Raw genomic sequence first — 92914 nt, 5'->3', positions numbered from 1 at the left:
CACCGCTCTTCACCACCCCCCGGGGGCCCGCCGCTCCGGGGGTCCCGGCCCGGGGCTGCGGGCCCCGCCCCGGCCCCCCCGGGGGGGCCCCCCCGCTTCGCGCCGTTCCTCCCCCGGCTGCCGCCGGGGGCTACGCCGGCGGTCGCATGCGGAAGTCGTACGACGGCGGCAGCGGGGCCGCCGAGACGGTCTCCCACACCTCCGACAGCGTCTCCTCCCCCTCCCGGAGGTCGGCCGGCTCGAAGCCGTCCTCGAACACCCGCCGGGCCGCCCCCACGTGCCCCTCCGCCGCGAGCAGCCGCGCGGCGAGCAGCCGGAAGCGCCCCTGCTCCCGCAGCGCGGGCCGCAGCCGGTCCCAGACCGCCCGCGCCCCGGCCGGCCGGCCCGCCGCCAGCAGGGCCGTCATCGCCTCCCGGCCCAGCGCCGACTCCGCCGCCGTCCACGCGTCACCGCCCCGGCTCTCGGCCGCCAGGTCCTCGAACGCCTCCGCGTACCGGTCGGCCGCCCGCTCCGGGTCCCCGGCCAGCGCGTCCGCCACCGCCAGGCACCGCAGCAGGGGCCAGCGCGACGGGGCCAGCGACAGCCCGCGCTCCCAGCTGCGTACGGCCTGGGCGGTGTCTCCCGCGTGCCACTGGGCCACGCCCAGGTGGTACTCGGTCAGCGGGTCCGCCGGGGCGGTCTCCAGCATGTCCCGCCAGTGCGCGGCGACCAGGCTCGGCCCCGGCGGCAGGACCCGGCGCGGCGCCGGGTGGACGCCGGTCTTCCACAGCGCCACCCAGGGTTCCTGGGCCTCCTCCAGGGTGTCCTCCGGAAAGGGGGTGCCGGGCAGGTCGAAGCCCGCGCGCAGCACCTCCAGGGCGCCCCAGCCCGACCCCCGCGCCAGCCACTCCCCCGGTGCGCCCTCCGGTTCGGCGTCGGCGTACCCGGCCCGCCACGCCGCGTGGGCCTCGTCCAGCGTGCCGGGCGGCAGGGCCGCGTCCAGCGCCGCCCCGGCCGCCGCGCGCGCCGCCGCCCAGTCGGCGCCGTGCACCGCCGCCGGCTCGGCGGACAGCGGCCCGTACGCCTCCAGCCAGCTGAACTCCGCCCCCGCGTCGAGCCGTACGTGCTCCAGCTGGGTGCGGGCCAGCCCGGCCTGGATCTCGGCGTACCCGCCGGTGCCCGGCTCCGTGAGCCACTCCTGCCAGCGCCGGCCGCCCGGGCCCGCTCCCCACACGAACAGCTTCCGCCCGCGCAGCAGCCCCGTGGAGGCCTGCGCCAGCCCGTGCCCGCCGGCGTCGAGTGCGGCGATCCACGGCCGGGCGGCGGCCCCGGGCTCGACCTCGTAGAAGAAGTCGGCGGGGTAGGCGCTCTCCAGCGGGTAGGTCCGGTCGGCCTCCTCCCACCTGGGCACGGGGATCCGCCGCAGCGCCCGCTCGTACCCGAAGTGCCAGGCCTCCTCGGCGGGGGCGAGGACCCGCGTGCCGGAGTTCTCGGGGACGGCGGTGTTGGACCACCAGTAGACGGCGGCGGGCCGTTCGTGCGGGTTGCGCACGCGGACGGCGACGTACAGGAAGTCCGAGTCCTCCGGCAGCCACAGGTCCACCTGGAACGGCAGGTCGCGCAGCCGCTCCCACTCCCACAGCCGCACCATCACCCCGCCGTCGGGCGCCGGTACGAGGGCGGCGTGCAACGGGGCGCAGGACAGGGCGGTGTGGCCGGTCGCACCGATGTTCCACTCGATACCGCCGGAGAACCAGGCGCCGTTGAGGGCGAAGTTCGCCGGCTGGAACACCGGGTTGCGGTAGAGGAGTTCGCGGCCGGTGGGGAGGTGGACGAGGGAGTGGACGCGGCCGCCGAGCCCGGGCAGGACGGTGGCGCGCAGCCGGCCGTTGTCGATGACGACGGCCTCGAACTCCCGCTCCGCGCGCTGCCGTCCGTAGCCGTCGCGGATCCGGACGGGCAGCAGGGAGCGCAGCGGCTCGTACCCGATCTGGCGGGCCATGTCGCGCGGCAGCCCTTCGCGCGAGCGCTCGTCCAGGTCGTGCACGCCGTCGGGGGCGCGCAGTGCGGGCAGCGGGTTGTCGGGGCCCAGGGGGGCGGCGGGGAGGGTCAGTGGGACACGTCGGACGGTGGTGGCCATGGGGGAATGGAACACGCCGCCACGGCCGGTGCACAGGGGTTCCGCACATCACCACCGGTCAGGATTACGCAAAGCGCCGCCCGGCCGCACGCGTGTCCGCCGCCCGGGGCGGGGCCCGCCCTCAGGCCGCCGGCGCCGTGCGGGCCCACCGTTCGTGGTCCCGCCAGGCACCGGCTACGTGGAGGAAGTCCGGGGAGAGTCCCTCCAGCCGGAACCCCCTCCCCCGCACCAGGGCGATCGACGCGGTGTTCCCCGGCTGCACGTTCGCCTCCAGCCGGTGCAGCCCCAGGCCCGGTCCGAAGGCGTGGGCCAGGAGGAGGTCCAGGCCCTCGCCCAGCAGCCCCCGCCCGGCCGCGTGCGCGAACGCCCCGTACCCCAGGGCCCCGCACTGGAAGCCGCCCCGGACGATGTTGTTGACGTTGATGAACCCGGCGATCGCCCCGCCGTCCAGTTCGCAGACCAGGAAGCCGGCCCGCTGCTCCCCCTCGGCCAGGGCGGCCGCGTACGGCGCGTACTCCTCAAGTGTGTCCGGCGGGAACAGCCACGGCCGGTGCAGCGCCCTGCTCTCGCGGACCCGTGCGATGAACTCCGGTCCGTCGTCGGGCCGGAAGGGGCGCAGGCCGACCCGCCGGCCTTCCGCCACGTACGTGGAATATGACATCGCCCCAGGCTACGGCCCTGTGGCAGCATCCCGGGGTGACCACCGCCCCGCCCGGCCCCGGGCTCCTGCGTGCCGCCGCCCGTAACAACGCCGAGTGGTGTGCCGCCGTGTGCGGCGGCGGCCGCTTCTCCGCCTCCCTCTGGAGCAGCCGGCGGCGCACTCCGCCGCTGTACCCCGACGCCGTGACCCTGACGCCGCGGGCCTCGGCCGCCGAGGTGCTCGCCGGGGTCGACACCGCCGCCCCCGGCTGCTCGGTGAAGGACAGCTTCGCCTCGCTCGACCTGGGTCCGGCCGGGTTCGAGGTGCTGTTCGAGGCCGGGTGGATCCACCGCCCTGCGGGGGCCGCCGCGCCGGCGGGCGGGGGTGGGCGGCTGGAGTGGGACGAGGTCGAGGGCCCCGGGGAACTGGCGGCCTGGGAGGCGGCGTGGGGTGACGGGGAGAGCCGGGGGCTCTTCCACGCCGGGCTGCTGCGGGAGGGGATCGTCTTCCTGGCGGGCCGCGACGGGGGCCGGATCACGGCCGGGGCCGTCCTCGGCACGGGCGGCGGCGTGGTGGGCGTGTCGAACGTGTTCGCCGCCACCCCGGACGACGCCGACGAGGCCTGGGCGGCCGCCCTCGACGCGTCCGCACGCCACTGGCCGCGGCTCCCGCTGGTCGGCTACGAGCACGGCGAGGACCTGGCGGCCCCCCTCCGCGCCGGCTTCACCCCGATCGGCCCGCTCCGCGTCTGGCTGCACACGGCTTAGTCACTCCGCAGCTCCAGCGTCGGTACGTCCGTCCGGTCCAGGCCGAAGACCTGGACGTACAGGGAGAGTTCCGCCTCCAGCGCCCGTACCATCGTCTCCGCCCGCCGGAAGCCGTGGCCCTCGCCCTCGAACGTGAGGTACGCGTGCGGGACCACCGGCGTGCGGGCGCGCAGGGCGGTGAGGAGGCGTTCCGCCTGGGCCGGCGGGCAGACGGGGTCGTCCAGGCCCTGGAGCAGCACGAACGGGGCGGTGATCCGGTCGGCGCGGGCCACGGGCGAGCGTTCGCGGCAGCGCAGTTCCAGGGTCTGCGGCGGGCCGGCGAGGCCGTGGAGGTAGTGGGACTCCAGGTCGTGGGTCTCGGCGGCGAAGCCGCGCAGGTCCAGGACCGGGTAGATGACCGCCGCGCAGGCGTACAGGCCGGTGGCGGCCAGGGAGGCGGCCGCCGTCCAGCCGCCCGCGCTGCCGCCCCGGATGGCGAGCCGCGCGGGGTCGGCGGTGCCCTCGTCGGCCAGGGCGCGGGCGACGGCCGCGCAGTCCTCGACGTCCACCACGCCCCACTGCTCGCGCAGCCGTTCGCGGTAGGCGCGGCCGTAGCCGGTGGAGCCGCCGTAGTTGACCTCGACGACCCCGATGCCGCGCGAGGTGAAGTAGGCGATGTGCAGGTCCAGTACGGGCGGTACGTGGTCGGTCGGCCCGCCGTGGGCCCACACCACGTACGGGGGCAGCTCCTCGGCGGGGGCCCGCAGGGCGGGGTGGTGGGGCGGGTAGACGTGGGCGTGGATCTCGCGGCCGCCGGGGCCCGGGAAGGTGCGGCTCTGCGGCTCGGGGTAGTACGCGGGGTCCACGGGGTCCGCGGCCCGGGCCCCGACCACCCGGGCGTGCCCGGTGGCGGTGTCCAGCTCGACGACCTCGTACGCGCTGCGCGGGCTGGCGGCGGCCCCGTAGACGCGGGTGCCGCTGACGGCCAGGCCCGGCTGCCAGGACGTCCAGGGCCCGGCGGCGTCCACCAGGTCGCCGCTGTCGGGGTCCAGGACGCCGAGGACGCAGGAGCCCCGGCCGTGCAGGACGGCCAGCACTCCGTCCGGCAGCGGCGCCAGCCAGCTCAGCCCCGGCTTCCACAGGGGTCCGCCGAACTCCTCCTCGCGCGGGCACAGGTTGACCGGCGCGGCGCCGTCGGGGTCCACCCGGTACGGGTTCCACCAGCCGCTGCGGTCGCTCACCGCGAGGAGGCTCCCGTCGGCGGCCCACGCCACCTGGGCCACCGCCTCGTCCGGCCCGCCGAGGACCGTACGGGGCGGCCCCAGCGTGCCGTCGGGGTGGACGTCGGCCAGCTGGAGCTCGGTGCCGTCCCAGGGCATCCGGGGGTGGTCCCACACCAGCCAGGCGGCGCTGCGCCCGTCGGGGGAGGGCTTCGGCCCGGTGCGGAAGCGGTGCCGGTCGCCGGTGAGTTCGCGTACGGCGGTCCGGTCGGCGGCGGCGGACCCGTCCAGCGGGACGGCGGCCGCGACGCGCCGTACGTCGCCCGGGGCGGGGCCGGTGAACTCCTCCAGCACGCACCAGACTTCGCCGCCGCGCAGCACCGGGTCGGCCCAGCGCAGCCCGCCGCCGACCGGGGAGACCGGGGTGAGCGGGCGGGGCGGGGCGCCGGGGGCGTCGGGCTCGTAGGCGTACAGCCGCTGGTCGGCGTGGTGGACGAACACCACCAGCGGCCCCCCGTCAACCCGTTCGGCGCCCGCCCAGGGCAGGCCCCCGTACTCGGTGAGCCGGCTGCGCACGTTCCAGGGGGCGGGCAGCACCGACCGGGCGGGGCCCCCGCCGGCGGGCAGCCGCACCAGGGTGCGGCGGCCGCCCTCCCCGGGGCGGGGCTCGGTCCACCACACCTCGGGGCCGATGGTGCCGAGGTACTCGGGCCGCCCGTCGTGGGCGGCCGCGTGGGCGGCGGCGAGCGGTGAGGGCCAGCTGCCGTAGGGGGCGCACGCGGCGGCGGCCGCCGCCATCACCGGGCCCCCATCACAGGTTCCGCAGGGCGCGGTCCAGGACGCGGACGCCGAAGTGGAGGGCGTCGACGGGGACCCGTTCGTCCACGCCGTGGAAGAGGGCCCAGTAGTCGAAGCCCGGGGGGAGCCGGAGCGGGGAGTAGCCGTAGCCGGTGATGCCGAGCCGGGAGAACTGCTTGGCGTCGGTGCCGCCCGCCATGCAGAAGGGGACGGCGCGCCCGGCGGGGTCGAAGTGCTCGACGGCCTCGCGCAGGACCGCGTACGTCCGCCCGTCCACGGGGGCTTCGAGGGCGACTTCGCGGTGGTGGAACTCCCAGTCCACGTCGGGGCCGGTGAGTTCGTCGAGGACGGCGGCGAACTCGGCCTCGCCGCCGGGCAGGGTGCGGCCGTCGACGTGGGCGGTGGCCCGGCCGGGGATCACGTTGAGCTTGTAACCGGCGCTGAGCATCGTGGGGTTGGCGCTGTTGCGCAGGGTGGCTTCGACCAGGGCCGCGGCCGGGCCGAGTTCGCCGAGGACGGCGTCGAGGTCGCAGCCGGGGGCGCGGGGGTCGACGGACAGGCCCTGGAGGGCGGCGAGTTCGGTGATGCAGGCGGCGACGGTGTCGGTGAGGCGGAGCGGCCACTCGTACGCGCCGATGCGGGCGACGGCGGCCGCGAGCCGGGTGACGGCGTTGGCGCGGTTGGGCTTGGAGCCGTGCCCGGTGGTGCCGTGGGCGGTCAGCCTCAGCCAGGCGGTGCCGCGCTCGCCGGCGGCGATGGGGTAGAGGGGCCGGCCGGATCCGGTGTGCAGGGTGAAGGCGCCGGATTCGCTGAGGCCCTCGGTACAGCCCTCGAAGAGGTGCGGGTGGTGGTCGGCGAGGAAACCCGAGCCGTCGACCGCGCTGTCCTCCTCGTCGGCGGTGAAGGCGATGACGAGGTCGCGGCGCGGGCGGGCGCCGGTGCGCGCCCAGGACCGTACGACGGCCAGGACCATCGCGTCCATGTTCTTCATGTCGACGGCCCCCCGGCCCCAGACCACCCCGTCGCGGACCTCGCCGGAGAAGGGGTCCACGCTCCAGTCGGCGGCCTCGGCGGGGACCACGTCGAGGTGGCCGTGGACGAGGAGGGCGGGCGCGCCGCGGTCGGTGCCCGCGACGCGGGCCACCACGTTGGTGCGGCCGGGGGTGCGTTCGAGGAGGACGGGTTCCAGCCCGGCGGCGGCGAGGCGCTCGGCGGCGTACTCGGCGGCGGGCCGCTCCCGGCAGTCGCCGCCACCCCGGTTGCTCGTGTCGATGCGGATCAGCCCGGAGGTGAACGCGACGACCTCGTCGAAGGCGGCCGCGTCGAGCGCCGCCGTGCCCGGGGCCGCCGTGCTGCGGTCCGCCGTGCCGACGGCCGCCGTGCCGACGGCCGCCGTATCGGGGGCCGCTTCGGCGGTGAGCGTGGCGACGGCGCCGCCGTCCAGCCGTTCCATGTCAGCCATACTGCTCCTCCAGAGCCGCCGAGACGACCGTGGTGACCGCTTTGAACGTACGGATCGCCTCGTACATGGTCGCGCTGGTGTACGCGATCCGGCGCTCGCCGGTCCGTTCGACGCCGGGGACGACGGTGGCGGCCATCGACAGGTGTTCCGCGTCGAACTCCACCTCCATCGTGTGCGGCCCGCCCCGCACCGGCTCGTGCCGGACGGCGAGTTTGACGGCCTCCGTGGCGGCGGCCCGGATGTCGGCGGCGGTACGGGCCGGGGTGCGGCACAGGGCCGCGTAGCGCGAGACGTGGTCCTTGACGGCGACGGTCCGCGCGTCCGGGGCGTAGCCGGCGGCGTCGGCGCAGGTCAGGTCGTCGCCGGTGACGAGGATGACGGGGACCCCGTACTCGGCGACCACGTGGGCGTTGAGCACGCCCTCGCTGGCGCGCAGGCCGTCGAGCCAGACCCCGGTGAGGGAGTTGGCGAGGTAGGTGTGGGCGAGGACGCCCTCGGCGCCGGCGCCGGTGTGGTAGCCGACGAAGGCGACGCCGTCGACGTCGCCGTGCTGGACCCCCTCGACCATGGAGAGGGACTTGTGCCGGCCGGTGATCATCTCGGCGCGGGCGTCGAGCTTCTCCAGCAGCAGGTTGCGCATGGTCCAGTGGGCCTCGTTGATGAGGACCCGGTCGGCGCCGCCGTCGTGGAAGCCGAGTACGGCGGCGTTCACGTCGGAGGTGAACATGCCCCGGCAGCGCTCCCACTGCGGGGTCCCCGGCAGCACGTCGGCGGGCCAGGTGACGCCGGTGGCGCCTTCCATGTCGGCTGAGATGAGGATCTTCATCGGGCCCCCGGTGGGTCGGGTCGACAGGGGCCCCACCCTAGCGGCCCGGCCGCGCCCCGGCCCGGGGACCACGCCCGGACCGCGCGGGCGCGGGTGCGGGGCTTGACGCGCGTGCCGCCGGAGGCCCCGGACACGTCCCGCCCGGGGCCGGGAAATCCACCCGAACCGGTGAGCCGCGCCGGGGAGTTGCCGTGACGGCGGCCGGCGGCCGGCGGCTGCGGTCAGGCCTCGACTTCGCGGGCCAGGTTGTCGAGGACGGTGTCGTAGATGCGGCCGAGGCCCTTGGGCGCGAAGGTGCGCTCGAAGAAGCCGCCGATGCCGCCCGCGCCGTTCCAGACGGTGCTGACGACGGCCTTGGACTTGCCCTCGCCGGCCGGGGTCACCGTCCAGGTGGTGACCATGGAGGAGTTGCGGTCCTTCTCCACGAGCTGGCCGTCCGTGGGCTCGGTGACCTCCAGCAGGCAGTCACGGACGCGCTTGCTGGTGGCCTGGAGCTTCCAGTGGACCAGGGTGCCCTCGCCGTCGCCGCCCTCGCGCACCTCGTACTCGCTGAAGTGCTCGGGGAGCAGCTTGCCCCGGGTGCCGGTGTAGTCGGCCAGCGCGTCGAAGACGGTCTCCGCGTCGGCCCCGATGATGCGCTCCGTGATGGCCTCGACCTGCGCCATGCCTGTTCCTCCAGCGGTTGTGTCCACGTTTCGCGGCAAGCCAACCACCTCCGGGGCGACCGCCCAAATCCGGGGTGCGGGCCGCCGCCCGGGCCGGAGGGGGCGGTCCGCCCGGCCGGGCGGTGTCCGTGTGACACCTCCGGTACTCCATCTGCGGCCCGGGAGCGGGGGTGGTGGGGCGGTCGCCGCCCCCGGGCGGGGCCGCCCGTGACCCGGACGCCGCCCGAGGGGTCATCACATCGGGCCAATAGACGGCCCAATCCCGCTTTCCGGGCGCGGTTTCCGGGACGATTCCGCCCAGAACCCTCGGCTGGGAGGCCCCATGATCCGTCCCTCGAAGAAGCGCGCGGCCCTGCTGCTGGCGATCTCCACCGTCGCCGCCGCTCTCGCGAGCCCCGTCACCGCCGCCGCCCCGGCGCCCGCCCCGGCCGCGGCCGGACTGCGCTGGACCGGCTGCGCGACCCCCCGCTACCCGACGCTGCAGTGCGCCTCCCTCCAGGTCCCCCTCGACCACGAGCGGCCCGCCGGGCGGCGGATCTCGCTGGCCCTGACCCGGGTTCCGCACACCGCCTCCGCCTCCCAGGGCCCGCTGCTGGTCAACCCCGGCGGTCCGGGCGGCAGCGGCCGGGCGCTGGCCGGGTTCGTCGCCGCGTCCCTGCCCAAGGACGTGGCGGCCCAGTACGACGTGATCGGCTTCGACCCCCGGGGCGTGGGCAAGAGCGAGCCCGCGCTGGACTGCGGGGCCGGGCACTTCAAGCCCGTGCGGCCGGACTCGGTGCCCCTGGACGCGGCGACCGAGCAGGCCAACCTGGACCGGGTGCGCTCCTTCGCCGAGTCCTGCCGGGACAAGCACGCGGACGTGCTCCCGTACATCGGCACGGTCTCGGCCGCCCGCGACATGGAGGTGCTGCGGACGGCGCTGGGGGCGCCGAAGCTCAGCTACTTCGGTTACTCCTACGGCACCTACCTGGGCGCGGTGTACGCGAAGCTGCACCCGGACCGGGTGCACCGCCTCGTCCTGGACTCCGTGGTCGACCCGGGCGGCGTCTGGTACGAGGACAACCTGGCCCAGGACCAGGCCTTCGACGCCCGCCACAAGGCGTTCCTGGCCTGGGTGGCGCGGTACGACTCCACGTACCACCTGGGCACCGACCCGGCCGCCGTGGAGCGGCGCTGGTACGGGATGCGCGAGGCGCTGCGCGGGACGCCGGCCGGGGGGAAGGTGGGCCCGGCCGAACTGGAGGACACGTACATGCCGGGCGGCTACTACAACGGCTACTGGCCGCACCTGGCCGAGGCGTTCGCGGCGTACGCGGCGAAGGGGGACCCTAAGCCGCTGGTGGCGGCGTACGAGCGGTTCGGGGCGGTGGAGCCGTCGGCGGGCAACTCGTACAGCGTGTACACGGCGGTGCAGTGCCGGGACTCGGCGTGGCCGAAGGACTGGAACACGTGGCGGGCCGACATGTGGCGCACGCACGCGAAGGCGCCGTTCATGACCTGGAACAACGCCTGGTACAACGCGCCGTGCGCGTTCTGGCCGGCGGAGCCGCTCCGGGCCCCGGACGTGACGAACACGGCGCTGCCGGGGGCGCTGCTGTTCCAGGCGACGGAGGACGCGGCGACCCCGTACGAGGGCGCGGTGAGCATGCGGCACCGGCTGGCGGGCTCGGCGCTGGTGGTGGAGGAGGGCGGGGGCAACCACGGGATCGCCCTGGCGGGCAACAAGTGCCTCGACGAGAAGCTGGCGGCGTACCTGAGGACGGGTCAGGCCTCGGACGCCACCTGCCCCGCCCAGCCCGCCCCGAAGCCGACGACGCAGACCCGGGCGGTCCCGTCCTCGGCGGGCGGCGCGGCCCTGCACGGCCTGCTGGGCTTCCGGGGCTGACCGCCGGCGGGCATGATCGTCCGCATGACCTCATCCGCGCACAGCAGCAGTGACGGCAGCAATATCGCTGACGGCAGCCACCTCACCCGGATCGCCGCGCCGGAGGGTGTCAGCCCCGGCACCGGATACAGCCACGTCGTCTGGGGCACCGGGCGGTTCGTGGCCGTGTCGGGGCAGTGCGCCTTCGACGAGAAGGGGGAGGTGGTGGGCGAGGGCGATCCCGCCGCGCAGGCCCGCCAGGTGTTCGAGAACCTGCGGCGGTGCCTGGCGGCGGCCGGGGCGGGGTTCGAGGACGTGGTGAAGCTGACGTACTTCGTCACGGATGTGGCCCATCTGCCGGCGGTTCGGGCGGCGCGCGACGAGGTGATCGCGCCGCACCTGTTGCCGGCGTCCTCGGCGGTCCAGGTCGCGGCGCTGTTCCGGCCGGAACTCCTGGTGGAGGTCGAGGCCTTCGCCGTCGTCCCCGCGGCGGGCTGAGGGGGCCGCTGCGCGGAGCCGTCTCCCCGCCCCGCCCTTTCTCCGTTTCCTGGGGGCTCCGCCCCCAGACCCCCGCGCCTCAAACGCCGGCGGGGCTATCTATAGCCCCGCCGGCGTTTGAGGCGACGGGCGCGCAGCGCCCGTACGGGGTCCGGGGCGGAGCCCCGGGGAACGGGGGAAGGGCGGGTAGGGGACCAGCCCCGCGCAGCGGCCCCGCCCGGCCGGGGCCTACGCGTCGGGGTGGTGGGCCATCAGGCGGTTCAGGGCGTCGGTGGCGGCCACCGCCAGCCGGGGGTGGGCCTGGGCGCGGACCAGGACGTCGCGGGCGCGGGCGTCGGCCAGGGCGCCCAGGCCCTCGACGCAGGCCAGGGCCACCCGCCAGTAGGGGTCGTGCGGGGCCAGCAGCCGCGACAGGGTCGAGATCAGGGCCGGGGCCGACTCGGGCGCCCGCAGCGCGGCCAGCAGCCGGACCGGGTGGAGGGCGTAGGCGGTGCGCAGGGTGTTGGTGGCGAGGGCGGCGGCCGCGCGGGCGGTGCGCGGGTCGCCGAGCACGCCGAGGGCCTGCGCGGCGGCCTCGCAGCGGGCCGGGTCGCGGTGGTTGAGCAGCAGGACCAGGGGCTCGAAGGCCCGCCGGTCCCGCGCCATGCCCAGCCGGTAGGCGGCCAGTTCGCGGGCCCACAGGGGCTGCCCGGCCGAAGTCAGCGAGTCGGCCAGCCCGTCGGGCCCGGCCGCCAGCAGCGCCTCGTACCCGGGCGAGCCGGCCGCCTCCGCCCGCAGGCGCTCCAGTACCTGGTTCACGCGGCCACCCTAGGGCTCCCGGGGGCCCGCCACGTCCGGTTCGGCCGAGTTCCGCCCCCTCGGTTGATCGATCATCGATGATCGGTACATTTGGGCGGTACAGGTCACATCTCCGCGCTCTGGCGCGCGAGTTACCGCGGAGTTACTGTCTCTTCCACACGCACGGGACCGGCCTGGTGACGCAGCCGCCCCGTGCCAGTCGGTTCACCGCACCACCCGTACGCACGGCAGGACCCCGGGACAGGGTCGTGCCGCCAGGCCCGCCGCGCCCGTCTTCCGGGCGCGCCCGCCGGGTCCTTCCCGCACGGCACTCCCGTACGGCTCCTCACGCACCGCGCCGGCGCCCGGCCATCGCCCACGGCGTCGCGCACCGCGTTCCCGCACCCTCCCGCACCGCCCGGCCGTACCGCCCCTCCGTACGGCACCCCGCGCGCACCGTGCGCCGCGCGCGCTTCCCAGTCGTCACCCTCATTCCACTGGAGTCCCGCGATGGACCTTCCGTCCACGTCCAGTCCCTCCCCCTTCCGCACCGTCGCCGTCGTCGGCCTCGGCACCATGGGCACCGGCATCGCCGAGGTCCTCGCCCGGGCCGGCCGCGAGGTCGTCGGCATCGACGTCAGCGAGGCGGCCGCCCGCCGGGCCACCGGGGCCCTCGCGGCCGCCACGGCCCGCTCGGTGGCCAAGGAGCGGCTCACCGAGCAGGAGCGCGAGGGGGTCCTCGCCCGCTTCCGCACCTCCGCCGAGCTCTCCGCCGCCGCCGACGCCGACCTGGTCATCGAGGTGGTCCCGGAGGACTACGACCTCAAGCACCGGGTGTTCGAGGAGCTGGACGCGATCGTCCGGCCCGACGCCGTCCTGGCCACCGGCACCAACGCGCTGTCCGTGACCCGGCTCGCCGCCGAGTCCCTGCGCCCCGAGCGCGTCCTCGGCCTGCACTTCTTCAACCCGGCCCCCGCGATGAAGCTCGTCGAGATCGTCTCCAGCGTGCTGACCTCGCCCGCCGCCGTCGAGGCGGTCACCGCCCTGGCCCGGGAGCTCGGCAAGGAGCCCGTCGCGGTCGGCGACCGGCCCGGCTTCGTCGCCGACGGCCTGCTGTTCGGCTACCTCAACCAGGCCGCCGCGATGTACGAGGCCAAGTACGCCTCCCGCGAGGACATCGACGCGGCCATGCGGCTGGGCTGCGGCCTGCCGATGGGCCCGCTCGCCCTGCTGGACCTGGTCGGCGTGGACACCGCGCGGACGGTGCTGGAGGCCATGTACGCCTCCTCCGGCGACCGGCTGCACGCCCCGGCCCCGATCCTGGGCCAGCTCGTGGAGGCGGGCCTGACCGGGCAGAAGGCCGGCCGCGGCTTCTACACGTACGAGGCCCCGGGCAGCCCGGTGGTGGTCCGCGACCTCCAGACCCCGCTGGACGGCTCCCTGCTGGGCGCGGGCCGCCCGGTCCACTCGGTCGGCGTGGCCGGCTCGGGGACCATGGCGAGCGGGATCGCGCAGGTCTTCGCGCAGGCCGGCTACCCGGTGGTGCTGGCCGCCCGCAGCCAGGAGAAGGCGGAGGCCGCGAAGGCCGCGATCGGGAAGTCCCTGGACCGTGCGGTGTCCAGGGGCCGCCTGAGCGAGGAGGCCGCCGCGCAGACCCTCGACCTGATCACCCCGGCCGGCTCGCTGGAGGCCTTCTCCGAGGTGGACCTGGCCGTGGAGGCCGTCGCCGAGGACCTGGCCGTCAAGCAGGAGCTCTTCGCCGGCCTGGACAAGGTCTGCAAGCCGGGCGCGGTGCTGGCCACCACCACCTCCTCGCTGCCGGTGATCGCCGTGGCTCGGGCGACCGAGCGTCCCCAGGACGTGATCGGCATGCACTTCTTCAACCCGGCGCCGGCCATGAAGCTGGTCGAGGTGGTCCGGACCGTCCTGACCGCCGACGACGTGCACGCCACGGTCCGCGAGGTCTGCGGGAAGGTCCGCAAGCACGCGGTGGACTGCGGGGACCGGGCCGGGTTCATCGTGAACGCGCTGCTGTTCCCGTACCTGAACAACGCGGTCAAGATGGTCGAGCAGCACTACGCCAGCCTGGACGACATCGACGCCGCGATGAAGCTGGGCGGCGGCTACCCGATGGGGCCCTTCGAGCTCCTCGACGTGGTCGGCCTGGACGTGTCGCTGGCCATCGAGAAGGTGCTCCACCAGGAGTTCCGCGACCCGGGCCTGGCCCCGTCGCCGCTGCTGGAGCACCTGGTCGCCGCGGGCTGCCTGGGCCGCAAGACCGGCCGCGGTTTCCGTGAGTACGCCGCCCGCCGGTAACCCCCGGCCGGGCCCTGAGCAGGATGCGTGGGGAGGGCTGCTCGGGTCCGCCGGTCCCTCACGGCGGACACACCCTCCCGAGCCCAGTGCGGGCCCTCCCCCGCATCCACCCCCCTCCCACCCCCCTCCGGCGCGCACGCCCGCCCGGATGAAGTACTTTCGCTCTATGTCCCAGCCCGCCAAGACCTCACCCCGCGCCTCCTCGGCCTCCGACGCCCCGGAGGGCACGGCGGGCACCCGGGCGGCCGCCCAGCGCCTGAAGATGCGCCGCGAGCTCGCCGCAGCGGCCATGGAGCTGTTCGCGACGAAGGGGTACGAGGCCACGACGGTCGACGAGATCGCCGCGGCCGCGGGGGTGGCGCGCCGGACCTTCTTCCGGCACTTCCGGTCCAAGGAGGAGGCGATCTTCCCGGACCACGACGACACCCTGATCCGCGCCGAGGCGGTCCTGGACGTGGCCCCCGCGCACGAGCACCCGCTCGACACGGTGTGCCGGGGGATCAAGGAAGTCATGAAGATGTACGCCGCCTCGCCGGCGGTGTCGGTGGAGCGCTACCGGCTGACCCGCGAGGTACCGGCGCTGCGGGAGCGGGAGATCGCCTCGGTGGCCCGCTACGAGAGGCTGTTCACCCGCTATCTGCTGGCCCATTTCGACGAGACCGACCACCACGACGGCAACGACGACCCGCTGCTGGCGGAGGTGGCCGCCTCGGCGGTGGTGACCGCGCACAACCACGTGCTGCGGCGCTGGCTGCGGGCCGGCGGCCAGGGGGACGTGGAGGCGCAGCTGGACCACGCCTTCGGCATCGTCCGCAAGACCTTCGGCTCGGGCATCGGCGCGGGCCGCACCCTGGCCGGTGCCGGCGCGGCCCCGCAGACGGCGGTGCGCACCGAGGGCGAGGTGCTCGTGGCGGTGGCCCGGACCGATGCCCCGCTGGACGAGGTCATGCGGACCATCGAAGAAGCACTCAAGAACAAGTAAGTCGCTCTCGTCACAGCGGCCGCTCCCGTTCCGGGGGCGGCCGTTTGCGTTTGTCCGAGTTGCCCCTACTCGCAGGTAACTCTGATCGATCATCGCTCATATGCGCAGGTCAATCGGCAAGTGAGAGAAATTTTTGGCACGCAGTGCCTTGCCGAGTGACACGGGGTGCCATACGTTGAGTCTCGTCCGGACGTCCCCGCGGTCCACGCCCACTCGGCACGGAACGCGCCCCGGATGCCTGCGTCACCAGGCCCCCGCCCGCCCCACCACAGGCGCGGCCGCTCCACACGCTCTGCCGGACCGACGGCACCCCGCAGCACCACCACACGCTCCCACGCACGTACCGCGTACCCCTCAGCGCACCCTCAGACAGCGCTCAGCCGGAGGCAACACCGTGAAGGACATCCTGGACGCGATTCAGTCGCAGTCCGCCACCGCCGCAGACTTCGCGGCGCTGCCGCTGCCCGACTCGTACCGCGCGATCACCGTGCACAAGGACGAGACCGCGATGTTCGACGGTCTCGCCAGCCGCGACAAGGACCCCCGCCAGTCCCTCCACCTGGACCAGGTCCCGGTGCCGGAGCTCGGCCCGGGCGAGGCCCTGGTCGCCGTCATGGCCTCCTCGGTCAACTACAACTCCGTGTGGACCTCGATCTTCGAGCCGGTCTCCACCTTCGGCTTCCTGGAGCGCTACGGCCGCCTCTCGGAGCTCACCAAGCGCCACGACCTCCCGTACCACGTCATCGGCTCCGACCTCGCGGGCGTCGTGCTGCGCACCGGCCCCGGCGTCAACTCCTGGAAGCCCGGCGACGAGGTCGTCGCGCACTGCCTGTCGGTCGAGCTGGAGTCCTCCGACGGCCACAACGACACGATGCTCGACCCCGAGCAGCGCATCTGGGGCTTCGAGACCAACTTCGGCGGCCTGGCGGAGATCGCCCTCGTCAAGTCCAACCAGCTGATGCCCAAGCCCGGCCACCTCAGCTGGGAGGAGGCCGCCTCCCCCGGCCTGGTCAACTCCACCGCCTACCGCCAGCTGGTCTCCCGCAACGGCGCCGGCATGAAGCAGGGCGACAACGTCCTGATCTGGGGCGCCAGCGGCGGCCTCGGCTCCTACGCCACCCAGTTCGCCCTGGCCGGCGGCGCCAACCCGATCTGCGTCGTCTCCTCCCCCGAGAAGGCCGACATCTGCCGGTCCATGGGCGCCACGGCCGTCATCGACCGCAACGCCGAGGGCTACAGGTTCTGGAAGGACGAGCACACCCAGGACCCCAAGGAGTGGAAGCGCTTCGGCTCGAAGATCCGCGAGCTGACCGGCGGCGAGGACATCGACATCGTCTTCGAGCACCCCGGCCGCGAGACCTTCGGCGCCTCGGTCTACGTCACCCGCAAGGGCGGCACCATCACCACCTGCGCCTCGACCTCCGGCTACATGCACCAGTACGACAACCGCTACCTGTGGATGTCGCTCAAGCGCATCGTCGGCTCGCACTTCGCGAACTACCGCGAGGCCTGGGAGGCCAACCGCCTCATCGCGAAGGGCAAGATCCACCCCACCCTCTCGAAGGTCTACTCCCTGGAGGAGACCGGCCAGGCCGCCTACGACGTCCACCGCAACCTCCACCAGGGCAAGGTCGGCGTCCTCGCCCTGGCCCCCGAGGAGGGGCTGGGCATCCGCGACCACGAGATGCGCGCCCGGCACCTCGACGCGATCAACCGCTTCCGCAACGTCTGAGTTCGCTCAAAGGCCATAAGGATCGCCTGAGATGACAGAGCGCCAGAAGGACCGTCCGTGGCTCATGCGGACGTACGCCGGCCACTCCACGGCCGAGGCGTCCAACGAGCTGTACCGCCGCAACCTCGCCAAGGGCCAGACCGGCCTGTCGGTCGCGTTCGACCTCCCGACGCAGACCGGCTACGACCCCGACCACGTCCTCGCCCGCGGCGAGGTGGGCCGGGTCGGGGTCCCGGTCTCCCATCTGGGCGACATGCGGCGGCTGTTCCAGGACATACCCCTGGAGCAGATGAACACCTCGATGACGATCAACGCCACCGCCATGTGGCTGCTGGCGCTCTACCAGGTGGCCGCCGAGGAGCAGGGGGCGGACATCTCCCAGCTCCAGGGCACCACCCAGAACGACATCGTCAAGGAGTACCTCTCGCGCGGGACGCACGTCTTCCCGCCCGGGCCCTCCCTCCGCCTGACGACGGACATGATCGCGTACACGGTCAGCCACATCCCGAAGTGGAACCCGATCAACATCTGCTCGTACCACCTCCAGGAGGCCGGGGCCACTCCGGTCCAGGAGATCTCGTACGCGATGTCCACCGCGATCGCCGTCCTGGACTCGGTGCGCGACTCGGGCCAGGTGCCCGAGGAGCGCTTCGGCGAGGTGGTCGCCCGGATCTCCTTCTTCGTGAACGCGGGCGTCCGCTTCATCGAGGAGATGTGCAAGATGCGCGCCTTCGGCCGCATCTGGGACCAGGTCACCCGTGAGCGCTACGGCATCGAGAACGCCAAGCAGCGCCGCTTCCGCTACGGCGTCCAGGTCAACTCCCTCGGCCTGACCGAGGCGCAGCCGGAGAACAACGTCCAGCGCATCGTCCTGGAGATGCTGGCCGTCACCCTCTCCAAGGACGCCCGGGCCCGCGCCGTGCAGCTGCCCGCCTGGAACGAGGCCCTGGGCCTGCCCCGGCCCTGGGACCAGCAGTGGTCGCTGCGCATCCAGCAGGTCCTCGCCCACGAGAGCGACCTGCTGGAGTACGAGGACATCTTCGCCGGCTCCCACGTCATCGAGGCCAAGGTCGACTCCCTGGTCGCCGACTGCCTGGCCGAGATCGACCGGATCCAGGAGATGGGCGGCGCCATGGCCGCCGTCGAGTCCGGTTACCTGAAGTCCCAGCTGGTCTCCTCGCACGCCGAGCGGCGCGCCCGGATCGAGGCCGGCGAGGACAAGATCGTCGGCGTCAACTGCTTCGAGCAGACCGAGCCGAACCCGCTCACCGCCGACCTGGACGGCGCGATCATGACCGTGGACGGGGCCGTGGAGGCCCTGACCGTCGAGCGGATCGCCCGCTGGCGCGCCGAGCGGCAGGAGTCCTCGGAGCGGCAGGGCGGCGGCGACCCGTTCGTCTTCCCGACCGTCGGGCAGGCCCTGGACCGGCTGAAGGAGGCCGCCGCCGGGACCGAGAACCTGATGGAGGCCACCCTGGAGTGCGCCCGGGCCGGCGTCACCACCGGCGAGTGGGCCAACGCCCTGCGCGAGGTGTTCGGCGAGTTCCGCGCCCCGACCGGGGTCTCCTCCGCGCCGGTGGCCGTCACCGCCGAGGAGGGCACCCCGATGGCCCTCGTCCGCGAGAAGGTCACCCGCACCGCCGAGGACCTGGGCTCCGGCCGGCTGCGCCTGCTGGTCGGCAAGCCGGGCCTGGACGGGCACTCCAACGGCGCCGAGCAGATCGCCGTGCGGGCCCGCGACGCCGGCTTCGAGGTGGTCTACCAGGGCATCCGGCTGACGCCGGAGGAGATCTCCACGGCGGCGCTGGCCGAGGACGTCCACTGCGTGGGACTGTCCATCCTGTCCGGTTCGCACAGCGCGCTCGTCCCGGACGTCCTGGAACGCCTGCGCACCGCGGGGGCGGGGGACATCCCCGTCATCGTCGGGGGCATCATTCCGAACGCCGACGCCGTCGCCCTCAAGGCGGCCGGAGTCGCCGCCGTCTTCACACCCAAGGACTTCGGTATCACGGAGATCATCGGCCGTATCGTCGACGAGATCCGGAAAGCGAACAAGCTCGACCCTCTGGAGGTCTCCGCATGACCACGCCCACCTCTCCCGTGAACCGGCTGCGGCCGCGCCGTTCCTGCCTCGCGGTGCCGGGCTCCAACCCCCGGTTCCTGGAGAAGGCCCAGGGCCTGCCGGCCGACCAGGTCTTCCTGGACCTGGAGGACGCCTGCGCGCCGCTCGCCAAGGAGGGCGCCCGCCACACCATCGTGGACGCGCTGAACAACGGCGACTGGACCGGCAAGACCCGCGTGGTGCGCGTCAACGACTGGACCACCCACTGGACGTACCGGGACGTGATCACGGTCGTCGAGGGCGCCGGGCAGAACCTCGACTGCATCATGCTGCCGAAGGTCCAGGACGCCCAGCAGGTCGTGGCGCTCGACCTCCTGCTGACGCAGATCGAGAAGACGATGGGCTTCGAGGTCGGCAAGATCGGCATCGAGGCGCAGATCGAGAACGCCAAGGGCCTGGTCAACGTCGACGCGATCGCCGGCGCCTCGCCGCGCCTGGAGACGATCATCTTCGGCCCGGCCGACTTCATGGCCTCGATCAACATGAAGTCCCTGGTCGTGGGCATGCAGCCGCCCGGCTACCCGGCGGACGCCTACCACTACATCCTGATGCGGATCCTGATGGCGGCCCGTACGCACGACCTCCAGGCGATCGACGGCCCCTTCCTCCAGATCCGCGACGTGGACGCCTACCGCGAGGTGGCCGGCCGCGCCGCCGCCCTCGGCTTCGACGGCAAGTGGGTGCTGCACCCCGGCCAGGTCGACGCGGCCAACGAGGTCTTCTCCCCCTCGCAGGAGGACTACGACCACGCCGAGATGATCCTCGACGCCTACGACTGGTGCACCTCCGAGGCGGGCGGCAAGAAGGGCTCCGCGATGCTCGGCGACGAGATGATCGACGAGGCCAGCCGCAAGATGGCCCTGGTCATCGCCGGCAAGGGCCGCGCCGCGGGCATGGAGCGCACCACCAAGTTCGAGATCCCGGAGGCCTGAGCGAGATGCAGTTCGGACGCACGTACGAAGAGTTCGAGGTCGGCGCGGTCTACAAGCACTGGCCCGGGAAGACGGTCACCGAGTACGACGACCACCTCTTCTGTCTGCTGACCATGAACCACCACCCGCTGCACATGGACAGCAACTACGCCGAGAACACGACCGACTTCGGCAAGAACGTCGTCGTGGGCAACTACATCTACTCCCTGCTGCTCGGCATGTCCGTGCCGGACGTCTCCGGCAAGGCCATCGCCAACCTGGAGATCGAGTCCCTGCGGCACGTGGCGCCGACCTTCCACGGCGACACGATCTACGGCGAGACCACGGTCCTCGACAAGACCCCGTCGAAGTCCAAGGACGACCGCGGGATCGTGTACGTGGAGACCAAGGGCTACAAGCAGGACGGCACCCTCGTCTGCGTCTTCCGGCGCAAGGTGATGGTCCCGACCGAGACGTACATCAAGGCGCGCGGCGGCGAGCAGCCCGGCCGGCCTCAGCTGAAGGAACAGGGGAAGTAGCCATGGCACGACTCGCCCAGACCGCCGGGCTCACCGACGTCCAGCAGGAGATCCTGAAGACCGTCCGGGAGTTCGTCGACAAGGAGATCATCCCGGTCGCGACCGAGCTGGAGCACCGCGACGAGTACCCGCAGCAGATCGTCGACGGCCTCAAGGAGCTGGGCCTCTTCGGCCTGATGATCCCCGAGGAGTACGGCGGTCTCGGTGAGTCGCTGCTCACCTACGCGCTGTGCGTCGAGGAGATAGCCCGCGGCTGGATGTCCGTCTCGGGCATCATCAACACGCACTTCATCGTGGCGTACATGCTCAAGCAGCACGGCACGCAGGAGCAGAAGGAGTACTTCCTCCCGCGCATGGCGCTGGGCGAGGTGCGCGGCGCGTTCTCGATGTCCGAGCCGGGGCTGGGCTCCGATGTGTCGGCCATCACGTCCAAGGCGGTCAAGGACGGCGACGAGTACGTCCTGAACGGCCAGAAGATGTGGCTGACGAACGGCGGCTCGTCGACCCTGGTGGCCGTCCTCGTGCGGAGTGACGAAGGACACCCCGAGGGCACGGCCCCGCACAAGTCGATGACCACCTTCCTCGTCGAGAAGGAGCCGGGCTTCGGGGAGGTCCGTCCGGGCCTGACCATCCCGGGCAAGATCGACAAGATGGGCTACAAGGGCGTCGACACCACCGAGCTGATCATGGACGGACTGCGCATTCCGGCCAATCGGGTCCTCGGAGGCCAGACGGGCCGAGGGTTTTACCAAATGATGGACGGGGTCGAGGTCGGCCGCGTCAACGTGGCGGCCCGTGGCTGTGGTGTCGCACAGCGTGCGTTCGAGCTGGGTGTCTCTTATGCCCAGCAACGTCACACTTTCGGCAAGGCGATCGCCCAGCACCAGGCCATCCAGTTCAAGCTGGCCGAGATGGCTACCAAGGTCGAAGCCGCCCATGCCATGATGGTGAACGCGGCGCGCAAAAAGGACTCCGGGGAACGAAACGACCTCGAAGCCGGTATGGCGAAGTACCTCGCGTCCGAATACTGCAAGGAGGTCGTCGAAGATGCCTTCCGCATCCACGGCGGCTACGGGTTCTCGAAGGAGTATGAGATCGAGCGCCTCTACCGGGAGGCCCCGATGCTTCTGATCGGTGAAGGTACCGCCGAGATCCAGAAAATGATCATCGGACGCCGCCTGCTCGAGGAGTACCGAGTCCAGGGCTGAAAGTCCCTTTCGTGGTGATTCTTCCCACGGTTTTCCGTGGGAGGATCACTGCCAGTCACTGGCTGGGGGCCATCGACTCGGCTTCTGGCTTGCCCAGTTGTTGCGCGCAACCGATAGCATTCCAGTAAAGCCGCCGTCCCGTCCCCCCGTTTGCGGCGCGGCAATCACCCGCTACGAAGGTCATCCATGCCCCACAGCCAAACCTCTGCACCTCGCGACAGCCGACTCGGCGTACGCCTCGCGCGCGGAGCATCGCCGTGGCTTCTGCCGACCGTTGCCACCGCGGCCCTCAGCCTGACCCGGGCCCGCAAGTCCGGGCGCTGGGCCGCTGTGGCCGTGCCCACCACCGCGCTCGCGGCGGGCATGCTGTGGTTCTTCCGCGACCCCGAGCGCGAGATCGCCCAGGGCCGCGTCATCTCGCCCGCCGACGGTGTGGTGCAGAGCATCATGCCGTGGAAGGACGGGCGCACCCGCGTCGCGATCTTCATGAGCCCGCTGAACGTCCACGTCAACCGCGCGCCCCTGGCGGGCACGGTGACGTCCGTGGAGCACATCCCCGGCGGGTTCGTCCCGGCGTTCAACAAGGAGAGCGAGAACAACGAGCGCGTCGTCTGGCACTTCGACACCGAGCTCGGCGACATCGAGATGGTGCAGATCGCCGGCGCCGTCGCCCGTCGCATCGTCCCGTACCTGCCGGCCGGCACCAAGGTGGAGCAGGGCGAACGCATCGGTCTGATCCGCTTCGGCTCCCGCGTCGACATCTACCTCCCGGAGGGCGTCGAGGTCGCGGTCGAGGTCGGTCAGGCCACCACCGCGGGGGTGACCCGAATTGACCGTGACTGACCCCGAGACTCCTGCCACCGGCTGGGTGCCCGAGTCCGCCCCGGAGGAGTCCGCCGAGGACGACATGCCGCTCTCGCTGCGGCTGTCGATAGCGGACACCCTCACCCTGGGGAACGCGACCTGCGGATTCATGGCGGTGTACTTCACCACCACCGGGATCCTCATCCCGCACCTCACCGGCAGCGGCGAGTCGGGCATGGCCCGGCACAGCGCGGCGACCGCGGTGATACTGATGCTGCTCGCGGCGGTCTTCGACCTCTTCGACGGCATCGTGGCCCGCAAGCTGCGCAGCTCGCCGATGGGCGCCGAGCTGGACAACCTGTCCGACCTGATCAGCTTCGGCCTCGCGCCGGCGTACTTCGTGCTGGTCTACGGCATGGTCGCCGACGACGCGCACCAGAAGGTGTCGGCGCTCGCGGCGATCGTGGTGCTGCTCGCGGTGGTCCTGCGCCTGGCGAGATTCAGCTGCGTGACGATGAAGGACGGCATGTTCCAGGGCATGCCGAGCCCCTTCGGCGCGCTGACGGTCGTCTCGATCGTGCTGCTGGAGCTGCCGTTCGTGCCGACCCTGCTGGCGATCGTGGGCGTGGCCTGGCTGATGGTGAGCCGGGTCGAGTACCCCAAGCCGCGGGGCGCCCTCGCGGCGGCCATGCTGAGCTGGATCGTGGGGGCCATGGGGCTCCTCGCCGCCTGGGCGTTCGACGCGCCGGGCGGTCAGCTGCTGCTCCAGACGGGCTGCGCGCTGCAGATCGCTCTGGCGGCGACGATTCCGCTGTTCGCGACGACGCGGCGGGCGAACACGTTCCGCCACAACCGGCGCGAGGCCCGCGCCGCGCAGCTTCCGTAGCGCGGCCGCTCGTACGTCTCGAAGGCCCCGGGGTGCCACTGGCCCCCGGGGCCTTCGCCGTTCCCTGGGGCTCCGCCCCAGACCCCGCGCCTCAATCGCCGGCGGGGCTGATTTCAGGGCTAGGCTTGATGTCGGAAAACCGCCAGCCCGACGCCCGGGGCACCGGGATGCTGGAGCCATGTACACCGACACCGACCGCTGCGTGCGGGCCGTGCAGTCGAAGGACGCCCGTTTCGACGGGTGGTTCTTCACCGCGGTCCGGACGACCGGCATCTACTGCCGGCCCAGCTGCCCGGCCGTGCCGCCCAAGGTCGAGAACATGCGCTTCCTGCCCAGCGCCGCCGCCTGCCAGCAGGCCGGCTTCCGGGCCTGCAAGCGGTGCCGCCCCGACACCAGCCCCGGGTCTCCCGAGTGGAACGCCCGCGCCGACGCCGTCGCCCGCGCGATGCGGCTGATCCAGGACGGGGTCGTCGACCGCGAGGGGGTCCCCGGGCTCGCCGCGCGGCTCGGGTACTCCGCCCGGCAGGTCGAGCGGCAGCTGAACGCCGAGCTCGGCGCCGGACCCCTCGCCCTGGCCCGCGCCCAGCGCGCGCAGACCGCCCGGCTGCTCATCGAGACCTCCGAGCTGCCGATGGGCGACGTGGCCTTCGCCTCGGGGTTCTCCTCCATCCGGAACTTCAACGAGACGGTCCGCGAGGTCTTCGCCCTGACCCCCGGCGAGCTGCGGACCCGGGCGGGCCGCCGGGGTGCCGGGCGGAACGCGCCGCGGATCCCGGGGACGATCGCCCTGCGGCTGCCCTACCGGGCCCCGCTGAACCCCGACAACCTCTTCGGGCACCTCGTCGCCACCGCCGTCCCCGGCGTGGAGGAATGGCGCGACGGGGCCTACCGGCGGACGCTGCGGCTCCCCCACGGCTCCGGGATCGTCGCCCTCACCCCCGGCCCCGACCACATCGGCTGCCGGCTCGCGCTGACCGATCTGCGGGACCTGACCATCGCCATCAGCCGCTGCCGGTGGATGCTCGACCTGGACGCCGACCCCGAGGCCGTGGACGAGCAGCTGCGCACCGACCCGCTGCTGGCCCCGCTGGTGGACAAGGCCCCCGGGCGCCGGGTGCCCCGTACCGTCGACGCGGCGGAGTTCGCCGTACGGGCGGTCCTGGGCCAGCAGGTGTCCACGGCCGCCGCGCGGACCCACGCGGCCCGCCTGGTGACCGCGTACGGGGAGACCGTCGAGGACCCGCAGGGCGGGCTGACCCACCTGTTCCCCTCGCCGGAGGCCCTGGCGGGCCTCGACCCCGAGGCGCTGTCCATGCCCCGCAGCCGCCGCACGACGCTCACCACCCTGATCACCGCCCTCGCGGACGGCTCACTGCCGCTGGGCATCGACAGCGACTGGGAGGCGGCCCGTGCCCGGCTGAACGCGCTGCCCGGCTTCGGACCGTGGACCACCGAGGTCATCGCGATGCGGGCGCTGGGCGACCCGGACGCCTTCCTCCCCTCCGACCTGGGAGTCCGCAAGGCCGCCGGGGCGCTGGGGCTGCCCTCGACGCCCGCCGCGCTCACCGCCCGCGCGGCCGGCTGGCGGCCCTGGCGCGCGTACGCCGTCCAGTACCTCTGGGCCACCGACGACCACCCGATCAACCGCATGCCCGCAGAAGGAGCACCGTCGTGACCAGCACCAAGCAGCACACCGTCGTCGACAGCCCGTACGGGGAGCTCACCCTCGTCGCCACCGACGGGGTCCTCAGCGGGCTGTACATGACCGGCCAGCGCCACCGCCCCGACGAGGAGTCCTTCGGGGAGCGGGTCGCGGCGGCCGAGGAGCCGTTCCCGGAGGTGGTGCGTCAGCTCACCGCCTACTTCGCCGGCGAGCTGAGGGAGTTCACGGTCCCGCTGCGGCTGGAGGGGACGGCCTTCCAGCGCGGCGTCTGGGAGCAGCTGGTCCGGATCCCGTACGGGCAGACCTGGTCCTACGGGCGGCTGGCGGCGGAGCTGGGCAAGCCGGGCGCCTCCCGGGCGGTGGGCCTGGCCAACGGGAAGAACCCGGTCGGGATCATCGTGCCCTGCCACCGCGTGATCGGCGCCTCGGGTTCGATGACGGGGTATGGCGGCGGGATCGAGCGCAAGGTGCGGCTGCTGGAGTTCGAGAGCGGCGGTGCCTGACCGGGGTCAGACCACCGCCAGGGGGACCAGGAGCGCGAAGCCGGCGCCCGCCTCCACGGCGTAGGCGTAGAGCGACGGGTGCTGGACCGGGGCGGCGAGCAGGACCACGCTCTGCTGGGTCGCGGCGGCCTTCACCCAGTCGTCGTCGGCGCCCAGCCGGCCCTGGTACCAGCCCTCGCAGGGGCCGGGGCCGGTGACGGCGAGGACGTCGTCCTCCCGGCGGTAGAAGGCCTGCCAGCCCTCGGCGGGAGCGGCCCAGGCCTCGAAGTCCTCGAAGTTGGCCCAGCCGCCCTCGCGTATCGCGGTGTCGAACAGCCAGACGGGCATCCCTTCGGGAGAGAGCTCGCCGCCCGACTGCTCTTCGGTGGTGAAGTGGACCATGGGAAGGGCGTCGGGGCCGTCGGCCGTGCTCGGCCAGGCGTACATCGTGATCATCTGTTGATTCTGCCCTGGGTCGAGGCGTTCGGGACAGGCCGGATCGTGGGGCGGTTCAGGCGTTCTCGGGGCGGCGGCCGTTCTCCAGTTCCACGGTCCCCTCCCCCGACTCCAGTACCCGGCAGGCCTCTTGGGTGCGCCGGCCGAGCGACCCGAGGAGGTAGGCGGGGAGCTCGGCGGGCTCGACGAGCTTCCAGGAGAGCAGTTCCTCCTCCTGGAGGGTGATGGACGCCAGCTGTGCCGCGTCGAGCACGCCGCCGTCGTAGAGGTAGGCGACCAGCGGGGGGCGGCCCTCGCCCAGGCTCCAGTCGACGGCGAGGAGCCGGCCGAGGGGGAGGTCGAGGCCGATCTCCTCGGCGCTCTCGCGGCGCGCGGCGGTGCGGGGCGACTCGCCGGTGTCCGATTCGATCGTGCCGCCCGGCAGGGCCCAGCCCTCGCGGTAGTTGGGCTCGACGAGCAGGACCCGGCCGCGCTCGTCACGGAAGAGGGCGGCGGCGCCGGCCAGCACCCGGGGCAGGCTCGCGATGTAGGTGGCGAAGTCATCCGTGGTGGTCACGCCGCCACCCTAACGGGCCCGCCCGGGCCCCGTCCCGGGTGGTTCACCCCTGCGGGTCCGGGCCGTCCTGGCGGTCGCGGCCCCGGCTCTCGGCGACGCGGCGCAGCCGGGGGTGGCGGGCGGGGTTCGCCTCGGTGACGGCCTCGCCGACCATGGCCCGGACGGCGTCGCGCAGCCCGTGCAGGGCGGGGTGGCGGGCGGGTCCGGCACCGGGGTCCTCGCGCAGTTCGCGCAGCAGCGCCCAGCACAGCAGCAGCATGACGATCACGAAGGGCAGGGCGACGAGGATGGTCGCGGTCTGGAGGGACTTCAGGCCGCCAGCGACGAGCAGGACGGCGGCGACGGCGGCCATCAGGACGCCCCAGGTGACGACGAGCCAGGTGGGCGGGTGCAGGGAGCCGCGGCTGGTGAGGGAGCCCATGACCAGGGAGGCGGAGTCGGCGCTGGTGATGAAGTAGGTCATGACCAGGGCCATGGCCACCCATGAGGTGAGGGTGCCGAGCGGAAGGGCGTCGAGCATCGCGAAGAGCGAGGCCTCGGCGCCCTCCTTGGCCTTGGCGGCCAGGTCGGCGGCGCCGGTGGAGTCCAGGCGGATGGCGGTGCCGCCCATCACGCAGAACCAGACGACGGTGGCGCCGGAGGGGACGAGGAGCACCCCGACGAGGAACTCGCGGATGGTGCGGCCACGGGAGATCCGGGCGATGAAGGTGCCGACGAAGGGGGCCCAGGAGAGCCACCACGCCCAGTAGAAGATCGTCCACGCGCCCAGCCAGGCGCGGTCGGTGAACGCGCCGGTGCGGCTGGCCATGGGCAGCAGCTCGTGCAGGTAGCTGCCGACGCCGGCGGGGATCACGTCGAGGATGTAGACGGTCGGGCCGAGCAGGAAGACGAAGAGCATCAGGGCGGCGGCGAGCACGACGTTGAGGGTGCTGAGCCATTTGACGCCCTTGTGCAGGCCGGAGAAGGCGGACAGGACGAAGGCGGCCGAGAGGGATCCGATGATGACCAGCTCGACGGTGGTCGAGTCCTCGACGCCGGTGGTGATGTTCAGGCCCTTGGCGACCTGGATCGCGCCGAGTCCGAGGCTGGTGGCGGTGCCGAACACGGTGGCGAAGACGGCGAGCAGGTCGATGGCCCTGCCGGGCCATCCGGCGGCGCGGCGCGCGCCCATGAGGGGGACGAAGGCGGAGCTGAGGCGGTTGCCCCGGCCCTTGCGGAAGGTGGCGTAGGCGAGGGCGAGGCCGGCGATGCCGTAGATGGCCCAGGGGGTGAGCGTCCAGTGGAAGAAGGAGTAGTCCAGGGCCGCGCGGGCCGCGTCGCCGGTCCGGGGGGCGGCGCCGCTGGCGGGCGGCGGGGCGAGGTAGTGGGTGAGGGGCTCCCCCACCCCGTAGAACATCAGGCCGATGCCCATGCCGGCGCTGAACATCATCGCGATCCACGCGAGGTTGCCGAACTCGGGCTCGGAGTCGTCGGCGCCCAGGCGGATGCGGCCGAAGCGGCTGACGGCGAGGACCACGCACAGGACGAGGAAGACGTCGGCGGCGATCACGAAGAGCCAGGCGAAGTCGTCCAGCACCCAGGACAGGGCGGAGCCGGAGGCGCTGTCGAAGGAGCCCTTGCCCAGGGCGGCCCAGGCGACGACGGCCAGCACGGCGACCACCCCGACGATGACGACCGTGCGGTCGGGGCTGTCGTCCGGCGGGCCGCCGCCGGGCCCCGCGCCGGGGGCGTCCGGACGTGCCTGTTCCAGTGATTCCGAGCTCATGCGGCCACACTATGCAGGCGTATATCCGTATTTAGGCGCATGGCGCGCCGCATGTGGCCCAGGCCACTCATGGGCATAGGAGGATCCTCCGGATAAGCTCATGGTGGCGCGACTGCACTGTTCGATAGCAAGGGATTAGCAAGGTGACGGACGGAGCAGTAACTGAGGCCGCGCGCGTGCTCATCGCCGCGGACAAATTCAAGGGCTCGCTCACGGCCGTTCAGGTCGCTGAGCGGGTGACGGCCGGCCTTCGCAGGGCCGTACCCGGCGTGGAGGTCGAGACCCTCCCCGTCGCGGACGGCGGCGACGGCACGGTCGCGGCCGCCGTGGCGGCCGGGTTCGAACGCCGGGAGGTCCGGGTCACCGGTCCCGTCGGCGAGCAGGTCACGGCCGCTTTCGCGTTCCGTGACGGCACCGCCGTGGTCGAGATGGCCGAGGCCTCCGGGCTCCAGCTGCTCCCCGCGGGCACCTTCGCCGCGCTGACGGCGACCACGTACGGCTCGGGCGAGCTGCTGAAGGCCGCGCTGGACGCGGGCGCGCGCTCGATCGTCTTCGGCGTGGGCGGCAGCGCCACCACCGACGGCGGCGCGGGCATGCTCGCCGCGCTGGGCGCGGTGTTCCTGGACGCGAACGGCGAACCGGTGGGCCCGGGCGGCGGCGCGCTGGCCTCGCTGGCGTCCGCGGACCTCTCCGGGGTCGACCCGCGCTTCGCGGAGGTGGACTTCGTCCTGGCCAGCGACGTGGACAACCCGCTGACGGGCCCCAAGGGCTGCGCGGCGGTGTACGGGCCGCAGAAGGGGGCCTCGCCGCAGGACGTGGCGACCCTGGACGCGGCGCTGGGCCACTACGCGCAGGTGCTGGAGAAGGCGATCGGCCCCAAGGCCACCGAGCTCGCCGCCTCCCCCGGCGCGGGCGGCGCGGGCGGCATCGGCTACGGCGCGCTGCTGCTGGGCGCGAGCTTCCGCCCGGGCATCGAGCTGATGCTGGAGGTGCTCGGTTTCGCCCCGGCGCTGGAGCGGGCCACGCTGGTGATCACCGGTGAGGGCTCCCTGGACGAGCAGACCCTGCACGGCAAGGCCCCGGCCGGCGTCGCCGCGGCGGCGCGCGCGGCGGGCAAGCCGGTGGTGGCGGTGTGCGGGCGGCTGCTGCTGGGCCAGGAGGCCCTTCAGTCGGCCGGCATCCGGAAGGCGTACCCGCTGACGGACCTGGAGCCGGACCCGGCGAAGTCCATCCCGAACGCCGGGCCCCTGCTGGAGCGCGTCGCGGAGAACATCGCCGCCGAGGTGCTCTGAGTCCGGCCGCCTGTCGCTCCCGAGGCCCGGCACCCGCTACGGGGTGCCGGGCCTCGGCCGTACGGGTACGCGGGGCTGCCGCTGCGCGGGGCTTGCTCCCCGCCCCGCCCTTCCTCCGTTCCCGCCTCAAGCGCCGGCGCGGCTACAGGATTCGCCTCAATCGCCGGCGGGGCTGAACGTGCGCAGCACATTCCAGCCCCGCTACGCCGCCGCCAGGACCTCGGCCGTCGTGAGTACGCGGGCGAAGCCGCCGCCGTGGAGGTTGACGGCGGTGGCCGCCGCCAGCCGGTCGGCGGTGAGGGTCAGACCCCCGGGACCCGTGAGGTCGAACGTGTGGGTCGCGTCCAGCGGGACGATGACCTCGTAGCCCAGGTTCCCGCCCATCCGGGCCGTGGTCTCCACGCACATGTTGGTCTGGATGCCGACGACCACCAGCTGACGGATCCCCCGCGCGGTCAGCCACTCCCCGAGGTCCGGGGTGCCGTAGAAGGAGGAGTTCACGGTCTTCGTGACGTGCAGGGCCTCCCGTCCGGCCCGGTCGGCGACGAAGTCCTTGAAGGCGTAACCGGGCTGGTCCGGGGCGAGGACGGACCCGGGCCGCCGCGAGGCGTGCTGGACCAGCACCACCGGGCGGCCGGACTCCTCCCAGGCGTCCATCAGCGCGGCGATGTTCCCCTCGGCCGCCGGGTTGTCGCGCGGGCCCCAGAAGGCGGCGTCGTCGAAGCCCTTCTGCACGTCGATGACGATCAGGGCACTGTCGGGGGCGATCTCGATCGCGTTCTCGGTCATGGATCGATCATGTCCGGCGCGGACCGGGCGCCCCAGGGCCACCGGGGACGCGAAACGATGGGATCCCGCCAGACTGGCAGGATCGCCTGGCCGGGCTCTGGCAGAGTGGCCGCATGCACCGCGTCGCGATCGTCGCCCAGCCCGGGATCCGCGCCTTCGACCTCGCCGTCATCACCGAGGTCTGGGGGCCCGACCGCAGCCGCACCGGGGTGCCCCCGTTCGAACTGCGCCGCTGCGCGCTGGAGCCCGGGACGGCCATCTCCCTGCCCGGCGGGCTCACCCTCGCCCCCGACCGGGGGCTGGACTGGCTCGACGAGGCCGACCTGGTCGTCGTGCCCGCGCTGGCCGAGCCCTGTGACCCGACGCCCGAGCCGGTGCTGGCCGCCCTGCGGCGGGCGCACGCCCGGGGGGTGCCGGTGGCCGCGCTGTGCGCGGGGGCGTTCGTCCTCGCGGAGGCGGGGCTGCTCGACGGGCGGCGGGCGGTGACGCACTGGTGGCTGGTCCCGCAGCTGGCCGCCCGCCACCCGGCGGTCCTGGTGGAGGAGGCCCCTCTGTTCGTCGAGGACGACGGGCTGTGGACCTCCGCGGGGGTGGCCTCCGGCATCGATCTGTGCCTGCACCTGGTGCGCGAGGCACACGGCGCGGAGGCCGCCGCCGCGATCGCCCGCTCGATGGTGACGGGCCCCTTCCGCTCCGGGGACCACGCCCAGTACCTGGACCGGCCGGTCCCGGCCGCGGACCGGACGGCGGAAGCGCTGGCCGCCGTACGGCAGCAGGCGCTGCGCCGCCTGCACGAGCCGCTGGACGTGGCCACCCTGGCCCGCTGGGCGGGGATGTCCCCGCGCTCCTTCGCCCGGCACTTCACCGCCTCCACCGGCACCACCCCCCACAGATGGCTGCTGAGCCGCCGGCTGGACGAGGCCCGCAGACTGCTGGAGCGCACCGACCATCCGGTGCCCGAGGTGGCCCGCCGGGCGGGGTTCGCCAGCGAGGTCACCTTCCGCCAGCACTTCGGGTCGGCCTTCGGTCTCAGCCCGCGCGCGTACCGCACGGCGGCGGCCAACGCTCCCATAACCGGTGACAGTGTTAGAAATGGCTCATGACCGGACGTTCGGGTCGGCACAGGGAGACGCGGCCGGAGAGCCTGCTCGCGCGCCTCTCCCTGGCCCGGAGCAGTCTCGCCGGTCAGGTGTTCTCCCTCCAGGCCCTCATCGTGCTGCTGCTGATCACGGCGGCCGCCCTGGCCCTGGTCTTCCAGGCCCGCTACGACGGCGAGAAGGACGCCCGCAACCGCTCCCTGGCCGCCGCCGAGGCCTTCGCCCACGCCCCCGGCCTGCCCGCGGCCCTGGCGTCCCCGAACCCCACCGCCGAGCTCCAGCCCCTGGCCGACGGCGCCCGCAAGGCCTCCGGGGTGGACTTCATCGCGGTCATGACGAAGGACGGGATCCGCTACACCGACGCCCGCCCCGACCTGATCGGCAAGCGCGCCACCGGCGACCTGGGGCGGGCCGCCGCAGGGGAGGCCTTCACGGAGGTGTTCCGGGGCGCCCCGAGTGACGCGGTCCGCGCCGTGGTCCCCGTCCGGGACGCGCGGGGCGAGGTGGTCGGGCTCGTCGCCACCGGCATAGAGATCGAGAACGTCGGCCAGCTGGTCGAGGGGCAGCTCACGCTGCTGATCTGGGCCGCCGTCGGCGCGCTGCTGCTCGGCACCGCCGGGGCGGCCCTGGTCAGCCGGCGGCTGCGGCGCCAGACCCGCGGCCTGGGCGCCGCCGAGCTGGCCCGGATGAACGAGCACCACGAGGCGGTGCTGCACGCCGTGCGCGAGGGCGTCCTGATCGTCGGCGCCGACGACCGGCTGCTGCTCGCCAACGACGAGGCCCGCCGGCTCCTGGACCTGCCGGCCGACGCAGAACAGCGGCACGTCGGCGAGCTGGGCCTGGACCCGCGCACCGCCGGGCTGCTGCTGTCCGGACGGGTCGCCACGGACGAGGTCCACCTCGCGGGCGACCGGCTGCTGGCCGTCAACGTGCGGCCGACCGCGCCCTTCGGCGGGCGGCCGTCGGGCAGCGTCATGACCCTGCGCGACACCACCGAGCTCGCCGCGCTCTCCGGCCGCGCCGAGGTGGCCCGGGAGCGGCTCCAGCTGCTGTACGACGCGGGCGTGCGGATCGGCACCACCCTGGACGTGGTGCGCACGGCGGAGGAGCTGTCGGAGGTGGCCGTCCCGCGGTTCGCGGACTTCGTCACCGTCGAGCTGCTGGAGCCGGTGCTGCGCGGGGACGAGCCCGCCCCCGTGGCGGGGATGCACACGCGGATGCGCCGGGCGGCGATGAGCGGGGTGCGCGGCGACCAGCCGCTCCAGCCGGTCGGGGACACCATCTTCTTCGCGGTGCCGGACGCCCCGATGGCGGAGGCCCTGGACGCGGGGCAGGCGGTGCTGGCCGCCGACCTGCGCGCCGCGATGGGCTGGCGGGCGGCCGACGCCGCCGGGACGCGGGTGGCGCTGGAGTACGGGTTCCACTCGCTGATCTCCGTACCGCTCCAGGCCCGGGGCGTGGTGCTGGGCATGGCGAACTTCTGGCGGGCGGCGGACACCCCGGAGGCCTTCGACGAGGAGGACCTGTCCTTCGCCGAGGAGCTGGGGGCGCGGGCGGCCGTCTCCATCGACAACGCCCGCCGCTTCACCCGCGAGCACGCCACCGCCGTGACCCTCCAGCGCAGCCTGCTGCCCCGGGTGCTGCCCGACCTGAGCGCGGTGCGGACCGCCTTCCGGTACCTGCCGGCGAAGGCCGGGGTCGGCGGGGACTGGTTCGACGTGATCCCGCTGCCGGGGGCGCGGGTGGCGCTGGTGGTGGGCGACGTGGTCGGGCACGGGGTGCACGCGGCGGCGACGATGGGCCGGCTGCGCACGGCCGTGCACAACTTCTCGACGCTGGACATGCCGCCCGACGAGCTGCTGGGGCACCTGGACGAGCTCATCGACCGGATCGACCAGCTGGAGAGCGGCGAGCCGGGCGCCGGCGCGGAGCCGGACGGCGGGGACGGCGAGGGGGCGGAGGAGCCGGCCGGAATCACCGGCGCCACCTGCCTGTACGCCGTCTACGACCCGGTGTCGGGGCACTGTGTGATGGCCAGCGCCGGCCATCCGGGGCCCGCCCTGGTCCACCCGGACGGGCGGGTGGAGTTCCCCGAGCTGCCGACCGGGCTGCCGCTCGGGGTCGGCGGGATGCCCTTCGAGACGGCGGGGCTGGCGCTGCCGGAGGGCAGCCGGCTGGTGCTGTTCACGGACGGGCTGCTGGAGGACCGCGACCGGGACTTCGACGCCGGGCTGGAGCTGCTGGGCCGGACCCTGGCCCGGCCGGGCCGGACCCCCGAACAGGCTTGCGCGGACGTGCTGGCGGCGATGCTGTTCCCGGCGCCGAGCGACGACATCGCGCTGCTGATCGCGGAGACCCGGCGGCTGGATCCGCGGCGGATCGCGGAGTGGGAGGTGCCCGACGACCCGGCGGCCGTCTCCCTCGTGCGCCGCGCGGCGGCCGGGCAGCTGGAGGAGTGGGGGCTGGAGGGGCTCTCGTTCACCGCGGAGCTGATCCTCAGCGAGCTGATCACCAACGCCATCCGGTACGGGAACGAGCCGATCCGGGTGCGCCTGCTGCATGACCGGAACCTGATCTGCGAGGTCTCCGACGCCAGCAGCACCTCCCCCCACCTGCGGTACGCGGCCACCACCGACGAGGGCGGCCGCGGGCTGTTCCTCGTCGCGCAGTACGCGGAGCGCTGGGGCACCCGCTACACGCAGCGCGGCAAGGTCATCTGGGCGGAGCTGTCGCCCGCTTCGGGCGCCGAGCCGCAGCTCCTGCCCGGCCTGGACCTGGACGCCCTGGGGGACCCGGCCTGGTGACCGGGAGCGCTTAGGGTTCGGCTTGTGGATGTACTGCTGGTGGAAGACGACGAGCCGGTCGCGGAGTCCCTGCGGCGCGGTCTGCTGCGCTACGGCTTCGGGGTGGAGTGGGTCACCACCGGGGCGGCGGCGCTGGCCGTCACGTCCCCCTACGACCTGGTCCTGCTGGACCTGGGGCTTCCCGACACCGACGGGCTGGACGTCTGCCGGGAGCTGCGGGGGCGCGGGGACGTGCCGATCATCGTGATCAGCGCGCGCAGCGACGAGACCGACCGGGTCGTCGGGCTGGAGATCGGGGCGGACGACTACGTCTCCAAGCCGTTCGGGGTGCGCGAGGTGATCGCCCGGATCCGGGCCGTGATGCGGCGGGTCCGGCCCCAGGGCGAGGCGCAGGGGCCGCAGCGGTACGGCTCCCGGCTGACCCTCGACCGGAAGTCGGCCCGGGTGCGGCTGGACGGCGCGGAGGTGGCGCTGACCCCCAAGGAGTACGACCTGCTGGCCTTCCTCACGGAGGAGCCGGGGGCGCTGATGTCCCGGGAGCAGATCATGGAGGCGGTCTGGGACGCCAACTGGTTCGGGCCGACCAAGACGCTGGACGTGCACGTGGCGGCGCTGCGGCGCAAGCTCGCCGGGGCGGTGGTCATCGAGGCGGTGCGCGGGGTGGGGTTCCGGCTGGTGCCTGCCGGGGACCCGGCGTGATCAAGCGGCTGATCATCAGCTACGTGCTGCTGGTCGGGGTGGCGCTCGCCGCCTTCACCGTCCCCGTCGCGTTCACCCTGACGGCCCAGCTGCGCGGGGACACCGAGGAGTCCGTGCGGCGCGAGGCGACCACGATGGCCCTGCTGCTGGGCAACGGCGACGGGCCCTCGCGGCAGGCGCTGGCCCGGGTGTCGGCGGCCTACGCGGACGAGACACCGGGGATGGTGGAGGTGGTGGCGGCCGGCGGGGGCACGGTGGCCCCGCTGCCGCCGGCGGCACATCCCGGGGACCGGGCGTTCACGGCGGCGCTGCGGGAGGGGCGGACCACCGTGGACTGGGGGTCGCGGTGGGTGTGGGGGCCCCAGCTGGTGGTGACCGTGCCCGCGCGGGCGCGGCAGGGGCCGGGGGACGCGTCGCAGCGGGTGGTCGGGGCGGTGCGCGTGCGGTACGCGACGGCGGCGCTGACCGACCGGCTCTGGCGGATCTGGGGTTTCCGGGCGGTCCTGGCGGTCGGGGTGCTGGCGATCGCGGCGGCGATCGGCGCGGTGGTCGCGCGGCTGCTGACGAAGCCGCTGCGCCAGCTCAACGACATGGCCAGCCGGTTCGGCGACGGCGACCTGACGGCCCGCTCCCCCGTGACCGGCCCGCAGGAGACGCAGACCCTGGCACGGACCCTGAACCAGGGCGCGGAGCGGCTCGACACGCTGGTGGCCTCACAGCGGATCTTCGTCGCGGACGCCTCGCACCAGCTGCGCACGCCGCTGACGGCGCTGCGGCTGTCGCTGGACAACATCGCGGACGGGGTGGACGACCCGTTCGTACGCGAGGACGTGGAGCAGGCCACGGCGGAGGTCGTGCGGATGAGCCGGCTGGTCAGCGGGCTGCTGGTGCTGGCCCGGGCGGAGGCCAAGGCGTCCGCGGCCGAGCCGCTGGCGCTGCGGGAGCTGGTGGAGGAGCGGCTCGGCGTGTGGCGGCCGGCGGCCGACGAGCGCGGGGTGACGATCGTGCTGGCCGGGGACGCGGACGACCGGCTGCGGGTGCTGGCCGGTCCGGGCAACCTCGACCAGGTGCTGGACAACGTCCTGTCCAACGCGCTGGAGGTGTCCCCGGACGGGGGGACCATCACCGTGCGGCTGGAGGCGGGTGCGGCGGCCGGGGCGGAGGAGACGGTGCTGGAGGTCCTCGACCAGGGGCCCGGTATGTCCGCCGCCGAGCAGTCCCGCGCGTTCGACCGGTTCTGGCGTGGTCAGGGCCTGACCGGCCGTTCGGGTTCGGGCCTGGGGCTGGCCATCGTCAAGCAGCTGGTGACGGACGACGGCGGGAGCGTGGCCCTGCGGGACGCGCCGGGCGGCGGACTGTGCGTGCGGATCAGCCTGCGGACGGGGGCCGAGGCCGCGCCGCGGTGGATCAGCCCTCGGCCGGGAGCACCGAGGAGTGGTGGTTGACGATCAGCCACTTGCCGCCGCGCTTCTCGTACTCGTACGTGTAACGGGCGTCCACGGCCAAGGCGTCGCCGGTCTTCGGGTCGGTGAGGTGGAAGCGGTAGAGGCCGGCGTCGATGGCGGAGTTCGCGTCGAGGACGTTGATCACCGAGCGGATCTTCTCGCCCTTCGGCTTCTTCTGCAGGAAGTGCTCGAAGTAGTCGGTGATCTCGGCCCGGTTGGTGCGGATCTTCGGGGAGGCGGTCGGCAGCAGCACCGCGTCGCGGGCGTAGCGGTCGGCGACCTTGCCGGCGTCGCCGGTGCCGAGGGCCGCGTTCCACTGGTCGAAGAGGGCGGCGATCTCGCGCTCGGTGGGCTTGCCGGGCTGCCGGTCCCCGGCCTGGGCGACTCCGGCGCCGATCCCGGCGGTCAGGGCGGCGGCCGCCGCCACGGCGGTGGCGGTGCGGGTGGCGCGCGTGCGGAATATACGGTTCATGGGGCTCCTGCTTCGAGTGAACGTGCCCCGGACGGCCTCGCGTTCGGGTGGTTTCACTCTCGCGGGGGAACGGTTAGCCCCCGTACAGCAGGGGTGAAGCGGCCGGACAAGGATCGGCCAAGCCGTCCCCGTCCTACGCGGTGGTCCGGGCCAGGAGGACCGCCACGTCGTCCTGCGGGGCGGCCGGGAGGAGCCGGGCCAGGATGCCGTCGCAGAGTTCCTCCAGCGGCCGGGCGGGGCCGCGCAGGGCGCGGGCGAGCCGGTCCATGCCCTCGTCGAGGTCGCGGTCGCGGGCCTCGATCAGCCCGTCGGTGTAGAGGGCGAGGAGGCTGCCGGGGGGCAGGGGGACGGTCTCGGTGCGGAAGGAGCGGCCGCCGGTGCCCAGGGGGGTGCCGGTCGGCCCCCGGAGGAAGGCCACCGTACCGTCGGCGCCGACCACGGCGGGCGGCGGGTGTCCGGCGCGGGCGATGACGCAGCCGCCGGCGGCCGCGTCGTGGACGGCGTAGACGCAGGTGGCCATCTCGTCCTCGCCGAGGTCGGAGACGACGGCGTCCAGTGAGCGGAGCATCCGCGCGGGCGGCACGTCGTGGCGGGCGAGGGTGCGTACGGCGGTGCGCAGCTGTCCCATGACGGCGGCGGCGTGGATGCCGTGGCCCATGACGTCGCCGATGACGAGGCCGGTGCGGCCGCGGGGCAGCTGGATGACGTCGTACCAGTCGCCGCCGACGTCGTGGTCGCTGGCGGGCAGGTAGCGGCCGGTGAGCTCCAGGCCGGGGACGGCGGGCAGGGCGCTGTTGGTGAGACTGCGCTGGAGGGTGAGGGCGGCGTGCCGCTGGGTGGTGTACATGCGGGCGTTGTCGATGTTGAGGGCGGCCCGGGCGACGAGTTCGTCGATGAGGACGCAGTCCTCGGCGTCGAAGGGCTCGCGGTCGCGCAGCCGGGTCACGGCGACGGCGCCGAGCACCTTGCCGCGGGCGACGAGCGGCACCATGCGGGCCGAGCCGAGGCCGGCGAGGTAGGCGCGCAGGGCGCCGGCGCGGGGGTCGGTGATCAGGGCGGGGACGTCAGCGGCGTACAGGTTCATGGGCACGCCGTCGGCGATGACGCGTTCGTAGACGGAGCCGGCGGGGATCTGGAGGGTCTGGCCGGGGGCCAGGCGGGCGGTGGGGGCGGCGGGGTCGGGGAAGGTGGCGGCGAGGCGGCGCATGACGTTGTGGGTGGCGGCCGCGGCGTGCGTCTCGTCGGGGTCGAGGACGGCTTCGAGGAGCTGTACGTCGGCGGAGTCCGCGAGCTGCGGGACCAGCAGGTCGACGATCTCCTGGGCGGTCCGGCCCAGGTCGAGGGTGGTGCCGATGCGGGTGCCGGCCTCGGCGAGGAGGGCGAAGCGGGTCCGGGCCCGTTCGGCCTCCAGCTGGGCGCGCTGGCCCTCGGTGATGTCGATGAGGGAGGCGATCAGGCCGAGGGTGCGGCCGGAGCCGTCGAGGAGCGGGGCGTAGGAGCAGGACCAGGTGTGGTCGTGGCCGGGGTCGGCGGGGGTGCGGCCGGTACGGCGGACGTCGAGGACGGCGGTACCCCGTTCCAGCACCTGGCGCATGGTGGCCTCCAGGGCGGTGGCGTTGACCCCGGGCACCACTTCGGTGAGGCGCCGGCCCAGGTGGTCGGCGGCGGGGACGCCGTTCATCCGGGCGAGGGCGTCGTTGACACGCAGGAAGCGCAGGTCGGGGCCGAGGGTGGCGAGGCCGATCGGGGACTGGGTGAAGAGGCTCTGGAGGGCGGCGAGGGAGTCCCGCATGCGCAGGACCTCGGAGGTCTCGACGGCGATGAGCATGGCGCCCCTGCGGCCCCGGGGGTCGGCGGCGGGCACGATCCACATCTCCATCGCGACGCGGTGGCCGTCGCGGTGGCGGACGGGCAGGGTGCCGACGACGGTCTCGCCCGCCTGGACGCGGCGGGTCAGGTCGTCGGCGAGCCCGTGGTTGGCCTCGGGGACGAGGACGGCGGTGCCGGGGCGGCCGAGGATGTCCTCCGGGCGGTGGCCCAGGAGCTCCTGGGCGGCCAGGGACCACTCGACGACGATCCCGTCCGCGTCCTCCCGCCACAGGGCGATCGGCAGCAGCTCGCGCAGGACGCCCGCGTACCCGACGGCCGCCTCCGGCGGGTCGGGCACCCTGCTCGCCGACTGGTACGTGTCCAATGCACCGACCTCACCCCGGGGGGTCCGATTCGTACCGATTCACCCTATCCGAGGGCCCGGCCCGGGGCGCTGTGGCGGGAGCGGGGCACCGGGGGCGCGGCGGCGCGGGGGGGGCTCCCCCGGCGCCGGGCGCCGTCCGGTCCCGTCAGAACGTCCGGTCCCGCCGGAACGCCCGGTCCCGTCAGAAGTCGACCTGGGCGCGCACGTCGGCCCGGCCCACGGACTCCAGCTCCCAGGTCTTGCAGTACAGCCGCCGGATGTACTCGATGTCCGCGTTGCGGGCGGCGGCCTCGCGCACCGGGTACATCACGGTCAGCTCGTAGGACTTCTCGCGGTTGATGTCGCCGTCCTTGTCGCGCCACTGGCCGCGCCCCTCCTGGAGGGTCAGCCCGGACGGGAAGCGGGGGGTGACGACCTCGGCGACGAACTTGTTGAACTCCTCCTCGGTGATGGGCGGGTTGCCGTTGTGCCGGCCCGTGCCGAAGTAGAGGTGGGTGGAGACGTACGGGCTGCCCTGCTCGGCGGCGGGCTGGGCGGCCGGGGCGGCGGCGGAGGCGGTGGGCGTGCCGAAGGCGGCCTGCGACACCGGACCGCCGAAGGCGAACAGGAGGGCCGCCGCGGCCAGCAGGCCGGCCGCGGGCGTGGAGATTCTCGGGGAGCGCATGGTCGTCTTCCTGTCTGTGGAGTGGGGTCGAGCGGTGTGGCGTGGGGGGTGTGTCCGTGTCGCACGTCGTGGTGCCGTCCAGGGGCGGCCGGGCCGGTCAGGCCGGCAGGGATTCCCGCAGGAAGGCGGCCGCGTCCCGCAGGCGGGCCGGGACGCCGGGGCGGCGGCGCAGTCCGGCGGCCGTGGCGGCGAGCGTCTCGGTGGTGCGGACCGAGCCGATGGCGGGGGCGCGGGGGGCGACCCGCGCGATGAGCTCCTCCGCCTCCCGCCAGGCCCCGGCCCCGGCGAGGGCCGCGAGGAGTTCCGCCGTGAACAGGTGCCGGTAGGAGGGGCCGGGCGCCGTGGCCGCCTCGTACAGCAGGGGGATGGCCCGGTCCCAGCGGCGCAGCCGGGCGTGGACCCAGCCCCGGTGGCCGAGCAGCTCGGTCTGGTCGATCCACCAGGCCCAGTGGGGGTCCCGGTACGAGATCCCGTCCAGGAAGCGGCTCTGGGCGCGGCCGATCAGTTCCAGGGGCTCGCGCCGGCCGCCGAGCAGGGCCGTCGCGTGCGCCCGCCGGATCAGGACGAGGCTGGCGACCCGGGCGGGCAGCGGGCGCGCCCCGGCCACGCGGGAGGCGGCGTCGAGGGCGGCCCGGGGCCGGCCGGTGTGGGTGGTGAGCATGCTGTGGTTGAGCAGGGTCAGCCGGGCCGTCCAGCGGTCCCCGCAGAGCCCGGCCAGGGCGAGGGCCCGCTCGTTCATCCGGTGGGCGCGGCGGTATCGGCCCGCGTCGAAGAGGATCCAGCCGATGACCTCGGCCAGCTCGGCGAGGGCGGCGAGCCGGTCGGACCCGAGGCCGCGCAGGCTCTGCGGGTCGGCCGACAGCTGCGGGAGCGCGCGCAGGGCCTCCCGTACGGCGGGCACGGCCGCGGTCGCGCCCCGCTCGGCGTCCAGGGCGACCAGGCGTGCGACGGCCGCCCTGGCCGGCGGGGCCGGGTCCGCCTCCGGGCCGGGCTCCCGCTCCGGAGCCGTCATGACAGCAGGCCGGCGTCGACCGGCCCGGGGCGGCCCCGGCTGAGCGCGTTGAAGGACGAGGCGACCTGGCTCAGCCACTCCACCTCGTCGCGGAAGTCCTCGTACGGGGGCCGGGCGGGGATCTCGGAGGCGTCGGCGCGCTCGGCGCGCTCCTCGGCCGGGCGGCTGAGCACGGCGCGGACCTGGAGGGCCTCGCCCAGGGGGGAGGTCGGGTCCTCGGGGAGGTCCAGCGAGCGGGCCACCCGGGAGAAGTCCTCCAGGGAGAGGGAGGTGCGCAGCATCAGCTGGCCGTCGCGGATCTCGATGACGCGACGGTAGAGGCTGTAGTGGGGGTCCCGGGGCGGCACCAGGTCGCGCAGCCAGGACCGGGGCGGGTCCAGGGCGATGTCGGGCGAGGCCTGGTACAGCGCCCACCACAGGGGCCGCAGCCGGCGGTAGGAGCGGTAGGAGCGGGTCCAGCCGCGGGCGCGGGTGATGCGGATGCCCCAGGAGGGGATGGTCCACCCGGCGATCTGGAGGAGGGCGCCGACGCTGCCGGCGGTCCACTGGATGGGGTCGAGGTCGCTGCCGTCGAAGTCCAGGCGGGTCCCGGCGATCTGGACGCCCCGGGTGACGCAGTAGACCAGGATCATGCTGGCGCCGACGGTGACGGTGCGCATGCCGACCTTGAGCCACTGGCGGTTGGCCATGGTGGTGAAGCGCAGCGACAGGCGTACGGTCTCGAACTGCCCGACGGCGCAGATCAGCAGGTAGAACGACATGTAGAGGGCGTATCCGCCGTGCTGGATGCTGAGCAGGATCGTGGAGGTCGCCGTCTCGGAGTGCGCCACCGGGCCGACGGCGAAGGAGGAGGTCACCAGCACGGCGAGGGCGCCGCCGAAGACGAGCACGCGGTCGCGGGCCATCCGCCGGGCCTCGGCGGGCGGCGAGGACCAGTAGACGAGCACGACCTGCTGTGCGGCGGTGAGCACCACGACCGCGGCCTGGGTGATCAGCGAGGTGATGTTGGGCAGCCCGAAGAAGGCGGAGATGTGCAGCCGCAGCAGGTCCAGGTCGACCAGGAAGCTGATCCCGGAGCAGAGGAAGTAGGTGCACAGCGCCCACAGGGCGACGTCGTGCCGTCGGCGCAGCAGGTCCGGGAGCCGGTAGGCGAAGGCCGCCAGGCCGACGAAGGCGCAGACCCACGCGAGGATCGCGTAGATCACGCCGGCCCCTGCTCGGGCCTGCCCAGGCCGCTCTCGATCCGGGCCACTATCTCCGCGGCCGCGTCGGGGACCCCCCAGGCGGGCTCGGTCCAGCGCTTGTTGGCGCGGGCCAGGATCAGGGAGGCCATCGTCTCGGCCTCCTGCTCCTCGTCGTCGCTGTAGCGCGAACGCATCAGCACGCTCCGGACGGCCTCGGGGTCCACGTCGGAGAAGAGCAGACCCGCCTCCGCCGCCCCGCCCGCACCCTCCGGCTCCCGCGCACCGGAATCGGTGCGGTCCAGTTGCAGGGAGCCTTTGTGATCGAAGGCGATATGGGCGAGTTCGTGGGCGATGATGTGTTCCTTGTGGGACGCCGAAGCCGCCTTCTCGAAGGCGATGATGTCGAAGTCATCCGTTTTCAGCCATATCCCGAACAGGTGCCGTTCCGGGAAGGCCGTCGGAATCAAATGGATCGGACGCCCGCGCTGCTCGCTGAGATATGCGTGGAGTTCGTCGATGCCGCAGCCGTGCTCCATGCCCCATTCCGAGAGCAGCCCCTCGCAGGTCCGGCGTACCTTCTTCAGCCGGCGCCTGAGCGTCCGGTCCTCCGACGCCGGTAACGCGGAGCCAGGTAACTTCATCCCTCAGTCCTCCGGCGAACCCAGCGGTCGACAACGCGGCCATGATGCCATACGGCCAACTGACCACCGCGTGCGGTGAGTTCTATCCGGCCATTCTCCAGAGGCCTTCGACCGGTGATACTCCGCCGCCCGCTCCCCCCGGCACGGGGAAACGGGCGGCGGAATGCGAAGTGCGCCGGAACACCTCCCGGCGTGCGGCCGGTTCAGCGTCCGGCGAGCACTCCGGCCACTCCCCGGGCCAGGCAGGGGATCCGCCCGGCCTCTATGCCCGCGATGTTGATCCGCCCGGCGGTGGTCCCGTAGATCGCGTACTGACGGCGCAGCCGGAGCATCTCCTCGGGGGTCAGGGGCAGCATCGAGAACATCCCCCGCTGGCGGGCGAGCGAGGCCGCCTGCGCGGCCCATCCGTACTCGGCCAGGTGTGCGGCGAGGCTTGAGCGGTTGGCCTCGATGCGGCCGCGCATGAGGTCGAGCTCCTCGCGCCACAGGGCGCGCAGGCCCTCGTCCTCCAGGACGGCCGTCACGACGGCGGCCCCGTGCTCGGGCGGCATCGAGTAGAGCGTCCGGGCGGCGTTCTGCAGGGCGGTCTCGGCGTGCCGCACGGCCCGCTCCGAGGCGCCCAGGACGATCGCGCAGCCGGTGCGGTCGCTGTACAGGCCGAAGTTCTTCGAGCAGCTCACGGCGATGAGCATCTCCGGCACCCGCTCCGCGAGCAGGCGGGTGGCCGCCAGGTCGGCCTCCAGTCCGTCACCGAGCCCGTGGTAGGCCAGGTCGACGAAGGGCACCCAGCCGGCCCGGGCCGCCAGGTCGGCCAGCGCGGCCCAGTCCCCGGGCTCGGGGTCGACGCCGGTGGGGTTGTGGCAGCAGCCCTGGAGCAGCACGACGTCGTCGCGGCCCGCCGCCGCGAGGTCGCGGAGCACGCCCGCCGCGTCGAAGCCGCCCTCGGCGTCGCGCCAGCCGTACGTGCGGACGTCCAGCCCGGCCGCCTCCAGGATGGGGCGGTGGTTGACGTACGCCGGGTCGCTGATCCACACCGTGGCGCCCGGGCGGGTGCGGCAGATCAGGTCGGCCAGCAGCCGCAGCGCGCCGGAGCCGGCGACGGTCTGGACGGCCGCGGCCCGGCCCTGCGGGCCGCCGTCTCCGAGGATCAGGGTGAGCAGGGCGCGGTTGAAGGCCGTGTTCCCGGACAGGCCCCGGTACTCCTTGGACTCGGAGCGCTCCGCCAGCCGTATCTCGGCCTCGCGGACGGCGGCCATCACGGGGGTCCGGCCGGTGTGGTCGCGGTAGACGCCGAGCACCAGGTTCAGCCGCTCGGCCCGCTCGTCGGAGCCGAACTCGTACGTCAGGTCCCACAGCGGGTCGGTGGGCGGCGGGGGGAGGAGCTCAAGCATCTGCGGGGACCTCGGGACGGGGGCGGACGGAGGGGCGGTTGCGGGGGCGCCGGTTGGCGAGGACGACGCCGACGGTGATGAGGGGGACGCCGACCAGTACGGCGGCGGTCGGGGACTCCCCGAGGACGGGGACGGCGAGCAGGACGACGGCCACGGGGCTCAGGCTGCCCACGACGGAGCTGCGCTCGGCGCCCAGCCGGCGGATGGCGAAGGCGTACAGCAGGCCCGCGCACAGCCCGACGCCGAGCCCCTGCACCACGAGGAACAGGGCGATGTCGCCGCCGGCCGCGTGCGCCAGGCCCGTCGGGAGGACCCCGGTGAGGACCAGCAGCGCGATCACCGCGAAGGAGGGCAGGCACAGCAGCCCGATCGACCCGACGGGGTCGAGGTCCACGTCGCGCAGCCCGACGGTGTACAGGGCCCACAGGCCGCTGGCCACCAGGAGGGTGCCGGCCCCCTCCAGCACGTCGGCGTCGACGGGGACCACGTAGCGCCACACGAGGGCGGCCACCCCGGCCGCGATCAGGACCAGTCCGGCCACCTGGGCGCCCCGGGGGAGCCCCCGGCCGCGGGCGGCCATCAGGGCGGCGACGAAGAGCGGGACCATCCCGGGGACGATCGAGCCGACGAAGGCCGCCGAGGTCAGGGAGCCGCCGTGCATCGCGGCGAGGAAGAAGGGCACCCCGGCCCCGCAGACGATCATCAGCGCGGCGCCCGGGCGGACGGCGGCGATCCGGCGCCTGCGCCGCCACAGGGCGGGCGCCAGGACGAGCACCGGCACGCCGAACCGCAGCAGGGCGGCGTCGGCGGGCAGCAGGGTGGAGGCGCCGAGGGCGCGGGCGCTGAGCGCGAAGGCGGCCCAGATGGCCACGGTGACGGCGAGGGCCGCCATGCCCTCGGCGTGCGGGGAGAGCCCGAACCGGCCGGTGTTTCCGGCCGGCGGGCCCGCCGTGTCGACAGGCGCGGACGCGCCGGTGGTGTGGGTCGCGACCAAGGAAATGCACTCCAGCCTGTGAGAGCGGGCCGGTCCGGCCCGTTCACCGGCAACGTTAGGGCTTGGGCCGGGGCAGCCGATTGCCAGTTCTGCCTCTCGGACATACGTTTGGGGCAGGATCTGCCAAGAATCGCCGAGAAGGCACCGAGGAACCCCGGGAGTGGCCGTGGACGCCGTCGACCTCCAGATCATCCGGGAGCTGCAGGCCGACGGGCGGCTCTCCAACCAGGACCTCGCCGACCGCGTCCGGCTGTCCCCCTCGCCCTGCCTGCGCCGGGTCCGCCGGCTGGAGGAGGCGGGCCTGATCCGGGGCTACACGGCGGTGGTGGACCAGGTCGCCTTCGGGCTGCCGATCACCGTCTTCGTCCGGATCCGCCTGGAGCGGCACACGAAGGAGGCGGTGGCCGAGTTCGAGCAGCACGTGGCGGTGATCGAGCACATCCAGGACTGCTACCTGATGGCGGGCAGCAGCGACTACCTGCTGCGCGTGGTCATCGAGGACCTGGAGGCGTACGAGGCCCTGGTGCGGCACCGGATCCACGCCATTCCCGGGATCGCCTCGATCGAGTCGAGCTTCGCGTTCGGCAGCGTCAAGCGGTCCCTCACCTACCCCCGGCCCGCGCCGGGGACCGCCGCCCGGACCGTCTGACGGCTCCCGGCGCCGGGCACTCCCTTGAAGTGGGCGACGGTGAAGCCGGCGAAGTCCCGGACGGCGGCGGGCACGAAGGCCTCGCGGTCGCGGACGAGCCACAGCACCCGCCGGCTCCCGTCGTCCGCCAGCCGCGCCCAGGCCACGCCCGCGCGCAGGCCGGCGTCCCGCGCCATCGCCGGGAGCAGGGCGACCCCGAGGCCCGCGCCGACCAGGTCCAGGAGCGCGCCGGGCTCGTTGCCCTCGCAGACGACGGCGGGCCGCAGCCCGGCCCGGGCGAACAGCCGGTCGGCGAGTTCCCGCTGCCAGTGGCCCGGCCCGGGGGTGAGGAACGGCTCCCCCTCCAGTTCGGCGACCTCGACGCCCTCCCGGCCGGCCAGCCGGTGCCCGGCGGGCACGGCGAGCAGCACCTCCTCCCGGAGCAGCTCCACCGACTCCAGCCCCGGCCCGGCGAGCGGCTCCGAGGCCAGGCAGAGGTCCGCCGCGCGGGTACGGAGCAGGTGCGCCATGGCGTCGGCGGGGCACTGGCGCAGCCGGACGTCCACCCCGGGGTGCGCGGCGCGGTGGCCGGGGAGCAGGGCGGCCACGGTCATCAGGGTCTCGGTGGCCACCGTCACCGCGCCGGCCCCGGTACCGGCCGCCTCCGCCAGTTCGCGGCGGCCGTCCTCCAGTTCGCCCAGCGCCCGGTCGACCCGGCGCAGGAAGGCGGCGCCGTGCCGGTTCAGCCGGATGCGGCGGCCCCGGCGTTCGAAGAGCTCCACGCCGAGCTCCGCCTCCAGGCGGGCGACGGTGCGGCTCACCGAGGGCTGGGCCACACGCAGTTCGGCGGCCGCCCGGCTGATGTGCTCGTGGCGTGCGACGACCTGGAAGCAGCGCAGCGCGAGCAGGTCCATTCCCCGTCCCCTCATAACCCTGGAAGCATCCTTTCATGGCCGAACCGGTCTTGGACCGCATGAACGGAGCACGCCTAGCCTGCGGGGCATGACGGAGAACAGCCACAACCCCAGTGCCCCGTACCGGAGTTACGTCGAAGCGGCCCTGGAGGTGCTCGCCCGCTCCCCCGGCCGCCCGGCGGTGGTCCCGGCGGGGGGACCCGCCGTCACGGCCGGGGAGTTCCGGGACGGGGTGCTGCGGACGGCGGCGGAGCTGGCGGAGCGGGGCATCGGCCGTGGCTCCACCGTCACCTTCCTGACGGGCAACCGGCCCGAGGCGCTCATCGCCCGGTACGCGGCGAACCTGGCCGGGGCCCGGGTGGTCTTCCTCGGCGAGGGCACGGCCGCCGGGGCCCGGGCCCGGATCGCCGAGGGCGTCGGCACGGAGCTGCTGCTCGTGGAGCCCGGGGCGGAGGAGGCCGCCGGGGAGCTGCTCGCGCGGGCCCCCGTACCGGCCGTCCTGTCGCTGGGGCCGTCCCCCCTCGCCGAGGACCTGACGGCGGCCGCCGCGCCGCGGGCGCCGCGCCCGGTGGCGGGTGCGGCGCGCCCGGGGGACGACTGGTGCGTCCGCTTCACCGGCGGCACCACCGGGCTCCCCAAGGGCGTCCGAATGGCGCACGGCCCCTACGCCCGGACCCTCGCGCTCTACGCCGGCCGGCTCCCGGCCGGGAGCCCGCCCCGGACCCTGGCCTGCACCCCGCTCGCGCACATGGCGGGCGTCCTCGCGGACATCACCCTGCTCGCCGGGGGCACCGTCGTCCTGCGGCCCTCGTTCGACGCGGGTGACGCCCTGGCCGCCCTCGCCCGCGAGCGCGTCACCGACGTCTGGCTCCTGCCGCCGCTGCTGTACGAGCTGCTGGACCACCCGGACCGGCCGGCGACCGACCTGTCCGCCCTGCGCCGGGTCTTCTACGGGGGCACCCCCGCCTCGGCGCGGCGGCTGCGGGAGGCGGCGCGGGCGCTCGGGCCGGTGCTGCACGGCTGGTACGGGCAGACGGAGGCGGGCAACATCGCCGAGGTGCCGCCGCACGAGCACGGGGTGACGGGGCCCGGCGGCCGGCCGACGGCGGGGCGGGCGGCGCCCGGCGTCACCATCGAGATCCGCGGCGCCGACGGCCGGCCGCTGCCCGCCGGGGAGAGCGGGGAGATCGTCGTCCGCTCCCCCATGGCGATGAGCGGGTACTGGCGGCGGCCCGCCGAGACCGCCGAGGTGCTGCGCGACGGCTGGATCCGCACCGGGGACGTCGGCTGCGTGGACGCCGGCGGCCGGCTGTACGTGCTGGACCGGCTCGGCGACGAGATCGTGGTGGTGGGCGGGCACGTCCGTCCGGCGGAGGTGGAGGAGCTGCTCCTCGGCCATCCCGCCGTCGCCCGGTGCGCGGTGTTCGGGGTGCGGCGGGCGGACGGGACCGAGGAGGTCCACGCCGCGGTCGTCCCCGCGCCGGGGCCGGGCGCGGGGCCGGAGGCGATCCGGGAGTACGTCACCCGGCACATGGGGGCGATGTACGCGCCCCGCGCCGTGCACACCGTGGACCGGATCCCGCTCACCGGGGTGGGCAAGCCGGACAAGCGGCTGCTGGCCGCCACGCTGGACGCGCCCGGTGCCGGGGGCGCGGGCGCGGCCCACGCCCCGGCCCCGGCCCAAGCCCCGGCCTCAGGTCAGGCGTAGCGGGCGAAGAGGGCCTCGACGTAGCGCTCCAGCCGGTCCGTCAGTACGGCGGGGGTGAGGTCGGTCCGTCCCAGAGTGCGCCAGGGGACGGCGACCTTCTCGGCCTCCGGGGCGAAGGCCAGGGCGTCGAGCAGGCGCCAGTAGAGGTGGTCGGGGCCGTCCGTCAGGCTTCCGCCCGCCGCCGTGTACCGGTCGGCGAAGTCCATGCCCGCCGGGACCCCGTACAGCAGGGCCAGGGCGGTCGAGCAGTGGGCGACGTCCAGGTCGGCCGGGCCCCAGGAGGTCTCCACCCAGTCGACGACCCCGCTGATCCGCAGGTCCGCCCCGGAGCCCTCGAAGAGCACGTTGCCGGGGTGGAAGTCGCGGTGCAGGAAGCGGGCCCGGTGCCGAGGGGGCTCGCGCCGGATGACGTCGGCGGCCCGGCGCCACAGCTCCGGCCGCCCGGTGTGCTCCGGCGGGGTGACCCGGTCGGCGGAGGTCCACGCCTGGTAGGCACGGGGGCGGTGCCCGGCGGGCACCTCCAGCCGGTGGACGGCCAGCAGCTGCCGGGCCAGCAGTCCGGCGCGGCGGTCCTCCTCCTCGGTGTCGATGCGGACGGTGCCGGGGAGCAGGGACATCAGCAGGGAGGGGTGGTCGCAGTGGCGCGCCGTCGGGTCCACGGCCACGAGGGAGGCGGCGGGCACGCCGGTGCCGCCGAGCAGGTTCAGGATCGCCGCCTCGCGCGTCAGCAGGCCCTCCGCGTGCCTCAGGTAGAAGGGCTCGACGAAGGACCGCAGCACCAGCGACCGGGGCCCGGCCGCCCCGCCGGCCAGCTCCAGGCGGCGCATCCGCGAGGTCCAGCCGCCCTGGAGGGCGGTCGCGGTCTCGACGCGCTCACCGTCGGGCAGTAAGTCCTCCACCCATGCCCTCGTCGCGGCCCAGTCCTCTTCCACCCCTGCACGCGTCGTCATGGCCGCAGCCTAGTTGTACGCAGCACGGAACGGAGGAAAAACCGGCGGCGATCACGGTGCCCGCCCGCCTAGGCTCGCCCCATGGCCGGCCCGGAACTCCAGCAGATCAACACCTTCCTCGCGACCTTCGCGCGCCGCAGGGCCGCGCGGACCGTCGAGCTCCCCGGCGGATTCGCCGCGCTCGACGACGAGTTCGCGCTCTCCTACTCCAACAACCAGCTCGTCATCGACGGAGCGCCCGATCCCGGGGCCCTGCCCGCGCTGGCGGACGAGGCGCTGGGGCACATGACGCACCGCCTGATCACGGTCCTCGACGAAGAGGCCGGGGAGGCCTGCACGCAGCCCCTGCTCCGGGCCGGCTACACGAGGTCCACCTACCTGGTCATGCTGCACGGGGGCCCGGTGCCGGCGGGCGACGGGGCGCAGGAGGTGGACTTGGAGGCACTGCGGCTCCCGCTCGCCCGGCGCTGGCGCGGCTACCTGCCGGACGCCGGCGAGGAGGTGATCCGCCAGCTCGTCGACCGCCGCGAGACGGGACGGCGCGGGGCGGACGCGGTGCGGTTCATCGGCGCCCGCACCCCGGAGGGCGAGGTCGCCTCCTGGGCCGACCTCTACATGGACCCGGCCTCGGGCACGGCGCAGATCGAGGACCTGATCACCTCCGAGCTCCACCTCGGCCGCGGCTACGGCGACGCGGTCCTCGCGGCCGCCCTGCGCCACGCCGCGGACGCCCGCTGCGGCACCCGCTTCCTGATCGCCGACGCGGACGACTGGCCGCGCCACTGGTACGAACGCCGCGGCTTCACCGTGATCGGCCGCCACCTCGGCTTCGAGCGTACGGAAGGGACGGCCTAGGCCAGGGCCGCCTCGAAGGCGGCGTAGGCCGGCGCGTCGAAGAGGACGAAGCGGACCTCCTCCACCCGGGTGGGGGTGGTGCGCACGGTCTCGATCGCGATGCGGGCGCCGTCGTCCATCGGCCAGCCGTAGACGCCGGTGGAGATGGCGGGGAAGGCCACCGTCCGGGCACCCAGTTCGTCCGCGACGCGCAGGGACTCGCGGTAGCAGGAGGCCAGGAGTGCGGAGCGGTCCTCCTGCCGGGACCAGACCGGGCCGACGGTGTGGATGACGTGCTCCGCCGGGAGGCGGCCGGCCGTGGTGGCGACCGCCCGGCCCGTCGGGAGGCCCTTGCCGTAGTGGGAGCGGCGCAGGTCCTCGCAGGCGGCGAGGATCTCGGGGCCGCCGCGCCGGTGGATGGCGCCGTCCACGCCCCCGCCGCCGAGCAGCGAGGAGTTGGCGGCGTTGACCACCGCGTCCGCCTCCTCGGTGGTGATGTCGCCCTGGACGAGGGTGATCCGGACCATCAGCGTGCCTTTCGCAGGTGGCGCCAGACCGCCTTGGCCGCGTTGTGCCCGGACATGCCGTGCACCCCGGGGCCGGGCGGGGTGGCGGAGGAGCAGAGGAAGACCGCCGGGTGGGCGGTGGTGTACGGGGACAGGGTGATCTTGGGCCGCAGCAGCAGCTGGAGTCCGGCGGCGGCGCCGCAGGCGATGTCCCCGCCGACGTAGTTGGGGTTGCGGGCGGCGAGCTGCGGGGGTCCGGCGGTGGCGCGGGCGAGCACCAGGTCGCGGAAGCCGGGGGCGAAGCGCTCCAGTTGGCGTTCCACGGCGTCGGTGAGGTCGCCTTCCCAGCCCGCCGGGACGTGCCCGTACGCCCAGAAGACGTGCTTGCCCTCCGGTGCCCGGCCGGGGTCGGCCAGGCTGGGCTGGGCGGTGATGAGGAAGGGGTTGCGGGGGGCGCGGCCGCCCGTGGCCAGTTGGAGGGCGGCGTCGATGTCGCGGCTGCCGGGGCCGATCTGGACGGTGCCGGCCCGGCGGGGGGCCTCGGCGGTCCAGGGGACCGGGCCCGACAGGGCGTAGTCGAGCTTGAAGGCGGCGGCCCCGTAGCGGTAGTTGTCGTACGCGCGGCCCAGGCGGGCGATCCGGGCCAGTGCGGTCGGGGAGGTGTCGAAGACGTAGGCGCGGGCCGGGGGCAGGTCGTCGAGCCGCTTGACCTCGAAGCCGGTGTGGACGGCGCCGCCGAGGTCGGCGAGGTAGCCGGCGAGGGCGTCGGAGATGGACTGCGAGCCGCCGCGCGGCACGGGCCAGCCGCCCGCGTGCGCGGCGAGCGCGAAGACCAGGCCGACGGCACCGGTGCCGATCCCGCTCAGCGGGGCGATGACGTGCGCGGCGAGCCCGGCGAAGAGGGCCCGCACGCGGTCGTCGTGGAAGCGGCGCAGCAGCCAGGTGGAGGGCGGCAGGCCGGTGAGGCCGAAGCGGGCCAGGAGGAGCGGGTCGCGGGGCAGGGCGGTGTTGGGCAGGGACATGAAGTCCCGGGCGAGGGTGTCCCACCGGCCGAGGTAGGGCTCCACCAGGCGCCGGTAGGCGCCCGCGTCCCGGGGCCCGAAGGAGGCCGCCGTCTCCGCGACGGAGCGGGAGAGCACGGCGGCCGTCCCGTCGTCGAAGGGGTGCGCCATGGGCAGCGGGGCGTGCAGCCACTCCAGTCCGTACCGCTTCAGCGGCATCGTCTTGAACACCGGGGAGCCGATGCCCAGGGGGTGCACGGCCGAGCAGGGGTCGTGGCGGAAGCCGGGGAGGGTGAGCTCCTCGGTGCGGGCCCCGCCGCCGATCGAGCCGGCGGCCTCGAAGACGGCCACGGAGTGGCCCCGGCGGGCGAGTTCGACCGCGGCCGTCAGGCCGTTGGGCCCCGCCCCCACCACGACTGCGTCGAGAATCGACGGCACTGACAGCTCCTTCGTCCGGCGGCGGCCACTGCTCCCAGCCTAGGGGGTGTTGCGAAAGTCCCGCACGGCGCCCACGGCGCCCGGCACGCCCCCTAGTCCGCCCCTCCCCGCGCCCTCAGCCCTCGCCGCGCAGCAGCTCGCGGACGCGGATCGCGGTGGCCTCGTCGCGGCCCACCGCGAAGGGCAGCGCGTTGTCCCGGTCGACCCGGAAGGGGACGCGGTCCACGGTGCTCTGCGCGCCGCCCGCCTCGCCGACCAGCAGCAGGCCGGCCGCGTGGTCCCAGGCCGAGGGCCAGGTGAAGGCCAGCGCGTCCATCTCGCCCCGGGCCACCCTCAGGTACTCCAGGCCGGCCGAGCCGCAGGGCCGGGCGGCGACGCCGGGTACGTCGAGGCGGGCCAGGTACCGGCGGTCCTCCTCGGAGGTGTACAGCGGGTGGGCCGTCGCCACCCGCAGGTCGGCGCCGGGCTCCGGCGAACCGCTGTGGATCCGCTCTCCGTTGACGTGGGCGCCCTGCCCGCGCACGGCGGTGGCCAGTACGTCCAGGGCCGGGGCGTAGGTCCAGGAGGCGAGGATCTCGCCGCGCACCGCCAGGGCGACGAGGGTGCAGAAGTGCGGGTCGCCCTCCACGAACTGCCGGGTGCCGTCGACCGGGTCGACGATCCACACGGGCACGTCCCCGCGCAGCGCCGCGTAGACCGAGGGGTCGGCGTGGACCGCCTCCTCGCCGACCACGGCGGAGCCGGGCAGGAGCCGCGTCAGCGAGGCCGTGAGGTGCTGCTCGGCCAGCCGGTCGGCATCGGTGACCAGGTCGTGCGGGCCGCTTTTCTGGTCCACCTCGTGGTCGGCGAGCTGCCGGAACCGCGGCGTGATCTCGGCCGCCGCCGCCTTGCGGACGGCCTCTTCGACGGCGGACAGGTCACGGGCGAGGAATTCATCGATCATGCCCCCATCAGATCACGGTGTGCCGTCGAACCCCACCGGGTTCCCCGGCGCCCGGGCGGACACCGGATGACGGCCCGGTGAACCCGGGCCGCCGCGCGGTACGGGCCTCCCGGCGCCAGCAGGACACGTGCCGGGGGCGGGGCTAGCCTGGAAAGGGGTCGTCCGTGCGTGAAGAAAGGCGGCGGGCTCATGAGGGGACGACGCACCGGAAACGCCCTGGCGATCGCCACGGCGGTGGTTCTCGGAACCGGCGCGGGGTTCGCGGCGGGCGGAGGGGTCGCCTTCGCCGACGACCTCTCGCCCAAGGAGATCTACGAGCGCGCCGCGCCGGCCACGGTGAAGATCTCGGGACCCAAGGGGGACGGCAGCGGGATCATCTACGACGCCCAGAAGGGGCTCATCGTCACCAACGCGCATGTGGTGCAGGGGGAGCCGTCCTTGCGGGTCACGGTGGAGGACCGGGCGCCCGCGGCGGCCCGCGTGCTCGGGATCGATCCCTGCGAGGACCTCGCCGTGCTGGAATTCTCCTCTCCCCAACCGGATCTGAAACAGCTGAAGTTCGGAAAGAGCGCGGACGTCGGGGTCGCCGACACCGTCACCTCGCTGGGCTATCCCGCCACGTTCGAGAAAGAGGGAACGTCACAGAAGCCCGTGTTCACCACGGGCGCCGTGCAGAATCCGGACGTCAAGGACGCCGTTCCCGACCCGTCCCTGCCGCGCTACCCCGCCACGCTCCAGCACTCCGCCACCGTCAATCCGGGTAATTCCGGCGGACCGTTGCTCAACGGGAAGGGGCAGGTGGTCGGGATCAACACGCTCGGCAACGGGAACGCGGGAGTGGAGGGGCAGTTCTACGCCATCAGCAGTGACCACGTCCGGCCGCTGCTCGACACGCTGGCCTCCGGCGAGAAGAGGAACGACCCGGGATGGGAGCTGGCGTACCTGCACGACCCCACGCTGCCGGACACCTTCACGGCCGAGGACGCCCCCACGATCGAGAAGATCCAGAAGCAGTTCAAGGACGTCGAAGGGATGCTCGTCACCGATGTGCACCGCAATTCCCCGGCCGAGAAGGCGAAGCTGCAGCAACTTGACGTCATCACCGACGTCAAGGGCTCTCCCGCCGCCTCCTTCGCGGACGTCTGCGACGTCCTTCAGTCCGCCTCTCCGGGTGAAACGGTGCCGCTGAGCGGGATCTACACCCAGTCGTTCACCGACGAGGCCGGCAAGCCGGTCAAGGCGGGCGAGGCCTGGGACGCGAACATCGTCCTGGACAAGAGCGGCAAGTAGCTCCAGCGGGTTCTACGCGACGTGCCCGGAGCCTGGTGAGGCTCCGGGCACGCGCGGCACGCTGCGGAACGGTCGATCAGAAGGTGAGCTTGAAGTCGGTGATCGTGCCGGTGTCGGCGGCTCCCTTGTCCTGGACCTTCAGCTTCCAGGTGCCGTTCGCCGCCACGGCCGAGGCGTTGACCGTGTAGGTCTTGTCCAGGTTGGCCGTGGAGTCGGACGAGGAGTTCTGCAGGCGGAACGAGGTCCCGTTCGGGGCCACGAGGTCGATCTGCAGGTCACCGATGTAGGTGTGGGTGATCTTCACGCCGACCTTGAGGGTGCTCGGCGCGTTGCCGGTGATCCCGGTGACGTTGACCGACGAGGTGACGGCCGGGCCGGGCGAGTCCGGGATGGCCACACGGGTCGTGCTCTCGAAGACGTTCCCCGGGGTGGGGGTGCCGCCGCCGGAGCGGGCGCCCACGTTCACGGCGGCCCAGGCGTCGGTGACCCCCTTGACCTCGGCGCTGCCGGCACCGTAGAGCTCGGTCGCGGCGGCGATCGTGCCCTCACGGGCACCCGCGTAGTCCGTGCTGGAGTTGAACTTGCTGGTGAGGGCCTTGTACCAGATGAGCTGGGCCTTGTCCCGGCCGATGCCGGTGACGGGCAGGCCGTCGGAGGTCGGCGAGTCGTAGTTCACGCCGTTGATCGTCTTGGCGCCGGAGCCCTCGGAGGCCAGGTAGAACCAGTGGTTGGCCGGCCCCGAGGAGTAGTGGACGTCGAGGTTGCCGACGCCGGAGTACCAGGCGTCGGCGGAGCCGCCGTCCTTGCTCGGCTTGTCCATGTAGCGCAGCGGGGTGCCGTCGCCGTTGATGTCGATCTTCTCGCCGATGAGGTAGTCGCCCGGGTCACTGGGGTTGTTCGCGTAGAACTCGACCGACGTGCCCATGATGTCGGAGGTGGCCTCGTTCAGGCCGCCCGACTCGGCGCTGTACTCGAGGCCGGCGGTGGCGGCGGTGACGCCGTGCGTCATCTCGTGGCCGGCGACGTCCAGCGAGGTCAGCGGGTCGTTGTTGCCCGTTCCGTCGCCGTAGGTCATGCAGAAGCAGCTGTCGTCCCAGAACGCGTTGACGTAGGCGTTCCCGTAGTGGACCCGGGAGTAGGCGGCGACGCCGTCGCCGCGGATGCCGGAACGGCCGAAGACGTTCTTGTAGAAGTCCCAGGTGACCCCGGCGCCGTAGGCGGCGTCGGCGCCCGCGGTGGCGGCGTTGGAGTTGGCGCCGTTGCCCCAGGTGTCGGTGGTCTGGGAGAAGAGCGAACCGGTGCCGGACGTACCGTGGTTCAGGTTGTACGTCTTGTGGCCGCCGCGGCCGGCGTCGTTCAGGGTGAAGTTCGAGCCGGACTTCGAGGAGCCGAGGGTGACCTGGCCGCTGTAGTGGGTGTTGCCGACACCGGTCTCGATGCCCTGCCACTGGTGCAGCTTGGCGCCGGTCTTGGCGTCGGTGATGACGTGGAGCTGGTTGGGGGTGCCGTCGTCCTGGAGGCCGCCGACGACGGTCTCGTAGGCCAGGGTGGGCACGCCCTTCGCCATCCACACGATCTTGCGGGGCGCGAAGTCGGCCTTGTCGGCCTTGGAGCCGACGGCCTTCGCGGCGTCGAGGGCCTTGGCGGAGGCGGCCGCCGGGGCGTCGGCCGGGGCGTCGGTGGCGACGCCCGTCAGCTGGGCGGTGTTCGCCTTGCTCACGCTCTGGGTCTTGTCGGCCGCGGTGCGGTTGACGACCAGGTCGCCGCCGAGGACGGGGAGGCCCTCGTACGTGCGCTCGTAGCGGGTGTGGGTGGTACCGTCCTGGTCCTTGACGACGTCGCGGACGACGAGCTTCTCCTGGGCGCCGAGGCCGAGTTCCTTGGCCGTGGCGGCCGTGGTGCTCTGGGCCTTGGCTATGAGCTCGGCGCGCTGGGACGGGGTGAGCTGCGCGGGCAGCGCGCCCGGGTTGCGCGGCTGGCCCTTGGCGGCGGCCTGGTTGGCGGAATCGCCGGGCTGCGCGCTGGCGTTGCCGGCCTGGACGCCGACGGTGAGCAGGGCGGCTGCGGCGAGCAGGGCGCCGGTGGCGGTGGCGTTCCGCCGGTGCGTGGACTTCACGCGGACTCCTTCTGCGTGTGGGGGGTGGAACCGGGCAGCCGGGATTCCGGCCGCTCGGGCAGAGCGGTGCGGAGCTTTTGGGTGTTGGGGATGGGGAGAGGTTGCCAGCGTTCTCCAAGATCGCCATGGACACATCAACTATTGGCCGAAAGCAGTCCGAATTTCGATGCAACGCGTTCGCTGAGCGGACACACCCGGGCGGGATGAACGGGTGGATACGCGGTGATTTCCCGGCGACTCGGACATGGCTCGTCTCGGAACTCGGATCGCGATGGCGTATTTCGCATTCAGGTAAAGCGTTCGACATCAAGCGTCAAACATCCTTGTCCTGCACATGACTTGGCGGGTGTGATCACGGGAGCCGCTGCGAGCGGCGCCACCCCCCAAGGGAGTCTCCGATGCACCCGATCCGTCGTACGTGGCCGCGCGCCGGGGTCACCACGGCCGCCGCCCTGGGCCTCGCGCTCACCGCCGCGGCCGCCGCCCCGGCGGCCGGCACCGCGACCGCCGCGCACACCTCGGCCGTCCCGCGGACGGCGGCCCGCCCGGCCGCCGCCGGCCACCAGCTGGTCCGCGCCGTGGGCAGCCCCCTCTCCATCGAGGAGTGCCGGGCCAAGTGGAAGATCGCCTGCTACAACCCGCTCCAGTACCGCGAGGCATACGGTCTGAACCCGCTCTACAAGGCGGGCATCACGGGCAAGGGCCGCACGATCGTCATCGTGGACTCCTTCGGCTCGCCGACCGTCCAGCACGATCTGGACGTCTACAGCGAGCAGTTCGGGATACCCAGCACCAAGGTGCAGGTGGTCAAGTGGGGGAACGTCCCGAAGTGGGACCCCCGGAACGCCGACATGCTGGGCTGGGCCGGCGAGACCACCCTCGACGTGGAGATGGCACACGCGGTCGCACCGGACGCGAAGATCGTCCTGGTGGAGACCGCCGTCGCCGAGACCGAAGGCACCACCGGGCTCCCGGAGATGATGGACGCCGAGAAGTTCCTGATCGACCACGGCATCGGCGACGTGATCACGCAGAGCTTCGGCGCGACCGAGAACACCTTCCCCGGCTTCGGCCGGGGCGACTTCTCCAGCATCCGCAAGCTGCGCTACGCCTTCGAGGCCGCCGCCCGCAACCACGTCACCGTGCTCGCCTCCTCCGGGGACGGCGGCGCCACCGACAACACCGCCGACGGCACGGGCTACTACCACGAGCGGGTCAACTCCTGGCCCTCGTCGGACCCCCTCGTCACCTCCGTCGGCGGCACCCGGCTGCACCTGGACGACAAGGGCGTGCGGACCGCGCCCGAGAGCGTCTACAACGACAACGGCGCGGGCGGCGGCGGCCAGTCCCACGTCTTCACCCGCCCCGCCTTCCAGAACGGCGTCAAGAACGTCGTCGGCGACCGGCGCGGCACCCCGGACATCTCGATGGCCGCGGCGGTCGACGGCGGAGCCTGGATCTACTCCAGCTTCGACCCCACGGCCACCGGCTGGGACGTCTCGGGCGGCACCAGCGAGTCCAGCCCCCTGTTCTCCGGCATCGTGGCCCTGGCCGACCAGGCCGCGGGCAAGCGGCTGGGCGACATCCACGAGGCGCTGTACCGCCTGTACGGGCGCTCCGGCCACGACCGCTCCACCGGCATCGTCGACGTCAACGACGGCACGGACAACAGCTACCAGGGCGTCACCGGCTACACCGCGGTGAACGGCTACGACATGGCGACCGGCGTGGGCACCCTGGACGCGTCCCGCTTCGTCCCGGCCCTGGCCCGCGAGGGCCGGCGCGGCTGACGCTCCCCCGCCCCGCCGCGCGTCAGTCGGCGGCGGGGCCCGCCAGGTTCCTGGTGAGCCACTGCAGGACGTCCGGGATCATCTTCTTGAAGTCCGAGGTCAGGTGCTTGCCGCCGGGCTGCTCGTAGTACTCGACGGAGACCGGCGGGACGGCCTTGGCCACCCAGCCCTTGACCACGCCCTTCTCGTACGGGTCGGCGCCGCCGGCCGTGACCAGCACCCGCACGTCGGCCTTGCCCTGGGTGACGAGCTGGTCGGGGTCGTTGGCCGCCTTCTCGGCGCTGTGGCCCCTCCACAGGAGGGAGTCCGGGACGAAGTAGCCGTCGATCGGCACCGCGGCCTTGTAGACGTCCGGGTGCTGGAGGGCGAGCTTGGCGCTGCAGAACCCGCCGGTGGAGGCACCCATGACGCCCCAGCCGTCACGGCCCTTCAGGGTCCGGAAGTTCGCGCGGACCCAGTCCGGTATGTCCTGGGCCATCCAGGTCCCCATCTTGGGCTGGCCCGGGATGTCGGAGCAGTCCAGCGCGTTCTTCTCGTCAGCGGTGAAGTTCTGCACCGGCATGATCATGATGAACGGATGGGCCTTGCCCTCCTTCACCAGCCGCGCGTCCTCCTCCTGGACGGGCAGCTGGCCGCCCGCCCAGGTGTTGTAGCCGTTGCTCTGGCCGCCCGCGTACAGGGTCAGCACGGGGAAGCCGGTCCTGGCGTACTTGGGGTCGTTGTACTCGGGCGGCAGCCAGACCCACACCTGGCCGGTCACACCGGACTTCGGGCCGGCCAGCCGGGTCATGAAGACCGGGCCCGCGGCGGTGTCCCGGACCTTGGTCATGGCCGGGGCGGGGCCCGTCGGCATCTGCACCTTCCGCTCGGCGGGGGCGGACTGAGCCGCCGACGGTGCGGCGGCCGGGGCGGGCGTCTTCTTCGCCTTTTCGGGGCTGCCGCAGCCCGCGAGCGAGACGGCCAGGGCCAGGGCGGCGCCGGTCAGGACGGCGCGGGAACGGGACAGCTGTCTGTGCACGGTGAGACTCTCCGACCGGTGAAGCGCCCGGCCGGGTCTGACGGGGCGGCGGCCCCCCGCGGGGCCGGGCATACCCGGGGTACGACGCCGGTGCGGCCCCCCGGGGTGCTGGGCGCCGGGTTCCCGGGGGAACCCCACCGCCCGGCGGCTCCTGCGGTGGCATCGGCCGGAACGGACGGGTTGCGCCTGCTGCGGCAGCTTAGCCCGAACCGGCCGGCCCGGCGGCAGCGGCCCCGTGCCGCTACCGGGCGGCGTCCTGCGGGAGGAGGACGCGGAGATCGTCCAGTGTCGCCTCCCGGCCGCCGCGTTCCAGGGCGGCGATGCGGCCGGCATGGGCGCTCTTGACCTCGTCGAAGAGCTTCCTGATCTCGCGGGCGTTGCCCTGGGCGAACCGCTCGGGGTCGGCGGCGATCTGGGCGCGGACCGCCTGGAGCGTGGCGTCCGGGGTCTCGAACCCGGACCGCTCCGCGTGGTGGGCCAGGATGGTGAGCAGCTCCTCGGGGCTGTAGGCGGGGAAGCCGATGGTGGCCGAGAACCGGGAGGCCAGGCCGGGGTTGGCGTCGAGGAAGGACGTCATCTCGTCGGTGTAGCCGGCGGCGATCACGACGACCTCCTCCCGGTGGTCCTCCATCAGCTTCACCAGGGTGTCGATCGCCTCCTGCCCGAAGTCGTGTCCCGTTCCGCCCCGGCGGGCCAGCGTGTACGCCTCGTCGATGAACAGGACGCCGCCACGGGCGCGTTCGAAGTGCTCGGCGGTCCGGATGGCCGTGCTCCCGACGAACTGCCCGACCAGGTCGCTGCGGGACACCTCGACCACCTGGCCACGGGCCAGGACGCCGAGGGCGGCGAGCAGGGAGCCGTACAGGCGGGCGACGGTGGTCTTGCCGGTGCCGGGGGGACCGGAGAAGATCAGGTGGCTCGGCATCGGTTCGGCGGGGAGTCCGGCCTCCCGGCGCCGCCGGGTGGTGATGATCAGGTCGGTCAGGCCGCGGATCTCCGCCTTGATGCCCTCCAGCCCGACCATGGCCGAGAGCTCCGCGAGGATCGTGTCCAGTTGCCCGGAGTCCCTGGCCTCCGTGAACCGTGCGCCCAGTCCGCGGTCGACGACGCCGTCCAGGTCGTCGGGCAGGAGCAGGACCAGTTCCCCGGGCGACGGCGTGTCCTCGCGGTCGGCCAGCCTGAGCGCCTGCTGTTCGAGGGCGGCCTCGAAGATCCGCCGGGCCTCCCGTCCGTTGCCGAAGGTCTCGGTGCGCCGGGCCTGCTGGAAGTGGGCCGCCAGCGCGGCCCGGGTCGGCCGGGCCAGCTGGAAGCCGTACTGCCCGGCCAGCCGTTCGAAGATGGCGACCAGCTCGTCCGGGCTGTAGTCCTCGAACTCGATGGTCCGGGAGACCCGGGATTGCAGGCCCGGGTTGGCAGAGAGGAACTCGCGCATCTCGGCCGAGTAGCCAGCGAAGACGACGACGACCTCGTCCCGGTGGTCCTCCATCAGCTTGACCAGGGTGTCGATCGCCTCCTGCCCGAAGTCGGCACCGGTGCCGAACCGCCGGGAGAGGGCGTAGGCCTCGTCGATGAACAGCACGCCGCCGCGGGCCCTGTTGAAGGCGGCGGTGGTCATCGCGGTCGTCTCGCCGAGGTGTGACCCGACCAGATCGGCGCGGGAGACCTCGGTGAACCGGCCGCCGACGACCACGCCCAGTGCGGCCAGCAGCCGTCCGTAGACGCGTGCGACGGTGGTCTTCCCGGTACCGGGCGATCCGGAGAACACCATGTGCCGGCCGATCACGGGCCCCTCGGGCAGCCCCGCCGCCCGGCGCTGTTCGGCGACCCGCAGGAACATGACCAGCTTCCGGATCTCGTCCTTGACCTCCCGCAGCCCGATCATGCCGTCCAGTTCGGCGAGGAGCTCGTCCACCGCCTCGGCCGTCACGGGCGATTCCGTCCGGGCGGCCCCGCCCGGTGCGGGGGTAGCGGCCGGCGGGGCCGGGGTCTGAGCCTGAGCCGGCGCCGCCGTCGGCACGGGCGGCACGTCGAGGCGGTCTTCGGCCTTGTTGCCCTTCGCCTCCAGTCTCCGGATCTCGACGTGGGAGCCCTGCGCGGTGATGATCCCCGGGCCCTCGGTGTCGGCGACCTCGCAGCCCTGGAGCACCACCCGCGCCCCGGGGTCGACGGCGATGCCGACCCTGCCGCTGCGTTCCACGATGGTCCCGTCCATGACCAGGGAGCCGTCAGCCGTGACACCCGCTCCGACGTCGGACTCCGAGATCCTTCCCCTGACCAGGGACGTCTTGGCCCGGTCTCCGGCCAGGACCCCGTGGGCCCCGGCCCGCACGAACTCACAGTCGGTGAGGGTGACGGTCGCCCCCTCGTCCGCCGAGGCCCCGTGACGCTTGGCGTCCCTGACGGTCATCCGGGCCGCGGTCAGTGCGCCGGAGGTCGTGGACCAGACTCCGTCGAGCTCCGGGTCCGCGACGAGCAGGCCGTGGACGTCGGCCCGCCCGCTGTCGCGGACCACCAGGCCACACTGGGTGGAACGGTGGATCTCGCTGGCCCGGATGGCGGTCTGCGCGTGTTCCCGGACCAGGATCCCCGCCTCCCCGGCATCCTCGACCCGGCACTGTTCGATCAGCGCGTTGACTCCCGAGGCCACGAGGATGCCGTGTTGCGCGGCACCCTGTACCAAGGTGTTGCGGACGCTGACCCGGCTGCCGTCCCGCAGCGCGATACCGCATACGGCGGAGCCGGTCACCGTGGTTCCCTCGATCAGGCCGGCGGCATCGGAGTAGACGACGGCCCCCTCCCGCACCGTGCTGTGCTGGAGGAAGAGTTCGGACCCGCCCCAGGCGCTGACGGCGTTGCCGGACTTGGCGAGGAACTCGCAGTCCTCCACCACCGCCGTGCCGCCGGCCACTCCCAGCGCCCGGCCGCTGTCGTGCCAGTTGCGCAGGACCAGTCCCCGCAGCGTCACGTGGCCTTCCACCTGGAAGTTGTACGCGGCGGCCCCGTCGATGACGACCGATCCGCGTCCGCCGAGCGCGGCGATGACGACCGTGCCCCAGCAGCGGAGGCCCTCGGTCCGGTAGTGGCCCGGCGCGACGTCGATCAGGACCGGTCCCGCCGGCCTGGTGACCTCCAGCGCTTCCAGGATCGTGCGCAGCCCCCTCGGGTCCGTCTGCGACACCAGCAACCTGAACATCAGCCCCCCGTTTACCGCTACCGACCGCGCTCCTGATCGTATGTCAGGAGCGCGGCCTTCCGGGGCAGCCGTCGGGTCCGGCGGAGCGTCAGCCGGTGAAGGCCGGGATCACCCGCGTGCCGTAGGCGTCGATCACGGCCTCCCGCGCGTCGTGCATGGCGTAGACCGCGAACTGGTCGACGCCCAGATCGCGCAGGGCGCGCAGCTTCTCGACGTGGGCCTCGGCCGGGCCGAGCAGGCAGAAGCGGTCGACGATCTCGTCCGGGACGAAGTCGGTGGACGGGTTCCCCGCGCGGCCGTGGTGGCTGTAGTCGTAGCCCTGGCGGGACTTGATGTACTCGGTGAGTTCGTCGGGCACCATGCCCGAGTGCTCGCCGTAGCGGGAGACCAGGTCGGCGACGTGGTTGCCGACCATGCCGCCGAACCAGCGGCACTGGTCACGGGCCTGGGCCAGGGCGGCCGGCGAGTCGTCGGCCGTGACGTACGCCGGTGCGGCGACGCAGATGGTGACCGACGCCGGGTCGCGGCCGGCCTCGGCGGCGGCCTGCCGTACCGCCTTGACCATCCACTCCGTGAGGAAGGGGTCGGCCAGCTGGAGGATGAACCCGTCCGCCTTCCGGCCGGTGAGGGCGAGGGCCTTGGGACCGTACGCGGCCATCCAGACGGGGAGCTTCCCGTCCTTGATCCAGGGGATGCGGAGCGGGTTGCCGTCCACGACCGCCTCACGGCCTTCGGCCAGGTCGCGGATGACCTCGATGGCCTCGCCGAGGCGGGCCAGGGTGTTGGGGGCGCGGCCGGCGACCCGCATCGCCGAGTCGCCGCGGCCGATGCCGCAGACGGTGCGGTTGCCGTACATGTCGTTGAGGGTGGCGAAGGTGGAGGCGGTGACCTCCCAGGTGCGGGTGCCCGGGTTGGTGACCATCGGGCCGATGTGCAGCTTGCTCGTGTTGGCGAGGATCTGGCTGTAGATGACGAACGGTTCCTGCCACAGTACGGCCGAGTCGAAGGTCCAGCCGTAGCGGAAGCCGTTGCGTTCGGCGCGCTTCATCAGGCTGATCACCTGGGAGGCGGGCGGGTCGGTCTGCAGGACGAGGCCGAAGTCCATGCGGTGCTCCTTGCTGGGGACTACGGGGGCCGGGGCGTGCGGGCCCCGGCCGCCCCCTAGAGGTACTGGCAGGTGGAACGGTGGACGAAGGCCCCGTGCCCGGCCCGGCCGGTGTACTCGCGGCGGTCGATGACGAGTTCGCCGCGCGAGAGGACCGTGTCGACGCGTCCGGTGATCCGCCTGCCCTCGTACGCCGAGTAGTCCACGTTCATGTGGTGGGTCTCGGCGGAGATGACCTGCTCGGCGTGCGGATCGTAGAGGACGATGTCGGCGTCGGAGCCCGGCGCGATGGTGCCCTTCTGCGGGTAGAGGCCGAACATCCGGGCCGGGGTCGCGCAGGCGATCTCGATCCAGCGGCGGCGGCTGATGTGCCCGTCCAGGACGGCCTGGTGCAGGAGGTCCATCCGGTTCTCCACCCCCGGAAGCCCGTTGGGGATCTTCGAGAAGTCACCGCGGCCCAGCTCCTTCTGGCCCCGGAAGCAGAACGGGCAGTGGTCGGTGGAGACCACCTGGAGGTCGTTGGTCCGCAGGCCGCGCCAGAGGGCCGCCTGGTGTTCCTTCGGTCTCAGCGGGGTGGAGCAGACGTACTTGGCTCCCTGGAAGTCCGGCTCGGCGAGGTTGTCGGTGGACAGGAAGAGGTACTGCGGGCAGGTCTCGCCGAAGACCGGCAGGCCCTTGTCCCGGGCGGCGGCCAGCTCCGCCACCGCCTCCTGCGCCGACACGTGCACGACGTAGAGCGGGGAGCCGGCGACCCGGGCGAGCTGGATCGCCCGGTGCGTGGCCTCGGCCTCCAGCAGCACCTTGCGGACCTCGCCGTGGTGGCGGGGGTCGGTCTCGCCGCGGGCGAGGGCCTGTTCGACGAGGACGTCGATGGCGATGCCGTTCTCGGCGTGCATCATGATCAGCCCGCCGTTGCCGGAGGCCCGCTGCATGGCGCGCAGGATCTGCCCGTCGTCGCTGTAGAAGACGCCCGGGTAGGCCATGAACAGCTTGAAGGAGGTGACGCCCTCGCCGACGAGGTGGTCCATCTCCTTCAGGGTGTGCTCGTTGACGTCCGAGAGGATCATGTGGAAGGCGTAGTCGACCGCGCAGTTGCCGTCGGCCTTGGCGTACCAGGTGTCGAGTCCCTCGCGCAGGGAGCGGCCCACGCTCTGTACGGCGAAGTCGACGATGGTGGTGGTGCCGCCCCAGGCGGCGGCGCGGGTGCCGGTCTCGAAGGTGTCGGAGGCGGAGGTGCCGCCGAACGGCAGCTCCATGTGGGTGTGGGCGTCCACACCGCCCGGGATGACGTACTTCCCGCTCGCGTCGATCGTGCGGTCGGCCGTCCAGGCCCCGGCGGCGGCCGAGCCGGTGGCGGCGAGGGCCGCCACGCGGCCGTCCTCGACGAGGACGTCCGCGTGGAGCTCGTCGGCGGCGGTGACGACCAGGCCGCCTCTGATCAGGGTGCGGATGCTCATGTCGGTCCCCCTACTCGATGCTGCGGAGCGCCTGTCCGAGGATCTCGGCCCCCTCTTCCGCCTCGGCGACGGTGAGGGAGAGCGGCGGGGCGATGCGCAGCACGCTGGTGTCGTGCCCGCCGCCCTTGCCGATGAGCAGGCCGCCCGCGCGGGCCGCCTCCAGGACGGCGGCGGCCGCCTGCGGGTCGGCCCGGTCGGTGCCGGGCTCGGTGAGTTCCAGTCCGGCCATCAGGCCCCGGCCGCGCACCTCCCGTACGGCGGGCGAGGCGGCGGCGATGGCGCGCAGCCGCTCCAGGAGGAGGCCGCCGACGCGGCGGGCGTTGCCCTGGAGGTCGTGGTCCAGGAGGTACGCGAGGTTGGCGAGGCCGGCCGCCATGGTGACGGGTGAACCGCCGAAGGTGGAGATGGAGTTGGAGTCGAGGCAGTTCATCACCTCGGCGCGGGCCACGACCCCGCCGACGGACATGCCGTTGCCGATGCCCTTGGCGAAGGTGAGGATGTCGGGCGGGCCGCTCCGCGCATGGGCCTGCCAGCCCCAGAAGTTGTCGCCGGTGCGGCCCCAGCCGGTCTGCACCTCGTCGCTGATCCAGAGGATGCCGTGCCGGTTCAGGACCTCACGGAACGCCCCGTACAGGCCGTCGGGGGGTGAGGTGAAGCCGCCGACGCCCTGGACCGGCTCCGCGATGAGGGCGGCCACTCCCCCGCGCGCCTGGCCGAGCACGTCCTCCAGGTCGGCTACGGCGGCGGCGGTGAAGGCGGCGTCGTCGAGGTGGGCGAAGGGGCCGCGGGTGCGGACCGCGCCGTGGACGTAGTAGGTCTGGAGCGGGGAGAGGCTGGTCGGGGACCAGCCCCGGTTGCCGGTGATGCCGACGGTGGAGAAGGACCGGCCGTGGTAGCTGTTGCGCATCGCCAGGATCTGGTTGGAGCGGCGGTACGTGGTCGCGAGCAGCAGGGCGGTGTCGTTGGCCTCGGTGCCGGAGGTGGTGAAGAAGACGCGGGCGTCGGGGATGCCGGACAGGGCGGCGACCCGTTCGGCCAGCTCGACCATGGGCCGGTTGAGGTAGAGGGTGGAGGAGTGGATGATCCGCCCGGCCTGCTCGGCGACGGCCTTGGTGACCTCGGGCAGGGCGTGGGCGGTCATGGTGGTGAGGATGCCGCCGAAGAAGTCGAGGTAGCGGTTGCCGTCGGCGTCCCAGACGTGACGGCCCTCGCCGTGGGTGAGCTCGACGGGGCGGTCGTAGTAGAGCGCGAGCCAGTCGGGCAGGACGGTGCGGTGGCGGCTGTGCAGGGGGGTCGGGTCGGTCACGGCTGAACCAGTCCTCCGTAGGCGTCGGGGCGGCGGTCGCGGTAGAAGGCCCACTGTTCGCGGACCTCCTTGATCAGGTCGAAGTCGAGGTCCCGGACGAGGAGTTCCTCCTCCTTGTCGCTGGCGACCTCGCCGACGAACTGGCCGCGGGGGTCGACGAAGTAGCTGGTCCCGTAGAAGTCGTTGTCGCCGTACTCCTCCTGGCCGACGCGGTTGATGGCGGCGATGAAGTACTCGTTGGCGACGGCGGAGGCCGGCTGTTCCAGCTGCCACAGGTACGCGGACAGGCCGCGGGAGGTGGCGGAGGGGTTGTATACCAACTGGGCGCCTGCGAGCCCGAGTTGGCGCCAGCCCTCGGGGAAGTGGCGGTCGTAGCAGATGTAGACGCCGACGCGGCCGACGGCGGTGTCGAAGACGGGCCAGCCGAGGTTGCCGGGGCGGAAGTAGAACTTCTCCCAGAAGCCCTTGACCTGCGGGATGTGGTGTTTGCGGTACTTGCCGAGGTAGCTGCCGTCGGCGTCGATGACGGCGGCGGTGTTGTAGTAGAAGCCCTCGCTCTCCTTCTCGAAGACGGGGACGACGATGACCATCCCGGTCTGGCGGGCGAGTTCCTGCATCCGCCGGACGGTGGGGCCGTCGGGGACGGGCTCGGCCCAGCGGTAGTGCTCGGGGTCCTGGACCTGGCAGAAGTAGGGGGCGTTGAACACCTCCTGGAAGCCGATGACCTTCGCGCCCTGGGCGGCCGCCCGGCGGGCGTGCTCCTCGTGCTTGGCGATCATCGACTCGGTGTCTCCGGTCCAGGTGGCCTGGACGAGTGCGGCGCGGACGACTTGGGCCATGAGCTGCTCCTCGCGACGGTACCGCCGACTTCTACGCACGTAGACGGTGTGCGTAGGGAGTCGAAGGTAGGCCTCGTCACAGCGCGGGGCAAGACCACCTTGCGCGGTTGGAGTAGTCGATCAAGTTACGTCGCCACGCGGTCGTTCGCGGTCACCGGACGACCGATTCCCGTGGACGGCACCCCGCACCCCGACCACGCGGCCGGGGCGCCCACGCGCCCGGGGCGCCCGGGAGGCCCGGAGGGCTAGGTCGTCTCTTTCGGATCTTGCCGGTCAAGCCCGCGTCGTTCGGTGCCGTGCATCGGCGCCTTGGCGGGGCGCCGGAGTACTGGACGTACTTGGCGCCCCGCCAAGGCGGCGAGGTGCGGTGCCGGGCGGCGCGGGTCAGGCAAGATCCGGAAGAGACGGCCTAGGCGACCGGGAGGCCGGACACGCGCAGGGTGTGGGAGAGGTCGCGGTGGCGGGCGGCCGAGAGGGCGCGGGCCGCGCGCAGCAGGCGGGGGGTGAACCAGTGCGGGTCGTGGCGGGCCAGGGCGGCCGCCTCCTCGGCGGTGCGCAGCCGGACGAAGGCCTCCAGCAGGCCCTGGGTCTCGCGGTCCCGGCCGGCTCCGCCGAGGGCGAGGGCGGTTTCGGCGACCTGGGCGGCCGGGCGGGCCACGCCCTGGCGCAGCATCCGGTCGGCGTCGGCCCCCCGGCCCGCGTCCGCGAGGGCTCCGGCGGCCTCGGCGAGCCGGCCGGGCGGGAGGGAGGCCGTCTCCCAGAGCAGGGTGTCCCAGTCGGCGGCCAGCCCGGCGTGCCCGAGCTCCTCGGCGAGTTTGGGCAGTTCCCCGGCGGGCCACAGCGCGGCCTCGCACAGCAGCGCGTGCGCCTCGCCGCCGCGGCCACGGGCCCGCAGGGTGAGCAGCTCGGCGACGAAGGCCCCGCGCGCGACCCCCCGGGGCACGGCCCCGCCCCGGCCGGGCTCCGCCCGCGCGGAGGCCCCGGGTTCCACGGCGGCCGCGGGCTGCGCGGGGAGCCGTTGGGCCGGCGCGTCGTACCGGGCGTCCGGGCGTCCCCGGCGGACCGCTCGCGGGTCGGCCGCCCCGGGCCCGCCCGCCACCGGCCGGCCCGAAGGGGCGGCGGCGGGCTCGGGTTCGCGTGGGCGGGGGACGGCCGGGAGGGGGCCGAGGGCGGCGAGGCGGGTGCGCAGGTCCGCCTGGCGGGACCTCGCGCGGAGCGCGTCGTCGCGGGTCCAGGCCAGTTCGCGGGAGAGGGCCTCGGCCCGCGCCGGGTCGGCCGTGGCGCCCAGCCGGGCGGTCAGGGCGTTCAGCGCCTCCTCCACGGCCGTCCGCTGCCCGGTGGCCGTGGCGAGGAGTGTCCGCAGCTCCCGCGCGCCGCCCGGGCGCGCGTCCCACGCGGCGACGGCGGCGGCCCGCAGGCCCGCCGCGTACGCCGTCTCCTCCCCCGCCGCCGGGCCGGGCGGGAGGTCCGCCAGGAGGGATTCCAGTACGTCCCACGGCGGTACGGCGATCCCTTCGAGGCAGGCCCGCATCCCCTCCGGGTCCCGCCGCAGGAATTCCCCGTACCAGCCGGTGCCGGGATCCAGTCTCTGCGTCAGCCCGCGCAGATAGTCCGTGAGTTGCCCGATCACCAGCGCAGTCGGCGTCTCCATCCCCGCATTGCACCCCACCCGTGTTACGGGCGCGCTACGGGAGTCTCAAGCCTTGACGGCGAACCCGCGTCGGCCGGAGCGGAGCGGGCGGCGGCCGTCAGGCCGGGACCAGCGCGCAGCGGCGTACGACCTCGTCCAGCGAGAGGCCGAGCGCGCCGGCGAGGGCGGCGACCGTGAAGAAGGCCGGGGTCGGGGCCCTGCCCGTCTCGATCTTGCGCAGGGTCTCGGGCGAGAGGCCCGCGCCGGCGGCGACCTCGACCATGCTGCGGCCGCCGCGCGCCTCGCGCAGCAGCGCACCCAGCCGCTCGCCGCGCTCGCGCTCTTCGGGGGTCAGGGGGGTTCGCACCATGCCGCCATCCTACCCCGCGCGCCGATAACTATCCCGTTAAACTTATACCGGTATAGTTATCGGCATGGTGCACCTGAAGACGGACGAAGCGATCGACGAGATGCGTGCCGCCGGCCGGGTGGTCGCGCACGCCCTGACGGCCGTACGGGAGGCCGCCCGGGTCGGCACGTCCCTCCTGGAGCTGGACGCGGTGGCCCGCGCGGTCCTGCGGGAGGCCCGGGCCACCTCCCCCTTCCTCGGCTACCGCCCGCACTTCGCCCCGGTGCCCTTCCCGGCGGTGGTGTGCGCGTCGGTGAACGACGCGATCGTGCACGGCGTCCCCGGCGACTACCGGCTGCGCGACGGCGACCTGGTCAGCATCGACTGCGGGGCCAGGCTGCGCGGCTGGGTCGGCGACGCGGCCGTCAGCTTCACCGTCGGCCGGGCCCGCCCCGCCGACCTGCGGCTGATCGCCACCGCCGAGGCGGCCCTGGCGGCCGGTATCGCCGCCGCCGTCCCCGGCAACCGGATCGGCGACATCGCGCACGCCGTCGGCAGCGTCTGCCGCGCCGCCGGCTACGGCATCCCGGAGGGCTTCGGCGGACACGGCGTGGGCCGCGGCATGCACGAGGACCCGGGCGTCCCCAACGAGGGCCCGCCGGGGCGCGGCATGAGGCTGCGCCCCGGCATGGTCCTGGCGATCGAGCCGATGCTGATCGCGGGCGGCGGGGACGACTACGTCTGCGACCCCGACGGATGGACCCTGCGCACCACCGACGGCTCGCGCGCCGCGCACGTGGAGCACACGGTCGCGATCACCGCCGGCGGCCCCAGGATCCTCACCGCCCTGTGAGCGCTACGGCCTCCCCTGCGGGTGCACGACCATCGCCGAGCCCCCGCCCCGCCGGGTGGTCTCGGCGGCCGCCAGCCAGCGCCCGTCCGGGAGCCGCTGGACGCCGGTCGCGGCGCCGATCTCCGGGTTCTGCCGGAACGCCTGGCCCAGGCCCTCCAGTTCGGTGCGCAGCGGGCTGTTCCACAGCGCGGGTTCCAGCTCGGTCGTGGTCTGGTTGCGCTGGCTGGCGCGCGGCGCCTTGATCGCGTCGACCAGCGGCAGACCCCGGTCCAGGTGGCCGAGCAGGGTCTGCAGCACCGTGGTGATGATCGTCGCCCCGCCCGGGGAGCCGACGGCCAGGACCGGGCGGCCGTGGTCGAGGACGATCGTCGGGGACATGGACGAGCGCGGCCGCTTGCCCGGGCCGGGCAGGTTCGGGTCCGGGACGCCGGGGGCGGCCGGGGCGAAGGAGAAGTCGGTCAGCTCGTTGTTGAGCAGGAAGCCGCGCCCCGGGACGGTGATGGCGCTGCCGCCCGTGGACTCGATGGTCAGCGTGTACGAGACCACGTTGCCCCAGCGGTCGGCGACCGTCAGGTGCGTGGTGTTCTCCCCCTCGTAGGTGGTCGGCGCGGCCTGGCCGGTGCCGCCGCAGGGGGCCGGGTGGCGCGGGTCGCCGGGGGCCAGCGGGCTGGTCAGGGCCTTGTCCGGGGTGATGAGGCAGCCGCGCGAGTCGGCGTACCGCTGCGAGAGCAGTTCGCGGGTCGGGACGGACTGGGCGGCCGGGTCGCCGACCCAGCGGCCCCGGTCGGCGAAGGAGATCCGGGAGGCCTCGATGAACCGGTGCAGGTACTGGGCCTCGGACAGCTTCGACAGGTCGGTGCGTTCCAGGATGTTCAGCGCCTCGCCGACGGTGGTGCCGCCGGAGGAGGAGGGCGCCATGCTGTAGACGTCCAGGCCGCGGTAGTTCACCAGGGTCGGCGCCTGCCGCTTGGTCCCGTACGCGCGCAGGTCGGCGGCGGTCAGGTCGCCGGAGCGGACCTTGCGCGTGGCGGCCGGGTCGACCGGGGGCGTGCGGACGGCCTTGACGATGTCGTCGGCGATCGGCCCCCGGTAGAGCGCGCCGGTGCCCTTGCGGGCGAGTTCGGCGTAGGTGGCCGCGAGGTCGGGGTTCTTGAAGACCGAGCCGACGGCGGGCAGCTGCCCGCCGGGCAGGAACAGCTCGCGCGTGGCGGGGAAGTCCCTGAAGCGGCCCTGGTTGGCCTCGGTCTGGGCCCGGAAGGTGGCGTCGACGGTGAAGCCGTCGCGGGCCAGTTTCTCGGCCGGGCGCAGGAGCTGGGACAGGGGCTTGGTGCCCCAGGCGTCGAGTGCGGTCTTCCAGGTGGCGGGGGTGCCGGGTACGCCGACGGAGCGGCCGCTGGTCTGGCCCTCTTCGAAGGGGATGGGGGCGCCGTTCTCCTGGAACAGGGTCTCGGTGGCCGTGGCGGGGGCGGTCTCGCGGCCGTCGACGGTCTGCACCCGGTGGGAGGCGGCGTCGTAGTAGACGAGGTACCCGCCGCCGCCGATGCCGGCGGAGTACGGTTCGGTGACCCCGAGCGCGGCGGCGGTGGCGATCGCCGCGTCCACGGCGTTGCCCCCGGCCCGCAGGACGGCGATCCCGGCCGCCGAGGCGTCGGCGTCGACGCTGGCGACGGCCCCTCCGTAGCCGACGGCCACCGGCACTTTGGGCGGGGCGGGGGCCGTTGACGGCGGAGCGGCGGCTCCGGTGGAGACGAGCGCCCCGGCGAGGGCTGCGAACGCTAACTGACGTGCTGCGGAAGCGCGCATCCGGTTCCTCCAGTCGACTGCCTGTCAGATCACCGTGCGGAAGCCTAGCTTCGCCGCACCCCCCACGTCATGAAGGTGGTGTGACGGCTACCATCCGCCGCATGAACGACGACGTGCGCAACATCGTGCTCGGAGTGGTGGCCACCGCCATCAGCGGCGGCTCCGGCTGGTTCACCAGGACGTACCTGTGGCGCCGGGCGCTGCGCCGCAAGCAGGCCTTCTTCGGGCTGCCGTCCGGATCCGACTGCCTGTTCGTGGCCAACCGGCAGATGGGCGGCACGGAGTCCTCGCTGCACCGCAGCGACGCCTTCGCGCTGCTGGAGATATCCGCCCTGATCAAGGACTGCGGGGCGACGGTGCGGATCGTCACCCACGAGGCCCGCCAGGGGTTCGGCGAGCGCGCCGAGTTCTGCGTCGGCGGGCCCGCCTCCAACTCCCGTACGGTGGCGCACCTGCACGCGATGCTGCCGGGTGTCCGGGTGGACCTCTCCACCGAGGCCGGGCCGGACCGGGGGGCGATCACCGTCGGCGGGGAGGCGTACCGCTGGGAGCCCGGGCTCGTCGAGTACGTGCTGCTGGCGCGGCTGACGAGCGGGCAGGGCTCGCGGCCGGTGTTCCTGCTGTCGGGGCAGACCGCCAACAGCAACCAGGCCGCGGCCCGCTATCTGGCCCGCAACCACGAGCGGTTGGCCCGCACCCATCGCGGGGCCTCCTTCTGCCTGCTGCTGAAGGTGGTCAACTCCGATGCGTACGGGCCCGATGTGACGGAGCTGGTGGCGGACGTCACCGCCGCGGCCCGGACACCCGCAGCGGCAGCCGCGTGATGCCGTTGATGAAGTTGGAGACCAGCCGGCGGGGCTCGCCGGCGAGTTCGGGCGCGGGCATCGTCGTGCACCACTCCTCGTAGAGGGTGCGCAGCTGGAGCCGGGCGAAGTGGGCGCCGAGGCAGACGTGGGGGCCGTCGCCGAAGGAGACGTGCGGGTTCGGGGAACGGCCGAGGTCGAGGCGGTACGGGTCGGTGAAGACGCGTTCGTCGTGGTTGGCGGAGGCGTGGAAGACCACCACCTTCTCGCCCGCGCGGATCCGGGTCCCGGCGAGTTCGGTGTCGCGGGCGGCGGTGCGGCGGAAGCTGAGCACCGGCGGGTGGACGCGCAGGAGTTCCTCGACGGCCCGGGCGGGCGGCGCGCCGCCGTCGGCGAGGGTGCGGTAGGCGCCGGGGTCGCGGGCCAGGGCGAGGAGGCCACCGGGGGCGGCGCCGCGCACGGTGTCGTTGCCCGCGACGGTCAGCAGGAAGAAGAACATCTCCAGCTCGGCGGGGTCCAGGCCGGCCTGGGCGAGGACGGTCATCACGTCATCGCCGGGGTGCTCGCGCTTGTGCGCGGCGAGTTCGCTGGCGTAGCCGAACATCTCGCCCAGCAGGGCCGGCGAGCGCGGGTTGAGGGGTTTCCCGTCGGGGCCGAGGAGGGGGTCGGGGGCGTCCTCGGGGTCCTGGTAGCCGATGACCCGGACGGTCCACTCCAGCAGCAGGCCCCGGTCCGAGGCGGGGACGCCGAGCAGGTCGGTGAGGTTGAGCAGGGCGTACTCGTCGGTGACGGTCCGCACGATGTCGGCGGCCCCGTCCTCGGCGCCGTCCCGGGCGGCGGCCAGGAGGGTACGGGCGCGTTCGCGGACCCGGCCGGCGAAGGCGTCGACCCGGGCGGGGGTGAAGGCCCGGGAGACGAGGCGGCGGAGCCGGCCGTGCTCGGGAGGGTCCTGGTTGAGCATGGTGCGCCGCAGGAAGGGCAGGTCGGCGGGGTCGGGGTCACGGATCTGGGTGGCTCCGAGCCAGGAGGAGTAGGTGGTGTGGTCGCGCAGGACGCGGACCACGTCGGCGTGCCGGGTGACGGCCCGGAAACCGGGCCCGGCGGGCCACCCCAGCACCTCAGGCTCCTCCTGCCGGGCCACGGGGTGGAGGTCGCGCAGGAGGCGGTACCGCTCGTGCGGGATGCCCCGGGCGTAGAGGCGCGGGTCGAACACGTCGGGCACGCCGGGCGGGCGGCGGCCGGCCGGGGCGGCGGTGCCGGGTGCGGCGGCATCGGATACGGCGGAATCGGGTGCGGCGGGTTCCATGGTCCACACCGTGACGTCACACCGGCCGCGCCCACAAGACGGCGGCAGCCCGCCGCCCGGCTCAGTGGCCCGCGTCGCAGCGGGCCGGGGGCAGGGTGGTGTCGGTGCCGCGCAGGGCCACCTCGTACCGGGGGTCCACGGTGGACAGGGCGCTGCACACCAGCTGGCGGCGGCCCAGCGGGTCGAGGCCGGCGACGGGGAAGGGCAGGCGCACCTCCAGCCGGTCGGTCACGACGACGGCGACCCCGCCCTCGGCGGCCTCCTCCCCGATCACCGGCACCCGGGTGCCCAGCCCCGCTTCCCGCTCCGCCGATCCGGGTCCGCGCAGCAGCCCGACCACGCTCCCCCGAGGCCCGCCCTGGGTGTACTCGGGCTGCGGGGCGGGGGCGAGGCGGCCGTCGGGGGTGACGAAGTAGGCCATGGAGCCGCCGGCCCGCGCGACGGCGACCCGCGCGGCGGCGCCGCTCTCCACGACCCCGGTGGGCTTGATCCCGCAGGCGGTGGCCGCCAGCAGCGGGGCCAGCAGGGCGGCGGCCACGGCGGGGCGCGGGAGCGGCCGGCTCATGCGGGCGCCTCCAGGGGCATGTCGAGGGTGAAGACCGCTCCCCCGTAGGTGTCCGTCCCCTCCGGGGCGTTGGCCGCGGTGAGGGTGCCGCCGTGGAGGCGGACGTTCTCCAGGCTGATGGCGAGCCCGAGGCCGCTGCCGGTGGAGCGGGTGCGGGCGGCGTCGGCCTTGAAGAACCGGTCGAAGATGTGCGGCAGCGCCCCGGCGGCGATGCCGGGTCCGCTGTCGGCGACCTCCACCACGAGGCGTTCGCCCTCCGGGTGGGGCGCGGTGCGCGCGGTGATCCGTACGGGGGCGGCGCCGTGCCGCAGGGCGTTGCCGACGAGGTTGGCGAGGACGACGTCGAAGCGGCGGGGGTCGAGGCGGGCCCGGACCCCTTCCGGCAGGCGGGTGGTGACGCGGTCGTCGTCCCAGTGGCGGCGCTGGAGGGTCTTGCCGACGGCTTCGCCGACGTCCACGTCGTCGAGGTTGAGGCCGGCGGCGCGGGCGTCGAAGCGGGAGATCTCCATCAGGTCCTCGACGAGGACGGCGAGTTTCCCGGTCTCGGCGCTGATCAGGCGCAGGGCCTTGGCGGTGTCGGGGTCGAGCTGCTCGGCGTCCTCGTCGAGGACCTCGGTGACGGCGAGCATCCCGGCGAGCGGGGTGCGCAGCTCGTGGGAGACGTCGGCGGCGAAGCGGCGGGCCCGCGCCTCGGCCTCCCGCAGTTCGGCGACGGACTCCTCCAGGGCGCCGGCGGTCTCGTTGAAGGTGCGGGCCAGGCCGGCCAGTTCGTCGGCGCCGCGGACCTCGATGCGGGTGTCCAGGCGGCCGCGGCCCAGGTTCTGGGCGGCGCGCCGCATGTCCCGCACGGGCCGCAGTACGCTGCGGGCCGCGAGCAGGGCGGGCACCACGGAGATCGCCAGGCCCGGGACGGCGCCCTGTTTGGCGGCCTGGACCATGGCGTCGACGGTCTGCTGTTCGGTGGAGAGCGGCATGACGGCGTAGAGGACGGCGCCGGTGGCCTCGCGGGCTCCGTTGTGGAGGAAGACGGCGGGCATGCCGATGGTCAGGTAGGGCTCGCCCCGGTCGTCCGTCACCCGCTGGAAGGCCCCGTGGGGGTGGTGGGAGACCTGGTCGCGGAGGGTGTCGGTGAGGACGTCGGAGACGGGTGCGCCGAGGTCGGCGGAGGAGGCGCGCAGGGTGCCGTACTCGCCGAAGACCACCCAGGGGTGGGGTTTGCCGCGCCGGCCGAGGTCGTCGACGACGCGCTGGAGCTGGCGCTGGTCCAGCGGGAGGGTCAGGGCCACGGCCTCCAGCTGGTCGCGCAGGGTGCTGACGGCGGTGTCCTGGCTCTGGGTGAGGACGGCGCTGCGCGCCTGCCGGTAGGTGAGGGCGGCGGTGCTGACCGCGCAGATCGCGGCGACCAGGAGGAAGGCGGCGATCAGGCGGGTGCGCAGGCCGAACGGCGCGCGGCTGGGCACAACGGTCTCCTAGAGCGGCCCGAAGCGGTAGCCGAAGCCCCGCACCGTCTGTATGTAGCGGGGGCCGTGGGCGGGGTCCTCGATCTTGTGGCGCAGCCGGCGGACGCACGCGTCCACGAGCCGGGCGTCGGCGTGGTAGCTGTGCTCCCACACGTTCTCCAGGAGCTGCTGGCGGGAGAAGACCTGTCCGGGGCTGGCCGACAGGTGGAGCAGGAGTTTGATCTCGCTGGGGGCGAGGGCGAGCCGTTCGCCGTTCCTGGCGGCGGTCAGGCCGGCGCGGTCGACGGTGAGCTCGCCGTGCCGTTCGACGCCGGGGCGGCCGGGGGTGTCGGGGCGGCGGCGCAGGACGGCCTTGATCCTGGCTTCGATGATGTCGGTGCGGGCGGGTTTGACGATGTAGTCGTCGGCTCCGGCCTCCAGGCCGACGACGATGTCGAAGTCGTCGCCGCGGGCGGTGAGCATGATGATCGGGACGAGGCTGGTCTCGCGGATCCGGCGGCAGACCTGGACGCCGTTGACGCCGGGGAGCATCAGGTCGAGGAGGACCAGCTCGGGGTGGAAGGCGCCGGTCAGGGCCAGGCCCTCCTCGCCGGTGCCGGCGGCTCTGACCTCGTGGCCTCTGCGGCGCAGGCCGAGGGCGACTCCTTCCCGGATGGAAGGGTCGTCCTCGATCAGCAGTACGCGTGGCATCCGGTCCAGTATCCCAAGGTGGTCTGCCGCCTTTCCTCCCCCTATCGGCCGGTCTTGCGGCGCAGGGAGTCCAGCAGGTCGGTGATCTCGGTCAGGCGCAGGGGCCTGGCGAGGAGTACGACGACCAGGGCCAGGGCCGCGGTTCCCGCGGCGGCGGCCGCGAACGCGCCGAGGCCGTCGGCGGCGCGGGCGGCCCCGTACCCGGCGGCGGCCGCGGGCAGGCAGGCGGCGAGCAGCCGCAGGTGGGTGCGCAGGGCGGTGGCGGCGCGGGGGCCGGTGCGCGGGCCGAGCCGGCGGGAGAGGGCGTACGCGGTGACGGCGGCGCCGCCGATGAAGGCGAGGGAGGTGGCGGCGGCCATGCCGGTGACGGCCCAGCGGGGCGACAGGAGCAGGTAGGCGGCGTAGGAGAGCCCGGCGTTGAGGGCGACGATGACCAGGTTGAGGAAGAAGGGGGTGCGGGTGTCGGAGAGGGCGTAGAAGCCGCGCGCGAGGACGTACTGGGCGGAGTAGGCGACCAGGCCGGGGGCGAAGGCGATGAGCATGCCCGCCATGGCGGCGACCCCGTCGGGGGTGACCTCTCCGTACCCGGAGACGCAGTCCATGATCCACGGGGCGAGGGCGGCGAAGAGGGCGGCGGCGGGCAGGACGAAGGCGGCGCTGGAGCGCAGGGCGTAGGAGACGTCGGCACGGACGGAGCCGAGGTCCGCGCCGGCGGCGGCCGAGCTCATCCGGGGCATGAGGGCGGTGACCAGGGAGACGGTGACGATGCCCTGCGGGACGACCCACAGCTGGTAGGCGCTGGTGTAGGCGGCGTAGCCGAAGCCGGAGCCGCCCGGCCGGTTCTGGACGGTGGTGGAGAGCTTGGTCACCACCCAGTAGGCGAACTGGTTGGTGAGGACGAGCATGACCAGCCAGCCCGCGTTGCGCAGGGGGCGGGTGAGGCCGCTGCCGCGCCAGTCGAAGCGCGGGCGCCAGCGGAAGCGGGCGGCGCGCAGCGCGGGGACCAGGGCGAGGGCCTGGACGACGATCCCGGCGGTGGTGCCGAGACCCAGCAGCCGGGTCTCCGCGGAGGTGAGGCCGTCGCCGCCGAGGGAGGCCTTCAGGAACCAGCCGAAGACGGCGATGATCACGAGGTTGTTGAGGACGGGGGTCCACATCATCGCGCCGAAGCGGCCGCGGGCGTTGAGCACTTGGCCGAGCAGGGTGAACAGCCCGTAGAAGAGGATCTGCGGCAGGCAGAACCGGGCGAGGGCGACGACCGTGCTCCGCTGCGCGTCGGTGTAGGAGGCGGGGGTGTACGCGTCGACGACGAGCGGGGCGGCGAGGACGGCGACGGCGGTGAGCACGAGGAGCGCCGCCGTGCAGGCGGTCAGCAGCCGGTCGGTGTACGCGGTCCCGCCGTCGCGGTGCTGCCGGGCGGCGCGTACGAGTTCGGGGACGAAGACGGCGTTGAGCGCCCCGCCTATGAGCAGCATGTAGATGATGTTCGGGACCGTGTTGGCGACGGCGTAGCCGTCCCCGAGGAACCCGGTGCCCAGCGCGGCCAGGACCACGGCGGAGCGGACGAAGCCGGTGGCGCGGGAGACGACGGAGCCGGCCGCCATCAGGGCGCCGCTGCGCAGCACCGAGGTCTTCGCCGGAGCGGGGTGCTCCGCTGAGGCGGGCCTGGTGTCGGTGGCGGTCACGGGCGGTCTCCCGGGGTTCGGGTGCGGGGGTCGAAGGTTGGAGGGTACCCGGAGCGGCGGCCGCCCCCCGCACCGCAATTCACATCCGGAAGATGCCATTCGGCTCTTTCCGCCGAGCCGAAGGTCCTTTATCCGGAGCCGACGCCACTTTCGGCCACGGCCCGTGAGAACCGGTCATAGGCCCACGCAGAAGCGGAATGTGACCGTTCGGCAACCGTTTCGCTGCGGCCCATGTCACAGCCGGGAAAAACAGATTTTCCGGGGAATGCGCAACCTAAAGTCATCCCGTTCACTCCTTCCCTGTGGACGATCAATGCTTCGGAGGGATTTTCCTTGAGCCGCTCACGCCGTACCGCACTCCCGCGCCGCCGGGTCCGCCATGCCGCGCTCGCCGGCACCGCGCTGCTGGCCGCCGCGCTGACCGCCTGCTCGGGCGGCTCCGGCGACGGTGCGGACGGCGGCGGCAAGGCCGCGGACGCGAAGAACAAGGCCCCCATGGCCGTGTCGGTGAACCTGACGGACGGCCAGGTCAAGTCAGGTGAGCCGGTCAAGGTGACGATCGCCGACGGCAAGCTGGCACAGGTGAAGGTGACGGACGGCAAGGGCGGGGAACTGGCCGGGCAGATCGCCGCCGACGGCAGGAGCTGGACCTCGGGCCGCAACGCCGCGCCGAACACGGACTACAAGGTCGAGGCGCAGAACACCGACAGCCAGAGCGCGGGCACGCAGTTCAAGACCTCGGCCGCCGACAAGGTGAACAAGGTCTCCATCAACATCGCGAAGGGCAGCACGGTCGGGATCGCGATGCCGGTCTCGCTGGTCTTCGACAATCCGGTGAAGAACAAGGCCGAGGTCGAGAAGCAGCTGAAGGTGACCACCTCGAACAACACCGAGGGGTCCTGGGGCTGGTTGAAGGACTATTCCGGCAACGACCGGGTGGACTGGCGGCCCAAGGACTACTGGAAGTCCGGCACCGACGTGAAGGTGGAAATGAACCTGAACGGTGTGGACTCCGGCGCCGGCGGCGGACTCTTCGCCCGCGATTACACCACCGAGTTCAAGATAGGCAAGGACCGCCGGATGGAGGTCAGCCTCGACACGAAGAAGATGTCCATCACCGAGGACGGCCAGGTCGTCAGGACGGTTCCCGTCTCGGCGGGTACGCCGGGCGGCGAGAAGGCCTCCTGGTCCGGGAAGATGGTGCTGATGGCGAAGGAGGGCACCATCTTCATGGACTCCCAGACGGTGGGCCTCGGCGACGCCTACGCCAAGATGGTCGACTACTCGATGCGGCTGACCTGGTCGGGCATGTACGTGCACGCCGCCCCGTGGAACGCCGACAAGTTCGGCAAGGCCAACACCAGTTCCGGCTGCGTGGGGATGAGCGACGCCAACGCCAAGGCCGTATACGAGCAGGTGCAGCCGGGCGACCCCCTGGAGGTGGTCGGCAGCGGCTCGAAGGGCAAGGCGGACCTCGGCAACGGCTACGGCGAGTGGAACCTGACCTGGGACCAGTGGAAGGCCAAGAGCGCGCTGACCGGTGCCACCCAGGCGGGCTGAGCGCGGCCCGGTACGGGCACCCGGAACCTGACGTTCCGCCAATTGTTACCGCTACGTAACTTACTGGCGGGTTACCTTGGGTAAGCCACTCCCGTTACCGTCGGGTCACTTTCGGACACCGGCGCACGCGAGGAGCGTTCGATGAGAGCCCGCCCCCACACCGCAGCGGCCGCGGCCGCCCTGATCGCGGCGACCGCCCTGAGCCTGGCCCCCCATCAGGCCCGGGCGGCCACGGCCACCGCCCCGCAGGCGCCCCTCCGGGCGTCGTCGGACCTGAGCTTCCACGACATCCCCGGCTCCGGAGGCATCACCCTCAAGGGCAACCTCTTCACCCCGGCCGGCGCCGAGCCCGGCCGCAGGTACCCGCTGATCGTGCTCCCCACCAGCTGGGGCATGCCGCAGGTCGAATACCTCGCCCAGGCCAAGCAGCTCGCCGACTCCGGCTACGTCGTGGTCGGTTACACCTCCCGCGGGTTCTGGCTCTCCGGCGGGCAGATCGAGACGGCCGGACCGGCGGACATCGCCGACGTCTCCGCCGTCATCGACTGGGCCCTCGCCCACGCCCCCGCCGACCCCGCCCGCGTGGGCCTGGGCGGGGTCTCCTACGGCGCGGGCATCAGCCTGCTGGCCTCCGCGCACGACCCCCGCGTCAAGGCCGTGGTCGCGCTCAGCGGCTGGGCCGACCTGATCGAGTCCATCTACTCCGGCCGCACCCAGCACCTCCAGGCCGCCGGCATGCTCGGCGCCGCCGGCTACCTCACCGGCCGGCCCGGCCCCGAACTCCAGCAGATCCTCGGGGACTTCCTCGGCTCGAAGCTGGAGAACGAACCGGCGATGATCGAGTGGGGGAAGAAGCGCTCCGCCTCCGAGCAGATCGACCGGATCAACGCCAACGGCGCCGCGGTCATGCTGGGCAACGCCTGGGGAGACACCGTCTTCCCGCCCAACCAGTACGCGGACTTCTTCGAGAAGCTCACCGGCCCCAAGCGCCTGGAGTTCCGCCCCGGCGACCACGCCACCGCCGAGGCCACCGGCCTCCTCGGCCTGCCCAACGACACCTGGACCCACGCCCACCGCTGGTTCGACCGCTACCTCAAGGGCGAGCGCAACGGCGTGGACACCGAGGCCCCCGTCCAGATCAAGTCCCGCAGCACCGGCGGCTACGAGGGCTACGCCGACTGGAAGGAGGTCGGCTCCGGCGGACAGGAGAGGCTCCCGCTCGCCGACGGCGAGCACGTGTGGGCCAACGTCGACTCCGGCGCGAACGGCGGGGTGATCTTCCTCTCCAGCGTCCTCGACCAGTTCGCCCAGGCACCCCCGGTCGCCTCCGTCCCCCTGCTCCCCCGCGCCTTCGCCGCCGTCTGGCAGTCCCCGCGCTACGAGCGGGAACGCCGCATCCGCGGCACCGTCCGCCTGCACACCACCGTCACCCCCACCAAGGGCGACGGCACCTTCGTCGCCTACCTCTACGACGTCGGCCCGCTCGGCATCGGCAAGCTGGTCAGCAACGCCCCGTACACCTTCCACGGGAAGGCCCCCGGGCAGTCCTTCGGCGTGGACCTGGACCTCTTCTCCACCGCCTACGACGTCCCCGCGGGCCACCGCCTCGCCCTCGTCGTCGACACGGTCGACCCGCTCTACATCGAGCACAACCCCACCGGCGCGCAGCTGACCTTCTCCTCGCCGCGCACCGACCCCTCGTACCTCTCGGTGCCCCTGCGCGAGCAGTGATCGCCGGCCGCTGCCGGGGGGCCGCGCGCCTACCTCCCCGGCAGCACCGGCCCCGGCTCGGCGGGGGCGACCTCGACGGCCCGGGTCTTGAGGCTGCGGCGCTCGCGCCGGGCCACCCAGGTGGCGAACCAGGACAGCAGCATGCACATCCCGATGTAGATCGGCGAGATGACCATCACGACGGGGATGAACGGCAGGTCGTAGTCCAGGTTCGAGGCGATCAGCTTGCCCGCGTGCAGGAACTCCTCGTAGGTGATCAGGAAGCCGAGCGAGGTGTCCTTCAGGGCCACCACCAGCTGGCTGATGATCGTGGGCAGCATCGCCCGGACGGCCTGCGGGGCCAGGACGAAGGTCATCACCTGCGTCTTGCGCATGCCGAGCGCGTACGCCGCCTCGCGCTGGCCCCGCTCCACGGAGTTGACGCCCGTACGGAAGACCTCGGCCAGCACCGAGCCGTTGTACAGGGTCAGCCCCGCCACCAGCGCGGGCAGCGGCTGCACCTTCAGGGCGACGAAGATGAAGAAGATCATCACCAGGACCGGCATGGCCCGGAAGAACTCCACGCACAGCGTGGCCGGCCAGCGCAGCGGCCGGTGCACCGAGAGCCGGCCGGTGGCCAGCACCGCGCCGAGCACCAGGGAGAGCACCGAGGCGTACAGGAAGGCCTTGAGGGTGTTGCCCAGGCCCTTGAGCAGCAGGTCCTGGATGCCCTCGTAGGCGAAGGGACGCCACTTGGCGGCGGTGAACTGGTGGGTGTCGAAGAGCAGGTACAGGATCCAGGCGAGCAGGCCGAGGATCACCACCGTCGAGAGGACTCCGTAGAGGAAGTGGCGGCGCAGGGTGTTCGGGCCGGGCAGGTCGTAGAGGGCGGTGGACTCCTGGTCCCCGTGCAGCGCGTGCGCGGTCATCGGGCGACTCCGTAGCGCTTCTCCAGCACGTTGAAGAGCGCGCTGATGGACAGGGTGATGATCAGGTAGCCCACGGCGATCCAGACGAAGGTCCAGATGATGCCGTAGCCCAGCTCGTTGAGGGTCTTGTAGGTGCCCAGCAGCTCGGTGACGCTGAAGGCGCCGGCGATGGCCGAGTTCTTGGCGAGGGCGATCAGCGTGGAGCCGATGGGCGGGACGACGGAGCGGAAGGCCTGCGGGAGCACGACCGTTCCCAGGGTCTGCCCGAAGCTCATCCCGAGGCTGCGGGCGGCCTCCCCCTGCCCCTTGGGCACGGTGTTGATGCCCGAGCGCAGCGCCTCGCAGATGAAGGCGGAGGTGTAGCAGCCGAGGGCGAGGACGGCGAAGAGCTGGAAGGGCAGGACCAGCCCGAAGCGGGGCAGGCCCAGCAGCACGGCGAAGAAGAGCAGGGTCAGCGGGGTGTTGCGCAGCACGGTCACCCAGACCGTGCCGAGGACCCGGAAGGAGCCGACGGGCGCGACGCGGAAGGAGGCCATCAGGAAGCCGAGGACCAGGGCGACGAGCGAGGCGTAGACGGTGAGTTCGACGGTGCCGAGGAAGCCCTTGCCGTAGAGCGCGAAGTTGTCGGTGAGTACGTGCACGGTGTGCGCTCTCCCCTCAGCCCGCGGGGTAGCGGTCGATGGCGGGCGGTTTCGGGGCGGGCTGGCCGGAGAGGCCGAGCGTGGCCTCGTAGGCCTTCTTCCAGTCGCCGTTCCTCTCGTGCGCCTCCAGGGCGTCGTCGAGGGCGAAGCGCAGGGCGTTGTCGGAGCGGGGGACGCCGATGCCGTAGGGCTCCTGGGAGAAGGGCTTTCCGACGACCTTGAGCTCGTCGGGGACCTTGGCGGCGTAGCCGAGGAGGATGGAGTCGTCGGTGGAGACGGCGTCGACCTGGTAGGTCAGCAGGTTGTCCACGCAGACCGAGTAGGTGTCGTAGGCGACGAGCACCGCCCGGGGGTAGTCCTTCTGGAGGCGCTGGTACGGGGTGGAGCCGGCGGCCGAGCAGACGCGCTTGCCGGCGAGGTCCTCGGGGCCCTTGACGTCCTTCTCGCCGCGGCGGACCAGCAGGGACTGGCCGGCCATGAAGTAGGGCCCGGCGAAGCCGACCTGCCTCTTGCGCTTGTCGTTGATCGTGTAGGTGCCCACGTAGTAGTCGATCTGGCCGTTCTGCAGGGCCGTCTCGCGGTTGGCGGAGGCGATCGTCTTGAACTCGATGCCCTTGGGGTCGAAGCCGAGCAAGGCGGACATCATCCTGGCGATCTCGATGTCGAAGCCGGAGTAGCGGCCGGTGGCGGGGTCCTTCTCCCCCATGTACGGCTGGTCCTCCTTGGCGCCGACCACGAGGTGTCCGCGCCTCCTGGCCTTCTCCCAGGTGGGCGAGGCGGGCAGGGTGAAGCCGGTGTCCACGTGGTAGACGGGCAGGTCCTCGGGCTGCGGCCCCTTGACCGGCGGACTGCCGCTCCTGCCGCAGCCGGAGGCGGCCGTGAGGAGGACGAGGGCCAGGGCGAGGGCGCGCAGGGTGTGCTTCATCGGGCCGCCCCTCAGTGCTTGAGGATCTTGGAGAGGAAGTCCCGGGCCCGTTCGCTCTCGGGGGCGGTGAAGAACTCCTCGGGGGTGCGGTCCTCGATGATCCTGCCGTCGGCCATGAACACGACGCGGTTGGCGGCGGAGCGGGCGAAGCCCATCTCGTGGGTGACCACGACCATGGTCATGCCCTCGGCGGCGAGCTGCTGCATGACCTCCAGCACCTCGTTGATCATCTCGGGGTCGAGGGCGGAGGTGGGCTCGTCGAAGAGCAGGGCCTTGGGGTTCATGGCCAGGGCGCGGGCGATGGCCACGCGTTGCTGCTGTCCGCCGGAGAGCTGGGCGGGGAACTTCTCGGCCTGGCTCGCGAGGCCGACCCGGTCGAGGAGCTCCCGGGAGCGCTTGTCGGCCTCCTCCCTGCCCCGCTTCCTGACCTTGATCTGGGCCAGGGAGACGTTGGCGAGGACGGTCTTGTGCGCGAAGAGGTTGAAGGACTGGAAGACCATGCCGACCTCGGCGCGCAGCCGGGCCAGTTCCTTGCCCTCGGCCGGCAGGGGGCGGCCGTCCAGGAGGATCTCGCCGGAGCCGATGGTCTCCAGGCGGTTGATGGTCCGGCAGAGGGTGGACTTCCCGGAGCCGGAGGGGCCGATGATCACCACCACCTCCCCGCGGCCGACGGTGAGGTTGATGTCCTGGAGGACGTGCAGATTCCCGTAGTGCTTGTTGACGTCCCGCAGCTCGATCAACGGATCGACGGCCATACGCTGCCCTGCCCACTTGTCGGTGTGTCGAGGTCAGCGCAAACTATCCAGCCGCCGAAGGGGACTTCACTTCGACACGCCCGAAAGGTACATAAAGTACATTGACCCTTTAATCGAGCGGAAGGGTCAGCCCTCCGAGGCCTCGGCGTAGGCCTGGCTGAGCTCCGGGGAACCCGTCATCGCCCAGGACACCCCCGACTCGACCACGCCCAGCTCCCGCCCCGAGGCCAGCCGGATCACGGGCTGGCCGTTCGGCCGGACCTGCCAGGCGGTCCCCGGGATGCTGCGGACGATCACGGTCCCCAGGTAGAAGCCCGCGTCGTTGCCCAGCCAGGGCGCCGCCTCGGGGTCGCGCCGCCAGCGGGGCATCAGCTGGTCGAGCGCCTCCAACGAGGCCGGGGTCTGGTCGAGTTCCAGCCCCGCCGCCCTCGCCTGCGAGCGCAGCAGCTCGCACTCCGCGAACAGCTCGCCGATGCCCTCGGGGTCGTCCTCGAGGGCGGCGGCGAGTCCCACCGCGCCCCGTACCGTCTCGTCCCGGTGCAGCCAGTTGGCCAGGAAGGGGATGTGCATACCGACCAGCCTGGCACCAGGATCCCCCGCTGGCCACAGGGCGCGCCCCGATCCGCGGTCCTTCCGGAGATCTCCTACAGATCGAGGTCGACCACGACCGGCGCGTGGTCGGAGGCGCCCTTGCCCTTGCGCTCCTCGCGGTCCACGTAGGCGTCCTTGACCGCCTTCGCGAAGGGCTCGTTGCCGTACACCAGGTCGATGCGCATGCCCCTGTTCTTGGGGAAGCAGAGCTGGCGGTAGTCCCAGTACGTGTACGGGCGGTCGTACTTCAGGGGGCGGGGCACCACGTCGGACAGGCCGGCGCCGCGCAGCGCCTCCAGGGCGGCCCGCTCGGCCGGGGTGACGTGGGTGAGGCCCTCGAAGACGGCCGGGTCGTACACGTCCTCGTCGGTGGGGGCCACGTTGTAGTCGCCGAGCACCGCGAAGGGGCGCGGGCCGGCCGCGTCCTCGGCGACGGCGGCGGTCAGGGCGCGGAACCAGTCCAGCTTGTAGCCGTAGTGGTCGTGCTCGATCTCGCGGCCGTTGGGCACGTACACCGACCACAGGCGCACCCCGCCGCAGGTCGCCGAGATGGCGCGGGGCTCCTGGACGCCCTCGTAGTCCGGGCCGCCGGGCAGCCCGACGACGACGTCCTCCAGCCCGACGCGGGAGAGCAGGGCGACGCCGTTCCACCGGCCGGTGGCGTTGACCGCCGATTCGTAGCCCAGCTCGCGCAGCGCGTCGGCCGGGAACTGCTCCGCCGTGCACTTGGTCTCCTGGACGCACAGCACGTCGGTGCCGGAGGCCTCCAGCCAGGCGAGCAGGCGGGGCAGCCGGGCGGTGATCGAGTTGACGTTGAACGTGGCGATACGCATGTCCACCAACCTACCGCCCGGCACTGACGGTCAGAGGGCGGCGCTCTCGCCTGCCCCGAGGCGGCTGTGCGGGGCGCCGCCGAGGTTGTCCAGGGTGAAGTCGTAGATCGGCCGGGCGATGTCCGCGAGGTAGGCGTCGTGGATGTCGATCGCCCGGCGCGGCTTGACCTCGCGGACGTAGTCGACCACTTCGGCGATCTTGTTCCAGGGGGCGTGCACCGGCAGCATCAGCGTGTCGACGGGGGCGTCCGGGACGGTCAGCGCGTCCCCGGGGTGGAAGAGGGAGCCCTCGACCAGGTAGCCGACGTTAGTGACGCGCGGGAGGTCCGGGTGGATCTCGGCGTGCAGCTCGCCGTGGACCTGCACCTCGAAGCCGGCGGCGGTGAAGGTGTCGCCGTGGCCGACGGTGTGCACCCGGCCCGGGTAGGCGGCCGCCATCCGCTCCGCGACGCTGCGCAGGGTCCACAGGGCCGCCGCCGGGTTCGCGTCGAGGGCGGCCCGCAGCCGGCCCTCGTCGAAGTGGTCGGGGTGCTCGTGGGTGACCAGCAGGACGTCCGCCCCGAGGCCGGCGTCGGGTTCGCTGAAGACGCCCGGGTCGATGACGAGCGTGTGCCCGTCCTTCTCCAACTGGACGCAGGAGTGGAGCCGTTTGGTGAGCTTCATGATCCCCACCCTATGCCGCCCCGGTTACGGGACGGTGGTGGAGACCACGTAGACCCGGGGGGCGGCCGGGTTGGTGAAGTCGACGGTGACGTCACGGGTGGGCCGCGGATCCTCGGCCTCCAGGGTGACCCCGGACCACTGGTGCGCGGGGCTCCAGCTCCAGCCCGCGACCTGCGCGTCGCGCTCGGAGACCGAGACCCCGGGGGTGAGCGCCCCGCGGCTGGTGCCGACGTCGGCCAGGAAGGCGTCCAGCTGCTCCGGGGTGACCTGGAACTGCACGTACAGCCGGCTGGTGTGCCAGTTGTTGGTCTCCAGGTAGCCGACGTGGGACGCCATCAGCGGGATCGGGACCTCGTAGATGCTGCGCTGCACCTTGGACGGCCAGTCGGGGCGCACCTTGGCGGCGCCGACCCGGGCGGCCTTGTCCCGGCCGCTCTCGCGGCTCTGCTGGGCGGAGATGGCCAGGTAGCCGGCCGGGACGCCGATGAGCAGCAGGATGATGAGCGCGGTGACCCAGCGCCGGCGCACGGTGCTGCGCCGCTCCTCGGCGGTGGGAGGCCGGCCGCCGCCCGCCTCGGGCGAGGAGGCCTGGCGGGGCAAGATGGGCGGTGTCACTGCTGTTCCTGCTCCTCGGGGCCGGCGGCGGCGCCGCGCCGGCCGTACTGCGCGTAGCGCTCGTAGCGCTCGACCCGGCGGCGGGTGGCGCGCCGGAAGCGGCGGGCGACGAGCCGGGCGAGGTCGGCGGCGCCGACCATGCCCGCCTCCGGGCCCAGCTCGGCCTTGGCGATGCGGGCCTCGGGGCGGTAGCCGCGGCCGGTGAGGTGGCGCCGGAAGGCGTCCCGGGCGGGGCCGATGAGCAGGTCGTCGGCCGCGCTGACGCCGCCGCCGATGACGAAGCACGAGGGGTCGAGGGCGGCGGCGAGGTTGGCGATGCCGACGCCGAGCCACTGGCCGATGTCCTGGAGCAGCTCGACGCACATGGCGTCGCCCTCGCGGGCCAGCTCGGTGATGAGCGGCCCGGTGATCTCGTGGACGTTGCCGCCGACCCGGGCGATGATGTCGTGCGCGACCGGGGAGTCGGCGGCGGCCAGCTCCCGGGCCTCGCGGACCAGGGCGTTGCCGGAGCTGTACTGCTCCCAGCAGCCGCGGTTGCCGCAGGGGCAGCGGTGTCCGCCGGGGACGACCTGCATGTGGCCGAACTCGCCGGCCACCCCGTAGCGGCCGCGCTTGACCTGGCCGCCCTCCAGGATGGCCCCGCCGATGCCGGTGCCCAGGGTGATCATGACCAGGTGGTCCTCGCCGCGGCCGGCGCCGAAGCGCCATTCGGCCCAGGCGGCGGTGTTGGCATCGTTGTCCACCATGACCGGGACCGCGAGGCGGGACTGGAGGGCGTCGCGCAGGGGCTCGTCCCGCCAGGCCAGGTGGGGGGCGAACAGGACGCGGGAGCGGTCGGCGTCGACCCAGCCGGCCGCGCCGATGCCCACCGCGTGCACGTCGTGCCGGTCGGAGAGGTCCAGGACCAGCTCGGCGATGGTGTCCTCGACGACCTTGGGGCTCTTGGACTTGTCCGGGGTCTCGGTGCGGATCTTCTCCAGGATGACCCCGTCGGCGTCGACGACGCCTGCCATCACCTTGGTGCCGCCGATGTCGATGCCGACCGTCGGGACGCGGGGGGCGGTCAGGTGCGACCGGCGCTCACGGGTCCCGATGGTCCGCAGGACGGTGCCTCGCGCCGACCCGCGGTGGGTGAGCGAGAAGTCCCGGTAGGTGGTCATCGAGTCGTGTCGTCCCTGTCGGAGGCGGTGGCGGGGGTGGCGGGGGTGCCGGGGGTGGAGCCGGACGGGGTGTCCGGTCCTGATTCTGCCACCCGCTCCAGTTCGTGGCTCAGCTCGTCCAGCTCCGAGCCCCCCGCCATCTGCCGGGTGAGCTCGTCGAGGGTGATCGAGTCCCGGGTGTGGCTGCCCGCCATGGCGCCGCGCTTGAGGAGCACGAAGCGGTCGCCGACCAGGTGGGCGTGGTGCGGGTTGTGGGTGATGAGGACCACGCCGAGGCCGGCGTCGCGGGCGGCGGCGACGTACTTGAGGACCACGCCGGACTGCTTCACGCCGAGCGCGGCGGTGGGCTCGTCCAGGACGAGGACCTTGGCGCCGAAGTACACGGCGCGGGCGATGGCCACGCACTGGCGCTCGCCGCCGGACAGGGTGCCGATGGGCTGGTCGACGTCGCGCAGGTCGATGCCCATGCGCAGCAGCTCGGTGCGGGTGGTCTCGCGCATGTGTGCCACGTCGAGGCGGCGGAAGGGGCCGCGGCCCCTGGTGGGCTCGGAGCCGAGGAAGAAGTTGCGCCAGACCGGCATCAGGGGGACGACGGCGAGGTCCTGGTAGACGGTGGCGATGCCGCGGTCGAGGGCGGCGCGCGGGTTGGCCAGCACGGTCGGCTCGCCCTCGATCTCGAAGGTGCCGGCGTCGTGCCGGTGCAGCCCCGCGATGATCTTGATGAGGGTGGACTTCCCGGCGCCGTTGTCGCCCAGCACGCAGGTGATCTCGCCCGCCGAGACCTCCAGGGAGACGTCGCGCAGGGCGCGGATGCTGCCGTAGTACTTGCTGACTCCGGTCAGCTTGACCAGGGGCGTGCTCATGACCGTGCCTCCGCCCGCTTGCGGACCCATGCGTTGAGCAGCGTGGCGAGCAACAGCATGGCGCCGAGGAAGAACTTGAACCAGTCCGGGTTCCACTGGGCGTAGACGATGCCGTTGCTGGCCATGCCGAAGATGAACGCGCCGACGGCCGAACCGATCGCCGAGCCGTAGCCGCCGGTCATCAGGCAGCCGCCGATGACGGCCGCGATGATGTACAGGAACTCGTTGCCGACGCCCTCCCCCGACTGGACGACGTCGAAGGAGAAGAGGATGTGCTGCCCGGAGATCCAGGCGCACAGCGCGACGCCCATGTAGAGCCCGATGCGGGTCTTGACGACGGGGACGCCGGTGGCGCGGGCCGCGTCGGCCCCGCCGCCCACGGCGAAGATCCAGTTCCCGGCGCGGGTGCGCAGCAGGATCCAGGTGGCGACGGCGACGAGGGCCAGCCACCACAGGATGGTGACCTTGAGGGTGACCGAGCCGACGTTCCACTGGGAGGCGAACAGCGCGCGGGCGGAGGGGAAGCCCTCCATGTCGGCGATGGTCTTGGTGGAGACGGTGCCGCTGATCAGTTTGGTGAAGCCGAGGTTCAGGCCGGTCAGCATCAGGAAGGTGCCGAGCGTGATGATGAAGCTGGGCAGCTTCGTGCGGGTGAGCATGAACCCGTTGAAGAAGCCGAGGGCCAGGGTGACCAGCAGGGACACCCCGACGCCGACCCAGACGTTGGCGGTCATCTGGTAGCTGAACATCGAGCTGAACAGCGCCGACGTGGTCACCATGACGCCGGCGGACAGGTCGAACTCGCCGCCGATCATCAGCAGGGCCACCGGGACCGCCATGATCCCGATGGTGGAGGCCGAGTAGAGGACCGTGCTGAGGCTGGAGGCCTTCAGGAAGCTGTCCGCGGCGAACGAGAAGAACACGAAGACGGCGGCGGCGCCGACGACCGCGCCCAGCTCGGGGCGGCCCAGCAGCCGGCGCACGGGGGAGACGGGCGCGAGCCGCTCGTCGGCCGGCGGGGCGGCGGCGCTCATCGGCTGCCCCGCTTGATGAAGGACTCCAGCTTGGCGGCCTGGTCCGCGGTGACGATCTGCGGACCGGTCAGCACCGGGCGGCCGCCGCCGAGCACGTCGGCGTTGTAGCGGTAGAGCCACAGCAGGTCGACGGCCTCGTACCCCTGGAGGTAGGGCTGCTGGTCGACGGCGAAGCCGAGGGCGCCGGACTTCAGGTCGCGGGCGACGGACTCGTTGAGGTCGAAGGTGTCCACCTCGGCCTTGCTGCCCGCGGCCTGCTTCGCCTTGACGGCGGTGGGGGCGAAGGGGGCGCCGAGGGTCAGGACGGCGTCGATGGAGGGGTCGGCCTGGAGCTTGGCCTGCATCGCGGCCTGGACGGAGGGCATGTTGGTGCCCTCGACGTAGAGGTTCTCCATACTGCCGCCGAAGGTCTTCTTCGCCCCGGCGCAGCGCTGCTCGTGGCCGACGTTGCCCTGTTCGTGCAGGACGCAGACGGCCTTCTTCAGGCCCCGCTTGGTCATCTCGGTGCCGACGGCCTCACCGGCGATCTCCTCGTCCTGGCCGATGTGGGCCAGCGCCCCGTACTCGGCCGACTGGGCGGAGCCGGAGTTGACGGTGATCACGGGGATCCCCGCCTTCACGGCCTTGCCGACGACGTCCTTGAGGGCTTCGGGCTTGGCGAGGCTGACGATGATCCCGTCGACCTTCTGGTCGATGGCGTTCTGCACGAACTGGGCCTGCTGCTGTGCCTGGTCGTCGTGGGAGTAGACGAAGTTGATGTTGTCCTTCGCCGCGGCCTCCTTGGCGCCCTTCTGGACGATGTCCCAGAAGGTGTCGCCGTCGCCCGCGTGCGTGACCATCGCGAAGGTCCAGCGCGGCGTGGACACGGCGGGCCGGCCCGCCTCCGCGGCCTTCGCCCGTTCCTCGGCACGCTTGCCGCCCGTGCTGCTGCAGCCCGCGAGGGAGGCCCCCAGTACCGCCGCGAGGACGGCGCCGACGACGCGTACCCCTGTCCGAACCCTAGCCACGTCCCCGTGCCCTTCCCTCGTCCGTCATGAATCGGTCATTTCCGGTGTCAGCCGCCCAGTATCCGCCACAGTGGACCATGAAGGGTCATCGGGGCGTGCGCGGGCGGATTGACAGGTCCCCCGTACGGGGTCACGTTGAGTGCATGCGCATCGGGCTCATCGGAACGGGCCGGATCGGCTCCTTCCACGCGGCCTCCCTGGCCCGCCACCCGGATGCCGGCTCGCTGCTGCTGGCCGACGCGGAGCCGGGGCGGGCCGCGCGGCTCGCGGAGCGGCTGGGCGCCACCGCCGCGCCCTCCGTCGACCAGGTCTTCACCTGGGGCGTGGACGCGCTGGTCGTGGCCTGCGCCACCGAGGGGCACGCCGCCCTCGTCGTCCGGGCGGTGCGCGGCGGGCTGCCGGTGTTCTGCGAGAAGCCGCTGGCCCCCGACCTGGCGCGGACCCTGGAGGTGCTGCGCGAGGTGGCCGCCGCCGGCGGGCTGCTCCAGGTGGGCTTCATGCGGCGGTTCGACGCCGGCTACCGCACCGCGCGGGAGCTGGTCCGTTCGGGTGCCCTGGGGCGGCTGCACACCGTCCGCACGATGACCGCCGACCCGGCCCCGCCGCCCGCCGCCTACCTCGCCGGCTCCGGGGGCCTCTACCGGGACTGCCTGGTGCACGACTTCGACATGGCGCGCTGGGTGACCGGCCGGGAGGTCACCGAGGTGTACGCGACCGGTTCGGACGCCGGGCCGGCCGCCTTCCGCGAGAGCGGCGACGTCGACACGGCCGCCGCCGTCCTCACCCTGGACGACGCCACCCTGGTCACCAGCACCGGCACCCGCTGCAACGGCGCCGGCTACGACGTGCGGATGGAGCTCGCCGGGGAGCTGGACCAGGTCTCCTGCGGGCTCGACGACCGGACGCCGATCGCCTCGACGGAACCGCACGGCCCGCCCCCGGCGAGCAAGCCGTGGACCGGCTTCCTGGAGCGGTTCGCCCCGGCGTACGAGGCCGAGCTGGCGGCCTTCGTCCGGCTGGTGCGCGGCGAGGGCGCCAACCCCTGCGACGGCCGCGAGGCGCTGGCCGCCTTCCGGGTGGCGGAGGCGTGCGAGCGCTCGCGCCGGGAGCACCGCCCGGTACGGCTGGAGGAGCTCCCGGACCTGTGAGCGCGACGCCGGGGCCCGCGGGGGAAGGGGCACGGGCGGCCGCTACCAGCGCACCGGGAGCCGGGTCACGCCCCGGATCAGGCTGCCCCCGATCCACTCCGGCGGTCCTGCGGCCGGGTCCTCGGCCAGGTCCGGGAAGCGCTCCAGGAGGGAGCGGAAGGCGATGCGGCCCTCCATCCGGGCGAGCGGGGCGCCGATGCAGAAGTGGATGCCGTGCCCGAAGGCGAGGTGGCCCTGGGGGGCGCGCCGGACGTCGAAGGCGTCGGGTTCCTCGTACCGTGCGGGGTCGCGGCCGGCGCCGGCCAGCGAGACGAGGACGGTGGCTCCGGCGGGGACGGCGGTGCCTCCTATCTCCAGGTCCTCGCGGGCGTAGCGGTAGGTGCTGTTCTGCACCGGGCCGTCGTAGCGGAGCATCTCCTCGATCGCGCCGTCGAGCAGGCCGTCGGGGTCGGCCCGCAGGTCGGCCAGCTGGTCCGGGTGGGCCAGCAGGGCGCGCGTGCCGTTGGAGATCAGGTTGACGGTGGTCTCGTGGCCGGCGATCAGCAGCAGGAAGGCCATGCCGATGAGCTCCGCGGACGACAGCGC

79 protein-coding genes and 2 pseudogenes (1 of these 81 running past the window's edge) are annotated in these 92914 nt (G+C 73.4%); 29 read left to right on the top strand and 52 right to left on the bottom strand.

What is annotated here, in order from left to right:
* Positions 1–130: 130 nt before the first annotated feature.
* Positions 131–2119: a DUF5107 domain-containing protein gene (locus tag ABT403_RS24870; RefSeq protein ID WP_344166423.1), complete on the bottom strand. Its 1989-nt coding sequence runs from the start codon at positions 2117–2119 to the stop codon at positions 131–133.
* 121 nt (positions 2120–2240) lie between these two features.
* Positions 2241–2780: a GNAT family N-acetyltransferase gene (locus ABT403_RS24865; RefSeq protein WP_344166422.1), complete on the bottom strand. Its 540-nt coding sequence runs from the start codon at positions 2778–2780 to the stop codon at positions 2241–2243.
* Between the two features lie 35 nt (positions 2781–2815).
* Between ABT403_RS24865 and ABT403_RS24860 the strand changes: the two genes are divergently transcribed.
* On the top strand, positions 2816–3526 hold the full coding sequence (locus ABT403_RS24860) for a hypothetical protein (RefSeq protein ID WP_344166421.1): 711 nt from the start codon (positions 2816–2818) through the stop codon (positions 3524–3526).
* On the opposite strand, the gene ABT403_RS24855 is transcribed toward ABT403_RS24860, so the two are convergent.
* The 4 genes from ABT403_RS24855 to ABT403_RS24840 all read right to left on the bottom strand — a co-directional run bounded on the left by ABT403_RS24855 (position 3523) and on the right by ABT403_RS24840 (position 8476).
* On the bottom strand, positions 3523–5523 hold the full coding sequence (locus ABT403_RS24855) for a S9 family peptidase (protein ID WP_344166420.1): 2001 nt from the start codon (positions 5521–5523) through the stop codon (positions 3523–3525). The two genes, ABT403_RS24860 and ABT403_RS24855, sit on opposite strands and share 4 nt — an antisense overlap.
* Before the next feature lie 13 nt (positions 5524–5536).
* The gene (locus tag ABT403_RS24850) at positions 5537–6985 is read right to left on the bottom strand and encodes a M20/M25/M40 family metallo-hydrolase (RefSeq protein WP_344166419.1); all 1449 of its coding nucleotides are present in this window, start codon (positions 6983–6985) and stop codon (positions 5537–5539) included.
* Positions 6978–7811 carry a M55 family metallopeptidase gene (locus tag ABT403_RS24845; RefSeq protein ID WP_344166418.1) on the bottom strand — a complete coding sequence of 278 codons (834 nt, stop codon included), beginning with the start codon at positions 7809–7811 and terminating at the stop codon, positions 6978–6980. Before ABT403_RS24845 ends, ABT403_RS24850 begins: the two co-directional genes overlap by 8 nt.
* A gap of 221 nt (positions 7812–8032) precedes the next feature.
* Entirely contained in the window at positions 8033–8476 is a 444-nt protein-coding gene (locus ABT403_RS24840; protein WP_344166417.1) for an SRPBCC family protein, read from the bottom strand.
* Positions 8477–8798: 322 nt separating this feature from the next.
* Between ABT403_RS24840 and ABT403_RS24835 the strand changes: the two genes are divergently transcribed.
* Positions 8799–10361 (top strand): alpha/beta hydrolase, encoded by a 1563-nt coding sequence (locus ABT403_RS24835; RefSeq protein ID WP_344166416.1) that lies wholly within the window; start codon positions 8799–8801, stop codon positions 10359–10361.
* Positions 10362–10385: 24 nt separating this feature from the next.
* Entirely contained in the window at positions 10386–10838 is a 453-nt protein-coding gene (locus tag ABT403_RS24830; RefSeq protein WP_344166415.1) for a RidA family protein, read from the top strand.
* Positions 10839–11066: 228 nt separating this feature from the next.
* On the opposite strand, the gene ABT403_RS24825 is transcribed toward ABT403_RS24830, so the two are convergent.
* Positions 11067–11636: a HEAT repeat domain-containing protein gene (locus ABT403_RS24825; protein WP_344166414.1), complete on the bottom strand. Its 570-nt coding sequence runs from the start codon at positions 11634–11636 to the stop codon at positions 11067–11069.
* Between the two features lie 489 nt (positions 11637–12125).
* Here ABT403_RS24825 and ABT403_RS24820 point away from each other — a divergent pair, with 489 nt between their 5' ends.
* The 11 genes from ABT403_RS24820 (at position 12126) to ABT403_RS24770 (ending at position 25281) form a co-directional block, all read left to right on the top strand.
* Complete coding sequence (locus tag ABT403_RS24820; RefSeq protein ID WP_344166413.1) at positions 12126–13931, top strand: 3-hydroxyacyl-CoA dehydrogenase family protein; 1806 nt, start codon at positions 12126–12128, stop codon at positions 13929–13931.
* A gap of 166 nt (positions 13932–14097) precedes the next feature.
* The gene (locus tag ABT403_RS24815; RefSeq protein ID WP_344166412.1) at positions 14098–14913 is read left to right on the top strand and encodes a TetR family transcriptional regulator; all 816 of its coding nucleotides are present in this window, start codon (positions 14098–14100) and stop codon (positions 14911–14913) included.
* A 394-nt stretch (positions 14914–15307) separates the two neighbouring features.
* Entirely contained in the window at positions 15308–16645 is a 1338-nt protein-coding gene (gene ccrA / locus ABT403_RS24810) for a crotonyl-CoA carboxylase/reductase (protein WP_344166411.1), read from the top strand.
* Positions 16646–16676: 31 nt separating this feature from the next.
* On the top strand, positions 16677–18728 hold the full coding sequence (locus ABT403_RS24805; protein WP_344166410.1) for an ethylmalonyl-CoA mutase: 2052 nt from the start codon (positions 16677–16679) through the stop codon (positions 18726–18728).
* On the top strand, positions 18725–19699 hold the full coding sequence (locus ABT403_RS24800; protein WP_344166409.1) for an HpcH/HpaI aldolase/citrate lyase family protein: 975 nt from the start codon (positions 18725–18727) through the stop codon (positions 19697–19699). The genes ABT403_RS24805 and ABT403_RS24800 overlap by 4 nt, the downstream gene beginning before the upstream one ends.
* Before the next feature lie 5 nt (positions 19700–19704).
* Positions 19705–20217 carry a MaoC family dehydratase gene (locus tag ABT403_RS24795; protein WP_344166408.1) on the top strand — a complete coding sequence of 171 codons (513 nt, stop codon included), beginning with the start codon at positions 19705–19707 and terminating at the stop codon, positions 20215–20217.
* Positions 20218–20219: 2 nt separating this feature from the next.
* A complete protein-coding gene (locus ABT403_RS24790; protein ID WP_344166407.1) occupies positions 20220–21425 on the top strand; it encodes an acyl-CoA dehydrogenase family protein in 1206 nt (401 codons plus the stop codon).
* A 186-nt stretch (positions 21426–21611) separates the two neighbouring features.
* Positions 21612–22268 carry a phosphatidylserine decarboxylase gene (locus ABT403_RS24785; protein ID WP_045951332.1) on the top strand — a complete coding sequence of 219 codons (657 nt, stop codon included), beginning with the start codon at positions 21612–21614 and terminating at the stop codon, positions 22266–22268.
* Positions 22255–23115, top strand: a complete 861-nt coding sequence (pssA, locus tag ABT403_RS24780; protein ID WP_237293154.1) for a CDP-diacylglycerol--serine O-phosphatidyltransferase — start codon at positions 22255–22257, stop codon at positions 23113–23115. Before ABT403_RS24785 ends, pssA begins: the two co-directional genes overlap by 14 nt.
* Positions 23116–23293: 178 nt before the next feature.
* On the top strand, positions 23294–24790 hold the full coding sequence (locus ABT403_RS24775; RefSeq protein WP_344166406.1) for an AlkA N-terminal domain-containing protein: 1497 nt from the start codon (positions 23294–23296) through the stop codon (positions 24788–24790).
* Complete coding sequence (locus tag ABT403_RS24770; RefSeq protein WP_344166405.1) at positions 24787–25281, top strand: methylated-DNA--[protein]-cysteine S-methyltransferase; 495 nt, start codon at positions 24787–24789, stop codon at positions 25279–25281. Before ABT403_RS24775 ends, ABT403_RS24770 begins: the two co-directional genes overlap by 4 nt.
* 6 nt (positions 25282–25287) lie before the next feature.
* Here the strand turns inward: ABT403_RS24770 and ABT403_RS24765 are convergent, their stop codons facing one another.
* The 3 genes from ABT403_RS24765 to ABT403_RS24755 are packed head-to-tail and all read right to left on the bottom strand — an operon-like array spanning position 25288 to position 28037.
* Positions 25288–25716 carry a hypothetical protein gene (locus tag ABT403_RS24765; protein WP_344166404.1) on the bottom strand — a complete coding sequence of 143 codons (429 nt, stop codon included), beginning with the start codon at positions 25714–25716 and terminating at the stop codon, positions 25288–25290.
* A 55-nt stretch (positions 25717–25771) separates the two neighbouring features.
* Positions 25772–26272, bottom strand: coding sequence for an NUDIX domain-containing protein (locus ABT403_RS24760; RefSeq protein WP_344166403.1), 501 nt, complete (start codon positions 26270–26272; stop codon positions 25772–25774).
* A gap of 43 nt (positions 26273–26315) precedes the next feature.
* Positions 26316–28037 (bottom strand): BCCT family transporter, encoded by a 1722-nt coding sequence (locus ABT403_RS24755; RefSeq protein WP_344166402.1) that lies wholly within the window; start codon positions 28035–28037, stop codon positions 26316–26318.
* Positions 28038–28180: 143 nt separating this feature from the next.
* On the opposite strand from ABT403_RS24755, the gene ABT403_RS24750 reads away from it, so the two are divergent.
* Positions 28181–29329 (top strand): glycerate kinase, encoded by a 1149-nt coding sequence (locus ABT403_RS24750; protein WP_344166401.1) that lies wholly within the window; start codon positions 28181–28183, stop codon positions 29327–29329.
* A 201-nt stretch (positions 29330–29530) separates the two neighbouring features.
* Here ABT403_RS24750 and ABT403_RS24745 read toward each other — a convergent pair whose 3' ends face one another.
* Positions 29531–30118 carry a cysteine hydrolase family protein gene (locus ABT403_RS24745; RefSeq protein WP_344166400.1) on the bottom strand — a complete coding sequence of 196 codons (588 nt, stop codon included), beginning with the start codon at positions 30116–30118 and terminating at the stop codon, positions 29531–29533.
* 113 nt (positions 30119–30231) lie between these two features.
* Between ABT403_RS24745 and ABT403_RS24740 the strand changes: the two genes are divergently transcribed.
* From ABT403_RS24740 to ABT403_RS24725, 4 genes are read left to right on the top strand one after another with little or no spacing between them, the layout of a single operon-like run.
* Positions 30232–31221 carry a GlxA family transcriptional regulator gene (locus tag ABT403_RS24740; RefSeq protein WP_344166399.1) on the top strand — a complete coding sequence of 330 codons (990 nt, stop codon included), beginning with the start codon at positions 30232–30234 and terminating at the stop codon, positions 31219–31221.
* Entirely contained in the window at positions 31218–34019 is a 2802-nt protein-coding gene (locus tag ABT403_RS24735; RefSeq protein WP_344166398.1) for a SpoIIE family protein phosphatase, read from the top strand. The genes ABT403_RS24740 and ABT403_RS24735 overlap by 4 nt, the downstream gene beginning before the upstream one ends.
* A 24-nt stretch (positions 34020–34043) precedes the next feature.
* On the top strand, positions 34044–34718 hold the full coding sequence (locus ABT403_RS24730) for a response regulator transcription factor (RefSeq protein WP_344166397.1): 675 nt from the start codon (positions 34044–34046) through the stop codon (positions 34716–34718).
* A complete protein-coding gene (locus tag ABT403_RS24725) occupies positions 34715–36163 on the top strand; it encodes a HAMP domain-containing sensor histidine kinase (protein ID WP_344166396.1) in 1449 nt (482 codons plus the stop codon). Before ABT403_RS24730 ends, ABT403_RS24725 begins: the two co-directional genes overlap by 4 nt.
* Here ABT403_RS24725 and ABT403_RS24720 read toward each other — a convergent pair.
* The 8 genes and pseudogenes from ABT403_RS24720 to ABT403_RS24685 all read right to left on the bottom strand — a co-directional run bounded on the left by ABT403_RS24720 (position 36126) and on the right by ABT403_RS24685 (position 44715).
* Positions 36126–36635: an SgcJ/EcaC family oxidoreductase gene (locus ABT403_RS24720; protein WP_344166395.1), complete on the bottom strand. Its 510-nt coding sequence runs from the start codon at positions 36633–36635 to the stop codon at positions 36126–36128. The genes ABT403_RS24725 and ABT403_RS24720 overlap by 38 nt on opposite strands.
* Positions 36636–36768: 133 nt before the next feature.
* Positions 36769–38829, bottom strand: a complete 2061-nt coding sequence (locus ABT403_RS24715) for a SpoIIE family protein phosphatase (protein ID WP_344166394.1) — start codon at positions 38827–38829, stop codon at positions 36769–36771.
* A 181-nt stretch (positions 38830–39010) separates the two neighbouring features.
* Entirely contained in the window at positions 39011–39493 is a 483-nt protein-coding gene (locus ABT403_RS24710; RefSeq protein WP_344166393.1) for a DUF3574 domain-containing protein, read from the bottom strand.
* 97 nt (positions 39494–39590) lie between these two features.
* A pseudogene (locus ABT403_RS24705) lies at positions 39591–40631 on the bottom strand (NsdA family TPR-like regulatory protein); the annotation flags it as partial.
* Positions 40568–41710, bottom strand: a pseudogene (locus ABT403_RS24700) (MAB_1171c family putative transporter); the annotation flags it as partial. The pseudogenes ABT403_RS24705 and ABT403_RS24700, both read right to left, overlap by 64 nt.
* Positions 41707–42330, bottom strand: coding sequence for a hypothetical protein (locus tag ABT403_RS24695; protein WP_344166390.1), 624 nt, complete (start codon positions 42328–42330; stop codon positions 41707–41709). The gene ABT403_RS24695 and the pseudogene ABT403_RS24700, both read right to left, overlap by 4 nt.
* 203 nt (positions 42331–42533) lie before the next feature.
* The gene (locus ABT403_RS24690; RefSeq protein ID WP_344166389.1) at positions 42534–43721 is read right to left on the bottom strand and encodes an amino acid aminotransferase; all 1188 of its coding nucleotides are present in this window, start codon (positions 43719–43721) and stop codon (positions 42534–42536) included.
* Positions 43714–44715 (bottom strand): DMT family transporter, encoded by a 1002-nt coding sequence (locus ABT403_RS24685; RefSeq protein WP_344166388.1) that lies wholly within the window; start codon positions 44713–44715, stop codon positions 43714–43716. Before ABT403_RS24685 ends, ABT403_RS24690 begins: the two co-directional genes overlap by 8 nt.
* A 160-nt stretch (positions 44716–44875) precedes the next feature.
* Here ABT403_RS24685 and ABT403_RS24680 point away from each other — a divergent pair, with 160 nt between their 5' ends.
* Positions 44876–45364 (top strand): Lrp/AsnC family transcriptional regulator, encoded by a 489-nt coding sequence (locus ABT403_RS24680; protein ID WP_344166387.1) that lies wholly within the window; start codon positions 44876–44878, stop codon positions 45362–45364.
* On the opposite strand, the gene ABT403_RS24675 is transcribed toward ABT403_RS24680, so the two are convergent.
* Positions 45322–46257, bottom strand: a complete 936-nt coding sequence (locus ABT403_RS24675) for a LysR family transcriptional regulator (RefSeq protein ID WP_344166763.1) — start codon at positions 46255–46257, stop codon at positions 45322–45324. The two genes, ABT403_RS24680 and ABT403_RS24675, sit on opposite strands and share 43 nt — an antisense overlap.
* Before the next feature lie 88 nt (positions 46258–46345).
* On the opposite strand from ABT403_RS24675, the gene ABT403_RS24670 reads away from it, so the two are divergent.
* The gene (locus ABT403_RS24670) at positions 46346–47965 is read left to right on the top strand and encodes an AMP-binding protein (RefSeq protein ID WP_344166386.1); all 1620 of its coding nucleotides are present in this window, start codon (positions 46346–46348) and stop codon (positions 47963–47965) included.
* Here ABT403_RS24670 and ABT403_RS24665 read toward each other — a convergent pair.
* Positions 47956–48915: a phosphotransferase family protein gene (locus ABT403_RS24665; RefSeq protein WP_344166385.1), complete on the bottom strand. Its 960-nt coding sequence runs from the start codon at positions 48913–48915 to the stop codon at positions 47956–47958. The two genes, ABT403_RS24670 and ABT403_RS24665, sit on opposite strands and share 10 nt — an antisense overlap.
* An 81-nt stretch (positions 48916–48996) precedes the next feature.
* Here ABT403_RS24665 and ABT403_RS24660 point away from each other — a divergent pair, with 81 nt between their 5' ends.
* Complete coding sequence (locus tag ABT403_RS24660; RefSeq protein WP_344166384.1) at positions 48997–49770, top strand: GNAT family N-acetyltransferase; 774 nt, start codon at positions 48997–48999, stop codon at positions 49768–49770.
* Here ABT403_RS24660 and ABT403_RS24655 read toward each other — a convergent pair.
* From ABT403_RS24655 to ABT403_RS24645, 3 genes are all read right to left on the bottom strand, one after another.
* Complete coding sequence (locus ABT403_RS24655) at positions 49767–50276, bottom strand: O-acetyl-ADP-ribose deacetylase (protein ID WP_344166383.1); 510 nt, start codon at positions 50274–50276, stop codon at positions 49767–49769. The two genes, ABT403_RS24660 and ABT403_RS24655, sit on opposite strands and share 4 nt — an antisense overlap.
* The gene (locus tag ABT403_RS24650) at positions 50276–51694 is read right to left on the bottom strand and encodes a phytoene desaturase family protein (RefSeq protein ID WP_344166382.1); all 1419 of its coding nucleotides are present in this window, start codon (positions 51692–51694) and stop codon (positions 50276–50278) included. Before ABT403_RS24650 ends, ABT403_RS24655 begins: the two co-directional genes overlap by 1 nt.
* Before the next feature lie 115 nt (positions 51695–51809).
* Complete coding sequence (locus ABT403_RS24645) at positions 51810–52637, bottom strand: inositol monophosphatase family protein (protein WP_344166381.1); 828 nt, start codon at positions 52635–52637, stop codon at positions 51810–51812.
* A gap of 189 nt (positions 52638–52826) precedes the next feature.
* On the opposite strand from ABT403_RS24645, the gene ABT403_RS24640 reads away from it, so the two are divergent.
* Positions 52827–53927, top strand: a complete 1101-nt coding sequence (locus tag ABT403_RS24640) for a S1C family serine protease (RefSeq protein WP_344166380.1) — start codon at positions 52827–52829, stop codon at positions 53925–53927.
* 76 nt (positions 53928–54003) lie between these two features.
* On the opposite strand, the gene ABT403_RS24635 is transcribed toward ABT403_RS24640, so the two are convergent.
* A complete protein-coding gene (locus ABT403_RS24635; RefSeq protein WP_344166379.1) occupies positions 54004–56043 on the bottom strand; it encodes a M4 family metallopeptidase in 2040 nt (679 codons plus the stop codon).
* Between the two features lie 398 nt (positions 56044–56441).
* On the opposite strand from ABT403_RS24635, the gene ABT403_RS24630 reads away from it, so the two are divergent.
* Complete coding sequence (locus tag ABT403_RS24630; RefSeq protein WP_344166378.1) at positions 56442–57833, top strand: S53 family peptidase; 1392 nt, start codon at positions 56442–56444, stop codon at positions 57831–57833.
* A gap of 22 nt (positions 57834–57855) precedes the next feature.
* Here the strand turns inward: ABT403_RS24630 and ABT403_RS24625 are convergent, their stop codons facing one another.
* From ABT403_RS24625 to ABT403_RS24590, 8 genes are all read right to left on the bottom strand, one after another.
* Positions 57856–58851 (bottom strand): alpha/beta hydrolase, encoded by a 996-nt coding sequence (locus ABT403_RS24625; protein WP_344166377.1) that lies wholly within the window; start codon positions 58849–58851, stop codon positions 57856–57858.
* A 241-nt stretch (positions 58852–59092) separates the two neighbouring features.
* Complete coding sequence (locus ABT403_RS24620; protein WP_344166376.1) at positions 59093–62044, bottom strand: right-handed parallel beta-helix repeat-containing protein; 2952 nt, start codon at positions 62042–62044, stop codon at positions 59093–59095.
* An 88-nt stretch (positions 62045–62132) separates the two neighbouring features.
* Positions 62133–63149 (bottom strand): TIGR03842 family LLM class F420-dependent oxidoreductase, encoded by a 1017-nt coding sequence (locus ABT403_RS24615; RefSeq protein WP_344166375.1) that lies wholly within the window; start codon positions 63147–63149, stop codon positions 62133–62135.
* Positions 63150–63205: 56 nt separating this feature from the next.
* Positions 63206–64606 carry a dihydropyrimidinase gene (hydA, locus tag ABT403_RS24610; protein WP_344166374.1) on the bottom strand — a complete coding sequence of 467 codons (1401 nt, stop codon included), beginning with the start codon at positions 64604–64606 and terminating at the stop codon, positions 63206–63208.
* 10 nt (positions 64607–64616) lie between these two features.
* Positions 64617–65912, bottom strand: coding sequence for an aspartate aminotransferase family protein (locus tag ABT403_RS24605; protein WP_344166373.1), 1296 nt, complete (start codon positions 65910–65912; stop codon positions 64617–64619).
* Positions 65909–66751, bottom strand: coding sequence for a nitrilase-related carbon-nitrogen hydrolase (locus ABT403_RS24600; RefSeq protein WP_344166372.1), 843 nt, complete (start codon positions 66749–66751; stop codon positions 65909–65911). Before ABT403_RS24600 ends, ABT403_RS24605 begins: the two co-directional genes overlap by 4 nt.
* A 409-nt stretch (positions 66752–67160) precedes the next feature.
* On the bottom strand, positions 67161–68402 hold the full coding sequence (locus ABT403_RS24595; protein WP_344166371.1) for a hypothetical protein: 1242 nt from the start codon (positions 68400–68402) through the stop codon (positions 67161–67163).
* Between the two features lie 97 nt (positions 68403–68499).
* Positions 68500–68751 carry a helix-turn-helix domain-containing protein gene (locus tag ABT403_RS24590; RefSeq protein ID WP_344166370.1) on the bottom strand — a complete coding sequence of 84 codons (252 nt, stop codon included), beginning with the start codon at positions 68749–68751 and terminating at the stop codon, positions 68500–68502.
* Between the two features lie 64 nt (positions 68752–68815).
* On the opposite strand from ABT403_RS24590, the gene map reads away from it, so the two are divergent.
* Positions 68816–69583 (top strand): type I methionyl aminopeptidase, encoded by a 768-nt coding sequence (gene map / locus ABT403_RS24585; protein WP_344166369.1) that lies wholly within the window; start codon positions 68816–68818, stop codon positions 69581–69583.
* 3 nt (positions 69584–69586) lie between these two features.
* Here map and ggt read toward each other — a convergent pair whose 3' ends face one another.
* A complete protein-coding gene (ggt, locus tag ABT403_RS24580) occupies positions 69587–71386 on the bottom strand; it encodes a gamma-glutamyltransferase (protein ID WP_344166368.1) in 1800 nt (599 codons plus the stop codon).
* A 101-nt stretch (positions 71387–71487) separates the two neighbouring features.
* On the opposite strand from ggt, the gene ABT403_RS24575 reads away from it, so the two are divergent.
* The gene (locus tag ABT403_RS24575) at positions 71488–72210 is read left to right on the top strand and encodes a hypothetical protein (protein WP_344166367.1); all 723 of its coding nucleotides are present in this window, start codon (positions 71488–71490) and stop codon (positions 72208–72210) included.
* Here ABT403_RS24575 and ABT403_RS24570 read toward each other — a convergent pair.
* The 5 genes from ABT403_RS24570 to murJ all read right to left on the bottom strand — a co-directional run bounded on the left by ABT403_RS24570 (position 72170) and on the right by murJ (position 77895).
* The gene (locus ABT403_RS24570) at positions 72170–73495 is read right to left on the bottom strand and encodes a cytochrome P450 (RefSeq protein WP_344166366.1); all 1326 of its coding nucleotides are present in this window, start codon (positions 73493–73495) and stop codon (positions 72170–72172) included. The two genes, ABT403_RS24575 and ABT403_RS24570, sit on opposite strands and share 41 nt — an antisense overlap.
* A 61-nt stretch (positions 73496–73556) precedes the next feature.
* Positions 73557–74060: a hypothetical protein gene (locus ABT403_RS24565; protein ID WP_344166365.1), complete on the bottom strand. Its 504-nt coding sequence runs from the start codon at positions 74058–74060 to the stop codon at positions 73557–73559.
* On the bottom strand, positions 74057–75520 hold the full coding sequence (locus tag ABT403_RS24560; RefSeq protein ID WP_344166364.1) for an ATP-binding protein: 1464 nt from the start codon (positions 75518–75520) through the stop codon (positions 74057–74059). The genes ABT403_RS24565 and ABT403_RS24560 overlap by 4 nt, the downstream gene beginning before the upstream one ends.
* Positions 75521–75529: 9 nt before the next feature.
* A complete protein-coding gene (locus ABT403_RS24555; RefSeq protein WP_344166363.1) occupies positions 75530–76210 on the bottom strand; it encodes a response regulator in 681 nt (226 codons plus the stop codon).
* A gap of 41 nt (positions 76211–76251) precedes the next feature.
* Complete coding sequence (gene murJ, locus ABT403_RS24550) at positions 76252–77895, bottom strand: murein biosynthesis integral membrane protein MurJ (protein ID WP_344166362.1); 1644 nt, start codon at positions 77893–77895, stop codon at positions 76252–76254.
* A gap of 333 nt (positions 77896–78228) precedes the next feature.
* Between murJ and ABT403_RS24545 the strand changes: the two genes are divergently transcribed.
* A complete protein-coding gene (locus tag ABT403_RS24545) occupies positions 78229–79455 on the top strand; it encodes a L,D-transpeptidase (RefSeq protein WP_344166361.1) in 1227 nt (408 codons plus the stop codon).
* Positions 79456–79596: 141 nt separating this feature from the next.
* A complete protein-coding gene (locus ABT403_RS24540; protein ID WP_344166360.1) occupies positions 79597–81186 on the top strand; it encodes a CocE/NonD family hydrolase in 1590 nt (529 codons plus the stop codon).
* Between the two features lie 29 nt (positions 81187–81215).
* Here the strand turns inward: ABT403_RS24540 and ABT403_RS24535 are convergent, their stop codons facing one another.
* From ABT403_RS24535 to ABT403_RS24480, 12 genes are all read right to left on the bottom strand, one after another.
* Positions 81216–82094: an amino acid ABC transporter permease gene (locus tag ABT403_RS24535; RefSeq protein WP_344166359.1), complete on the bottom strand. Its 879-nt coding sequence runs from the start codon at positions 82092–82094 to the stop codon at positions 81216–81218.
* Complete coding sequence (locus ABT403_RS24530; protein ID WP_344166358.1) at positions 82091–82735, bottom strand: amino acid ABC transporter permease; 645 nt, start codon at positions 82733–82735, stop codon at positions 82091–82093. The genes ABT403_RS24535 and ABT403_RS24530 overlap by 4 nt, the downstream gene beginning before the upstream one ends.
* A gap of 16 nt (positions 82736–82751) precedes the next feature.
* Positions 82752–83660: a glutamate ABC transporter substrate-binding protein gene (locus tag ABT403_RS24525; RefSeq protein ID WP_344166357.1), complete on the bottom strand. Its 909-nt coding sequence runs from the start codon at positions 83658–83660 to the stop codon at positions 82752–82754.
* 11 nt (positions 83661–83671) lie between these two features.
* Positions 83672–84415, bottom strand: a complete 744-nt coding sequence (locus ABT403_RS24520; RefSeq protein ID WP_344166356.1) for an amino acid ABC transporter ATP-binding protein — start codon at positions 84413–84415, stop codon at positions 83672–83674.
* 126 nt (positions 84416–84541) lie between these two features.
* Entirely contained in the window at positions 84542–84985 is a 444-nt protein-coding gene (locus ABT403_RS24515; RefSeq protein WP_344166355.1) for a DUF6278 family protein, read from the bottom strand.
* Positions 84986–85059: 74 nt separating this feature from the next.
* A complete protein-coding gene (locus ABT403_RS24510) occupies positions 85060–85839 on the bottom strand; it encodes an exodeoxyribonuclease III (protein WP_344166354.1) in 780 nt (259 codons plus the stop codon).
* Positions 85840–85869: 30 nt separating this feature from the next.
* Complete coding sequence (locus ABT403_RS24505; RefSeq protein ID WP_344166353.1) at positions 85870–86502, bottom strand: MBL fold metallo-hydrolase; 633 nt, start codon at positions 86500–86502, stop codon at positions 85870–85872.
* A 24-nt stretch (positions 86503–86526) separates the two neighbouring features.
* Positions 86527–87117 carry a hypothetical protein gene (locus ABT403_RS24500; protein WP_344166352.1) on the bottom strand — a complete coding sequence of 197 codons (591 nt, stop codon included), beginning with the start codon at positions 87115–87117 and terminating at the stop codon, positions 86527–86529.
* Positions 87114–88277: an ROK family glucokinase gene (locus ABT403_RS24495; protein WP_344166351.1), complete on the bottom strand. Its 1164-nt coding sequence runs from the start codon at positions 88275–88277 to the stop codon at positions 87114–87116. Before ABT403_RS24495 ends, ABT403_RS24500 begins: the two co-directional genes overlap by 4 nt.
* Entirely contained in the window at positions 88274–89140 is an 867-nt protein-coding gene (locus ABT403_RS24490; RefSeq protein WP_344166350.1) for an ATP-binding cassette domain-containing protein, read from the bottom strand. The genes ABT403_RS24495 and ABT403_RS24490 overlap by 4 nt, the downstream gene beginning before the upstream one ends.
* Positions 89137–90174, bottom strand: a complete 1038-nt coding sequence (locus ABT403_RS24485) for an ABC transporter permease (protein WP_344166349.1) — start codon at positions 90172–90174, stop codon at positions 89137–89139. The genes ABT403_RS24490 and ABT403_RS24485 overlap by 4 nt, the downstream gene beginning before the upstream one ends.
* Entirely contained in the window at positions 90171–91181 is a 1011-nt protein-coding gene (locus ABT403_RS24480; protein ID WP_344166348.1) for a sugar ABC transporter substrate-binding protein, read from the bottom strand. The genes ABT403_RS24485 and ABT403_RS24480 overlap by 4 nt, the downstream gene beginning before the upstream one ends.
* A gap of 143 nt (positions 91182–91324) precedes the next feature.
* Between ABT403_RS24480 and ABT403_RS24475 the strand changes: the two genes are divergently transcribed.
* Positions 91325–92329 carry a Gfo/Idh/MocA family protein gene (locus ABT403_RS24475; protein ID WP_344166347.1) on the top strand — a complete coding sequence of 335 codons (1005 nt, stop codon included), beginning with the start codon at positions 91325–91327 and terminating at the stop codon, positions 92327–92329.
* Between the two features lie 42 nt (positions 92330–92371).
* Here the strand turns inward: ABT403_RS24475 and ABT403_RS24470 are convergent, their stop codons facing one another.
* Positions 92372–92914, bottom strand: the end of a protein-coding gene (locus ABT403_RS24470) for a cytochrome P450 family protein (protein ID WP_344166346.1). 648 nt of this gene lie beyond the right edge of the window; only the last 543 of its 1191 coding nucleotides appear in the window; the start codon falls outside the window, past its right edge; the stop codon is at positions 92372–92374.

This window comes from Streptomyces sp. NPDC000075 (assembly GCF_040301925.1).
In the GTDB taxonomy this organism is placed as follows: domain Bacteria; phylum Actinomycetota; class Actinomycetes; order Streptomycetales; family Streptomycetaceae; genus Streptomyces; species Streptomyces polychromogenes.
Note: the sequence above shows the minus strand (reverse complement) of the source record. Positions and strands in the feature narration are given on the sequence as shown.

Coding starts and splice junctions, on each gene's coding strand:
- ABT403_RS24870 (WP_344166423.1), bottom strand. CDS start 2,119: ATGGCCACCACCGTCCGACGTGTCCCACTGACCCTCCCCGCCGCCCCC.
- ABT403_RS24865 (WP_344166422.1), bottom strand. CDS start 2,780: ATGTCATATTCCACGTACGTGGCGGAAGGCCGGCGGGTCGGCCTGCGC.
- ABT403_RS24855 (WP_344166420.1), bottom strand. CDS start 5,523: ATGGCGGCGGCCGCCGCCGCGTGCGCCCCCTACGGCAGCTGGCCCTCA.
- ABT403_RS24850 (WP_344166419.1), bottom strand. CDS start 6,985: ATGGCTGACATGGAACGGCTGGACGGCGGCGCCGTCGCCACGCTCACC.
- ABT403_RS24845 (WP_344166418.1), bottom strand. CDS start 7,811: ATGAAGATCCTCATCTCAGCCGACATGGAAGGCGCCACCGGCGTCACC.
- ABT403_RS24840 (WP_344166417.1), bottom strand. CDS start 8,476: ATGGCGCAGGTCGAGGCCATCACGGAGCGCATCATCGGGGCCGACGCG.
- ABT403_RS24835 (WP_344166416.1), top strand. CDS start 8,799: ATGATCCGTCCCTCGAAGAAGCGCGCGGCCCTGCTGCTGGCGATCTCC.
- ABT403_RS24830 (WP_344166415.1), top strand. CDS start 10,386: ATGACCTCATCCGCGCACAGCAGCAGTGACGGCAGCAATATCGCTGAC.
- ABT403_RS24820 (WP_344166413.1), top strand. CDS start 12,126: ATGGACCTTCCGTCCACGTCCAGTCCCTCCCCCTTCCGCACCGTCGCC.
- ABT403_RS24815 (WP_344166412.1), top strand. CDS start 14,098: ATGTCCCAGCCCGCCAAGACCTCACCCCGCGCCTCCTCGGCCTCCGAC.
- ABT403_RS24805 (WP_344166410.1), top strand. CDS start 16,677: ATGACAGAGCGCCAGAAGGACCGTCCGTGGCTCATGCGGACGTACGCC.
- ABT403_RS24800 (WP_344166409.1), top strand. CDS start 18,725: ATGACCACGCCCACCTCTCCCGTGAACCGGCTGCGGCCGCGCCGTTCC.
- ABT403_RS24795 (WP_344166408.1), top strand. CDS start 19,705: ATGCAGTTCGGACGCACGTACGAAGAGTTCGAGGTCGGCGCGGTCTAC.
- ABT403_RS24790 (WP_344166407.1), top strand. CDS start 20,220: ATGGCACGACTCGCCCAGACCGCCGGGCTCACCGACGTCCAGCAGGAG.
- ABT403_RS24785 (WP_045951332.1), top strand. CDS start 21,612: ATGCCCCACAGCCAAACCTCTGCACCTCGCGACAGCCGACTCGGCGTA.
- ABT403_RS24775 (WP_344166406.1), top strand. CDS start 23,294: ATGTACACCGACACCGACCGCTGCGTGCGGGCCGTGCAGTCGAAGGAC.
- ABT403_RS24765 (WP_344166404.1), bottom strand. CDS start 25,716: ATGATCACGATGTACGCCTGGCCGAGCACGGCCGACGGCCCCGACGCC.
- ABT403_RS24755 (WP_344166402.1), bottom strand. CDS start 28,037: ATGAGCTCGGAATCACTGGAACAGGCACGTCCGGACGCCCCCGGCGCG.
- ABT403_RS24745 (WP_344166400.1), bottom strand. CDS start 30,118: ATGACCGAGAACGCGATCGAGATCGCCCCCGACAGTGCCCTGATCGTC.
- ABT403_RS24740 (WP_344166399.1), top strand. CDS start 30,232: ATGCACCGCGTCGCGATCGTCGCCCAGCCCGGGATCCGCGCCTTCGAC.
- ABT403_RS24735 (WP_344166398.1), top strand. CDS start 31,218: ATGACCGGACGTTCGGGTCGGCACAGGGAGACGCGGCCGGAGAGCCTG.
- ABT403_RS24720 (WP_344166395.1), bottom strand. CDS start 36,635: ATGAACCGTATATTCCGCACGCGCGCCACCCGCACCGCCACCGCCGTG.
- ABT403_RS24710 (WP_344166393.1), bottom strand. CDS start 39,493: ATGCGCTCCCCGAGAATCTCCACGCCCGCGGCCGGCCTGCTGGCCGCG.
- ABT403_RS24695 (WP_344166390.1), bottom strand. CDS start 42,330: ATGAAGTTACCTGGCTCCGCGTTACCGGCGTCGGAGGACCGGACGCTC.
- ABT403_RS24690 (WP_344166389.1), bottom strand. CDS start 43,721: ATGCTTGAGCTCCTCCCCCCGCCGCCCACCGACCCGCTGTGGGACCTG.
- ABT403_RS24675 (WP_344166763.1), bottom strand. CDS start 46,257: ATGGACCTGCTCGCGCTGCGCTGCTTCCAGGTCGTCGCACGCCACGAG.
- ABT403_RS24670 (WP_344166386.1), top strand. CDS start 46,346: ATGACGGAGAACAGCCACAACCCCAGTGCCCCGTACCGGAGTTACGTC.
- ABT403_RS24665 (WP_344166385.1), bottom strand. CDS start 48,915: ATGACGACGCGTGCAGGGGTGGAAGAGGACTGGGCCGCGACGAGGGCA.
- ABT403_RS24660 (WP_344166384.1), top strand. CDS start 48,997: ATGGCCGGCCCGGAACTCCAGCAGATCAACACCTTCCTCGCGACCTTC.
- ABT403_RS24655 (WP_344166383.1), bottom strand. CDS start 50,276: ATGGTCCGGATCACCCTCGTCCAGGGCGACATCACCACCGAGGAGGCG.
- ABT403_RS24645 (WP_344166381.1), bottom strand. CDS start 52,637: ATGATCGATGAATTCCTCGCCCGTGACCTGTCCGCCGTCGAAGAGGCC.
- ABT403_RS24640 (WP_344166380.1), top strand. CDS start 52,827: ATGAGGGGACGACGCACCGGAAACGCCCTGGCGATCGCCACGGCGGTG.
- ABT403_RS24630 (WP_344166378.1), top strand. CDS start 56,442: ATGCACCCGATCCGTCGTACGTGGCCGCGCGCCGGGGTCACCACGGCC.
- ABT403_RS24620 (WP_344166376.1), bottom strand. CDS start 62,044: ATGTTCAGGTTGCTGGTGTCGCAGACGGACCCGAGGGGGCTGCGCACG.
- ABT403_RS24615 (WP_344166375.1), bottom strand. CDS start 63,149: ATGGACTTCGGCCTCGTCCTGCAGACCGACCCGCCCGCCTCCCAGGTG.
- hydA (WP_344166374.1), bottom strand. CDS start 64,606: ATGAGCATCCGCACCCTGATCAGAGGCGGCCTGGTCGTCACCGCCGCC.
- ABT403_RS24600 (WP_344166372.1), bottom strand. CDS start 66,751: ATGGCCCAAGTCGTCCGCGCCGCACTCGTCCAGGCCACCTGGACCGGA.
- ABT403_RS24595 (WP_344166371.1), bottom strand. CDS start 68,402: ATGGAGACGCCGACTGCGCTGGTGATCGGGCAACTCACGGACTATCTG.
- ABT403_RS24590 (WP_344166370.1), bottom strand. CDS start 68,751: ATGGTGCGAACCCCCCTGACCCCCGAAGAGCGCGAGCGCGGCGAGCGG.
- map (WP_344166369.1), top strand. CDS start 68,816: ATGGTGCACCTGAAGACGGACGAAGCGATCGACGAGATGCGTGCCGCC.
- ggt (WP_344166368.1), bottom strand. CDS start 71,386: ATGCGCGCTTCCGCAGCACGTCAGTTAGCGTTCGCAGCCCTCGCCGGG.
- ABT403_RS24575 (WP_344166367.1), top strand. CDS start 71,488: ATGAACGACGACGTGCGCAACATCGTGCTCGGAGTGGTGGCCACCGCC.
- ABT403_RS24570 (WP_344166366.1), bottom strand. CDS start 73,495: ATGGAACCCGCCGCACCCGATTCCGCCGTATCCGATGCCGCCGCACCC.
- ABT403_RS24565 (WP_344166365.1), bottom strand. CDS start 74,060: ATGAGCCGGCCGCTCCCGCGCCCCGCCGTGGCCGCCGCCCTGCTGGCC.
- ABT403_RS24555 (WP_344166363.1), bottom strand. CDS start 76,210: ATGCCACGCGTACTGCTGATCGAGGACGACCCTTCCATCCGGGAAGGA.
- ABT403_RS24540 (WP_344166360.1), top strand. CDS start 79,597: ATGAGAGCCCGCCCCCACACCGCAGCGGCCGCGGCCGCCCTGATCGCG.
- ABT403_RS24535 (WP_344166359.1), bottom strand. CDS start 82,094: ATGACCGCGCACGCGCTGCACGGGGACCAGGAGTCCACCGCCCTCTAC.
- ABT403_RS24525 (WP_344166357.1), bottom strand. CDS start 83,660: ATGAAGCACACCCTGCGCGCCCTCGCCCTGGCCCTCGTCCTCCTCACG.
- ABT403_RS24520 (WP_344166356.1), bottom strand. CDS start 84,415: ATGGCCGTCGATCCGTTGATCGAGCTGCGGGACGTCAACAAGCACTAC.
- ABT403_RS24515 (WP_344166355.1), bottom strand. CDS start 84,985: ATGCACATCCCCTTCCTGGCCAACTGGCTGCACCGGGACGAGACGGTA.
- ABT403_RS24510 (WP_344166354.1), bottom strand. CDS start 85,839: ATGCGTATCGCCACGTTCAACGTCAACTCGATCACCGCCCGGCTGCCC.
- ABT403_RS24505 (WP_344166353.1), bottom strand. CDS start 86,502: ATGAAGCTCACCAAACGGCTCCACTCCTGCGTCCAGTTGGAGAAGGAC.
- ABT403_RS24495 (WP_344166351.1), bottom strand. CDS start 88,277: ATGACCACCTACCGGGACTTCTCGCTCACCCACCGCGGGTCGGCGCGA.
- ABT403_RS24490 (WP_344166350.1), bottom strand. CDS start 89,140: ATGAGCACGCCCCTGGTCAAGCTGACCGGAGTCAGCAAGTACTACGGC.
- ABT403_RS24485 (WP_344166349.1), bottom strand. CDS start 90,174: ATGAGCGCCGCCGCCCCGCCGGCCGACGAGCGGCTCGCGCCCGTCTCC.
- ABT403_RS24475 (WP_344166347.1), top strand. CDS start 91,325: ATGCGCATCGGGCTCATCGGAACGGGCCGGATCGGCTCCTTCCACGCG.